This window comes from Dyadobacter sp. HNCC25DJ187 (genome assembly GCF_056895255.1).
Genome location: NZ_JBXHAT010000001.1, coordinates 2,420,960 through 2,536,302, shown reverse-complemented (window position 1 = coordinate 2,536,302; position 115,343 = coordinate 2,420,960). Strand labels below are relative to the sequence as shown.

At 42.9% G+C, this 115,343-nt stretch carries 98 protein-coding genes and 1 CRISPR repeat array (2 of these 99 running past the window's edge); of the genes, 59 read left to right on the top strand and 39 right to left on the bottom strand.

Annotated elements, in window-relative coordinates; genetic code table 11:
* Positions 1 to 865 carry the 3' portion of an FtsK/SpoIIIE family DNA translocase gene (locus tag AC1XUE_RS10620; RefSeq protein WP_483355908.1) on the top strand. 1,691 nt of this gene lie to the left of the window's left edge, so 865 of the gene's 2,556 nt are visible here — the last part of the coding sequence; the start codon falls outside the window, past its left edge; it ends in the stop codon at positions 863 to 865.
* A 126-nt stretch (positions 866 to 991) separates the two neighbouring features.
* Positions 992 to 1,639 (top strand): outer membrane lipoprotein periplasmic chaperone LolA1, encoded by a 648-nt coding sequence (gene lolA1, locus AC1XUE_RS10615; RefSeq protein ID WP_483355907.1) that lies wholly within the window; start codon positions 992 to 994, stop codon positions 1,637 to 1,639.
* Positions 1,640 to 1,982: 343 nt separating this feature from the next.
* Here lolA1 and AC1XUE_RS10610 read toward each other — a convergent pair whose 3' ends face one another.
* The 5 genes from AC1XUE_RS10610 to AC1XUE_RS10590 all read right to left on the bottom strand — a co-directional run bounded on the left by AC1XUE_RS10610 (position 1,983) and on the right by AC1XUE_RS10590 (position 8,552).
* Positions 1,983 to 3,365: a putative oxidoreductase C-terminal domain-containing protein gene (locus AC1XUE_RS10610; RefSeq protein WP_483355906.1), complete on the bottom strand. Its 1,383-nt coding sequence runs from the start codon at positions 3,363 to 3,365 to the stop codon at positions 1,983 to 1,985.
* A 218-nt stretch (positions 3,366 to 3,583) separates the two neighbouring features.
* Complete coding sequence (gene nagA / locus AC1XUE_RS10605) at positions 3,584 to 4,786, bottom strand: N-acetylglucosamine-6-phosphate deacetylase (RefSeq protein ID WP_483355905.1); 1,203 nt, start codon at positions 4,784 to 4,786, stop codon at positions 3,584 to 3,586.
* Between the two features lie 134 nt (positions 4,787 to 4,920).
* On the bottom strand, positions 4,921 to 6,294 hold the full coding sequence (locus AC1XUE_RS10600; RefSeq protein WP_483355904.1) for a Gfo/Idh/MocA family protein: 1,374 nt from the start codon (positions 6,292 to 6,294) through the stop codon (positions 4,921 to 4,923).
* Between the two features lie 22 nt (positions 6,295 to 6,316).
* Positions 6,317 to 7,315, bottom strand: coding sequence for a Gfo/Idh/MocA family protein (locus tag AC1XUE_RS10595; RefSeq protein ID WP_483355903.1), 999 nt, complete (start codon positions 7,313 to 7,315; stop codon positions 6,317 to 6,319).
* A 178-nt stretch (positions 7,316 to 7,493) separates the two neighbouring features.
* Entirely contained in the window at positions 7,494 to 8,552 is a 1,059-nt protein-coding gene (locus tag AC1XUE_RS10590) for a LacI family DNA-binding transcriptional regulator (protein ID WP_483355902.1), read from the bottom strand.
* Between the two features lie 199 nt (positions 8,553 to 8,751).
* Between AC1XUE_RS10590 and AC1XUE_RS10585 the strand changes: the two genes are divergently transcribed.
* From AC1XUE_RS10585 to AC1XUE_RS10560, 6 genes are all read left to right on the top strand, one after another.
* Complete coding sequence (locus tag AC1XUE_RS10585) at positions 8,752 to 9,468, top strand: DUF6250 domain-containing protein (RefSeq protein ID WP_483355901.1); 717 nt, start codon at positions 8,752 to 8,754, stop codon at positions 9,466 to 9,468.
* Positions 9,469 to 9,853: 385 nt separating this feature from the next.
* Positions 9,854 to 12,868: a SusC/RagA family TonB-linked outer membrane protein gene (locus AC1XUE_RS10580; protein ID WP_483355900.1), complete on the top strand. Its 3,015-nt coding sequence runs from the start codon at positions 9,854 to 9,856 to the stop codon at positions 12,866 to 12,868.
* Positions 12,869 to 12,937: 69 nt separating this feature from the next.
* Entirely contained in the window at positions 12,938 to 14,578 is a 1,641-nt protein-coding gene (locus AC1XUE_RS10575) for a RagB/SusD family nutrient uptake outer membrane protein (protein ID WP_483355899.1), read from the top strand.
* A 78-nt stretch (positions 14,579 to 14,656) separates the two neighbouring features.
* On the top strand, positions 14,657 to 16,141 hold the full coding sequence (locus tag AC1XUE_RS10570) for a sulfatase (protein ID WP_483355898.1): 1,485 nt from the start codon (positions 14,657 to 14,659) through the stop codon (positions 16,139 to 16,141).
* Positions 16,142 to 16,172: 31 nt separating this feature from the next.
* A complete protein-coding gene (locus AC1XUE_RS10565) occupies positions 16,173 to 17,615 on the top strand; it encodes an arylsulfatase (RefSeq protein WP_483355897.1) in 1,443 nt (480 codons plus the stop codon).
* A gap of 357 nt (positions 17,616 to 17,972) precedes the next feature.
* Positions 17,973 to 18,473, top strand: a complete 501-nt coding sequence (locus tag AC1XUE_RS10560; protein WP_483355896.1) for a DinB family protein — start codon at positions 17,973 to 17,975, stop codon at positions 18,471 to 18,473.
* Positions 18,474 to 18,533: 60 nt separating this feature from the next.
* Here the strand turns inward: AC1XUE_RS10560 and AC1XUE_RS10555 are convergent, their stop codons facing one another.
* The 4 genes from AC1XUE_RS10555 to AC1XUE_RS10540 all read right to left on the bottom strand — a co-directional run bounded on the left by AC1XUE_RS10555 (position 18,534) and on the right by AC1XUE_RS10540 (position 25,897).
* A complete protein-coding gene (locus AC1XUE_RS10555; protein ID WP_483355895.1) occupies positions 18,534 to 20,471 on the bottom strand; it encodes a RagB/SusD family nutrient uptake outer membrane protein in 1,938 nt (645 codons plus the stop codon).
* Positions 20,472 to 20,546: 75 nt separating this feature from the next.
* Positions 20,547 to 23,906, bottom strand: a complete 3,360-nt coding sequence (locus AC1XUE_RS10550) for a TonB-dependent receptor (RefSeq protein ID WP_483355894.1) — start codon at positions 23,904 to 23,906, stop codon at positions 20,547 to 20,549.
* Between the two features lie 236 nt (positions 23,907 to 24,142).
* Complete coding sequence (locus tag AC1XUE_RS10545; RefSeq protein WP_483355893.1) at positions 24,143 to 25,225, bottom strand: FecR family protein; 1,083 nt, start codon at positions 25,223 to 25,225, stop codon at positions 24,143 to 24,145.
* Positions 25,226 to 25,309: 84 nt separating this feature from the next.
* Entirely contained in the window at positions 25,310 to 25,897 is a 588-nt protein-coding gene (locus tag AC1XUE_RS10540; protein WP_483355892.1) for an RNA polymerase sigma factor, read from the bottom strand.
* Positions 25,898 to 26,420: 523 nt separating this feature from the next.
* Here AC1XUE_RS10540 and AC1XUE_RS10535 point away from each other — a divergent pair.
* The gene (locus AC1XUE_RS10535; RefSeq protein ID WP_483355891.1) at positions 26,421 to 27,713 is read left to right on the top strand and encodes a hypothetical protein; all 1,293 of its coding nucleotides are present in this window, start codon (positions 26,421 to 26,423) and stop codon (positions 27,711 to 27,713) included.
* 15 nt (positions 27,714 to 27,728) lie between these two features.
* Here the strand turns inward: AC1XUE_RS10535 and AC1XUE_RS10530 are convergent, their stop codons facing one another.
* Positions 27,729 to 28,220, bottom strand: a complete 492-nt coding sequence (locus AC1XUE_RS10530) for a DUF1579 domain-containing protein (RefSeq protein ID WP_483355890.1) — start codon at positions 28,218 to 28,220, stop codon at positions 27,729 to 27,731.
* A gap of 269 nt (positions 28,221 to 28,489) precedes the next feature.
* Here AC1XUE_RS10530 and AC1XUE_RS10525 point away from each other — a divergent pair, with 269 nt between their 5' ends.
* On the top strand, positions 28,490 to 29,506 hold the full coding sequence (locus AC1XUE_RS10525) for a GlxA family transcriptional regulator (protein WP_483355889.1): 1,017 nt from the start codon (positions 28,490 to 28,492) through the stop codon (positions 29,504 to 29,506).
* 8 nt (positions 29,507 to 29,514) lie between these two features.
* Here the strand turns inward: AC1XUE_RS10525 and AC1XUE_RS10520 are convergent, their stop codons facing one another.
* Complete coding sequence (locus tag AC1XUE_RS10520) at positions 29,515 to 29,835, bottom strand: four-helix bundle copper-binding protein (RefSeq protein ID WP_483356021.1); 321 nt, start codon at positions 29,833 to 29,835, stop codon at positions 29,515 to 29,517.
* 123 nt (positions 29,836 to 29,958) lie between these two features.
* Between AC1XUE_RS10520 and AC1XUE_RS10515 the strand changes: the two genes are divergently transcribed.
* A complete protein-coding gene (locus AC1XUE_RS10515) occupies positions 29,959 to 30,543 on the top strand; it encodes an ASCH domain-containing protein (protein WP_483355888.1) in 585 nt (194 codons plus the stop codon).
* A 52-nt stretch (positions 30,544 to 30,595) separates the two neighbouring features.
* Here AC1XUE_RS10515 and AC1XUE_RS10510 read toward each other — a convergent pair whose 3' ends face one another.
* Both AC1XUE_RS10510 and AC1XUE_RS10505 read right to left on the bottom strand, forming a co-directional pair.
* The gene (locus AC1XUE_RS10510; RefSeq protein ID WP_483355887.1) at positions 30,596 to 35,071 is read right to left on the bottom strand and encodes a carbohydrate-binding protein; all 4,476 of its coding nucleotides are present in this window, start codon (positions 35,069 to 35,071) and stop codon (positions 30,596 to 30,598) included.
* A 298-nt stretch (positions 35,072 to 35,369) separates the two neighbouring features.
* Positions 35,370 to 35,666, bottom strand: coding sequence for a filamentous hemagglutinin (locus AC1XUE_RS10505; protein ID WP_483355886.1), 297 nt, complete (start codon positions 35,664 to 35,666; stop codon positions 35,370 to 35,372).
* A 132-nt stretch (positions 35,667 to 35,798) separates the two neighbouring features.
* Between AC1XUE_RS10505 and AC1XUE_RS10500 the strand changes: the two genes are divergently transcribed.
* The 6 genes from AC1XUE_RS10500 (at position 35,799) to AC1XUE_RS10475 (ending at position 40,389) form a co-directional block, all read left to right on the top strand.
* Positions 35,799 to 36,476 carry a response regulator transcription factor gene (locus AC1XUE_RS10500; RefSeq protein WP_483355885.1) on the top strand — a complete coding sequence of 226 codons (678 nt, stop codon included), beginning with the start codon at positions 35,799 to 35,801 and terminating at the stop codon, positions 36,474 to 36,476.
* Entirely contained in the window at positions 36,473 to 37,741 is a 1,269-nt protein-coding gene (locus AC1XUE_RS10495; RefSeq protein WP_483355884.1) for a sensor histidine kinase, read from the top strand. Before AC1XUE_RS10500 ends, AC1XUE_RS10495 begins: the two co-directional genes overlap by 4 nt.
* Before the next feature lie 79 nt (positions 37,742 to 37,820).
* The gene (locus tag AC1XUE_RS10490; RefSeq protein WP_483355883.1) at positions 37,821 to 38,642 is read left to right on the top strand and encodes an HAEPLYID family protein; all 822 of its coding nucleotides are present in this window, start codon (positions 37,821 to 37,823) and stop codon (positions 38,640 to 38,642) included.
* A gap of 71 nt (positions 38,643 to 38,713) precedes the next feature.
* Entirely contained in the window at positions 38,714 to 39,151 is a 438-nt protein-coding gene (locus AC1XUE_RS10485) for a PepSY-like domain-containing protein (RefSeq protein ID WP_483355882.1), read from the top strand.
* A gap of 133 nt (positions 39,152 to 39,284) precedes the next feature.
* The gene (locus tag AC1XUE_RS10480; RefSeq protein ID WP_483355881.1) at positions 39,285 to 39,530 is read left to right on the top strand and encodes a hypothetical protein; all 246 of its coding nucleotides are present in this window, start codon (positions 39,285 to 39,287) and stop codon (positions 39,528 to 39,530) included.
* An 88-nt stretch (positions 39,531 to 39,618) separates the two neighbouring features.
* Positions 39,619 to 40,389, top strand: coding sequence for an SHOCT domain-containing protein (locus tag AC1XUE_RS10475; protein WP_483355880.1), 771 nt, complete (start codon positions 39,619 to 39,621; stop codon positions 40,387 to 40,389).
* Between the two features lie 77 nt (positions 40,390 to 40,466).
* Here the strand turns inward: AC1XUE_RS10475 and AC1XUE_RS10470 are convergent, their stop codons facing one another.
* The 8 genes from AC1XUE_RS10470 to AC1XUE_RS10435 form a co-directional block, all read right to left on the bottom strand.
* Positions 40,467 to 41,024, bottom strand: a complete 558-nt coding sequence (locus AC1XUE_RS10470; RefSeq protein WP_483355879.1) for a fasciclin domain-containing protein — start codon at positions 41,022 to 41,024, stop codon at positions 40,467 to 40,469.
* A 134-nt stretch (positions 41,025 to 41,158) separates the two neighbouring features.
* On the bottom strand, positions 41,159 to 42,058 hold the full coding sequence (locus tag AC1XUE_RS10465; protein WP_483355878.1) for an ATP-grasp domain-containing protein: 900 nt from the start codon (positions 42,056 to 42,058) through the stop codon (positions 41,159 to 41,161).
* A gap of 122 nt (positions 42,059 to 42,180) precedes the next feature.
* Positions 42,181 to 43,326: a glycoside hydrolase family 130 protein gene (locus AC1XUE_RS10460; RefSeq protein ID WP_483355877.1), complete on the bottom strand. Its 1,146-nt coding sequence runs from the start codon at positions 43,324 to 43,326 to the stop codon at positions 42,181 to 42,183.
* Positions 43,327 to 43,456: 130 nt separating this feature from the next.
* Positions 43,457 to 44,059 carry a YceI family protein gene (locus tag AC1XUE_RS10455; protein WP_483355876.1) on the bottom strand — a complete coding sequence of 201 codons (603 nt, stop codon included), beginning with the start codon at positions 44,057 to 44,059 and terminating at the stop codon, positions 43,457 to 43,459.
* A 96-nt stretch (positions 44,060 to 44,155) separates the two neighbouring features.
* On the bottom strand, positions 44,156 to 44,719 hold the full coding sequence (locus AC1XUE_RS10450) for an RBBP9/YdeN family alpha/beta hydrolase (protein WP_483355875.1): 564 nt from the start codon (positions 44,717 to 44,719) through the stop codon (positions 44,156 to 44,158).
* A 37-nt stretch (positions 44,720 to 44,756) separates the two neighbouring features.
* Positions 44,757 to 45,854: a formylglycine-generating enzyme family protein gene (locus AC1XUE_RS10445; protein WP_483355874.1), complete on the bottom strand. Its 1,098-nt coding sequence runs from the start codon at positions 45,852 to 45,854 to the stop codon at positions 44,757 to 44,759.
* Positions 45,855 to 45,859: 5 nt separating this feature from the next.
* Complete coding sequence (locus tag AC1XUE_RS10440; RefSeq protein ID WP_483355873.1) at positions 45,860 to 47,407, bottom strand: sulfatase family protein; 1,548 nt, start codon at positions 47,405 to 47,407, stop codon at positions 45,860 to 45,862.
* A gap of 183 nt (positions 47,408 to 47,590) precedes the next feature.
* Positions 47,591 to 48,154, bottom strand: coding sequence for a DUF4142 domain-containing protein (locus tag AC1XUE_RS10435; protein ID WP_483355872.1), 564 nt, complete (start codon positions 48,152 to 48,154; stop codon positions 47,591 to 47,593).
* Between the two features lie 258 nt (positions 48,155 to 48,412).
* Here AC1XUE_RS10435 and AC1XUE_RS10430 point away from each other — a divergent pair, with 258 nt between their 5' ends.
* The 18 genes from AC1XUE_RS10430 to AC1XUE_RS10345 all read left to right on the top strand — a co-directional run bounded on the left by AC1XUE_RS10430 (position 48,413) and on the right by AC1XUE_RS10345 (position 69,031).
* Positions 48,413 to 48,853: a response regulator gene (locus AC1XUE_RS10430; RefSeq protein WP_483355871.1), complete on the top strand. Its 441-nt coding sequence runs from the start codon at positions 48,413 to 48,415 to the stop codon at positions 48,851 to 48,853.
* Between the two features lie 27 nt (positions 48,854 to 48,880).
* Positions 48,881 to 49,480, top strand: a complete 600-nt coding sequence (locus AC1XUE_RS10425) for a biliverdin-producing heme oxygenase (protein WP_483355870.1) — start codon at positions 48,881 to 48,883, stop codon at positions 49,478 to 49,480.
* A 26-nt stretch (positions 49,481 to 49,506) separates the two neighbouring features.
* Entirely contained in the window at positions 49,507 to 51,801 is a 2,295-nt protein-coding gene (locus AC1XUE_RS10420; protein ID WP_483355869.1) for an ATP-binding protein, read from the top strand.
* A 195-nt stretch (positions 51,802 to 51,996) separates the two neighbouring features.
* Positions 51,997 to 53,100, top strand: coding sequence for a DNA topoisomerase IB (locus AC1XUE_RS10415; protein WP_483355868.1), 1,104 nt, complete (start codon positions 51,997 to 51,999; stop codon positions 53,098 to 53,100).
* A gap of 151 nt (positions 53,101 to 53,251) precedes the next feature.
* Positions 53,252 to 53,722 (top strand): ferritin-like domain-containing protein, encoded by a 471-nt coding sequence (locus AC1XUE_RS10410; RefSeq protein ID WP_483355867.1) that lies wholly within the window; start codon positions 53,252 to 53,254, stop codon positions 53,720 to 53,722.
* 134 nt (positions 53,723 to 53,856) lie between these two features.
* Positions 53,857 to 54,774 carry an alpha/beta hydrolase gene (locus AC1XUE_RS10405; RefSeq protein WP_483355866.1) on the top strand — a complete coding sequence of 306 codons (918 nt, stop codon included), beginning with the start codon at positions 53,857 to 53,859 and terminating at the stop codon, positions 54,772 to 54,774.
* Positions 54,775 to 54,979: 205 nt separating this feature from the next.
* Entirely contained in the window at positions 54,980 to 55,735 is a 756-nt protein-coding gene (locus AC1XUE_RS10400) for a 3-keto-disaccharide hydrolase (protein ID WP_483355865.1), read from the top strand.
* A gap of 59 nt (positions 55,736 to 55,794) precedes the next feature.
* The gene (locus AC1XUE_RS10395) at positions 55,795 to 56,649 is read left to right on the top strand and encodes a sugar phosphate isomerase/epimerase family protein (protein ID WP_483355864.1); all 855 of its coding nucleotides are present in this window, start codon (positions 55,795 to 55,797) and stop codon (positions 56,647 to 56,649) included.
* A gap of 124 nt (positions 56,650 to 56,773) precedes the next feature.
* Positions 56,774 to 57,592: a sugar phosphate isomerase/epimerase family protein gene (locus AC1XUE_RS10390; protein ID WP_483355863.1), complete on the top strand. Its 819-nt coding sequence runs from the start codon at positions 56,774 to 56,776 to the stop codon at positions 57,590 to 57,592.
* A 145-nt stretch (positions 57,593 to 57,737) separates the two neighbouring features.
* On the top strand, positions 57,738 to 58,556 hold the full coding sequence (locus tag AC1XUE_RS10385; RefSeq protein ID WP_483355862.1) for an alpha/beta fold hydrolase: 819 nt from the start codon (positions 57,738 to 57,740) through the stop codon (positions 58,554 to 58,556).
* Between the two features lie 177 nt (positions 58,557 to 58,733).
* Positions 58,734 to 59,810, top strand: a complete 1,077-nt coding sequence (locus AC1XUE_RS10380; protein ID WP_483355861.1) for an aldose 1-epimerase family protein — start codon at positions 58,734 to 58,736, stop codon at positions 59,808 to 59,810.
* A gap of 233 nt (positions 59,811 to 60,043) precedes the next feature.
* Positions 60,044 to 61,258 (top strand): hypothetical protein, encoded by a 1,215-nt coding sequence (locus AC1XUE_RS10375; RefSeq protein ID WP_483355860.1) that lies wholly within the window; start codon positions 60,044 to 60,046, stop codon positions 61,256 to 61,258.
* A gap of 99 nt (positions 61,259 to 61,357) precedes the next feature.
* Entirely contained in the window at positions 61,358 to 62,398 is a 1,041-nt protein-coding gene (locus tag AC1XUE_RS10370) for a sugar phosphate isomerase/epimerase family protein (RefSeq protein ID WP_483355859.1), read from the top strand.
* Positions 62,399 to 62,481: 83 nt separating this feature from the next.
* Positions 62,482 to 63,645, top strand: a complete 1,164-nt coding sequence (locus AC1XUE_RS10365; protein ID WP_483355858.1) for a Gfo/Idh/MocA family protein — start codon at positions 62,482 to 62,484, stop codon at positions 63,643 to 63,645.
* A 316-nt stretch (positions 63,646 to 63,961) separates the two neighbouring features.
* Positions 63,962 to 64,589: a CRISPR direct-repeat array (repeat unit 30 nt; unit sequence GCTTCAATCGTACCATATTGGAATTGAAAT).
* Between the two features lie 217 nt (positions 64,590 to 64,806).
* Positions 64,807 to 65,499: a hypothetical protein gene (locus AC1XUE_RS10360; protein WP_483355857.1), complete on the top strand. Its 693-nt coding sequence runs from the start codon at positions 64,807 to 64,809 to the stop codon at positions 65,497 to 65,499.
* 84 nt (positions 65,500 to 65,583) lie between these two features.
* Positions 65,584 to 66,585 (top strand): TolB family protein, encoded by a 1,002-nt coding sequence (locus tag AC1XUE_RS10355; RefSeq protein WP_483355856.1) that lies wholly within the window; start codon positions 65,584 to 65,586, stop codon positions 66,583 to 66,585.
* A 180-nt stretch (positions 66,586 to 66,765) separates the two neighbouring features.
* Positions 66,766 to 68,133, top strand: coding sequence for a Gfo/Idh/MocA family protein (locus AC1XUE_RS10350; protein ID WP_483355855.1), 1,368 nt, complete (start codon positions 66,766 to 66,768; stop codon positions 68,131 to 68,133).
* Positions 68,134 to 68,455: 322 nt separating this feature from the next.
* Entirely contained in the window at positions 68,456 to 69,031 is a 576-nt protein-coding gene (locus AC1XUE_RS10345; RefSeq protein ID WP_483355854.1) for a DUF4136 domain-containing protein, read from the top strand.
* 49 nt (positions 69,032 to 69,080) lie between these two features.
* Here the strand turns inward: AC1XUE_RS10345 and AC1XUE_RS10340 are convergent, their stop codons facing one another.
* Both AC1XUE_RS10340 and AC1XUE_RS10335 read right to left on the bottom strand, forming a co-directional pair.
* Positions 69,081 to 69,878 (bottom strand): DUF2490 domain-containing protein, encoded by a 798-nt coding sequence (locus AC1XUE_RS10340; RefSeq protein WP_483355853.1) that lies wholly within the window; start codon positions 69,876 to 69,878, stop codon positions 69,081 to 69,083.
* A 96-nt stretch (positions 69,879 to 69,974) separates the two neighbouring features.
* Positions 69,975 to 71,432, bottom strand: coding sequence for a TlpA family protein disulfide reductase (locus AC1XUE_RS10335; protein WP_483355852.1), 1,458 nt, complete (start codon positions 71,430 to 71,432; stop codon positions 69,975 to 69,977).
* Positions 71,433 to 71,641: 209 nt separating this feature from the next.
* On the opposite strand from AC1XUE_RS10335, the gene AC1XUE_RS10330 reads away from it, so the two are divergent.
* Positions 71,642 to 74,587, top strand: a complete 2,946-nt coding sequence (locus tag AC1XUE_RS10330) for an FAD-binding and (Fe-S)-binding domain-containing protein (protein ID WP_483355851.1) — start codon at positions 71,642 to 71,644, stop codon at positions 74,585 to 74,587.
* An 11-nt stretch (positions 74,588 to 74,598) separates the two neighbouring features.
* Here the strand turns inward: AC1XUE_RS10330 and AC1XUE_RS10325 are convergent, their stop codons facing one another.
* Complete coding sequence (locus AC1XUE_RS10325; protein ID WP_483355850.1) at positions 74,599 to 74,850, bottom strand: hypothetical protein; 252 nt, start codon at positions 74,848 to 74,850, stop codon at positions 74,599 to 74,601.
* A 213-nt stretch (positions 74,851 to 75,063) separates the two neighbouring features.
* Here AC1XUE_RS10325 and AC1XUE_RS10320 point away from each other — a divergent pair, with 213 nt between their 5' ends.
* From AC1XUE_RS10320 to AC1XUE_RS10300, 5 genes are all read left to right on the top strand, one after another.
* Positions 75,064 to 75,819, top strand: a complete 756-nt coding sequence (locus AC1XUE_RS10320; RefSeq protein WP_483355849.1) for a hypothetical protein — start codon at positions 75,064 to 75,066, stop codon at positions 75,817 to 75,819.
* 268 nt (positions 75,820 to 76,087) lie between these two features.
* Positions 76,088 to 78,544, top strand: coding sequence for a bifunctional aspartate kinase/homoserine dehydrogenase I (thrA, locus tag AC1XUE_RS10315; RefSeq protein ID WP_483355848.1), 2,457 nt, complete (start codon positions 76,088 to 76,090; stop codon positions 78,542 to 78,544).
* Positions 78,545 to 78,570: 26 nt separating this feature from the next.
* Positions 78,571 to 79,509 (top strand): homoserine kinase, encoded by a 939-nt coding sequence (locus AC1XUE_RS10310; protein ID WP_483355847.1) that lies wholly within the window; start codon positions 78,571 to 78,573, stop codon positions 79,507 to 79,509.
* A gap of 84 nt (positions 79,510 to 79,593) precedes the next feature.
* The gene (locus tag AC1XUE_RS10305; RefSeq protein ID WP_483355846.1) at positions 79,594 to 79,920 is read left to right on the top strand and encodes a HesB/IscA family protein; all 327 of its coding nucleotides are present in this window, start codon (positions 79,594 to 79,596) and stop codon (positions 79,918 to 79,920) included.
* 162 nt (positions 79,921 to 80,082) lie between these two features.
* Positions 80,083 to 80,982 carry a nucleotidyltransferase family protein gene (locus AC1XUE_RS10300; protein WP_483355845.1) on the top strand — a complete coding sequence of 300 codons (900 nt, stop codon included), beginning with the start codon at positions 80,083 to 80,085 and terminating at the stop codon, positions 80,980 to 80,982.
* A 474-nt stretch (positions 80,983 to 81,456) separates the two neighbouring features.
* Here AC1XUE_RS10300 and AC1XUE_RS10295 read toward each other — a convergent pair whose 3' ends face one another.
* The 4 genes from AC1XUE_RS10295 to modA form a co-directional block, all read right to left on the bottom strand.
* Positions 81,457 to 82,134, bottom strand: a complete 678-nt coding sequence (locus AC1XUE_RS10295; RefSeq protein WP_483355844.1) for an SGNH/GDSL hydrolase family protein — start codon at positions 82,132 to 82,134, stop codon at positions 81,457 to 81,459.
* A gap of 95 nt (positions 82,135 to 82,229) precedes the next feature.
* Complete coding sequence (locus AC1XUE_RS10290; RefSeq protein ID WP_483355843.1) at positions 82,230 to 83,123, bottom strand: sulfate/molybdate ABC transporter ATP-binding protein; 894 nt, start codon at positions 83,121 to 83,123, stop codon at positions 82,230 to 82,232.
* Complete coding sequence (gene modB, locus AC1XUE_RS10285; RefSeq protein WP_483355842.1) at positions 83,104 to 83,778, bottom strand: molybdate ABC transporter permease subunit; 675 nt, start codon at positions 83,776 to 83,778, stop codon at positions 83,104 to 83,106. Before modB ends, AC1XUE_RS10290 begins: the two co-directional genes overlap by 20 nt.
* A 13-nt stretch (positions 83,779 to 83,791) precedes the next feature.
* A complete protein-coding gene (gene modA, locus AC1XUE_RS10280) occupies positions 83,792 to 84,544 on the bottom strand; it encodes a molybdate ABC transporter substrate-binding protein (protein ID WP_483355841.1) in 753 nt (250 codons plus the stop codon).
* Positions 84,545 to 84,761: 217 nt separating this feature from the next.
* On the opposite strand from modA, the gene AC1XUE_RS10275 reads away from it, so the two are divergent.
* Both AC1XUE_RS10275 and AC1XUE_RS10270 read left to right on the top strand, forming a co-directional pair.
* Entirely contained in the window at positions 84,762 to 85,919 is a 1,158-nt protein-coding gene (locus tag AC1XUE_RS10275; protein WP_483355840.1) for a pyridoxal phosphate-dependent aminotransferase, read from the top strand.
* Between the two features lie 75 nt (positions 85,920 to 85,994).
* On the top strand, positions 85,995 to 86,852 hold the full coding sequence (locus AC1XUE_RS10270) for a prephenate dehydrogenase (protein WP_483355839.1): 858 nt from the start codon (positions 85,995 to 85,997) through the stop codon (positions 86,850 to 86,852).
* 46 nt (positions 86,853 to 86,898) lie between these two features.
* On the opposite strand, the gene AC1XUE_RS10265 is transcribed toward AC1XUE_RS10270, so the two are convergent.
* The 4 genes from AC1XUE_RS10265 to AC1XUE_RS10250 all read right to left on the bottom strand — a co-directional run bounded on the left by AC1XUE_RS10265 (position 86,899) and on the right by AC1XUE_RS10250 (position 93,361).
* Complete coding sequence (locus tag AC1XUE_RS10265) at positions 86,899 to 88,290, bottom strand: Gfo/Idh/MocA family protein (RefSeq protein WP_483355838.1); 1,392 nt, start codon at positions 88,288 to 88,290, stop codon at positions 86,899 to 86,901.
* A gap of 86 nt (positions 88,291 to 88,376) precedes the next feature.
* A complete protein-coding gene (locus AC1XUE_RS10260) occupies positions 88,377 to 89,483 on the bottom strand; it encodes a GHMP family kinase ATP-binding protein (RefSeq protein WP_483355837.1) in 1,107 nt (368 codons plus the stop codon).
* Between the two features lie 228 nt (positions 89,484 to 89,711).
* Positions 89,712 to 90,692 carry a LacI family DNA-binding transcriptional regulator gene (locus AC1XUE_RS10255; RefSeq protein WP_483355836.1) on the bottom strand — a complete coding sequence of 327 codons (981 nt, stop codon included), beginning with the start codon at positions 90,690 to 90,692 and terminating at the stop codon, positions 89,712 to 89,714.
* 182 nt (positions 90,693 to 90,874) lie between these two features.
* Entirely contained in the window at positions 90,875 to 93,361 is a 2,487-nt protein-coding gene (locus tag AC1XUE_RS10250) for a hypothetical protein (RefSeq protein WP_483355835.1), read from the bottom strand.
* Positions 93,362 to 93,679: 318 nt separating this feature from the next.
* On the opposite strand from AC1XUE_RS10250, the gene pfkA reads away from it, so the two are divergent.
* The gene (gene pfkA, locus AC1XUE_RS10245) at positions 93,680 to 94,654 is read left to right on the top strand and encodes a 6-phosphofructokinase (protein ID WP_483355834.1); all 975 of its coding nucleotides are present in this window, start codon (positions 93,680 to 93,682) and stop codon (positions 94,652 to 94,654) included.
* A gap of 115 nt (positions 94,655 to 94,769) precedes the next feature.
* On the opposite strand, the gene AC1XUE_RS10240 is transcribed toward pfkA, so the two are convergent.
* Positions 94,770 to 95,543: a YdcF family protein gene (locus AC1XUE_RS10240; protein WP_483355833.1), complete on the bottom strand. Its 774-nt coding sequence runs from the start codon at positions 95,541 to 95,543 to the stop codon at positions 94,770 to 94,772.
* A gap of 105 nt (positions 95,544 to 95,648) precedes the next feature.
* Here AC1XUE_RS10240 and AC1XUE_RS10235 point away from each other — a divergent pair, with 105 nt between their 5' ends.
* Entirely contained in the window at positions 95,649 to 97,055 is a 1,407-nt protein-coding gene (locus tag AC1XUE_RS10235; RefSeq protein WP_483355832.1) for a redoxin family protein, read from the top strand.
* A 61-nt stretch (positions 97,056 to 97,116) separates the two neighbouring features.
* Here the strand turns inward: AC1XUE_RS10235 and AC1XUE_RS10230 are convergent, their stop codons facing one another.
* Positions 97,117 to 98,217 (bottom strand): lactonase family protein, encoded by a 1,101-nt coding sequence (locus tag AC1XUE_RS10230; protein ID WP_483355831.1) that lies wholly within the window; start codon positions 98,215 to 98,217, stop codon positions 97,117 to 97,119.
* Positions 98,218 to 98,310: 93 nt separating this feature from the next.
* Here AC1XUE_RS10230 and AC1XUE_RS10225 point away from each other — a divergent pair, with 93 nt between their 5' ends.
* The 13 genes from AC1XUE_RS10225 (at position 98,311) to AC1XUE_RS10165 (ending at position 110,117) form a co-directional block, all read left to right on the top strand.
* The gene (locus tag AC1XUE_RS10225; protein WP_483355830.1) at positions 98,311 to 98,649 is read left to right on the top strand and encodes a tRNA-binding protein; all 339 of its coding nucleotides are present in this window, start codon (positions 98,311 to 98,313) and stop codon (positions 98,647 to 98,649) included.
* 86 nt (positions 98,650 to 98,735) lie between these two features.
* Positions 98,736 to 100,967, top strand: coding sequence for a heavy metal translocating P-type ATPase (locus AC1XUE_RS10220; protein WP_483355829.1), 2,232 nt, complete (start codon positions 98,736 to 98,738; stop codon positions 100,965 to 100,967).
* An 84-nt stretch (positions 100,968 to 101,051) separates the two neighbouring features.
* Complete coding sequence (locus AC1XUE_RS10215; protein ID WP_483355828.1) at positions 101,052 to 102,212, top strand: alginate lyase family protein; 1,161 nt, start codon at positions 101,052 to 101,054, stop codon at positions 102,210 to 102,212.
* 104 nt (positions 102,213 to 102,316) lie between these two features.
* Complete coding sequence (locus tag AC1XUE_RS10210; RefSeq protein WP_483355827.1) at positions 102,317 to 102,865, top strand: Uma2 family endonuclease; 549 nt, start codon at positions 102,317 to 102,319, stop codon at positions 102,863 to 102,865.
* Positions 102,866 to 102,970: 105 nt separating this feature from the next.
* Complete coding sequence (locus AC1XUE_RS10205; protein ID WP_483355826.1) at positions 102,971 to 103,180, top strand: heavy-metal-associated domain-containing protein; 210 nt, start codon at positions 102,971 to 102,973, stop codon at positions 103,178 to 103,180.
* A 75-nt stretch (positions 103,181 to 103,255) separates the two neighbouring features.
* Complete coding sequence (locus AC1XUE_RS10200) at positions 103,256 to 103,717, top strand: HYC_CC_PP family protein (protein WP_483355825.1); 462 nt, start codon at positions 103,256 to 103,258, stop codon at positions 103,715 to 103,717.
* A gap of 86 nt (positions 103,718 to 103,803) precedes the next feature.
* On the top strand, positions 103,804 to 106,035 hold the full coding sequence (locus AC1XUE_RS10195) for a TonB-dependent receptor (RefSeq protein ID WP_483355824.1): 2,232 nt from the start codon (positions 103,804 to 103,806) through the stop codon (positions 106,033 to 106,035).
* 87 nt (positions 106,036 to 106,122) lie between these two features.
* Positions 106,123 to 106,704, top strand: a complete 582-nt coding sequence (locus AC1XUE_RS10190; protein WP_483355823.1) for a helix-turn-helix domain-containing protein — start codon at positions 106,123 to 106,125, stop codon at positions 106,702 to 106,704.
* 26 nt (positions 106,705 to 106,730) lie between these two features.
* A complete protein-coding gene (locus AC1XUE_RS10185) occupies positions 106,731 to 106,967 on the top strand; it encodes a heavy metal-binding domain-containing protein (protein ID WP_483355822.1) in 237 nt (78 codons plus the stop codon).
* Positions 106,968 to 106,994: 27 nt separating this feature from the next.
* Positions 106,995 to 107,336 carry a heavy-metal-associated domain-containing protein gene (locus AC1XUE_RS10180; protein WP_483355821.1) on the top strand — a complete coding sequence of 114 codons (342 nt, stop codon included), beginning with the start codon at positions 106,995 to 106,997 and terminating at the stop codon, positions 107,334 to 107,336.
* 18 nt (positions 107,337 to 107,354) lie between these two features.
* Complete coding sequence (locus AC1XUE_RS10175) at positions 107,355 to 108,740, top strand: hypothetical protein (RefSeq protein WP_483355820.1); 1,386 nt, start codon at positions 107,355 to 107,357, stop codon at positions 108,738 to 108,740.
* Between the two features lie 81 nt (positions 108,741 to 108,821).
* Positions 108,822 to 109,247, top strand: a complete 426-nt coding sequence (locus AC1XUE_RS10170) for a hypothetical protein (protein ID WP_483355819.1) — start codon at positions 108,822 to 108,824, stop codon at positions 109,245 to 109,247.
* A gap of 126 nt (positions 109,248 to 109,373) precedes the next feature.
* Positions 109,374 to 110,117, top strand: coding sequence for a class I SAM-dependent methyltransferase (locus AC1XUE_RS10165; protein WP_483355818.1), 744 nt, complete (start codon positions 109,374 to 109,376; stop codon positions 110,115 to 110,117).
* Here AC1XUE_RS10165 and AC1XUE_RS10160 read toward each other — a convergent pair whose 3' ends face one another.
* The 5 genes from AC1XUE_RS10160 to AC1XUE_RS10140 form a co-directional block, all read right to left on the bottom strand.
* A complete protein-coding gene (locus AC1XUE_RS10160; protein ID WP_483355817.1) occupies positions 110,118 to 110,621 on the bottom strand; it encodes a DUF6691 family protein in 504 nt (167 codons plus the stop codon).
* 6 nt (positions 110,622 to 110,627) lie between these two features.
* Positions 110,628 to 111,203 carry a YeeE/YedE family protein gene (locus AC1XUE_RS10155; RefSeq protein ID WP_483355816.1) on the bottom strand — a complete coding sequence of 192 codons (576 nt, stop codon included), beginning with the start codon at positions 111,201 to 111,203 and terminating at the stop codon, positions 110,628 to 110,630.
* Between the two features lie 20 nt (positions 111,204 to 111,223).
* Positions 111,224 to 112,609, bottom strand: coding sequence for an MBL fold metallo-hydrolase (locus AC1XUE_RS10150; RefSeq protein WP_483355815.1), 1,386 nt, complete (start codon positions 112,607 to 112,609; stop codon positions 111,224 to 111,226).
* 54 nt (positions 112,610 to 112,663) lie between these two features.
* Positions 112,664 to 113,449 carry a CPBP family intramembrane glutamic endopeptidase gene (locus tag AC1XUE_RS10145; protein ID WP_483355814.1) on the bottom strand — a complete coding sequence of 262 codons (786 nt, stop codon included), beginning with the start codon at positions 113,447 to 113,449 and terminating at the stop codon, positions 112,664 to 112,666.
* 95 nt (positions 113,450 to 113,544) lie between these two features.
* Positions 113,545 to 114,930: an MATE family efflux transporter gene (locus AC1XUE_RS10140; RefSeq protein WP_483355813.1), complete on the bottom strand. Its 1,386-nt coding sequence runs from the start codon at positions 114,928 to 114,930 to the stop codon at positions 113,545 to 113,547.
* Between the two features lie 321 nt (positions 114,931 to 115,251).
* Here AC1XUE_RS10140 and hflX point away from each other — a divergent pair, with 321 nt between their 5' ends.
* Positions 115,252 to 115,343, top strand: the start of a protein-coding gene (gene hflX, locus AC1XUE_RS10135; RefSeq protein ID WP_483355812.1) for a GTPase HflX. It continues 1,153 nt past the right edge of the window; only the first 92 of its 1,245 coding nucleotides appear in the window; it begins with the start codon at positions 115,252 to 115,254; its stop codon lies beyond the right edge, outside the window.

Sequence of the window (115,343 nt, the reverse complement as noted above, 5' to 3'; positions counted from 1 at the left end):
ACCCAACTCAGGTGAAGCGATTATTACCGATACCAAGAAGGTTATTTTTACGCTGAATTCTCTCTGTATAGAGATGGATACGCGATATGACTTACTGAAAGAAGCTTCGGTTCGTAATCTTAAAGAATACAATGCCAAGTTTGCACAACGGAGACTTAATCCGGAGCGGGGGCATCGTTTCTTGCCTTATATTGTGTTGGTGATTGATGAGCTCGCCGATTTGATGATGACAGCCGGAAAAGAAGTGGAAACACCTATTGCCCGTTTGGCGCAGCTGGCCCGTGCCGTGGGTATTCACCTGGTTGTTGCTACACAACGCCCGTCTGTGAAAGTGATTACTGGTCTGATCAAGGCCAACTTCCCGGCACGTTTGTCATTCCGGGTAACATCCAGCATTGATTCCCGGACTATTCTTGATGCAGGTGGTGCCGAACAACTTGTGGGACAAGGTGATATGCTTCTCTCCATTAATTCAGAAATGATCCGTTTACAATGTCCGTTCATTGATACACGCGAAATTGAAGATGTTTGTGATTTCATTGGTGCGCAACGTGGCTATGACGGCGCATATGCATTACCTGAATACGAAGGGGAAGATGGAGCAGAAGGTAAGAGTGAAGTGAATGTGGATGACTTTGATCATTTACTTCCAGAGGCTGCACGCCTCATTGTGACACACCAGCAGGGAAGTACATCTTTAATCCAGCGTAAAATGAAACTGGGCTATAACCGTGCGGGCCGTATTGTAGATCAGTTGGAGTCCATCGGTGTTGTCGGTCCTTTTACAGGAAGTAAAGCCAGGGATGTGATGTTTATGGATCTGAGCGGACTTGAAGAGCATCTTCGTGTGATGGGTATTAATTGATGTACCTTTTTTCAAACACTTTTCGCAAAACTGTTTAAACTAAACTCTAAAGGTTTAGTCTAAACTTTGTGTAATTTAATTAGTAATAATTTTACAATTAACCCGCTTAGAATCAATTCTGTAATTATGAAAAAAGTACAAGTTCTGCTATCTCTCCTGTTATTTTTTGCATGTGTAGGAAACGCGGTGGAAGTATCAGCTCAGGGAGATAAAAAATCTACGGCTATTCTCGAAGCCATGAGTGCTAAATACCAGAAGATCAAGTCATTTAGCGCTGTATTTACATATACGCCTGATGGAGGAAAACCATTAAAAGGTGATGTAACCGTGAAAGGGACCAAATTTCGTTTGAAGATGGCTGGTCAGGAAATATTCAATGATGGAAAGTTGATGTCGACTTATATCAAAGAAACGAATGAGGTGAATGTTCAGGATTTCGATCCCACAGCGACGGGGGATCTGGATCCGACCAAGATTTACTCAGCTTATAAAAAAGGATTCAAATATACTTTTGTGGACGAAAAGAAGGTCGGGAATCAGATTTTGGAAACCGTAGAACTGACACCAACCGGTAAAAATAGTCAGGTCAACAAAGTACAGATTCAGGTTAACAAGACAGATAAGTCAATCGCGAGCTGGAAAATATTCCAGAAGAACGGAGATAAAGTTACTTATAAAGTAGAGCAGTTTCAACCTGACGTGAATGTAGCTGATGCATTTTTTGTATTTAACAAAAAGCAATATCCGGGCGTGGAGGTTGTTGATTTACGATAGAAGGTAGTTCAATGATAAGTGATAATGGGTGTCCGTGGTAATGCGGGTGCCCATTATTGATTTAGGGGGGTAGGGGATGCTTTCGGGTTTGCCGATGTTCCATCCCTGACAGGATTTAGGTGATTCAGACTGAACTGTCTTTCTACCGAAATTACATCCCCAGCGGGACTTGCTCGTACCGGTTAATGTCTTTATCCGTGCCTATCAAATTATCAAATGTTGAAATCCCGTCAGGGATTTAATTTCGGTAGCAATAAGGTCATGTATGATGAAGCAAAAAATGCCGGAGACATGCAACATCGCATACCTTAGGCATTTCTAACATATTATTTTTTCGAAATTATTACTTCTTCTCTTTCGCCTGTTTCAACGCCTGTGTTGTGGTATAATATTTGGCGATCATATTAGGAACCTCCCACTCAGGTAGTTTTCCTTCTTTCAGATACTCCATGTACTTGTTCGCCACCTGAGCGAAGTGTGCTTCATGCCCGTTATCGTATTTGGCCGGAATGCTGATTTCCCAACCGGCTTTGTTTTTCTTCAACTCAATGCCCGGATATTTATCCTGAACAGCCTTGAAACTTGCAGCAACGGCATCTTCGTAAGCCTTACTTTTATCTTTTGTTTCGATGTAAAGAACGGGCTTGTACTTTTGGTCTTTACCCTGTCGCACGATGAGATTGGCTTTAGAACCTTTCATGATCGAATAATGCGTATCCCCGGTTCCTTCCGGTGCCTGGAAATTCCAGATGACAGACACTTTCGCGTGAACACCTTTCAATGTGTAATTCAGTTCGCCATTTGAGTAAATGTTAAGCGTGCTGTCTGTAACGTCTTTTTTCAGGTAATCAGGATAGGTATCGCTTTTGGTAACCAGCTTAAATTGAGATGGCGTTATTTTGGTTGCAGTGCGTTTTGTAGAAAGTAAATTGATATCCTTTTTGTAGTCCAGAGATACATTCGGGAAACAGCTCCATTGTACAAGATCTACTAAGTGAGTTGTTACATCCACCATACCTTCACCTTGCTGTTCTACATCAAAAAACCAGCTTGGACGTACCAAAGGCTCACCGGAAATGTATTTGAAAAAGTGGTGAACACTTTCTTTTACTACTGAGGGATCAGTTGGCGTACCTTTTTGTAATTCACCGAAAATGTCAGGAAGCAATGCCAGTTCACGTTGCAGCGTATTGGTAATCTCATAACGCTCTGTCATGATATCATACAGGAGCACCTTATTTTTTTCCGCACTTGTGAATGCTTCCTGCAGTTTGTCAAATCCGGCTGCATCAATGGCCATCGGTTTATCTGCAAGTACGTTGAGACCGGCGTCTACCGACTTTTTGATAAAGTCTGTTTTTTTCTGATTGTTACCTGCAAGTACTACTACGTTGCCTTTTTTGTCGGCAATCATTTTATCCATGAAATCCGCTCCGGTATATACTTCCTCTTTCCACTGCGTAGGTTCTTCCGGTCTGGTGTTATACTTTTCTATTTTGTCAAGATAAGCCTTTACATCCGGTCCTTCAGAAGCATAGACGTGAACAACCGAATCAACATCAGCATACATGGATTTCTGTACCAAAGCGGCATGGAAGTGACCAGGTTCAACTACTATAAGGCTCAAAGGTTTTTTTGATTCCTGAGCTTCTTCTTTTTTCTGATTACATCCCTGGTTCAACGCAAGTATGCCCGTTACGGCGATCATTAACAGTTTTCCCTTCATTTGAATATGGTTATAAATACTGACAGCTAAATACTAATAACTAGTTGAGCTTGCAATTTTACTCTTAATTTCAATGATTTGTCATGAAGAGTCTAGCCAGACAGACGCATTTTTTTCACAACGTCCCTGAATCAGTAAGGCAGACTCTTGAAGGTCTCTCTTCTGCATGGATGTTCTAATGATCCGATGATCTGCTTTAAGGTGGAGTCCGTTGTCACTCAGGATGGGTTGTTTTGGGTTATATTGCTATCTTCAAATAGCAGTGAACCTGCAACGACGGTATGGCTTACTTGTATATTATGGTCAAAAATGACAACGTCTGCATCTTTACCAACTGCAAGCGACCCTTTCTGATTATCAACCTTCATGATTCTGGCAGGAGTGAGTGACATCATTTTCACTGCGTCTGCCAAAGATACTTCTGCCTTCCGGATCATAGTTCTTACCAGGCGGTCGGCTGTAGCAACACTTCCTGCAAAAGATGTGCGATCAGGAAGTTTGGCAACCCCGTCCTCCACAATCACTTTCAGACCACTATGTAAAGGTCCCAGTACACTATCTCCTTCGGGCATTCCCGCAGCACGCATGGCATCTGTGATCAACGCGATTTTATCCGGTCCTTTTATTTTAAATATCAGTTTTAGAAGTGGTTCCGGTAAGTGAATTCCATCTGCTATAATCTCAACATCCATATCTAAAAGGAAGGCACTCTCTATAGTGCCTGCAAACCGGAAAGCATTTCGCCTTGTAACACCCGACATGGCGGAATACAGATGCGTTGCAAGCGTGTATCCATTTTCGTAAGCTTCCAGGACTTCTTCATAAATGGCGTCCGTATGGGCTACTGCCGGTAGTATGCCTTTTTTTCGGAGGCTATTTCCAAAATCGATAGCACCCGGAAGTTCAGGCGCGGCGCTCCAGCGTACAATGGAATCCGAATAAGCCAATATCTCCTCATATTCTGCAGGATCAGGATTTCGGATGTAGCGGGGATCCTGTGCGCCCCGCTGACTCAATGCAAAATAGGGTCCTTCCAGATGCATACCCAAAAACTGCGCACCTTTCTTGTTTTTTTTGCAGGCAGTTTTGTAGTAATCCAGGGTTTTCAGCAAGTCGTCCTTTTCGCTGGTAAGTGTGGTAGGCACCATGGCTGTAGTTCCATAGCGTGCATGCGTTTCAGCAATATGCAGGAAGGCTTCCGCTGAGCCATCCATAAAATCGGATCCTCCGCCTCCATGAATATGAATGTCTATAAATCCTGGTGAGATGTATTTACCCTTGGCATCAATGATATCAGCATCAGGAAAATCGGGATTACCCTGATGAATACCGATAATTTTCCCGGCTTCAATAAGTATGGTGCCATGTTGGATATACCGATGCGGTGTGATGATGGTACCGTTTGTAATTTTGAGTTTCATTCTGAAGTGAAGGAGTTCAAATTGATGGTGAATGGTCAGACTCAGAATCCCTTGATTAGAAGTCGATGCCGTGTTACCACATAAAATCTGGTAAAATAATGAAGGAAAATACAGAGATATCTTTCTCAGCGGCCTTAAACCGTAGGTTCCCAACCTTTTTCATATGCTCTTTTCCATAATTTCTGAGCTTTTTTATTTTTTAGAATGTGTCCGTTTGCCGGATTGACTTCTAATGAACCACCGGATCGCAGTGCGATGTTGCCGAGTTGGCAAAGCAAAGTACTCTGGTGTCCGCCTATAATTTCTGCATTGAGCGTTGCTCCGTTTTTAATACCGTCAAAGAAATTCTGTATATGGATGGCATCCAATGCCTGCGAAGGATTCATCTTGTTCCTCGGATCAATCATCAGATCATTTTTGACATCTTTCACAAGTTTGTTATTGAGATCATATATTTTGTATTCATTGCCACCAAAAATCTGTACAGAACCATTTTCGCCGTAGAAAACAACACCTACGCTATCGCCTTCAACGGTACGGCCATTACAACTTCTTCCTTCCCAGGTCATGGCAGTATTGTTGTCAAAATTCCAGCTGATGATCTGTGTGTCTGGCGTTTCCCAGTCGTCTTTATACCTGAATCTTCCACCCGTAGATGTTACATGCGTAGGATACTCCACGCCAAGTCCCCAGCGCATCAGATCTACCATGTGGGTACCGTTATTTAGTGCTTCTCCTGTGCCCCAGTTCCACAGCCAGTGCCAATTGTAGTGAATGAGATTATCTTTATAGGTGGCTCTTGGAGCCGGTCCTTGCCAAAGATCATAATCCAGCCAGGCGGGAACGGCAGTTTGTTTACCTGTACCTATAGATGCTCTGTTATTGGTATACCAGCCTTTTGCAAAATAGGGTCTGCCGATTACACCATTATGAACTTCTTTAATAGCAGCCGCTACGTTCGGCCAGGAACGACGCTGATTACCCATCTGAATCACATTCTTATATTTTTTTGCCGCCTCAACCAGCAATTCACCTTCGTGAGGATTATGGCTGCATGGCTTTTCCAGATATACGTGCTTACCCGCTTTAGAAGCAAGGATAGCCGCAGGTGCATGCCAGTGGTCGGGTGCGGCGACTACCAATGCATCCATATCCTTGCTTTCAAGTGCTTTTCTGAAATCCGGGATATTGGCTGGTTTGCTGTTTTGAATTGAGGCAACTGAACTGATACATTTTTCAGCTGCGCGCGAATCCACATCAGATATACTTAGCACCTCACAATTAGGCTGAAGTGCGTAGTTGCCGGCCAGTGCAAGCCCCCGACTATTTACACCCATTATACCCACTTGTATTTTTTCATTGGAACCCAAAATGCGGGAATAGCTTTTAGCGCTGAATCCGGGAAGCACGCCTCCAAATGTCAGCAGTGCTGAACCCGCGAGCGTTTTTTTGATAAACGCTCGCCGCGATCCATTAGTGGCAGGTTCAGAGATAGTAGTATTTTTCATGGTTAAGAGTTTAGGAATAGTGCTATTTGATCTTCTTCATTACACTTTCAATGGTTACACTTTTTCCTCCCTGCCTTTTACTTTCATCGGCGGCTTCCATGAATGCGAATAGTTCGATGGTTTCTTTGGGTGTAACAGGTACCTGTCCGGTTTGAAAATATTTGACGATATCTTTTAAAAGAGGTTCGTAACCATTGTATGGTCCTAGTATTTTGTTTCCGGCTTCTGTAAAAACAGTTCCTCCATAATCATGTTTACCTGTACGCGTTCCCCTGAATGTACCGGTACGGCCGTCTTCCCATATTCCTACCACAAGGTCGGTGTCAGGCGTACTTACTCTGGTAACGCTATTGCAGCCGGTTCCCATGACAGTATATAAAGTTTCCACACCATGGATGCCATACCAGAACAAGTCAGGATGCGTTTTTTCCAAAACTGCAGGACTGAATGTGTCTGCGCCGAGCACTTTGGTTTTGTCGATCCCCTCAATACCAGTGATGTAACGGAGAGACGAGGCAGAAAAAATGGGGATGTTATATTTCTCTGCAGCCTTGTAGATGGCGATCACATCAGTTAATGTACCTGCAACCGGCTTGTCAATGAATACACGTTTGCCAGCCTTTAATACTTCGGTTGCCTGTTCCAGATGTCGGCGTCCATCATTTGTTTCTAAAAGAACTACGTCACATTTGTCAAGTAATTCCTGAATGGAAGCTGTAATTTCCACATCAAGCTTCTTTACTTCTTGTATATATTCAGGAATTCTTTTGGTACTTGACAAAATATCCTTGCTACCATGCGGATAAGCAGCAACTACTTTGTATCCGTCGTAAGCGGGATCGGCATTGACTGAGTTCAGTACTTTTGTAAAAGCTACACTATGAGATGTGTCCAAACCTACAATTCCAATTCTTTTGCCTGGATTACCTGACGCTTTTAGAGGCAAGCCGCGCATAAGTGCCAGGGAGATACTGCCCGTCAATGCTGCGCCAACGAATTTTCTTCTGGAAACGGTACTCATAGCGAAATATAATGATAGGATTTAGGAATAGTCAGTAATTAATAAACATTCGGGTACGTACCCGCAATTTATTAAATATTTGTGTCAACTTTTAATTGTAGTATATAATTAATATTATACATGGAATCAATGTTATTTAAATGTGGATCTTCCAACAAAATATGATCGAAGCGATACATCAATTTTGATAAAATACTTCATTTTCCTTTGTCACAATATCGATAGGCATAAAGTATGCTTTTTCTACGGACGTTCCCAATACAAGATTTTGGTAAAGTGACATGATTCCCCGGTAGCCCTGATCCTCCGGTTTATGACAGATCAGAAAATCGATGATGCCATTTTGTAGAAAAAGTACATTCTGTTTGATAAAGTCATATCCTACCAAGCCGATATCAGTCAGCCCTTTTTCTTGTAAATATTTTGCTATGGAGAAGACTCGTGAATTTGTTACAAAAATGGCTCCGGTCTCAGGATGCATATGAAATGCTTTTACCAACGCTTTGGACACAGAAAGAAAATCAGTATCGCGTATGTCAATCCTGACGATTTCATTCAACTGATTATGATCTTTAAAATAGGATCGGAATCCCTCTTCGATCCGTATGTAGTTGTAGCTTTCCTTTTCCGGCGATATATTGACAAACAGAATTTTACAATCCTGTCTTAGTCTGTATGTCAGTAATTTGGCGCCCACATATCCGCTTTGTGAAAGATGTGGTCCTATATAAGAAAGCGTTTCACTATCTGGTAAGCTGCTATCAATACAGATGACCGGAATTTTCAGTTTTCTACATTCCTGAGCCAAGGCAGAGGCATCCTCAATAAAAGAAGGTGCAATGAGCACGCCGCTTACACCCGTTTTTAATAATAGATCAGATTGTTCCTTAAATGACTTTTTGTCGTTAAGATCAAACAAAAATGTATGGACTTGAATACCATACTGCCTGATTTCGTTCTCAGCTCTTCGGATTCCACGTAACGGAGCTTCCCAGAAATCTGTTTCGTCGGAAATTCTAGGGATCAATACGCCGATGCTGATGACTTTTTTGGAAGCAAGCCTGCTCGCCAGGATATTGGGTTGGTAGTTCAGTTCCTTGATGATCTGATTAACCTTTTTCTTCGTTTTTTCGGAAACACCGGTCCGGTTATGCAGCACCCTGTCCACAGTGGCAATAGATACCTTTGCCCGTCTTGCTATTTCCTTTACACCAGAGGAGGTATTCTCATTTTCCATTCGTTGCTACTGAAATATTTGAAGCCATACTTTTCAGATAAGTACAAATGTAGATGGTTTTACTAAGTGCTGTCAAAGTTGGAAAGGGAAATGAGGTTGTCTTGCTTTAAAGTATAGGTAAGATCTGCGGTATTTGTACAAAAATGTAGCGTCTGCATCATATTTTAGCGACCTTGCTATACGACTACATTTTATATTCATGATATATCAGCTTTCTTTCCGTTTTCTCAAATCAACTCATCTCATCTGTTTATTTCTGTTCGGTTTACTCTGTCAGGATATATGTTATGCTCAGACAGCCAGCAAAAGGATCGTTTTTGAAGAGACGTTTGACAAACCCCTTGACAAAGATATATGGAAAATAGAAATGGCTGAACCGGGCCTGGTTGAGACAAATAAGGGAAAATTGGTTATTGATTCCCCCGGTGGCGTAACCGTATGGTTGAATAAACGGCTGAGCGGAGATTGGGTGATGGAGTATGATTGGACGGTAATAGTGGCGGGGGGAAAGAACGACAGACTCTCTGATCTGAACCAGTTTTGGATGGCGACTGATCCAGAGAACGACAATTTGTTTACGAGAAGCGGTAAATTCGAGGAGTATGATTCCCTTAGCCTGTATTATGTAGGAATGGGAGGCAATACAAATACCACCACCCGATTCAGGAAATACCATGGAAATGGCAATAAACCACTGTTGCAGGAACATACCGATAAAGCGCATTTGCTAAAGGCAAATCATACTTATCACATCAAAATTGTTGTAAGCGATGGGCATACCAGCTTTTGGGTAGATGGTAAAAAGTACTTCAGTTATACCGATCCCTCTCCGCTTAAAGAGGGGTACTTTGGCTTCAGATCTACCTGGTCCAGACACCAGATAGACAATTTTAAAATATCTTCTAGTGCATTATAACGATCATTTCACGGCATAAAATGAAGGTTGTGAAATAAATACTTTGCTGGTTTAAATTCTATATTGTTACTTTGTCTATATATTCTGTAGATTAAATAATTTTTATTGCCTGCATGAAATCGTATTTTCAAGACAAGCGGTCCCAGCTTTTGGACCCATCTGTCCGTCTTTGCCCTCTGTCTTATCACAGCTATACACCACCACGGACGTGTTGTTGAAACCTACTCGTCTGCGGCTCTCAGCTGCTTCTCGTTCCGGATAGCATTCGGTTTACTATCTGAATTTTTCGAGTATTACTTCTTAAGCCTCTCATTTATAATCCACTAATAATAGGTCGATTGTCCATGAAATATCATCATGCATGTACGATTGCCGATACACGAATATGCAAAAACAAATTTTTACGCATCCTTACTTCTACAGAGGATTCAACTGGGTCTTTCTGCTACTAGCTGTCAGTTTACAAGCATTTGGTCAGCAAATTACTGTAAAAGGGAAAGTCACATATGCACCCGACAAATCCTCCATTCCTGGTGTCAACATCGTTGTGAAGAATACGAATACCGGAACAACCTCAGACGCTGATGGAAATTACCAGATCAGTGCTTCTTCTGATGCAGTGCTGGTTTTTTCAGGAATCGGCTATGCAATCAAAGAGGTATCCGTTAGTGGCAGCTCAACGATTGACGTAGATCTTGAATCAGATACAAAACAACTCGAAGAATTCATCGTAGTTGGTTACGGAACGCAGAAAAAGAGAGATCTCACCGGAGCTATTTCGTCTATTTCGGCCAAAGATATAGCGGAAACGCCCGCTGCTAATTTTCTTGCCAATGCACAGGGCCGGCTGGCCGGTGTGGATATTGTCAGATCCAGCGGTGCGCCCGGTGCAGACCTGACGATCAGGATCAGAGGAAACCGTTCGATCAATGCGAGCAACAATCCATTATATGTGGTGGACGGGATTCCAACGGATGTCAGTATCAATGACTTCAATCCCAATGATATCGAATCCATGGAAGTATTGAAAGACGCCAGTTCAGTAGCCATTTATGGTTCGCGCGGAGCAAACGGCGTCATTATCATCACAACCAAAAAGGGAAAAGAAGGCAAGGCGGTGATCAGTTACGACGGGTATTATGGTGTCAAAAAAGCCAAAAAAGATATCAACCTGATGACCGGGACGGATTTTGCAGGATACGTTCGGGCATCGCGGGGTTTGGCAAAAGACGACGCCAGTCAGGATGCATCTTTTTTAAGCGGTATTGAAATTGAAAATCTGGCTAAAGGCGTTTCGACGGACTGGCTGGACCTGATCCTTCGTGACGGCATACAGCAAAGTCATCAGTTATCGGCCAGTGGAGGCAATAAAAACACGACCTACTACTTATCAGGCTCCTATTTTGACGAAAAAGGAGTCCAGCAAAAAAGTGATTACAAGCGGTATTCATTCCGGACAAACCTGGAAAGCAAATTGACGGAAAGATTAAAAGTCGGATTGAGCGCTACGGTCACCAACGACGTTCAGAACACGATGGCCAATGCGCCTTATTCGAACGCATTGTCATTTTCTCCATTGGTACTGCCTTATGATGCAAACGGTAATTTCGTAGCCTATCCCAATCCGCGCGAAGGAAACGCAACGAATCCGTTGCTGGAATATCAGCCCAACCAATATGTGAATGAAAGAAAAAAGTACCGTGTTTTTGCGAACATCTACGGCGAATACAAAATAGCGGAAGGATTTAGTTACCGCCTGAATTACGGCCCCGACCTGAATACATCCCGCAAAGGAACTTACAACGGAACATTGGCCGGAAGTACCAATACGGCATCAGTGGACAATCAGCAGAACTTCGCTTACACGCTGGAAAATATTCTGAATTTTGATAAGAAATTCGGAAAGCATGCGCTGAACGTAACCGGACTTTTCAGTACACAAAAGAACCGTTTTGAATCTTCCCAAATCAATGTGCGCGATATTCCAATCGAAACTTCTTCCTTTTATGATATCGGAAGCGCGGTTGAAATTCTGGATAAACAAAGCTCTCTTACGCAGTGGGGATTGCTCTCTTACATGGGACGGATCAACTATGGATTTAAAGACCGTTATCTTTTAACACTGACGGGCAGAGCAGATGGTTCTTCGCGTTTATCGGCCGGGAAGAACTGGGCCTTTTTCCCTTCTGTATCCGCAGGTTGGGTGATTTCAGATGAAGCGTTTCTGAATAAAGTAAAAGCCATTTCTTTTCTGAAAATACGTGCTGGTTACGGCCAGGTTGGCAATACTTCAATCGCGCCTTATCAAACCTTGGGTGGATTGACCCGTTCTTCTTATGCATTCGGATCTGACCCGGCATTCGGATATGCTTTAAATGTGATTCCTAATCCTGATTTACGCTGGGAGATTTCTAAAACCATCAATGTCGGTGTAGACTTCGGATTACTGAATGACCGGATTTCAGGTTCATTGGAATTGTATGATACCAAAACCAGCGATTTGCTTCTGAGCAGATTGATACCCATTACTTCCGGATATACGTCAATCCTTCAAAACATTGGTGCAACCAGCAACAAAGGCTGGGAGCTGACCTTAAACGGCAGCATTATCAATTCAGCTTCCGGGTTTAAATGGGATGCAACTGCAAACGTTTTTTCCAATAAGGAAAAAATTGTTGAATTGTTCAATGGCAGTGATGATGACGTAGGTAACAAGTGGTTTATCGGTCAGCCGATCAATGTTTTTTATAGTTTCAAACAAACCGGTATCTGGCAAAGCAGCGAAGCCACACAGGCAACCGAAGCCGGCCAGCGCCCGGGTGATATCAAAATCGGGGATGTGAACGGCCGTGATGAAAATGGTGTGTTGACAAAATCACCTGATGGCAAGATCAATGCGGACGACCGTACTGTTTTGGGCTCAACGGTGCCGAAATGGAGTGGTGGAATCACCAACCGTTTTAGTTTCAAAGGCGTTGATTTCTCTTTTCTGGTATTTGCGCGTCAGGGACAAATGATCCAGAGCGACTTTCACAATCTTGGTGGAAACCAGTGGCAGGGAAGATATAACAGTATTAATTTTGACTACTGGACGCCAACCAACGAAACCAACCAGATTCCAAGACCTTATGCAGCGTCAGCTCCGTTGTATGCCGATGCCGTTCGTTATTTCAACGGTTCGTTCGTGAAAATCCGCAACATCACACTGGGATATAATTTACCGAAAAGCCTGTTTGGCAAAACCGGAATTTCCAGTCTGCGTATTTACGGAACAGCCGACAACGCCTTCATTATTTCCAAATACAAACTGGTTGACCCTGAAACGGCAAACGGAATTGTGGGAGGAAGCACGCCGATGTCCGCAGCGACTTATGTATTTGGTGTAAACCTGAAATTTTAACAAATCATTGAACAGGCAGGATGATCTGCAAACAGCAGAATTTCCATACAATGCTTAAAGCTGATAAATATGAAAAAGATTACATACATACTCATTTCAGCAATATTCCTGGGAAGTTTCTCTTCCTGCAACGATATTCTGGAAGAAAATCCGGTAGGTTTGGCTACGGCCGATAGTTATTACGCCACTCCGAAAGGAATCGAAGACGGATTAAAGGCAGTATATACCACGCTCCGCAATTTTTACGGACAGGAAGAAAGTTTTTTCCTCACCGTCACCGGAACAGATGTTTTTACTAATGGCTTCGGAGGCGTAACCAATTCACCTGATATCAATAATTATTCTGCCAATTTGCTGGGTACGAATGCAATGATAACCGAAGTCTGGAATAATTTCTATATCGGGATTAATCAGGCCAATGCAGTCATCAGCCGGGCGCCGAAAGTAGAAGGATTGAGTGATAGCGAAAAACAGCGGATTATTGCAGAAGCACGTTTTATCCGGGCGCTCTATTATTTTCATCTGGTACAGCAGTTTGGCGACGTTCACTTTTCTCTGGAAGAGACCATTGGTGTACAAACAACGGCCAACAGAACGCCTGTCAAGACAATTTACGATGAGGGAATTATTCCTGATCTGCAATTTGCAATTGCAAACTTGCCGGCCAAAGCAGCAAAATATGGCAGGGTTACAAAACCTGCTTCCGAAGCTTTACTGGCACGCGTGCAGCTAACCTTGGGAAACTGGGCCGAGGCAGAACGACTGGCTTCTTCGGTGATCAAAAGTTATGATTTCCAGTTGGTAAAACCTTTTTCAAGACTTTGGGATATCGCCAATGATGTCAATTCGGAAGTAATCTGGTCAGTGCAGTTCACGGCCGATCCGCTCACCAATGGAGAGGGGAATCAGAGCCATTTGTTCTTCATTTTTGATTATGCCCAAAATCCGACAATCATTCGTGATCTGACCAACGGACGGCCTTATCAGCGTTTTATGCCGACCAATTATCTGATCAAACTTTTTGATCCGGCAAAAGACAGCCGCTGGGACGGTACGTTCAAAACAGTTTGGATAGCCAATAACAGAGGTACGATCAATGGAAAAACAGTTGTTCCTGGTGATACGGCCATCAAAATTGTTCCTTACCCTGTTGCAGATGCGGTACAAAATGCTGCACCTTACTGGCTGATCGACTTCAACGATAACTGGGTGGGCGGAGCCGTAACCAATCTGGAATTCGGTGGCGGACAGCGGAGACGTTTTCCGGCTGTGAAAAAATACCTGGATCCATTGAGAACGAGTATCAATGCGGTGGATGGAAGACGTGATTTTACGGTACTCCGCCTGGCTGAACTGTATCTGATTGCAGGTGAAGCCGCATGGCGTCAAAGTAAAAACGCGGAGGCGGCTGCTTATTTCAATGTAGTGAGATCGCGGGCTGCCATCGCAGGAAAGGAAGCGCAGATGCAGATCACCGCAGCAGACGTTAACCTGAATTTTATCCTGGATGAAAGAGCGCGGGAGCTGGTTGGTGAAGTTGACAGATGGTACGATTTAAAAAGAACAGGTACGTTGCTTGAACGTGTGAAAAAATACAATCTGGATGCAGCACCGAATATCAAGGAAATGCATCTGGTTCGTCCGATTCCGCAAACACAGCTCGACAGGGTAACCAATCCGGGTGAATTTGCTCAGAATCCGGGTTATTGAAATAATGGCTTCTTATTGCCCGTCCAACGTTGAAAAGCGTAGGATGGGCAAAATTATTTAGTAAAAAACAAGCATTATATGCTAAAAAAAATCATTTCGGTAGTTGCACTTTGCCTTGGACTCTATGCTGTTGTTCTGACATTCGGCGCTGCAAAACCAGCTGCGCGAAAACCGAATGTATTGTTTATCTGCATCGATGATCTTCGCCCTGATCTGAAAGTTTATGGAAATCCCATTGTACAGTCGCCCAATCTGAATAAGTTGGCAGGACAGGCGACTGTTTTTACAAATCAATACGTAACCCAGCCAACCTGCGGCGCTTCGCGGTACAGTTTGCTTACAGGAAGACTTCCCCGAAAGGCGATTGAATTAAAAAATGAAGCCATTGAGCAGCAGATAGCCGGTAAACCCAGGACAGACAAACCGGAGACTTTCATTGATAATCTGCGCCGGAATGGTTATTACACGGTTGGAATCGGGAAAGTAAGCCATTCGGCAGACGGTTATGTATATGGTTATAATGAGCCTAAAAGTGATAAACCGGAATTGCCATACAGCTGGGACGAAATGCTTTTTGATCCCGGAAAATGGCAAACCGGCTGGAATGCATTCTTCGCATATGCCGATGGTTCCAACAGACAAAGTAAAAAAGGGGAAGTAAAACCTTACGAAAATGCGGACGTGCCCGACGAAAGTTATCCGGATGGATTGAGTGCGAACCTGGCTGTCAAAAAGCTGAAAGAACTGGCTAAAAATGATAAGCCGTTTTTTCTGAGTGTAGGTTTCTTTAAACCGCATTTACCTTTTACTGCGCCGAAAAAATACTGGGATTTGTATGACGAATCAAAAATCACACTCACGGATTCTCCTGACGTTCCTGAAAATGTAAATGATGCCAGTCTTCACCCGAGTGTTGAATTCAATCAATACCAGTTGGGAGAAGAAAAAGCTTCGCTGCAAAAACCCGTTTCTGATGCCTATGCACGGAAACTCAGGCATGCCTATTATGCGGCAATCAGTTATACGGATGCGCAGGTTGGAAAAGTGCTGGATGAATTGAAAGCGCAGGGATTGGCCGAAAATACGATCATCGTTGTGTGGAGCGATCATGGCTGGCATTTGGGTGACTACCGGGTTTGGGGTAAACATACCATTTTTGACCAGTCGCTGAGGAGTGTGCTGATCGTAAAAACACCGGATAGCAAAAACCCGGCAGTTCGTGACCAGATTGTGAGTTCCGTTGATATTTACCCTACACTCATGGGGTTGTGCGGAGTCAAAACGCTACCTGATCTGGATGGGAAAAGTTTTGCGGATCTTTTAAAAGCAAAGCCCGGTAAAAATTGGGAAAATGTAGCTTACAGCTATTACAATAAAGGAATTACGGTCAGGAATGATCGTTATCGCCTGACAAAATACTTCCGGGAAAAAAAGCCTGTTGTTGAACTGTACGACCATAAAACGGATCCGCATGAAAATCATAACGTTGCCGCTCAGCATCCGGAAGTGGTAGCCGAACTGACTAAAATATGGGAAAAAGGCAATACAGGTGTTTTTAACTAAACCTGTTACCTAAATTTAATAACTTGAAACAATGAAAAAATACCTATTACCCGCTTTGATCATTGCCGGATTTTTTGGCAAAAATTCATCAGCCCAAACGCAGAAAACGCAGCGTCCGAATATCATTTTTATACTTGCTGATGATCTGGGTTACGGAGACGTTGGTTTCAATGGGCAAAAACTGATCAAAACACCAAACATTGACAGACTGGCTAAGGAAGGCGTCAAGTTCAGTCAGTTTTATGCCGGTACCAGTGTATGCGCACCTTCACGTTCTTCACTGATGAGCGGGCAGCATACCGGGCATACGTACATCCGCGGAAACAAAGGCGTGGATCCGGAAGGGCAGGAGCCGATCGCCGATTCGGTCGTAACGATTGCCGAGGTTCTGAAAAAAGCAGGTTATTCCACAGGCGCTTTCGGGAAGTGGGGACTTGGACCCGTAGGATCGGTAGGTGATCCGAACAAGCAGGGTTTCGATCAGTTTTATGGTTACAACTGCCAGACGCTGGCGCACCGTTATTATCCGAATCACCTTTGGGATAATCAGAAAAAGATCGTGCTGGAAGCGAACCAGAACCTGATGTATAACAAACAGTATGCGCCGGATCTGATTCAGAAACAGGCACTTGAATTCGTAGACTCCAAAGACGGAAAACAGCCTTTCTTTTTATTCCTGCCTTATATTCTACCACATGCAGAACTACTTGTTCCGGAAGACAGCATTTTCCAATATTACAAAGGGAAATTTCCCGAGAAAGCGTATAAAGGATTGGATTACGGACCCGATGCAACCAGGGGAGGTTATGCTTCTCAGGAATACCCACATGCTGCTTTTGCTGCCATGGTGTCGCGGCTGGATATGTACGTTGGGCAAATTTTGGCAAAACTGAAAGAAAAAAGTCTTGATAAAAACACATTGGTGATCTTCACCAGCGATAACGGACCGCATGTAGAAGGCGGTGCCGACCCGAAATTTTTCAACAGCGGCGGTGGCTTTAAGGGTGTGAAAAGAGATTTATACGAAGGCGGGATCCGTGAGCCTTTTGCAGCCCGCTGGCCGGGTACGATCAAACCGGGAACAACCAATAATTATATCGGTGCTTTCTGGGATCTGCTTCCGACGTTTGCAGAACTGGGTGGTGCAAAAGTGCCTTCCGGCGTAGACGGAATATCTTTTACAGCTTCACTTACCGGGAAAGGAACACAGAAAAAACACGAGTTCCTCTACTGGGAATTTCATGAACAAGGCGGCAGGCAGGCAGTTCGTCAGGGAAACTGGAAAGCGGTAAGATTAAAAGCGGCAGGTAATCCCGATGCGCCTGTTGAACTTTACGATCTATCAAAAGACCCTGCGGAAAGTAAAAATCTTGCAGCACAGTTTGCGGATAAAGCCAAAGAGCTGGGCAATATCATGAACAGGGAACATGTGCATTCCGTACTGTTTCCATTTGAAAAAGTGGACGGCAAGTGATGTTGATGAAAGACATCGAGAAGAAACGCCTTCTGCACAGACCTGGCTACAATTCCAGAAGCCATTCGATGCGGTATAAACTATACTTTTAGGATTTGTATAGCTGTCATCCTGTGATTTCGGAGCGTTTGACCAAGCATTAACCATTGGTTTTTGCACAAAAGAAACCGATATAAGCAGCATAAACAAAAGGTACACTTGGTTGGCATGGCTGTATAATTTTCGGAACAGCAGAAAAGTAATGTGTTAAAATACTATTGATACTCTATTCACTAAATAGTCAAAATGTGATTCTTTAAGTCGTTGACAATCAGTGTTGGTATGGATTTTTTCATTTTTTATTAAACGAAAATCACTATGCAAAACACTGATCTTGTCAGCATCTATCTCAGAGATCTGGATGCCGAAGCAATTGCTACCGGAAAATGCCTGGAAAGAATTCCTGAATCGCTTTACGCTTATAAGCCCCATCCGAAATCAATGAATCTGGGTTATCTGGCATTACTGGTGGCTGAAATGCCGCTTTGGATTGCAGTGATGATTGATAAAGGGGAAATCGATTTTGCCACATATCAACATTTTGCACTAAGTACCAGAGAGAAGTTATCAGCTCATTTTGAAGAAAATATAAATGAAGCAAAGAAGTTTTTAAAGGAAGCGACAGAGGAAAAGCTTTCCGGTTCCTTTGCGCTGAAAAATGACGGAGCATTACTGTATTCAGCCAATGTGATTGAAGAAATCGGTACAACCATAAGACATTGGGTACATCACCGCGGTCAGCTGACCGTCTATATGCGTCTGAATGATATTGCAGTTCCATCCATCTATGGACCATCTGCCGATGAGCGCACTTTTTAAAACATTAAGCAAGAAAATTGGCGATACCATCCAGATATCGCCGATTTTTTATTGACGCTATTACCAGTTTGGATTTTGCATAGCCATCTTTTCATCCGTTGTTAATGGTCTGCCACTTTTTTGGATGGCGTCAAGGAAGGTTTGTGGAATTGGCCTCAGATAATGTTTTGCTTCAATGGGTTTCGCTTCATCATTGAAAACAACTGCACGTGATACCAAAGTTTTGGTGCGTGCCAGATCTTCCCAGCGCATCAGTTCTCCCATCAGCTCCCGTGAACGCTCATTTAGTATAAAATGGATAAACTTACTCTCGTTGGTGGAAGCTCCGACTCTATTATAGAACTCAGTAGTTGAATTGAAAATGTCGCTTGTAGTTGTTAAATGCAAAGCTTCGACTGAGCTTGCCGTAGTAGTCTCCACGTTATTGGATTCGTAATACGTGTTTTTGTCTGAATAGGATACAAAAGCAGCAGTATTAGCAGCAACGTTGGTTTTATAGGCAACCCCTCCATCTACATAAAAAGAACGGTCTTCTCCCTGCTTATAGGCTGCACGGTCACGAACCTTATTGATATAGGCAAGTGCCTGCGTATATTGCTGAAGACGCCCGTAAGCTTCTGCAGCGATCAGATAGGTTTCACCCAGACGAGCCAGTATACCATCGCGTTGGCCAAACTGTGTCGCTACTGAAATACGCGAGCCGTCAGCAAATTTGGAAAGCGCCACGAAACGGCTTGCTTCGTAGTTGCCATGCCCTCCCAAAAGATTTTCAGCCTGGCCAGAGAAATATCTCACAAACATATGCGGTGCACGACGCTGGATGTTTGCGGAGGTATATCTTGTATCACCTGCGTTATTGACTATGTACAGTATCGACTGTTCTCCACCTGCAAACTTTGGCTTGCCTACAAGATCCGTACTTGGTGCATTAGCTGCAGTCCATACCGGTGCAGCCGCCGGACGGTTGCTCAGATAAACGGTTTTGAAGCTTTTCCAGAAACGGCTGTCATTTACCCTGTCATACACATCAAGCGCGTAGTCGGTGGAACGAAGACGTTGGAATTCACGCCCTCCCGGTATATCGCGTTGCATACCTGGCAAGTTCTGATAAACCGATGGATAGTACAGGTGCATTTGATTTCCATACCGGCCTTGCGTGGCAGTATTGCTGGAAAACTGCGCGGAAAGAATAATTTCCGGCAATCTTTCTGAAGCGCCGTCCGGAGCAGTATAGTTCCAAAGGTCACTGAAATTAGGCGCGAGTGTATGCACACCACTATCAATGACCAGATTTGCATACTTGATTACGTTCTCCAGATCCGACTGACGGCTGCTGCTGTTCCAGTCGCTGTTCAGTTCACTGGCTTTGAAAAGATAGGCCTTTGCCAGGAAATGAGCGGCTGCCCATTTTGTAATTCTGCCGGTTTCTGCGGGTGTTGCCGGAAGCAGTTCATAAGCTTTTTCAAGATCACTGATAATCTGTGTGTATACTTCCTGTGCCGTGTTTCTGGTAAACTCAAGTTCTACAACTGTAGATGGTTCCAGTTTCAGAGGAACGCCGCCAAATTGCTTTACCAGTTTAAAGTAATCGAATCCGCGCATGAAGTAGCCTTCTCCCAGGCGGGTATTGCGGTTAGGACCATCTCCATAATAAACCGGCACATTGGTGATGACGATGTTTGCCGAATTGATGTTCCCGTACATGTTATCCCAAACAGTTCGGACGTCGCCCGTAAGTGAATTCAGGTTTGCATCATAGGAGTTCCACATCTGCATGGTACGGTCGCCACCTACGGTAAATTCGTCGGTTCCGTAGTTGGTAGTTGCATAAGCCCATTCATAATTGAAGTGGAAGCGAAGACTCTGATACATACCCGTAACGAGGCCGTCCAGTCCATTGGTTGTTTCGAAATCCTGGGTACTTCTGTCGGTAATCAGGTCTTCGTCCAGAAAACTCTCTTTGCATGCAGAGGGTACTGTCAGTAATAGTGCTCCCATGCAAACCTTAGTAAATATTGACTTTATATGATTCATATAATTCTTTCGTAATAAATGAGACAAAAACCGGTTTACTTAAAAACCTACATTCAAACCAAACACCAATCCCCTGTTGAAGGTAGAGCCACCAAGATCCGGATCCAGCCATGAAATATTCGAGTAGATCAGCCCCGGGTTTTGAATTTGTGCATACACACGACAGTTCGTCATCCTCAATTTTCCGGCAACGCTTGCAGGCAGGTTATAGCCTAGCGATATGTTGCGAACTTTAACAAATGAGCCATCCTGATAATTCATAGCACTCTTGAAAGGATCACCTGCAGCAGAATTGTAATTCGGAGACGGATAGTCATTGGTCGGATTTTCAGGAGTCCAGTAATCAAGAACCCGTTGTGAAAAACGTCCTTGCAAGGACTCGGCTCCTCTTGCCACCGTAAAGCCCAGGCGCCCAAACATGAATACAGCGAGATCCCAGTTCTTGTAAGTAAATGTATTGTTGAAACCGAATGTGAATTTGGGACTTGAATTCCCTACAATCTTTCTGTCGTTGTTGGCATCGATACGGTAATCGCCATTCAAATCTACCACCCGGATGTCACCCGCTCTGAAATTGTGGCCATTGGCATTGAATTTTGCCATTTCTTCCAGATCCGCCTCTGTATTTTGCCAGATTCCCTGCTTGGTGTAATCATAGTATACAGCGAGGCGCTGACCAATGAACCACAGGTTGGCAAGGTCATCATTTTTACCATTAGACAATTCTTCAATTTTGTCCTTATTGGCCGAAAAATTCAATGTTGAAGACCATTCTAGATTGCGTTTTTTGATGTTGACGGTATTGATCGTTACATCAATTCCCTTGTTGGATGTAGCCCCTACGTTGTCCCAAGTTGATACATAACCCACAATAGACGGAATGCTTCTCTGAAGTAGCAGATCCGTGGTGCGTGAGGTATAGAGATCAACTGTACCACTCACACGGCGTTGCAGCAGATCGAAATCAATACCCAGGTTCCATTGCGTTGTATGTTCCCAACCAAGATTCAGGTTAGCCATTACAACAGGATTGGCCAGCGAAGCATCTGAAGAGACGTAACCGGCTTCCACTTTGTTTCCCCACGTATAATAGAGTGTTTCAAGGGCTCCTTTGGTCTGATAAGGGCTGATGGCAGCATTACCTGTACTTCCAAATCCGATACGGGTTTTAAGCATATTCACCCAGGAAACAGACTTAAGAAACTCTTCCTGATCCATGTTCCAGGCAAATGCAGCAGAGGGAAAGAAATCCCATTTATTTCCAGGTGCCAGCTGTGAGGCGCCGTCCCAACGCGCTGAGGCAGTGATCATGTACTTGTCATTAAAGCCATAATTGAAACGACCCATGTAAGACAGCAACTGAGACTCACTAAGACCCGTTCCAAACCCGTCCAAAGCGCTTACCGAATTTAGCTGGTGCCATCTCTGGCTGTCCCAGGGAAGGTTCGTCGCGGTCATCCCACTCGTTTCTGTCAGGTTTGAAGATGCACTCTGTAGCAAGGTTAAACCAATGGTGTGCTTCCCAAAAGTGCGGTCATAGTAAAGCAGGTTGTCCAGCGTATAGGAGAAACGCGATGTCTGATTTAGCTGAGCATAATTGGTTGACCCCGGTTCACCGCCGCCACGGTTGATAGAGTTTCTGTCCATCCATCTTCCGTTACGCAGGTTGTAAAAATCCGGACCGAAATTCATGCGATACTTCAGCCCTTTCATAATATCCACTTCTGCAAACAATACACCCAGCGTACGTAATACCTTCCTTTCATTGATATTGAATCTGTCTTCCCCGATCGGATTAAGAATGTTGATATCTCCACCAGGAAGATTGATACGATTTCCATTATCATCGAATGGAACTGCAAATGGTAACATACCCTGAGCTGCAAAATACAGATTGCCCGGACCGGAGTTACTGCCCGAAGCAAATCCGTAATTCTGAAGGCTGTAGGTCCCGTTAATGCTTCCGCCAAATTTGAACCATTTTACAGGCGACATCTCCACACTGAACTTAGCATTAAATCGTTCGAAATCCTGGCCGAGTTGTGTACCATCCTGAAACAGGTAGCCAATGGATCCGTAGGCTTTCATTTTGTCCGTGCCTCCACTCAGGCCAAGTGTATGATCCTGTGTTACCCCTGTTTTGAGTACCATGTCTGTCCATTTGGTTGTGGGTACGAGATTACCGTTCCAGCTTCCGCCTTCCCAACCTTTCATTACATTGGCCAGCGCATAGGAATCACCACCGAAAATACGTTCATCATCTGCCTGAGTAGGTGCTGCCGGATAATTCCCTGCGCGACGGAATGCATCTCTTCTGAACTCAACATATTGCGCAGAGTTCATCATATTCATGCGATCTTGCTGGTTCTCAATGGTGGTGGTGCCGATGTAATTAAGTGAAAGCTTTCCGCTTTTACCTTGTTTGGTGGTAACCAGTACTACGCCATTTGCACCTCTCGACCCAAATACTGCGGTCGCAGAAGCATCTTTCAGAATGTCAATAGATTCTATGTCATTGGGGTTAATGGACTCAATGCCACCTGCTGCTAAAGGAATTCCGTCTACTACGTATAACGGTGAATTGCTCGCGCTAAGTGAACGGTTACCTCGTATACGTATACTCCCCATTTCACCCGGACGTTCGTTGGAGGTGATATCTACCCCGGCGGCTCTTCCCTGCATAGCCTGCAGCACGTTGGCTACCGGTCTTTTCTTGATCTCATCGGAACCCACGCTGCTTACGGATCCGGTGAGGTCACTTTTTTTCACCCGATTGTATCCGATTACGACTACTTCTTCCAGTGTCTTATCATCGTTGGTTAAAGTAACGTCCACTACAGATTGATTACCAATCTCAACATCACGTGTTTCGTAACCAACATAAGAAAATATCAATACCCCATTATCAGGGACATCAATAGAATACCTGCCGTCCAGTCCGGTAGTTGTACCTCTGCTTGTTCCCTTCACAATAATACTTACACCAGGAAGTGGTTCGTTGGCTGCATCCTTTACAGTTCCCGCAACAGTACGGTCAATAGCCGGCGCAGTCTGAATATCCAGTGTTTCGCTCTGATCTTTTCCAGTGTTTTTGCGCAGTATAATCTGCTTGTTCATAATCATATATGAAACTCCGTAAGGAGTCAGAATTCTGTCAAGCACTTCTGACAGGCGTTCGTCGTTTGCATATAGTGTTACAGGTTGTCCTTTTGGTATCAGTTTTGAATTAAAAGAAATTCTGACATTGGCAGCTTTGCTGATCTGATCAAGAGCGGTACGCATTTCTGTGTTTTCTCTGGATATTTTCAGCCGCTTTTGAAGTAATTCCTGCGCAGCACCTGCGTAAGAAACACCTGATAGCAGCAACGTCATGAAAATCTGTACGGTAGTAATTTTCATAATCCTAAACCACAGATGGGTATAGTTATAATTTTTTTGCATAGATTTAATAGGTTTTTGTGATTTGAAAAGGCAAAAACATTCCTCATGCTCCCCGGCAAGGGAGCAGCTTGACATTGAAATACAAGTCGGGGATTTTAGCCGGTCATGGTACGAACATGCCCGGCTTTTTTATGACTTGTCAGGGAGAATAAGATGTGTTTATAAACATAGATTCGGGTTTAAATGTGAAAGTCTTACTGATTACATCCTTTTGATATAACCTTTATGTGATCATTTTCAATCATATAGCTGGTGCCAGGGCCAATTGAATTGCAGACAATATTTAATTTTTCAAACAGGGGTTCATCGGTTAAGTTGGTGGTCAATTCACAGCCATCCAGTACTGCACGATCTAATTCTATTTTCAGCCCATATGCTTTCCCGATCTTTTCGAATACTTCCGAAACCGGAGTGTCTGTAAACGCATAAGAGCTGGGCGTTGCAGGCAGGTACTTCAATAAGTCTTCTGATTCCAAATCCTTTGTGTTGAAGCCCGACTTAGCCCTATTGAAAACAGCTTGCTCATTCGGAATCAAATTGACGGTTTCGTTTTTTCCTGATTGTGCTGATGTGCTGGAAACAGCTACCTTTCCTGTTTTCACAACAACGGAATAATCGGTGTCATCCGAATAGGCTGTGACCGTAAAGCTTGTACCCACCACCTTTGTCAACATCTCACCGGAATATACCAGGAACGGAGACAAAGGGTCTTTGGTAACTTCAAAGAAAGCCTTCCCGGTCAAGTGCACCCTCCTGTTGCCACCTGCTTCTTTTTCATATTTTAAGGTACTTCTGGGATGAAGAAGTACAGAGCTGCCATCCGGCAATGCTACAGGAATAACTGTGTTTGTTCTGTTATCTTTAAAAATACGGGTATCTATCTTTTCAACAGTAGCGGTGGTATGGTGTTCCGGCTGAAATTTTCCGGTTGTCTTTTTTGTAAGGAAATACCATCCTGCAAATGAGCAAAGCAATACAACAGCGGCTGCGGCGCGCCAGTACATAGGTTTGATGTAGCCGGACTTCTCTGCTTTTACAGCTTTAATGGTTTCAAGACTTATTGTTTCGAAGTAATCGTCCGAAAAAGGTTCTTCCCTGATTACACTGGCCAGAACAATCTCTCTGGCTTTCATAGCTTCTTTGGCGGAATCAGGGTTTTGTGAAAGCCATAAACTCCATGTCGCTTCTGTATTTCGAAAACCTCCGTTGAGCACCCATTGCCTGAAACTTTCGTCAGCTAAATAGTCAGCAACTTTGTAATGGGAATAGTTTATCATGAAATGTTAATCTTGCTGTTTATAAGCAGTAGTAACAGTTCATAAGCTTTATACTGGTTTTGATTATATTTTTTTTTGAAATTTTTAAAAAAGATAAAATTTGAGATAAAACAGGATGGCTGATATGGAGTTCAATGGAAAGGAGTGACGCAGAGAATTGAGTGCTTCGTGAATAAGGTTGATGGCCGTCTGGTATTTAACGCCCATTACTTCTGCAATCTCATCATTACTCATGTTTTCAAAGAAACGCAGATAAATTGCTTCTTTTTGTCTGCGGGGAAGCTGACTGATAAAGCGGTTGATCATAAGTACCCTTTCTGCTTCCGTTTCATTTTCTATAAGACGGGCTTCAATCGAAAATTCTGTGAGAAATGGCGCTTCTTCATGCTTTTCGCCGGATACAAAGACACTTTCTTTTTTGAGTGTAGTAATAATTTTGCGACGAAGGCACGTAAATAGGTAGGGGCGGATCTCGGTAAGCTGGCGAAGGCCTGAACGGTATTGCCAGAGCTGAATATAGACTTCCTGTATACAATCCTGTATCAGCAGGTCATTTTTTACCAGCTTTCTTCCATAAAGTGCAAGTGGTTTCCCAAACAGCCTGATCAGCTGTTCGAGTGATTTCTCATCCCCGCCCGTAAAGTCTTTCCACAGTTGCTCTTCCTCTGACATTGCTGCAATATTCAATCCTCCGGTTTCTAATGATATGATATTTTGTCATTAAAAAATAATACTATTCCGATCCTAATTTAAGGAAATTATTCAGACAATATATTGCAGAGGTACATTTCCGTATTTGTGTATGATGATCAAATAGGAACGATCCCGCTAAATTTGGTTCAGAGTGAATTACTTAAAGCAGGTACTGAAAAAAACTACTGATGAGAGCAGGTGAAAATAGGTTTTGCGAGCGGTTTTCTGACTGATCCGGTTTGTTGGCCCGGGTTTTATCCCGGATGTGAGGTGCCAATTGTTTACTTCAGATCTACCAATCGATACCCAGGCTTGTTTTGCCAGAGTCTGTCAGGCAATAATAAAGGGTAATGCCCTTTGACGGGTAATTGCTTACAGCACATTGACTTTTTATGACCATTTACTCGGATTTATAACCTTTCAGTAACACAATCCTCTAAATTTTTGTCTGGCAATTTTATTTACGGATATTTGAGTTACATAAATATTGCGCTTGAAAGAAATGACCAAATACATTGCCGCCAGCATCGTAATCATTCTGGCTTTCGGATATATTGTTTTTTTTGCTGTTCCGACTATTCCTTCCTTTGATGATTATTATGCTACACTATATCTGATCAAAAAATTTTATTTTGAAAATACCAATTTTGCTGATCGCATCCAACTGTTGCTTACCCGGCATAATGAGCATAGAATTGTCATTTCGAAAGCCACTGCAACTGCTTATTACGCCATATTCGGGCAGCTTAATTTCCATCATCTCATTATTTTTCAAAATCTTTTTCTGATCGCTTTTACCGCTATTATCGTGAGATTATTTCGGAAATATGCAGTGCTGAATCCTGTTACATTTTTGTTTATTGCGGCTTATCTGTTCAGTACATCTTTCTATCATGTGACGTCTTTTTATTGGGGCGGGATACAGCACTACACTGTATTTGTATTTTCTTTTGCTTGTCTGTTATGGTTGAATGATGCGGAAAGACCACTAAGTCCCTCTTTTGGCTTCGCTGTGTTGTCTGGATTATTGGCTACACTGTCGTTTGGTAATGGGATACTGGCATTGCTCATGGGTTGTTTTCTGTTGTTTGCTCATGGAAGATATCGGCTCCTGGCGCTTTGGGGAGTATTTACAATGGTGATGGTTGTGTACGGTTTCGTGATTGATAAGCCTGAAAAACTTGCCGGTACTGAATTTAATTTTGAATGGATGGCCAGGCTGCTTTTTACTTTTTTAGGAAGTTTCGTGTATATCAATCCATCAGCAGGACAACACGTTAATATCATTTTGTGTATGCTGGTTGGTATAGCCGTAGCTGTTTTCTGGCTTTGGTTGTTTTTTTCAGGATATGCTTTTAGAAAGCCATTACTTTATGTATTACTTTCTTTGCCGGTGGTAACCGGAATAATTATCTCTATTTCAAGATTTGAGACAAAATCTGCTGGTGGTATTACATCGCGCTATATGTTTTTTACCACCACGATTCCTATCATGATTGTTCTGATTTTACTGGACATGAAGATCATTAAGTGGCCACAACTGCGTTATGCACTTCCCGTGGTACTTTCGCTCTGGGCATTATCTTTCTATAACAATTATTTTGCGCTCAGAGCAATGCGAAATGAGTTAAGTGAAACTGTAGTAAAATGGAAAAAAGATAAATCGGTACCATTGGTTTATTATCAGGAAGCCAAGAGCACATCGGAGATACTCAACTGGGGCGTTTGTAATAAGGTACTGAATAACCCTATTTATGAAGATGCTTGTAATCCGCTTTATGATGACCATCAATAAAATTTCTTTCTGACCTTATTTCACTCTTCTGAAAATCGTTTCTGTTGCCTTGCTCTCTTCTCCTTCGGGTGATATATTGTAAGCAGTAATTACCAGCGTATCGTGGTCTTGGAGGATCGTATCTGTGCGCCATCCCCATGGAAGAGGAATGTCAGGTCCACCATAATTGCCAAGAACAGAAATTCCCTGTTCAGGCTTCTGTCCACTTGACAACATCATGCCTGTTCCCATATGAAAGCTGTCGATCCATGCACATTGAAACGTATTATTGGGAATGTCATAACCGTAAACAGCAATTCCTTCCAAGGGTTTACTTTGCATTTCTCCCCGGTATTCAAACATTTGAAAACGTCCTCCAAGCACAGGTCGGAATGTCGCTTCCACTCGTGACTCATCCGCCAGTACATCTGGTTCAAACCATGTTTTAGTAGTGCCTTCCCATGCACCTGTAAGTGCTGAGAGTTCTTTATGAACGCCTGAGGATAATGATTCTTCGAATTTGCCCATGATTTAAAGTTGAATTAATGCAGATATGATTTGAAAGATAAGCCTGTTGAAGTTTTGTTATACCACATCTTACGTTCTTCGGCAACTTAGGCTTTTTAATATGGCATCATGCTGATTTTGAGTAGTCAGTGTGATAGCCATGAACAAAAATACATACAATAGAAGTAAATTTATGTGGTAGAACCAGACAGTTGCGAGGGGTATTCAGGACAAAATACTAACTTGTGGTAATCTTGCAGGAACACTATACAAAAGCAAAATTTCAATATATGATACAGCTAGCTTTATTGATCACCAACAAGCACAGAATGTTGAGCGTTGCAGCTATTCTGGATGTATTCGAATCGGTAAACCAGTTTTATGAAATCGATGGCAAACCTGCATTTTTTGATATCAGATTGTATGCCCCATCGGCTGATGTACCGGCATATGGTAGACATGCTGTTCGACCGATATCGGAAGCAGAAGCACCGGGACTGATATTTATTCCTGCATTTTCTGCAGAGGACATATCAAATGCTATTAAAGAAAATGCCGCTCTGATCCCATGGTTACATCAGCAGTATCACCGTGGAGCTGAAATTGCCAGTTTTTGTACCGGTGCATTTCTGTTGGCTGCTACCGGACTTTTGAATGGAAAAAGGGCCACTACCCACATTAATGCTTCAATTCCTTTTGCTGCGTCATTTCCTCATGTTCTACTCACTGCAGATGCCGTCGTGACGGATGATAGCCGGACCTATACAAGTGGTGGGGCTACGAGTAGTTTCCATCTGATGCTGTATCTGATCGGAAATTATTGTGGAAAAGAAATGGCGACACGCATTGCCAAAATGTTTGCGATCGATATGGATCGGGAACATCAGACTTATTTCGGGACGTTTGAGCCGACTGTAGATCATGGTGACGGAATTGTAAATATGGCGCAGCAACAAATCCAGAAGCAATATCAGGACGGGCGAACGATTGAAGAACTGATACAGGATATTCCTGCGAGTCGGCGTAATGTGGTAAGGCGCTTTAAGCAAGCAACGGGTATCACACCTATTGAATACCTGCAGAAAACGAGAATAGAAGCTGCGAAGAAATTATTGGAACAAACGGATCAGAGCGTATTGGAAGTCATGCTTAATTCCGGATATAATGACCTTAAATCTTTTAGGCAGTTATTCAAAAAAAGTGCGGGGCTAACGCCTAAGGATTACCGTGCTAAATTCAATGTTTCCAGAATGGATCAAAAGCGTCATACAGCCAATTTGACTTCTGTCGTTTTGGATTCTATCTAAATCTGGATTCAGGCAGCAAGTGCTTCACAGGCGGTCTGACACCTTCTGCATGCGTCAGCGCATATTCTGCAATGTTCCATACCCATCATAGCGTGCTTCTCACATTCTTCTGCGCATTCACGACAGATTTTAGCACATACTACACAAAAATCGGTGGTGTATGTACTTTTCAGAAGCATTAACTGAGCTGCAGCATGACATGAAGCTGCACATTGTAAATCAAGATTGATACATTTGGTCTGGTGAGAAACTTGCTCGTCTTCAAGACAGGTACTTGCGCAATAATTACAAGCAGTCGCACACGCGTTACAGGCATCAATGCATTGCATTATCTTTGCGTCGATATTCATAATTATAGCTCAGGTTCGTTTCTTTTTTAGAATCTTTGCCAAAATCCTGCCATGTATTACTTACACGACGGTTTTAAATTTTACACTTATTAGGAAATTGATATGTTATTCAAACAGAAACATCTGGAGGCTATAAAATCGGGGAAGATTACCCTTGCATTTCGCAGATGGAAAAAAGCAGACGTAAAACCTGGAAGTCTGATTAAAACAAGTGTTGGGGTAATCCGCGTCACTAGTGTAGAGGAAATCACCGCATCTCAGATTACGGATGCGGAAGCCACCAGCGCAGGTTTAAGAGATGCTTCATCATTGGTAGCATTGCTTGGAAAACAGGATGAAGGCCAGATTTATAAAATAGGAGTGTCGTTTGATTCAGAAGATCCCCGTATCGAATTAAGAGAAACGGTGGAATTGGATGAAGCTACTTACACAGAAATTCAGACGGCTTTGCTTAACCTTGATAAGTTCAGCAAAACCGGTAAATGGACGGGTAAAGTACTGGAGGCAATTAAAGCGAATCCGCGGCTTAAAGCAGCAGATCTTGCAGTCCTTGTGAAGCGGGAGAAGGAGTGGCTGAAGCTAAATGTCAGAAAATTAAAAGCACTGGGACTTACGATCAGTCATGAACCGGGTTATTCCATTTCTCCCAGAGGCGAAGCGTATCTCGATAGAGTAGGATCAAAATAAAAGGCTCAAAAGTTGATATTACTTTTGAGCCTATAAAAAAATACGATACGGATTAATGCGTTTTCACAATTTTTCTGAAAGCACGATCTTGTCCCTGTATTACTTCTACCACGTAAGAGCCGGTTGGCAAATGAGCAACACTGATTTTTTGTTTGAAATTATTTTCTGATTTAGTCAGTGTTTCTTTCTTATAAAGCCTTCCGGTACCAGTATCGAATATTCTCAGCTCTACACTGCCGATTGATGCATTAGCCAGATCGATGGTAATGTAATCAGCTGTAGGATTAGGATAAACAGATACGAGGCGTTGCAAAGGGATAATCTCTTCGCTGTTCGCTACTTGCAGAAGCGTTGTGTCAATCAAAGCCCTGCGAAGGTTTCGGCTGCCTGCTGCCAGTACAAACATGGGGGTTTCGGTTGCAGTAAGGCTCACCTTTCCGCCTGTAACCGGAAGCTCTTCCAAGGACATATTGTCAGAACCGATTACAGGACGATATACCTGAGCAGTTGCACTTCCAGCCAAATTGAGAGCGTAATTAGCCGTTCTGCCCACCTCGTCCGGAACGGTCAGAATGTATAGCGATTGACCATCCAGCTCATAACGGTCCACTATAGGATCGCTGTAGATAGTTTCCTTGTACCGATAGTTGCCGAATAATTTATTAATCTGTACCATATAATCAGCCGCAGGTCTCCGGGTCTGATCTGTATTCAGAAGCCCGGATGATCCAAACATTCCTGCTTCAGGATTATCGTCGTACATCTGATAAAAATATACTTTATCAATTCCTTTTCTTGCCGAGAATAATGAGGTACGGATGATCCAGTCGGCCTGTGTTTCCAACGCAGATTTATTGCCAATAGGAATCGCTTTGATCGGACTGTTCGGACTAACATCAAAACCGGTTTCTGTAATCCATACCGGCATGTCATAGCAAATTTCATGAGCTACTTTCACAAATTCATCGACGATGATATGGGCGGGTGTCATTTCCGCAGACATACCTCTCGTAGAAGTGCCGCTCTGAGAAGACGAGGTGTTGTCGGTATAAAGGTGAAAGTTAATGACATCCCAGCAAAGATTCACGGTTCCGTCAGGATTGAATCCCCTGAATTCTTTACACCAATCCACCATCCCTTTCACATAATCAGGACCTGTAACGAGGCCTGCGATAACTACCTGCATGGTTGGGTCAGCATTTTTTACACCTACTCCGGCTCCCATAGTATTTTTATGTCCATCATAGAAAGCAGACAGGTTAGCAGCATATTCACGGGCAGTCTGGTAGCCCATACGTCCCTTCCACCACTTATCACGTTCATTATCACACTCGATATACTTAACCAGATCTAAACCAATTTTGATCGTGTTTGGATTGTCGCCCGGCCATCTTGGCGTTGTATATACACTTAGTAAAGATGGATTTACAGCAGTATTTCTTCCATATCTGGCTGTAAACTGAAATGCTACTTTAGCTTGTTCAATGTAGGAAAGCGGATCAGCAAAGTCTTTACCATACCTTACAGGTACAAATTCTGTTTCCCGTTCGCCCTCCGGATAGGTTGCCAGCATCCAGCCGGGTAAAGTCTTGATACATGCAAGGATTTCTATGTTTTCCTGCTTGCAACGTTCATACATCAGATCGTAATGCCAGCCACCTATCAGTGTTGGATTAAAGGAATATACTCCCTCACTTGATTCCAGTTTTTCCCAGTCAAGGTAATGTCTTAAACCTTTGAAATTTTTGGCAGCGTTAACCAAATTTTCGTCGTTTTCCCATGGCTTTGCTCCATGCTGAAAATTCCACTCATAACCATTGATACCAAACATGTCGCCCAAGCGGACAGACTTGGCCGGTAGGGGAGAAGGAGCTACTGTAGCCGCGGTATGACTTCCATAAATTTCCATTTCGGTAGGCATAATCCCACGCACATCCCAAACCAGGTAACGAATATTTTCAACAGGTATATCAAGTACAAATTGCGCATTTCCAGACATGTTTCTTTCCGGATACGGGCCCACCCATCCATTGTATCTGTCTCCGTTAAATCGTGCAATTTCAATACGTTCCCACTGATCCGTAATGACAGAGAGTTTTGCAGGGTTTTGAGTATTCGATCCTTCCAGGTCAAAGAATCTCAAACTTTCAATGGTCATTTTTTCTCCTTCAAGCAATGGGTAATAGGCTTCATAGTTATCGAGTATTTTGCCCCAACCTGTATGTAAAGTCTCTGTGGTAATACCATCGAATAGCTGATCCAGGCCATGCGCTGCATTGGTCAGCTGATACCATCTCTTTGGATCGAGAATAATTTTTTGAGCGTTGGAAACGGGATCTGCCGGGTGTACGGTAATCGTTCTTGTAATATTTTCGGCAACGGTAAAATGGCCTTGTGCAGCCTGTGATGCAGTAATATTAGTGCTCCCTTCGGCCAGAATGGTTGCTGTCCATGTACCTCCATTGTTGGTCAGTGCAATAACGGATGGGTTGGAAGAGGAAAAAATAATAGGGGCAAGATTGTTATTACTTGTCGCAGAGAGATTAAAGCTATTATCACCTACTTTGATAGCAGGCGAAGTTTCAAATGTAATCACAGATTGTGTAGGCTGTGTCACCTGTCCGCCTTCGAGCACCTCAAACCAGTTGAAGTTAAATGTTCCCTTCGGCATAAAAAGTCTGATGACCTGGTCGCCCTGGGTCAGCGCTGCTGTAGTACTAATCGTTGTATACGTTTGCCAGCCTCCTGTTTGTGGCACACTGACATTCCCGAGTATATTACTGTCCTGATCCCGGATTTGAATAATTCCATTTCCATAGGCATTGGCCACACGGAAAGAGAAGGTATGAATTCCGGAACTCAGCACTTTTACATGGTAATCCATCCAATCTTCATCATCGATATAGCCTATATTGATTCCACCATCCTGATCTCCTGAGGCTTCGGGTCGTACATCACTTGCTTTATCGAAATTCTCCGCTTCAATACGTCCGGTAAGTAATTTTGTGGGTACAAATTCAATCCAGTTAAGATTGAAATTACCATTTTCAGCATACACTCTTATCGTCTGATTCCCGGCAGGCAGTTTAACGAATAAGGAAATAGTTTGCCAACTCTGCATACCTCCCGTGCGCGGTATCACCGAGCCTGCAAGTTTTACTCCGTCCGCGTTTCGGATATGTATCTCCGCATTGTCATTGAATCCATTGGCTACTCTCAATTTGAGTGTATATCCTCCGGTTTGGGATGTTTGGATGTTGTAATCCAACCAGCTACCATTGTTAATACTTCCAACATTACTTCCACCACCGGTGTCGGATGTTGTTTCTGTACCCGCATCATGGATTGCGCTGTAATGTTCCGCTTCAATTCTGGAAGGAATTTGTGTGTAAGTATTTGGAGAAACAGGTGTGGCCGGATTAACGATGACGGTTCTCACTACGTTTTCTGCAGCGGCAAAAGATCCTTGTCCTGCTTGTGATGCAGTTATATTGCTGCTTCCTCCGGCCAGAATAGTTGCTGTCCATATAGTTCCGTTATTTGTCAGCGCAATGACAGATGGGTTTGAAGATGAAAAAGTAATAGGAGCAACATGGTTATTACTAGTAGCAGAAAGCGTGAAGTTGTTATCACCCAATTTGACAGCCGATAAAGTCTCGAATGTAATTAGAGATTGTACAGGCTGTTCAATCGATCCACCTTCTGTTACTTCAAACCAATTGAAGTTAAAAGTTCCTTTCGGCATAAATAGCCTGATCACCTGGTCGCCCTGGGCCAGTGTAGCTGTAGTACTAATTGTAGTATACGTTTGCCATCCTCCTGTCTGCGGCACATTGGCCATCCCAAGTATATTGCTATTCAGATCCCGGATCTGAATGATTCCGTTTCCATAGGAATTGGCCACACGAAATGAGAAAGTATGTAACCCTGAATTGGCAACCCTTACATGGTAGTCCATCCAGTCTTCATCATCTATATAGCCTATATTAACCCCACCATCCTGATCTCCTGATGCTTCGGGTCTTACATCGCTTGCTCCATCGAAATCCTCGGCCTCAATACGTCCCGTTAGTAATTTTGTGGGTACAAATTCAATCCAGTTAAGATTGAAATTTCCATTTTCAGCATATACTCTTATCGTTTGATTTCCAGATGGAAGAATTACAAATAATGAGATCGTTTGCCACATCTGCATACCTCCTGTCCGTGGTATAACAGTACCTGTAAGTTTTACTCCATCCGCATTTCTAATATGTACTTCAGCATGGTCATTGAAGCCATTGGCCACTCTCAATTTCAGTGTATAACCTGCAGCTTGGGTTGTTTGGATGTGATAGTCCATCCAACTGCCATTATTGATATGTCCGACGTTATCTCCACCACCCTGATCCAGGCTTGCTTCTGTAGCTGCGTCGTGTATGGAATCATAATTTTCAGCTTCAATTCTGGAGGGAATTTGCGTGTAATTCTGGGCATTTACGTATGCGAAGCCCCAAACTAAAAAAAAGGAAAGCAGAAGTTTTTTCATTTGTTGATCTCAAAAACCAGAGAAGAGAATAATGTAATTTATTTGCAGCAATGTAGAAATTTTAATCAATTATTGTACTTGTTGTGTATTATATTTTTTCGCAAAAATATAGATTATATTCTACACGTATACAATGTATTTTTACATACCCCGATTTTGCATTTGAGAACGATCCTTCTGGCGCAGATACTGAGAAAGGGTCAAATTAATTTTAAATTTGACCTTATTGACTTAAATGTAGAAAGGCAGGAAGGACAGCCTATTCCACAAAATATGGAAGCTTTTGGTACTTTACATGTTAATTGAAAGCCGGGATTTCCGGCTTTTCTCCAGGATAGGGAGTAGGTTCCGTTTCCGGAACTATCGGTTCTACTGGTGGCAATTCCGGTTCTGGTTGAATGGGTGGTGTTTCCGGCTCTTTTTCATAAGGCGGTGTTTCTTCCGGGGCATTAGGAACAGGCACTTCAGGCCGTGGGTCAAATGGCGGTGTTTCATCCGGCCCTGCAGGAGCAGGTGTTGGCTCGATGTTAAAATTGTCTTTGTGAACTGGCTCGGCCTGTTCCCAGAAGGTAGTTGCAATTTGATATATATCCATGGCGTTTAGACGTTTATCTGGTTCAAGAGTTTCGGAGGATGTTAAAATAATTGTGCCTTAATTTGATGATACCTTCTGAGTGCGTATGCTATTCCCTGTTTTTTCCGGTTTTGCTTTGTTATTTTACCCACTATGAAAATATTGATTGTTGAAGACGAAGCAGATCTGCAGGATGTAATTCGTCAATCGCTGGAAATGGAGCATTATCTGGTAGAGTCTGCTACTGATTATGCATCTGCTTTGAATAAGATTATCGATTTTGAGTATGATTGTATTCTTCTTGATATTATGCTTCCCGGGGGAGACGGGCTGGGTTTGCTAGCGGAGTTGAAAGCCTTAGGGAAATCAGAAAATGTGATCATTATATCTGCCAAAGATTCACTGGATGATAAACTCACAGGTTTGAATCTGGGTGCGGACGACTACCTTACTAAGCCTTTTCATATCGCGGAGCTCACCGCACGGGTAAAGTCTGTATTGAGAAGAAAATCTTTTCAGGGAAACAACAGCCTGGTTCTCGGAAATCTAAAACTGAATATAGAGGATCGGACATTGATAGTGAATGAGGAGACACTCGCCCTGAACCGAAAAGAATTTGATATCCTCACCTATATGATTGTAAATAAAAACAGACTTGTAACAAGGACTGCGCTCGCTGAACATGTTTGGGGGGATCATATGGAGGATGCGGATGATTATGAATTCATTTATTCCCAGATTAAAAACTTAAGGAAAAAATTAAAAGATCATCGTGCAGATGTAGAGGTTCAGGCGGTATATGGTATTGGGTATAAACTTGTACAGCTATGAGTTTACTGAACTACACACTTAAGTATCTGGCATTTGCACTGTTTGGCATCATAAGTGTGTGGGCTGTGATCTTTTATGTGAATATGCTGGACGAGGTATATGACAGTCTGGATGATGGTCTGGATAATTTTAAAATGCTTATCATCGAAAAGGCCAGTCAGGACTCGACTATACTTTTCAGGAATGAGTTTGCAGAAGGTAACTATGAGATCCGGGAAATACCGAAAGAGTATGCAAAGAAGATCAAGGATGTACATAAAGACACACTTATGTATATGCCTTTTGAGGACGATTTAGAGCCTGTCCGGATGCTGACGACCGCCTTTAAAAAACATGATCGTTATTATGAGCTCAAGATTATATCTTCCATGGTGGAAGAAGATGATCTGATTGAAGACTTATTTTATGCGCTGATATGGCTGTATTTAGCATTGATTGGTAGTATCCTGATTGTGAATAACCTGCTGCTTCGTAAGGTATGGAAACCATTTTACAGCATGGTGGAACAGTTGACACATTTCAGGCTAGGTGTAAATAAGCCTATCAAATCAATAGAAACTAACGTTCGTGAATTTCGCATCCTGAATGATTCTGTCATATCTCTGACGCAACATACTACAGATGCTTTCAATAGTCAGCGGCAATTTATCGAAAATGCCAGCCATGAGCTGCAGACGCCGGTTGCCATCAGTATTAATCGCCTGGAATTACTTGCGGAGAAAGGAGCGTTGACAGAGCCGGATATGGAAACGGTTGGACGGGTTATTCAGACACTGGAACGCCTTACCCGCTTAAACAAATCTTTATTACTCCTCTCCAAAATTGAAAATCGCCAGTTTGAAAACGGAGAAAAAATCAGTCTTAATCAAATCATCAAAGATCTGGTGGCTGAGCTGGAAGATTTTGCCAGTTTCAAGAAAGTAAAAATTGGCATGGAGGAAAAAGCAGAACTGAATTATATCATGCAGAAAGATATGGCCCTAGTGCTTGTATCTAATCTGCTCAGGAATGCTATAGTTCATAATCATGAAGATGGTTTAGTGAACATTACAATCGATCAGGATCGTTTCATTATTGCTAATACAGGGGTATCCTCTGTACTTAATAATGAACGGATTTTCAGGCGGTTCGAAAAATCTTCGTCAGACAATAATAGTACCGGTCTGGGACTGGCGATTGTAAAAGCGATTACGGATATGTACGGCGCGACGATCAGTTACACCTATGATGGAGTGCATACCATGACGGTTTCTTTTAAAAATTAAAGTTTCTTTATCCCGAACGGATTGTTCCCAATTGCTTCCGGTTTTGACGCGTAACATTGTATCAAAAAACACCGGAAGTATGAAATGCATCCTTTTTATATCCATTTGTTTTGTCGCTGTAAGTATGCATGCGATAGCCCAATCTGACTCGACTGAGAAAAAAGTACCGGTGAAAATCCGACATGCGGAACCATTATATATGGATCTGATCAGAGACCTTGGAGCAAGGAAGGGCGAAAGGGAATGGAATGTAGGATATGGCATTGAAGGGCACAAGGACTATACGGTCAATCACACTTTCGTGGAATACGAGTTTTCTCCTCTGAATCGGCTTGGGCTCGAAGTCGAGGTTCCTTTTTCATTCTATCGGTCTTTTGGCGGAGATGAGAATACAGCTATACCCCGCAACAGAGTTGAAGGACTTAAACTGGCGGCTCAATATACTTTTTTGGTTTCCCCGAAACACAAGTTATCAATGGCCGCCGGATATATGCATGAATTCAGAGCGCATTCTTTTTATTCTATTGATCATGGCAGAGGTATGTTAAAAGGAAATTCGGTCAGTCCGTTTCTGATCGTCGCGAAAAAGATCGGCAGGAGATTTAATACGATGCTTTATACAGGTCCGGAGTGGGAGCTTACTCCTGAGGAAAACCGGCGTGACCTATTTTATCAGGTAAATGGCAGTGTACATTATGTTCTTGTTTCCGGCAATTTTGTGGGTCTGGAAGTGAATAGTGAACATGGTCACGCAAGTCATCAAACAGTACTGCGCCCTCAAATGAAAATTATTCTTGCTGATAATCTTGCATTAGGACTTGTAACCGGCATCCCGACCAGCTTCCAAAATAATGGAATGAGTTTCATGGCGCGCATCATTTATGAGCCACGGAAGAAATAACATTTTTCGCGCATGCAGCAATAGAATGCTCATCTTTTAATCAATTTTTATTCATTTTAAACTCAAAACACATGAAAAGGATATTTTTTTTAGCACCAATGTTGCTATGTACATTTAGCTGTTTTGCCCAGGATATCCCGGCAAAGGAGGTGCCCTCCGTGGTGGTAAATATATTTGAGCAAAAATTCCCAAAGGCAACTCATGTTGAATGGGAGCGTAAGGCAGAGATGTACAAAGTTGAATTCGAAGTGAAAAGGCAAGATCACTCGTTATGGATTAATGAGGCGGGAAGTGTGGTGAAGCACAAGCAGGATATCCATCAGGCCGATCTGCCCGCATCTGTAAAAGCAGCCATCAGCAAAGATTACAAAGGATACAGTATTGATGAAGTTGAAAAGCTGGAAAGCGGGAGTGAAACGGTGTTCAAAGTAGAACTTAAAAAGCGTTCTGAGGACATCGATCTGTTTTTTGACCAGCATGGGAAAAAAGTAGATCCTGTCAAAATGTAACCGAATGACTAAGCTCTGATTATATTGCTCAACCGTTGAATAAGTCCATTTCGCGATTGAAAGACGTATGTCTAAATTTGTGTTTTAATAGTCAATCATATATTTCCCGGTGGTTTTTAAGACAAGTACACAGATGTACCAGATCAATGTGATGGATGAACGGGGGCATGTTGTCTCCATGCAGGAAGAGGAGGATTACGAGTCTTTTATCATCAAATGCTACAATTTCAGAGAGGATCAGAACCTGGATTTGCTTCAGGTATATCACGTGAGTAAAGAGAAAAGATATCTGATTCAAACTGACACGTTGCAGGAAATGATTGAAACCTGGCTTGATCCGGGCTTTCTTTTTACGATCGGCTATCCCTTGCAGTTTTAAAATAGCTTGATGGCATTGTTTTTGATGGTATATGGTTAAATACACACCTTGCAGGTGTCATGTATGACCCCAGCTTAACACAATTACTATGAAAACATTAACAACAGAAGGCCGCCACATTATTGAAGAAACTGCTCAAAAACATGGTTTAGAATTTCAGACTGTAGAAGCATTGCTGGATGCAATTGTAAAAGGGCATGGAACGATGGCTCAGTTTAATATTCCTGAGCTGGGAGGAGCAGGGCAATGGATGAAAGGTGGAATGACAATGGTCGGGGATATGTTCAATCATGAGGTGAAGGTGAAAGTAGAGCAAGTCGCTTCAGAGCTGTCTGATCTGGTTTCCACAAGGGTAATCTTTACTTCGGAAGAAAAGGTTTCATCATACCAGTCTGATTCAGAGGACGTAAAACCTGGTCATGCATGGCCCACTGTTTTTGGCAATCCTACTGCCAGTGGCTCACAAAACAATTTCAAATATGCCTATTTTGCTCCAAAAAATCGCCTGGTTGTGGAAGAGGATGGCAAAAGATCGATATATGATACTAAGCATCATCACATTTTAGGTATTTCTCAACAGCAGGGAAATGAACGTTCATATCGTTTTACCAGTCAGGACGGAGATATTAATCTCAGTGAGCTTACGCTGATATCAGAGCCGGGGGATAAACTCCAGGACACTCCTGACATGCCTTACGACGTGACACATGCATATAGTAATCCGAATGAAGCCACATTGCGCAGTCCCGAAGAAATCATTATCTCGACGATAGAGAAACTCAGCGGGTTGTTGGAAAGGGGACAAATCACAGAAACAGAATTCAATACAAAAAAAGCAGATCTGTTATCGAGATTATAATATTGGATATGAATCCATATAAAAACGGGCTGCCGGATAAATCTCTGGCAGCCCGTTTTTATACATAACAATAAGCATTAAGGCATCAGAACTTTATCAATAACGTGTATCACACCGTTCGACTGATAAACGTCAGCAATAGTAACTTTTGCAACATTGCCTTTAGAATCCTTTACCCACACATCCTTACCTTTTGTTGTAAACGTCAGCTCTTCTCCCTGCACTGTTTTCGCAACTGCCTTTCCGTTCCCGTCCTTGATCATTTTAAGAACCGATTTAGAATCTACTTTGCCTGGTATTACATGATATGTAAGTACCGATGTAAGTGTCTCTTTGTTTTCTGGTTTTAAAAGATTGTCCACTGTGCCGGCAGGTAAAGCGGCAAATGCTGAGTTAACGGGAGCAAATACTGTAAATGGACCGGTACCAGATAGTGTTTCTACCAGGCCAGCTGCTTTTACAGCTGCTACCAAGGTAGTGTGGTCTTTGGAGTTAACTGCATTTTCAATGATGTTTTTAGAAGGATACATGGCAGCTCCTCCTACTGTTACCGTTTTCTCGTTTTGAGCAAAGGCTCCAAAACCAGCGAACAATGCAAAAGCCAATAGTGTGCGTTTCATTTTCAAGAATTTCATAAACTATATGTTTTAAGTGTGATTTCAGTGATATACGCCACAGTTCATTCACTTGGATTGATGCCATTAAAAAATCAGTACTTTAAACATATTTATTCAACTCTTAAAAGTTTTATGGTTTGATAATCAATATTTTATAATCTTGTATTATTGATTTTTAATATGTCCATCTTCTCCTGTAAAGCGCGGTAAAAATTGTCAGGTGCATCGGGTGCATATGCCAGATATAGAAATGGCTCAACCAATTCCAGTTCCATGAGCATGAATTTACCATTTACCATTAACCCGTCTACGCGTGCATATAGGGTATCCTTAGCGAAAGTGTTTAAACAGGCTTCTGCTTGTTTGATCAGCTGTAAATCGGGAGTCATGCGCTCAATAGTGCCTCCAAAAAACTGTTGCACCCTAAAGTCTCCCGTTTTAGGTCTTTTTAAAATGGTATGACTGTAACAGTTATTGAAAAAAGTAAAAGACCACTCTCCTTCTTCAATTTCTTTCATAAAAGGCTGAGCCATATACGAGCCCCCCTGAACTAGTGCTGTTATTTCATGCACACTGTTTTCTGCTGTTTCGGTAGTGAGTTTGAATGTATTTTTTGATCCTCCACTGACGCAGGGTTTAATGATAATCTGGTCAGATTGTAATGTTTTGAATAATGATGACATATTCCCATCCCAATCATTCTCGAGAAAAACAGAAGGGATAATATCAAATCCTGCATCTGCAATTTGCTTCAGATAGTGCTTGTCAATATTCCAGCGGACAGTTTCATAGGAGTTTAGCAACGTGATCCCAATTGATTCGATTTCAGTTAGCCAATGCCTGAAAGCATCAAACTTCTGGTGGTAGTCCCATGGCATACGAAGTAAAGCAATGTCGTAAGTTTGCCAGTTGACCTTAGGATCGTCCCATATTTCTTCATGTATATCAAGTCCTTTGGATTGAAGAAACGGCAGTAAATCCTGAATCTCATCAAATCCATTGGCTGCGGAATATTTCACAGATCCGCTATAAGTTATAAAAGCAATTTTCATCTGGTGACAGTATTGTATCTGATATGTAAGCAAAAATAGAGGATATAATACGTAAAAAAATAGCATATGCAAGGTGACGTTGATTACCATGCATATGCTATAGGAAATTTGACCAGTGCAGATCAGGGGATAGGATCTCCCGGGGTTTTACCTGTCGGATCGTATTCAGCTACACCCACGCGAGAGTCGGCGCAACCGTAATAAAGCAACCATTTATTTTTGAAATATACCATTCCTTCTATGAAAACGGTGCCCGCTATATACTGACCACTTTTTTCAAATGGCTCCATCGGACGGAAAAAGGGAACATCCAATCTGGCCAGTACTTTTGTAGGATCATTTTTATCAAACAAAACCTGTCCTGCACAATAGCTGTTCGGGGTATATCTTTTATCTCCGTTTTCTCCTTTATCATTTTTACCATTATACAGCAACACAATCCCTTTTTCTGTAAGAATGGCTGGCGGTCCACATTCTGTAAGATTACTGTCAAAGTAGCCCTTTCTGGGTGATATCAGATTAATCAGTTCACCTCTCTGGTCTACTACAGGTTCCCAGTTGATCAGATCTGTTGATGTAGCAATGTTTACATGCGCTTCGCCAAAATAAAGCCAGTATTTACCATTCACTTTGGCAATCACTTGTTTGTCATTGGATAGCTTTGTAAGGATTGATCCCGATTTGGTCCAGATGTTGTTAAACTTACCATTGTAGGCTTGCTTGAACGCCGGGCCGTGCTTTTCCCATTTGATCAGATCACGCGATGTGGCCACACCGATACGTGCCTTATCCTGATTCCATTGGGTATACAAAATTACATAAAGACCGTCTTCAGTTACAGCGACCCTCGGATCTTCACAGCCGCCCGGCCATTCATTCCCTTTCTGCCTGTCTTTATCAGGGAATAAAACAGGTGTTTTTCTCCTTTCAAAATGAACTCCGTCAGCACTGGAGGCATAACCTATGCGTGAGGTTCTTTTGCCAATGGCTACACCCGCCTTATCTTCTGCACGGTACAGTACTACAATTTTACCATCCTTGATCGTAGCCGCAGGATTGAAGGTATCATTCGATTCCCAATCGGTCATGCGTTCGTTCATAGGACACATAAATCGGGAAGTACTGTCTGGAGATATAACAGGATTAACACCTGCAGGACGTACAAATCCTCCCATTGCCCAGTCGGGAAGTGTATTGATGGATTGCGCATGAGCCTGTTGTATAAACAGGAATATAGGAAAAAGGAAAAGGAATTGTTTGCATTTCATGGAATGTAGTCCAGGTTTAGTTTGGTCAAAGTTAAATCCATTTAATTGTTCATTGGATTATATACACCCGAAAAAATAAAAAAACCTGTTTTCCGAAGAAAACAGGTCATGTAACTGATGTGATTCGGGCTTATTTATTTGCAACAAGACTTACATCCAGCGTAAAGTCGTTGTCAATAGCTTTGTCACCCAGGTTTTCGAAAAAGTTGGATGAGCGGAATTTGATATCATATTTCGTGCGGTCTACAACAATTTTAGCATCAGCAGTAACCTTTTTTGCATCCGACTTCACAGTAGCAGGGAATTTAATGTCATGCGTAATTCCTTTGATAGTCAGCTTGCCGGCTACATCATAAGCGCCCGCTGACTTCGGAGTTACTGATGTAATGACAAACTTCGCCTGAGGGTGCGCTTCTACATCAAAGAAATCTTTATTCTTAAGATGACCAGTCAGTTTTCCGTTCATTTCTGCATCCTTCACATCTGTAACAGTGAGATTTTTAAGATCCAGTACGAAATCTCCACCTTTGAGTTTGTCACCATCCACAATGAGCGTTCCGCTTGTAAGCGGTACATTACCTGCGTGCGTTCCGGTTACTTTTTTCGCTCCCCACTCAACTTTGGTGCTTTTAGGATCTACGGTCAACTTTTTATCTGCTTTTTCCGGTCCTCCTGCAAATACGGCAGAACCTGACATTACACCTGCAAGAATAAAGACAAAGATTTTTTTCATGATAGTTGTTTGATTTTAAATGGAAAGAGAATTGATTGAAAGATAAATATACGTTTTGAAATACCCTATTACGCTGATGTAAAATTTCCAATACATCTATGACACCGAAATAGCCGAAAAGTTTAAACCTGAAAGTTTTTGAAGTATATCTTTTCCTTCCTGCCAGTCATTAAGCTTGGAAACTGCGTTAATATGCCCTTTTCTGCCTATGTTAATAAATTCGCTTCCCCAGTCTCCGGCCAATTTCTCGGATCTCCCGATAGATGCATATATGTCATTGGTGCTTGCAACGACTATACTTTTGAAAGGCAATTTGGTAACTGGTATAGGTTTGAATCCCACTACAAAGTTGAGTCGTTTCGATAAATCTGCATCGGCCGGAGCAACCAGCAAAGCTCCTTTTATCAATTCAGACTGAAATTCCTGAGCCCAGTGTGCTACAGTAATACAGCCCAGGCTATGAGCGACCAGAATGGTTGGCGTAGTTAATTGGCTGATCGTTTCCTGAAGCTTTGGAACCCATTCGTCCTTGACAGGCCAATCCCAGTTAACCTGTTCTGCTCTCTCGAACAGATCAGGATATTGCTCTTCCCATATGGTTTGCCAATGATTAGGGCCTGAACTTGCAAGACCCGGAACAGTAAGAAAACGCGTATGCATAAATGCTTTTGGTCAATGAAATGAATTTGAAATAAACTTACTTACTATCACTAACGCATCGGAAACCGAGGTTGTTGCTACCACTCGTAATCTCTCCTTTACCGCGGCTACCTGCTTTGTAACGAATACAATATTCATCACTACACAAAAAAGACCCACCTCTTTGAACGCGTTTGACTGCACCAGGTTCATCAGGATCGTAGCTGTCCGACGGGCCTTTTGGGTTATTGGATACCGATTTGATATAAGCGTCAGGTCGGTAAAAATCAGAACACCATTCCCATACATTGCCGTCCATATCGTATAAGCCATAAGGATTTGCAGGAAAGGATTTTACCGGAGCGGCTGTAAGATATCCATCTTCCTTCGTGTTTTTATCGGGAAAATGCCCCTGATATATATTCGCAACCCATTTGTTCCCGGGTTTGAGTTCTTTACCCCAATAATACGGCTGATCACTCTTTCCTGCTCTTGCCGCAAATTCCCATTCTGCTTCCGTAGGTAAGCGCTTCCCTGCCCATTTTGCGTAAGCAGCGGCATCTTCATAAGATACGTGTACGACAGGGTAATTCTCCATTCCTTTTATTGAACTTCCTTTTCCCTCGGGCTGCGCCCAATAAGCACCCGGAACATAATTCCACCATTGCAGTGGATTATCGAGGGATACCCGGGTAGGAGTAGGCGTGAAAACAGCAGATCCCGGAACGAGTTTGTCAGCCGGAACACCCGGATAATCAGCTGAATTTAGCGGGCGTTCAGCAATAGTTTTGTAATTGGTGGCCGTTACGAATGCTGCGAATTGTGCATTGGTTACTTCATGCTGGTCCATGTAAAAGCCATTCACCGAAACTTCATGAACAGGTCGGGAATCGGGAAATTCATCTGAACCCATCAGATATTTCCCGCCACGGATCCACACCATTCCGGTGGTGTCAGCTTTTCCTTCATTTACCTGACTTGCGTTTTTGATGAAACCTGCGCGTGAAGGCATTCCGTCGGCAGCGCAGTGAGCCAGACTATCCGCTACCTGTTCCGCTGTTTTTTTATCGGAGTTGCATGCAAGAAAGCTCAGTACACTCACTGCGAGAAGTAACTTATTAATTTTTGAAACCTTATATTTCCGTTGAACTGACATGTAAGTTATTTTTTTGCTTTGCTCAGTATTCCAAGTGCTTCAGTGTCCTGATACTGATTCATTAACGATTTGAGGCGACCTTTGAGGTCGGCTGTAATTTTTTCTGAACTCTTCGATCCGTACAGATTCAACATTTCGGTAGGGTCTGTTTTCAGATCATACAATTCCCAGGAATCTGCTCCACCGTAGAAATAGGCTAACTTATAGCGATCGGTACGTATTCCGAAATGAGGATATACATGGTGTGGTTCAGGAAATTCGTAATAGTGGTAATAGGCATCTTTTCTCCAGTTCGATTTTGCCTCTGAGTTTTGTTGTTTTAACAGGGGCACAAATGATTTACCTTGCATGTCAGGTTGCACAGCAGCACCAGCGATATCCAACACAGTAGGAGCCCAGTCAATATTCAATACCAAATCTTTTACCTGAGATCCTGGCCTGGTTACACCCGGATAGCGAATGATAAAAGGTGTTTTCAGTGATTCCTCATAGATAAAGCGTTTATCAAACCATCCATGTTCACCCAGGTAGAAGCCCTGGTCAGAAGCATATATGATAACGGTGTTCTGAGCCAATCCGCTTTGATCCACATAGTCAAGCAACTTTCCAATATTGCGGTCAAGACTGTTGGCTGTGGAAAGGTAGTCTTTCATATAGCGCTGGTATTTCCATTCTGTGAGTGCTTTTCCTGTTAGTTTTTTATCCACAGGCTCCTTTGATACTTTATCATAATATGCTTTGAAGACCTTTAGCTGTTCGGTGTTGAAGCGGTTATATGTCCGATCCTTTTCATAGTCAGCATGTACCTTGAGATCCTGCTTCAACCGCATGGTTTTCTCAATGGTCATATCTTGCTCACCAGCGGCGTTTCTTCCTTTATAATCGTCATAAAAATTAGCAGGCAACGGGAATTCAACATGATCATAAGCGCCTAGATCCTGTAAATCAGGGAGCCATTCGCGGTGTGTTGCCTTATGTCCGACAATCAGGAAAAAAGGCTTGCTTTCGTCTCTTTTGCTTAGCCATTCAGTAGAAAACCTGGTGATTACATCTGATACATAGCCATCATAGCGAGTGGTGTCATTAGGCTGCGAAATGAAATCAGGATTATAATAATTTCCTTGTCCGGGTAAAATGTTCCAGTAGTCGAATCCGGCAGGCAAACTGTTGAGGTGCATTTTGCCGATCCAGGCAGTTTGGTACCCATTTTGTCTCAGCAGTTCGGGGAATAAAGTTTGATTCGTATCAAAAAGTGTCAGGTCGTTTCTCTTATATCCATTTTTGTGACTGTACTTGCCTGTCAGTAACGTGGCTCTGCTTGGGCCGCAAATGGAATTGGTGACAATATTGTTAGTCAATAATGCACCTTCCTTAGCTAATCGGTCAATGTGAGGTGTTTTTGCGAGCTTGTTGCCGTAAGCACCGATTGCCTGATAAGCATGGTCATCCGAAAAAATGAAAATGATATTCGGTTTATTTTGCTGGGCAGAGGCCACACTGCTCGTCAAAAGAAATACACAAATGAGGGAACCCAGCGTAAATGAAATTTTCATGAAACGATATGAACTAAAAGGTTTTGCATATTACTCTATTAGATTAGTAGACAAAGTAAATCTTTCCTGAGGTCATCTCCAAATTCAGAATCATAAGACCTGATAAAAATAAGAAACAAGGTCAAAAACAAAAAAAGGAAGCATGTCAGAACATGCTTCCTTTTTATTCTTATTTGGAACTGGTTATTTCACCGCATCCTTCATTTTTTTTGCCATTTCAAGATGGTGCTGCAAAGTAGGTACTTTTTCAGCTGCCCAGGATTTGATTTCAGGATCTTTAGCATCTTTTGCTGCCTCCTGGAAATCTTCTATATCTTCCTGATGATCATCCACCATCAAAGAAGCATAAGCCTTATCGAAATCCTTGCCTTTTTTAGAAGCAAGATCATCTACTTTTTTCTGTTTATCATCGCTAAGTGCCATTGGAAGAGAAATGTTTTTCTGCTTTGCCAATGAAATGAGTTCTTCATTTGCCTTACCATGATCAGTAGCCATTTTTTTACCGAACTCCTTCACTGATGCTGCTGAACCATTTGTTTGCGCCAATTCTCCGAGTTTCACTTCAAACATACCACCATCTGCTGCAGCTACAGCAAACTCTGTATCATCTTCTACCTTGGTATCTTCAAATTTTTGTTCGTTTTGGTCTTCAGCCACTTCTTTGCTATCCTCTGTTTTATTTGAGTTACACGAAGTAAATGCCATCATGGAAGCGATGAGCATAGTGCTTAATAGGATCTTTTTCATAAATATTATGGTATTAAGTGTGAACGTTGTTGGGTAGAGATAAAAAATTATGCCAACTGAATAGATAGTTTAATCATTCCTTTTTTGTTTGAAGCGGTAAAAAATCGATTCTTCCTTCAATCCAGGGGATTATCACTGACGTATATATTAGAGTTTGAAAAAAAAGAAATATTACATTTGTGGATTCAAATACCGGCCGGCGATTCAACGGGAAAAATATGAATTCTAAGTAGAAAAATAAGCAATATCGGTTACTAAATGAAGCAAAATGCCCCTGTCCACATTTTACTTGCGGACGACGACGACGACGATACATCACTTTTTCAGGAAGCATTGGAGCAAGTTCCTACCGTTACAAAACTGGACGTTGCAGAAAACGGAATGGAGCTTATGGATATTTTAGGGAGGCTAATGGCTAAACCCGATCTGATTTTTCTGGATATGAACATGCCTGTTAAGAATGGTATGGAATGTCTTATTGAAATCAGAAACTCTGCTTCGTATAAGGATATTCCGGTTGTGATTTTGTCAACTTCCATAGCTGATTATCTGATACAATCCGCTTACCAGGCCGGAGCAAATTTGTACATTCAAAAACCGAATAGCTTCTCCGGACTGATAAACATCATAGAAAAGTGCCTTTCTGAAAAAGAAAGTTTACAAGATGGGGTGTCTCTGGAACAATTTTTGATCAGGTAATTTAAGGTAAAACTTCTCATTTCATTTATGCATGAAACCCCTGTCGGTCTGGATACCAGCACTTTTTTAAATAACCTCAGAGCTGCAACAGCTGAGAGTCATAAAGGGCTGGAAGACAACGAACGTTCAAAAGGGATACTTTCTCCCGACATTTCCATTAAAATATATCAGGATTATCTTTCCAAAATGTACGGCGTTGTTGCTGGTTGTGAGCGCGATGTGTATCCCGTTCTTAATGATTCATTTAATGATTTGGATGAAAGAACAAAGGCGCACCTGATTTTGAAAGACCTTCAGGTTACCGGAATGGATCAGGCCGCTATAGAACAGCTGAGCATTCATAAATTTGCTCCCGCTGATTTGGCTGAGGCACTTGGGATCATGTATGTACTGGAAGGCTCTACACTGGGAGGCAAAGTTTTGTTTAAACATGTTCAGAAAGTATTAGGTTTGGATGAAACTTCAGGAGCTTCCTTCTTCTGGGGATATGGCACCGAAACAGGGCCGAAATGGAAGCGCTTTGTTTCTTCGTTTGCTGCTTATGCTGTGCTCAATCATGCTGAGCAGAATGTAATTCAAGGTGCTACTCAAACCTTTAAGGATGTGGATAACTGGCTCAAAGCGTAAGCGGCCTTTGGCCACATGATTATAATATGAAGATTAGAGATATCATAAACCGGGACTTGGTCAATCTTGCCAACTGTGAAAGTGAACCTATACACATTCCCGGAAGTATACAACCAAATGGCTTTCTGCTAGGATTAAATACAGAAAGCTATGTCATAGAATATTGCAGCCAAAATACAGGTAACTTCATTGGCTGCACTCCTGATGTCGTATTGGGTAAAAAATTATCAGACTTGTTTGACCAGCATCAGTCTGATCAGTTTGATAAATATACAGACGTTGAAATTGATGTTGCACGGCCGTTTGTGTTCACAAAAAATGACATTCCGTATAATACAACAGTACATCAAAGCGGCGATACGCTCATTCTGGAATTCGAACCATTTCCTGATGGTTCGATAGGGCTTCCGGATTTGTACGCACAAACCAGAAACTTCGTGTCCCTGATGGAAAAACATAGCCATCTGCAGGATTTGTGTAAGGATATGGCTGGTGAGATGCGCAAGATAACCGGCTATGATCGTGTCATGATTTATAAATTTGATGCGGAATACAATGGTGAGGTTATTGCTGAAAGCAAAAGGGATGATCTGAGTTCTTTTGCCGGACAGAAGTACCCTCATACCGACATTCCGGCGCAGGCCAGGCAACTGTATATCAGGAATCAGTTGAGAACCATCGCTGATGTAAACTATACAGCTGTTCCGTTACTGACCATCGACAGGGAGAACCTGAGCAATAGTTCGGTGGATCTGAGTCTGTCGGTGCTGAGAAGTGTATCTCCGATACATCTGGAATATTTGAGGAATATGGGAGTAAATGCTACGCTTACTATCTCATTGCTACAAAATAACAGGCTTTGGGGGCTCATTGCCTGCCACCACTATACACCGAAAATACTTCCTCACTATACAAGACTATCGGCGTTGCTCCAGGGGCATTTCCTTACCTCTCAAATTTCAGTCCGCGAGGTAGCTGAAGAATTTGAAGTAGGGCAGACTGTAGAAAAGGCACTGTCCGATTCTATGTCGTTGCTGCATGAGAATGACAATTTTATCGAAGATTATTTCCGGGATCCTTCTTTACTTAAAGTTGCCAATGCCACCGGTTTTGTCATTTATTATAAAGGTAAAATATACCAGAATGGATATGTACCACAGCCGGAGGATCTGCTTCCTTTGATGAAATATTTGTCCGAAAAATATCCATCACAAGGAATCCACACGGAGCGTATTCTGAATGTATACAAGGATGGAGAAAAACTGGCTAAATATGCCGCCGGTATCATCTATCATTCTATCACCGCAGGTACACCGGATGGTATTCTCTGGCTGAGAAAAGAAAGACGTGAAACCATTAGCTGGGCCGGGAATCCGCATAAGGCAGTTGTTGTCAATGAAATGGGTGAAACACGCCTTTCGCCGAGAAAATCCTTCGAGCTATGGATGGAGGAGGTTAAAAATAAGAGTACGGCCTGGCGCAAAGCTGAGATACATGCTGCGGCAAGCTTTGCATATGCCTTACAAAAGCATATCAATCTGAGATATGTACGTAGTCAGGAGCAAAGTAACAGAATTCTCAACGAAGAGCTGAAGGCTGCTAATAAAGAGCTTGCGAATCTGAACTGGATCAGCACCCACGATCTGAAAGAGCCCTTGCGCAAGATTCAGATATTTGCTTCTAAGATTCTTGACAGAGAAAAAACGGATATATCTGCCCAGGTTAAAGATTCGGTGGAGCGCATGCGGTTTGCAGCAGAAAAAATGCAGTTGCTGATTGAGGACATCCTGACGTATTCCAAAGCAGGAAATATGGACAAGGTGTTTGAGGAAATTGATCTCAATGTTATTCTGGAAAATGTACAGGATGAGCTGAGCGATACGATTGAAGAGAAGAATGCTGTCATTCAGGTTGAAACTTTACCAACACTAAAAGTAATCCCTTTTCAGGTACATCAGCTTTTTGTAAATCTGGTGAGCAATGCACTTAAGTTTTCTGTTCAGGATATCAGTCCGGTTATCAATATTCAAATTAAACAGATAACCTCCTCTCAAATTGCTGATAGCAAAGCGCCGGCTGACAAATTATTCTACGCAATTTCTGTTCAGGATAACGGCATTGGATTTGAAAGTGAATATGCATCACGCATCTTTGATGTTTTCCAGAGATTGCATCCGGGAAACAAATATCCGGGAACAGGTATAGGATTGGCTATTTGTAAGAAGATTATGGAGAACCATTCAGGTTATATCTTTGCTGAATCACAGCCCGAACATGGTGCCAAGTTTATTGCTTATTTTCCTTTAGAACTCGCAGAGTGAAATAGCATATGAGTACATTGTTCCTCAACTGAAATGGCTATGTAGCCACTCAGTTGAGGAATTTTTTTTATGCAAAAGCCGCTCAGTATTGCCGGAATGCTGAAAAATATAGTCTGGGGCTGTCTTTGTTAATTTGACTGTATCTGGTATCGGTTTAGTATCAACAGCACGATCACACATTTCGATACCAGAACCATGTCTTCATCACCACTTGCAGCAATACTACCCGAGAGCCCGGCAATAACGGCGCGAATCATTAAAAAAATCAAGAAAGATCCCGAGCTCACGGCTGGTGCAGCAGGACTGAATTATATAAAAGCAGGAGCTGCAGGTTATGTCAGAAAAGGTAAAACGCCCCGTTTCTTTTATGTAAATCAAAAAGGAGAACGGTGCCGCGATCAGCGAATTCTTAAGAGAATCAAAGCACTCGTGCTGCCGCCTGCCTGGAAAAATGTCTGGATCAGTAAAGACCCTGAAGGGCATCTGCAGGCTACGGGTGTGGATGAAGCAGGAAGAAAGCAATACCGTTACCATCCTTTCTGGAATCAGATCCGTAACGAAACGAAGTATTATCGTTTGTTGTCATTTTCTGAAGTTCTGCCCGATTTGAGAGCCCAGGTAGAAAGCGACCTGAGAAAAAGGGATTATAACCTGGCAAAGGTGTCGGCCCTTGTGATACGTTTGATGGATAAAACCTGTATTCGTGTCGGTAACGAACAGTACAAGATCAGGCATGGCTCTTCGGGGCTGACTACATTAGATGCGCGCTGTACAACAATAAAAGGAAAAAGCATCCGATTCAAATTCACAGGTAAGAAGGGAATTAAACAAGACATCGTAGTGCGTGATCAGCAGCTTGCCCGTTTGGTTCAGCAATGCAAGGAGATGCCTGGCCGCAGACTTTTTCAATATGTCACAGACTCGGGCTCACGTTGTTCGCTTAATGCGACCCAGGTAAATAATTATATTCAGTCGCATACGGGTGGGGATTACTCCGCAAAGGATTTCAGAACATGGATGGGATCTGTAACCGCTTTTGAATATTTATCTATTCAGGAACCAAGCACTTCGCAGCGTCAATATACCCGCACAATTAACGCATGTTTGGATGTAGTTGCCGCTCATTTAGGGAATACAAGAGCGGTTTGTAAAAAATACTACGTCCATCCCGCTGTTTTCCGGGCTTACGAAACAGACAAGCTGAAAAGGTATATGAACAAAGACTTACCTGAGGCGAATCATTTAACTGCTACAGAACAGTCACTTCGAAAGTTGTTGGCCAATCAATCCCGTATGTGAAGAATTTCTGAATCATATACGTCACAAATTGTATGATTACAGCAACATATACGAAGTGTTAAGCTGGATTTTTTAGAACCGGATTAGAATGGCACAGGCTTTTAAGCATTAGGTGTAGAATTAACTACTTACATCAAAACACAACACTGTTATGGAAACCAATGAAAATCTTGTAGAGGTACTAAATGACCTTATTAAAATAAATAATGACCGTATTGACGGTTATGAAAAAGCACTTGAGGAAGTTAAGGATATAGATTTGGACCTTAGAGGGATGTTCCAGAAAATGGCTAATGAAAGCCGGGATAATGTAGCAGAGTTGAGCAGAGAAGTTATAAGCCTTGGAGGTGAGGTAGCTACGGGAACAACTAACTCAGGTAAAATCTACCGTGTATGGATGGACATCAAAGCCACTTTCACAGGTCATGACAGAACATCCGTACTTGAAAGTTGTGAGTATGGTGAAGATGCTGCTCAGGAAGCATATGAAGATGCACTTGCTACAGATGCAAATCTGCCGGTAAACATTCGTCAGATTATTACAGATCAGAAATCATCGTTGAAAAATTCACATGATTTGATTAAAAAATACAGAGACATGCACCAGGCTGTGAATAACTAACAGGCAAGGTTCAGTATTAACCGGATAAATGGGGTTCGATTCAATTCGAATCCCATTTTTTATATGGTAGACTTACACCTGTGTATCCTTTAAGGGATAAGGTCAGACGTTGTTAAAAGTCTGGTTTGTATACTATGATCAGGAATTTGAAACCTATTTTTTTTCTTGTTGCTTTCATCTGCTTTTCCGGCAGTACTATTTTAGCACAGAAACCATTATATCCCGGGACAGTTCCAAATGCAAAAGATGCCGATAATCTGGAAGAAATCCAGACGAAACCGGGAGGAGACTCACTGGCTTTCAAAGTATCGGTGCCCACCATATCCGTGTACCTTCCACCTAAAGCAATTGCCAATGGCACTGCCGTAATCATTTTTCCCGGAGGTGGCTATCGCACACTGGTGATGAAAAGAGAAGGCAGTGATATGGCCAGGAAATTCAATTCCCTGGGTGTAACAGCATTTGTTGTCAAATACAGACTACCTGACGACAGAACGATGCATGACAAATCCATTGGTCCGTTACAAGATGCACAGCAGGCTATCAAAACCGTACGTGCGAACGCAAAAGAATGGAATGTTAATCCTGATAAAATTGGTATCATGGGCTTTTCGGCAGGCGGTCATCTAGCTGCCACTGCCGGCACTCACTTCGACAAAGACTATATTGAAAACAAAGGAAAAACCAGTCTGAGGCCTGATTTTATGTTGCTGGTGTATCCGGTAATCAGTTTCACAGATAGTTTGGGGCATACCGGTTCGCGTCAGAATCTGATCGGCCCGGATCTCTCTCAGCATAAGATCAGACTATTTTCCAACGAATACCATATCTCCAAAAATACGCCACCTACGTTTCTTATACATGCAGGTACTGATCTGGTGGTTCCGGTAATGAACAGCGTTGTCTTTTATGAAAATCTGCTTAAACAGGGTGTATCAGCAGAAATGCATATCTATTCCAAGGGTGAGCACGGTTTTTCTACCTACCCACCGTTTGATGAATGGTTTGGAAGGTGTGTCAGTTGGTTAAAAAGTAAGGATCTGATCCCGTAGAAAATGGTTTTGCAATAATAATTAAACCTTTAATTCAAAAAAAGCAGGTTAGTACAGGATAGTATGATGGATAATATTAAGAATTTTTGGATATTATTTTCATCTTTTTGGAGTGTGCTAAGAGCGTGACTCGTTCATAAGGCTGTCTGAGAATAAGGGTAATCAAACATTCAAAAGTCTAAAAACTATAAAAATGCTTTCAAAAATGAATTGTCTATGTAGTAAAGTCCTGGCAGGTGTAGTTATTGCTGTTGTGCTTTCGGCTTCTTGCATTGCTCAAAAGAAGGAAAAAGGCTTTGTCAATATTTTTGATGGTAAATCCTTGAAAGGCTGGGATGGCGATACAAAATACTGGCGTGTGGAAAATGGCAATCTGGTGGGGGAGATCACTCCTGAAACATTGCTGAAGACGAACTCATTTGTGGTTTGGCAAGGTGGAGAACCTGGTGACTTTGAATTGAAAGGATCTTTCAAAATAACCGAGAAGGGAAATTCAGGTATTAATTACAGAAGTGATAAAGTGGCTGATGTGCCTAATGCTTTAAAAGGTTATCAGGCGGATATTGACGGCGGGATTCGCTATACAGGTCAGAATTATGAAGAGCGTAAAAGAACAACGCTGGGATACCGAGGTGAAATTGTAACGGTAAATAACCCTACAGACAAATCTCCGGAAGCATTCAAGGCCAATCTGAAAAACAATGCATGGCTGGGCAGAACGGTTACGGGCTCATTGGGGACATCGGATGAATTGAAAACAAAAATCAAAAGTGAAGACTGGAATGACTTTCATATTGTAGCCAAAGGCAATCGTCTTCAGCACTATATCAATGGAGTTTTGATGAGCGATGTAACAGACAACGACTCAGTGAATGGAAAAGCAAAAGGCTATATGGGTATACAGGTTCATGTTGGCCCGCCGATGAAGGTTGAATATAAAGACATCCGCATCAAGCAGTAGTTTATTGATAATATAACGTTGGGCTATTGGCTGTCCGCGAATAGCTCACAGATACAAAAATGAATAAAATAGGATTTAACGTTTTAGCATGGACGGCGGCTGTTTCTGATGATCTGTTTCCTGTGATCGACAGGTTGAAAGCCATTGGATATGATGGAGTGGAGTTTTACTTGGGTGCACCAGAACTCTCAGCTTATCAGCGCATGGGAAAGTATACGAGCGATGCCGGACTGGAAACAACCGCAGTAATGACGCTGGGTGCTGAGGAGAATCCGATCAGTGATTCTTCGGAAGTGCGGGCAAAGGCACTGGATAAGATCAAATGGGGAATTGATCGGGCGCATGCGCTAAATGCCAAAATTATCTGTGGCCCATTTCATTCCGCTCATACTGTTTTTGTAAACCGTCCTGCAGAAGATCGGGAATATGCGCTGGCAGGCGAAGTGCTGAATGCAGCAGCTGAGTATGCTGCCACAGCGAATATCACATTTGCTCTTGAAGCTTTGAACCGTTTTGAATGCTACCTGTGCAATACAGCTGAACAATTGACCAAACTGGTGAAAGCAGCGAATCATCCGAATGTACGTGCTATGTTTGATACACATCATGCCAATATCGAAGAGAAGAACTATGGTATTGCATTAGATACCTTGTCGCCGATTCTTGCGCATGTTCATATCAGCGAAAATGACCGGGGCACACCCGGAGATGGTCAGGTACTTTGGGATGATGCGTTTGCAGGTCTGGCCAAAATCAATTATCAGGGCTGGCTTACCATTGAAGCTTTTTCAAGAAATGATCCAGATTTTGCTAATGCAATCGGTGTTTGGCGCGAATTCTCTGATCCCTGGGACATTGCCGAAAATGGCTATACGTTTATCCGTGAAATGAGTTTGAAGCACGGGCTTAATTAAGAATTAAGAATTCGGTCTGGACGCATTTTTATGCGGACTGAACGATAGTTAGGAATAACAATAGTTAGGAATATAGAATTTAGGAACGGATTAGCTAACAGCTAATCGCTAACTGTTAACAGCTATGCTACCATTCAAATTCGGTTCAGAGGTATATACATGGTTCATGAGCGGAAATGGCACTACCCATGAGGGACGCCTGGGGCACATGATCGAAATAATTGCAAAAGCAGGCTTCACCGGCATTCAACCTATATTTACATGGATGGGTGATCTGATTGATCCGGATCTGTTGGAAGCGAAACTGAAAGAACAGGGTATTGAGCTGGCCGCACTGGCTCTTGCACAGGATTGGAATAATCCGGAAGAAACAGAGGAGGAGAAAAAGGTGGCTGATCATGCAATCCGGCTGCTGGAACGGTTTCCTGGTGCGGTGCTGAATACTGTGCAGATTCCTTCCGGACGCCATGATATTGAACAGCGCCAAAAAAACCTGATCAACATTGTAAATGCTGTTTCCAAAAGGGCAGCGGATAAGGGAATACCTTGCAGCTATCACCCCAACTCTCCCCATTCATCTATTATCAGAACGGAGGAAGATTACAAAATCGTGCTTGAATCCCTCGATGCCACTGTAACAGGATGGACACCGGATGTAGGACATATCATTAACGGAGGTATGGATCCTTTGACTAAAATGAAGGAATACCAGTCGCTGATCAACCATGTTCATTTCAAGGATTGGAACGGTGATCCGGAATTCGCTTTGATGGGTAAAGGGAAAGTTGATCTTTTGGGTGTAACGCAATGGCTTAAAGATATCAATTATTCAGGCTGGATCATTTGTGAAGATGAGGGCGAAGAAGCATTGGAAGATCCTGACTTTGTCACATTACATGACGGAAAATGGATTCAGGAGGATTTGATTCCGGGATTGAGATGAATTTCGACTGTCGGCAGTCAGCTATTGGCTGTTGATAATCGAGAAGTCGCAGATTGTGCCTTACAATAGAGTACATGATCCCTAAATAGAATAGCTATCATCTATGCTGACGGCCGATTGCCGAAAGCCGATTGCCCAAATTAATATGCCAACAGTAAAAACCAACGGAATACAGCTGCATTACGAACTGCGTGGATCAGGAAAATCTACTGATGATATACCCCTGCTGCTCATCATGGGTATCACCGCTCCGGGCTCAGTTTGGAATGTACATTTGGCCGATTGGCAGCATCATTTCAAATGCATTATTGGTGACAACCGCGGTGTGGGGATGAGTGACAAACCTGCCGGACCTTATTCTTCTGAACAAATGGCAGACGATTATGCTGGTTTGCTGGATGCCATTCAGGTTGAAAAAGTTAAGGTTGTGGGATGTTCGATGGGCAGTACCATTGCTCAGCAACTGGCGATTCGACATCCTGATAAAGTGCATTCACTGGTTTTAATGTGTCCATGGGCACGTTGCGACAATTATGCGAAAGGGTTGTTTCAACATATTATGAATGCCAAAGCGCGGTTTCGTCCCGAGGAATTTAGCTTATATATTCAACTGCTCATATTCTCCAAATCATCGTGGGATCATACCGAAAAGCACGCCGACCTTGAAAAGGGAAGAAACCAGGATGCTTTTGGTTCTTTTCCTCAGCCTTTACATGGATTGGAAGGTCAGGCAGCTGCATGTATCAACCACAATGCATTGGATGATTTGAACAAAATTCAAAAACCGACATTGGTGATCGGCGGAAGAGAAGATATTTTTACCCCCGTATGGATGGCAGAAGAAGTAGCAAATGGAATTCCCGGAGCGGAGCTTTTTTTATATGAAAAACTGGGGCACGCTTTCCATTTTGAAAATACAGCGGATTTTAATCAAAGAGTTCGGGATTGGTTATTGGAGCATTAGGATAAATAAAATAGCTTGAAGCATTGTATAGTGAAGCAGTTTGCGATAGGTTGTGTATTGATCTGACAAAGGGGAGTCTGATTTAAGGTTTGAAGGTGTTTATTACAAAAAAGTGATTAAATAAGCCGGTTTGCGGCCTTTTTTGATTTGGATAATATTCTTAATTAATACAAAATTATGAAGGGGGCGGATTCAACAAATCAGGATTGGAAAGACAAGGTTTCGAATCATGCGCAATTGGGTGGTATTGAAACTTCGGTGATCGATAATGGAGCGGGAAGGGGAACCAGAATTGCCTGGATTAATACCGGTACCGGACTCCGTTTCAAGGTCGTGATCGATCGCGCGATGGATATTGCCGATGCTTTTTATAATCAACATAGTCTGGCATGGCTGAGTCATGGAGGTATTACGTATCCGCAACCATTTGCTGATAAAGGCATCGATTGGCTCAGAACCTTCGGTGGTGGCTTACTAACAACCTGCGGGCTTTCCCATGTAGGTGGCCCTGAATCCGACGAGTTTGGTGACAGAGGTTTACATGGTCTGATCAGCAATACCCCTGCGGAAGTAATTTCTATTATTCAGCCTGATCCAAGAACAGGACAGCTGGAAATGAGCATTACCAGCATCATCAGAGAAACAAAACCATTTGGTCCAAGTCTGGAACTGAAAAGAACGATTTCGGCGACGCTTGGTAAAGCGACCATCCGTATTCATGATGAGGTGGTTAATAAGGCTAATACAGCGGCACCTCACATGTTGCTGTATCATTTCAATTTTGGATATCCTCTTGTAGATGAAGGAACGGACTTACTTTGGAATGGTAAGTGGTTTCCTCGTCATGGAGAAGAAAATGCAAAGATATTCAGAGAAGGTAATGATTTTAAAAAGTGCCCCGGTCCGATTGATTCTCACCTGGGAACGGGTGAAGAAGTTGTTTTGGTAGATATTGAGGCGGATATTTTTGGGGACAGTGTTGCAGGCCTTTACAATTCTAAACTGGGTCTTGCCTTGTCTATGAAGTTCAAAAAAGAGCAGCTACCCTGGTTTGCCAATTGGCAGCATTGGGGCAAAGGCGAATACGTTACGGGATTGGAGCCAAGCACACATCCGCTCTCAGGACAGGCAAAAGCCCGTGAGGACGGGACCTTGATTTTTATTGAACCGGGAGAAAAACGGGAATATGACGTGGAGCTGGAGGTGATTGTGGATGAAGGAGAGATCAATGATTTTTTAATCAGCTATAATTAGCTGACCGGGGTAGTTTAATTTATTTCGGTGCGCTGCACCTTATGAAATTGAGATGCTCTAAATTTTCTACAAATATTACGGCGCTCTGCGCCATCTTAATCCAGGTGCAGAGCACCGAAGGATTTGTAGAAAAGTAGTTATTGAAGCAAAATACAAGGTGCATCGCACCGCAATAAAACTTGTCAAAAACTAAGATTAAAATTTATAACTAAACCAAATTTCAAAACTAACCGATGGGACTTTCAAGTATAGCCGAAAAGGCATTAGAACAGGGAAAAGGAATATTGCGTTTGGCGCCAACCTGGGTGCCGCGTTCGTTTTGTGTACCTGGTCGCAGAATAAAATTGCATCCTGATGATTATTACGTGTTAGGTGGAGAGCGTGGAGGTATTGATGAACGTTGGCTGTCTTCAACCACCCCGGCTGAGAACGGGCCGCTTACCGGCGAAAATGAAGGTTTGAGCCAGATCGTTTTTGAAGATGAATCAGGTGTTCAAAAAGTGACATTGAGAGATGCAGTAAGTGAGCTGAAAGGCGAAATTATTGGTGATCGTCTTTGGAATGAATATCAAAGCTGGCCGATGTATTCCAAATTTTTTGATAATATGGGTCCATTGCCTCATCATATTCACCACAGAGATGAGCATGCTGCTATGGTGGGGCAGAACGGAAAGCCGGAAGCATATTATTTCCCTCCGCAACTCAATAACCATGGTGGCGATTTTCCATACACATTCATTGGTATAGCTCCCGGTACCTCGAAAGAGCAGATCAAGGAATGTCTGATGAACTTCACCAAGGGTGATAATAAGATTACAAACTACTCGCAGGCGTTTCGTCTGGAGCCTGGTACAGGCTGGGATGTACCTCCTGGCATGTTGCATGCACCTGGCAGTTTGTGTACCTATGAGCCTCAGAAAGCATCTGATATTTTCGCGATGTATCAATCGCTTGTCAACGAAGCGGTTATCCCGGAGGAATTGCTTTGGAAAGGAACGCCGGAAGACAGAATCGGAGACTACGATCTGTTAATGGAAGTGATCGACTGGGATTTGAATGTAAATCCTAATTTGATGGAAAAGCATTTCATGCGTCCGAAACCGGTAAAAGATGTTGCCGAGATGGAGGCAGAAGGATATAGCGAAAACTGGATTTGTTATAAAAACGAAGCTTATAGCGCCAAAGAACTTACAATTCTTCCAGGACAGACAGTTACCATTACGGATGCAGCTGCTTACGGAATGATCGTGATGCAGGGTCATGGAAAATTGGGCGTTTGGGATATTGAAACACCTGCTTTGATCCGCTACGGACAGTTGACAAACGACGAATTCTTCGTAAGCGAAAAAGCGGCGAAAGAAGGCGTTGTCATCAGCAACCCGTCGGCGAATGATCCGATTGTGATTTTAAAACACTTTGGTCCGTTAAATCCGGATCTGGTATTGTAAGCTGTCGGCTTTCGGCCGTCAGCAAGCGGCTTTTTACGACTGCCGAAAGCTGATTGCTGAAAGCCGACTGCAATTTTAAACCTCATAAACTCTTAATCCATGCCAGAAAATAATTATCCAAAGCTGCACAATGCCACATGGCCGGGTATTGTGGGCAAAGGTTCAGATTCCGAACCCATTATTCCTTTTGATACATTACTAGCAAAAACTGCCGCTGCCGAAGTAGACGGTGTAAAATTTGATGGCGTCGATATCGGACTTTTTGACGAGCATATTGGTCCATATCTGAATAGCGAAGATGGTGCATACCGGCTTGCTGATAAGGTACGTGGCTACAATCTTGAAATAGGAAGTCTTGTTGCGAACGTGTGGGCAGGCTCTGCGATGGGTAGTAAAGAATCCCGTGATGAGTTTGTAGAGCAGGTTCATAAAGCATGTGTTTTTGGTCAGCAACTGCGTGAGGCAGGCGTACGTCACGGTGGTGTAATACGTGTTGATTCAGCCGTGTCGCCCGATAGGTGGGCGGCGGATCCATCGGGTAATACCAAGCAAATTGCTGAAACTTTTCGTCGGGCTTGTGATGTGGCTGCCGACTTTGGTGAAAAGATTGCGGCCGAGGGAGAAATATGCTGGGGAGGTATGCAGAGCTGGAGAACTATGATTGAAACGATGAAAGCAGTGGACCGCCCTAATATGGGTTTCCAGGCTGATATGTCTCATACTTTTCTTTATCTACTGGGATACAATAGTCCGGAAGATCGCATTCTGCCTTTGGATTTTCGGTGGGAGGATCGTGCCGCTTTGGAGGAAGGACTAAAAGTAATGACCGCAAAGTTACGTCCGTATACTTTCGATTTTCACGTAGCTCAAAATGATGGTACGGTGCATGGTACCGGCTCTCATGATAAGACGGGCCGCCATTGTCTGGCAACAGATCCTAACGGAAAACTGGATATTACACATGACGCCGGTTACTGGCTGCGTGACGAAAACGGTGAACTGACCAAAGCTTTCCGTCATATCTGTTGGGATGGTTGCATGTTCCCGAATTCGGTGATGGAAGATCAGCAAACATGGAATGATATTCTGGCTGCGATGGTAAAAGTACGTCAGGCGCACGGCTGGTATCAGGAATCGTAGTATTATCAAATTTATTATTGATAAAAAGGCCGAAAGCCGACTGCGGTTCGCCGCCCGGCTGATGGCCGATAGCATAAAAACATATGTCGACTAAAAAAGAAATCAGAATTGGACTGATCGGAACCGGACTGATGGGCCGAACGCATTCCAACGGATATAACAGAATAGCCAATTTTTTTCCTGAACTGGAATATACACCGGTGTTAAAAGTGGCCTGCTCACGTAATGCGGAGAAAGCAAAAGCCTTCGCAGAACAATGGGGCTATGAATCATATGAGACCGATTGGAAAAAAGTCATTGCCAGAGATGATATCGATGCGGTTGATATCTGTACAGCTAACGATACACATGCTGAAATCGCGATTGCAGCAGCGGCAGCAGGGAAAATGATCCTGTGTGAAAAGCCATTGGCCAGGACATTGGCAGAAGCACAAACCATGGTAGACGCTGTGGAAAAAGCAGGGGTTAAAAATACAGTTTGGTATAACTACCGTCGGGTACCGGCAGTTACATTGGCTAAGCAAATTGTCGATTCAGGGAAGCTGGGGCGTATTTTTCATTACCGTGCTAACTTTCTGCAAGATTGGACGATTAGTCCGGATGTGCCACAAGGGGGTGCTGCAACCTGGCGATTGGATGTGGATGCCGCAGGCTCTGGCGTGACGGGTGATTTGCTTGCGCATTGTATTGATACGGCCATGTGGATCAATGGCGGTATTAAGGACGTATCTGCTGTAACTGAAACGTTCATCAAAGAACGTGTTCACTCCGAGAGCGGACAGGTTCAGAAGGTAGGGATTGACGATGCGGCTATCTTCCATTGTCACTTCGATAATGGTTCGTTAGGATTATTTGAATCTACCCGCTATGCGCGTGGCCATAAAGCACTATATACTTTCGAAATTAATGGTGAACATGCCTCCATTCGCTGGGATTTGCATGATCTGAACCGATTGGAATATTTTGACCATAACGACGATTCGGTTGTTCGTGGCTGGAGATCCATATTGGTTACAGATAGCGATCAGCCTTATATGAAAAGATGGTGGATTCCGGGAACAAGTATTGGTTACGAACATTCCTTTATTCACCAGGCTGCTGATTTCTTTGAAAGTCTGCAAACCGGCAAAGATTGTGCTCCGACTTTTAGAGACGCCCTGGAAACCCAGAAAGTATGCGAAGCCGTTATTAATTCGGCTAATTCAAGGAGCTGGAAAGATACCGGTGTGGAGTGGACAGGTTCGTGATGACTGTAATCTGTTTATCCGGAATGAAAACCAGCATGAACAGAGATAGCACAATGCTACTGTAGTAAAAACAAGAAGATTCAGAAAGGTGCAGCGATGCATCTTTTTTTGTTATGTAACCGTTTAATAATTTGAATTTATTTTGTTTAATAATTTGCAAATAAAGTGCTAAAATGCGGATGCAACCACCCACCGCTATCAGATGCGTTTAAGATTAAGCCTAAAACCCGTAAAAGACCGGCAACAATTGTTATGGAATTACCATATTGGAATTGAAATTCTTCGAAAACGGGTTCCACCTTTGTTTTTCTTGGAAGCTTCAATCGTACCATATTGGAATTGAAATACGACGGGTATAATCCGCGCCTGATAACCAGATTGTGCTTCAATCGTACCATATTGGAATTGAAATATACATGGGTATTGAATATACGGTACCCATGTTTTTGCTTCAATCGTACCATATTGGAATTGAAATGTCGCTTCCTAAATTTTGCATACAAAAGCCAGGTGAGGCTTCAATCGTACCATATTGGAATTGAAATGCAATTGCTTTGCCGCGAAACGATACAAATCCATCCGGCTTCAATCGTACCATATTGGAATTGAAATATCTTCGCCTGAACTACACTGATAAGCGTATCCAATGCTTCAATCGTACCATATTGGAATTGAAATATCAAGACTGCGTGATATGTGCTATTGCCCCGATTGCGCTTCAATCGTACCATATTGGAATTGAAATCTAGAATAGGTAACTGTTTTAGATAAGCATCTATTTTAGCTTCAATCGTACCATATTGGAATTGAAATCACCACTCAGCAGGCGAATCCAGCCGCGCCAAATGGCTTCAATCGTACCATATTGGAATTGAAATAGTTAATTAAGTAAAAACAATTTAAACGGTACGATAGCCTCAATCATACCACATTAAAATTGAAACTGATTTGGGAGTTGTGGAGATGCAGGGATTCGAACCACTTTTCTCATACCATACTGAAATTGAATGGTATAAAACTTGAATCGAATTCAATCCAAGTTTTATCTAACCTTTGTAGACTATCAAATTCAAAAGTTCCTTTATAAAAAAGCATGATCGGTTACAACTAATTTGCGTATTGCAGCATCTCTGTATTATTACTTCCTTAAATATTGAATACATGAAAAATACAGTACTTGCTGCCATTGTTTCGCTTACATTTTTAGGAACGGGATGCCTGAATGAAAATTCGTTAGAACCGGAAATTATCGTGGAGCCTGTGTTTCAAATGCTCGTGAGCAGTGACACAATCAAAACCGGAGGACATCTTGGAGTGAAAGTCAACGCTGACGCCGAAAACGTTTATACTGCGCTTCAAGGCATTCAGGAAACAAAGAATTTACAGTATGTGCATGTGGTAGGTAATGTTTTTTCGGATCTCAGCCAGCTGGATGATAGGATACATTTGTACCAATCTATTTTACTGGATGAACAAAAAGGGACAGATTCTGGCATACAGATCAGTTTTCAAGATGGCAAGGTAAAAAGTATATATCTCAATAACGGGAAACAGCTCTCTCAATGGCCATCAAAAGAAAATGCATTAAGTTCTGTTCGTGTGGGTGATCAGTCCAGTGCTTTGTACAGTAAACTGGTAAGAATTAAGGACAAGAGCTCTTATGCTAATAAATTTGAACGGATTTCTCTTTTCACGAAGGAGCTGGCTTCGCAATATGATCCATTGATGACTCAATCTCCCCAGTGGTATTTCCGTTACATCATAGAGCCGAAGCGCTACGAGCATGTAGAAATTATGATGCAGGATGGTAAAGTGAATTATCTGGTTGTGAACCGGTTTAAGGATACCTATTGAGATAATTTCATGTTTGAAGGTATGTAAGTGTCATATAGTTTCAGGTCTACAATCTCAAAACAAGTTTAAACTTCGCCCTACACTATGAAAAAGTTATATTTACTAGGTTCGTTGTTCCTTTTAAATGGCTGTTTCCCCATTGGCCTGGAGAACAAAGCGGGAAAGTTTTTATCAGATGTGATCAATCTGGATGAATTTAACTCTGAATTTGATGACTACAATTCAGATTTGCCTTACAACAAAATGGGGCAAACGCATCTTACTTTTTCGTCTAAAAGAGATAAAAAGGATGTTTTTAACTTGGTGCACTTTAATGCAGAGCTTACGTATGATAAGCGTCTGGGCTTAAAAAAGTATAATGGTGGAATGCATTTAAACTACTTTAGAGATTACAGCTCAGTTCCACTTTTAATATCACGTGCTAACGGGAACTTCAACTTATTTGGTCCTAAGGTGATATCCTTTAAAAACGATTTGGAATATTATCAGGGTGGGGTTGACGACCTACTTCTATTCTATGCAGATGATTCTGAAGGAAACATGGAGATCAAATATGTTCGTAGTAATAAAGACGGTATTCATGGTCCTGAAAAGTTTACTTTGCTCAATTCCCCTAAAGATGATGGATACCCCAGTTTTTCTCACTATGGAGATAAAATATACTTCTGCTCTAACCGTGATGGTAACTTTGATATTTATGAACTGTCTGTTCCCAGAACAGAGGCAGAACGGCTTACGGTAGAAAGTTTGGTTTCTCCTGAAAATTACCAATTGAGAAAAGTGGAAGAGTTGTCAAGTCCCTTTAATGATAAATGCCCCTACTTGTATGATAATACACTTGTTTTCGTTTCAGACAGGCCGGGCGGACAGGGAGGATACGATATTTATTATTCCATGCTGGAATCCGGGAAATGGTCTAAGCCTGTCAATGCCGGGAGCCGGATCAACACCCGGCATAATGAGTATAGACCCATTTTGCCGTCACTAACCCATTTCAATTATCCTTTAATGATTTTTTCGTCTGACCGCCCTGGTGGAAAAGGTGGATATGATCTGTATATGACGGGTCTCAAAGAGAGTAGGTAGGATTGATAAATTTTGATTTTGGATAAAAGGTTGTAAGTGAGGTAGTTTATGTGTAGATCGGTACATCACGATTTGGTGAATCAGTATGGAACATTAGTAAACCGACATCCGAATTTTCTTTTACATGCAGCTGGTATTCCGGCTGCATTTTTTATTCCCAAACCAATCACACGACCTAGCATGAATACATTTAATATCAACCGCCGTCAGTTCATGTATGGCGCTACGGCTTCTCTGGCATTGTCTGCCTTCGGAGCAAGAGGGATGGATCTGATCAATCCGGCAAAACCGTTCAGAGTCGGACTTATAGGAACTGGCTGGTATGGTAAAAGTGATCTTTTCAGACTGATTCAGGTAGTGCCGGTGGAGGTTGTCGCGCTTTGCGATGTTGATAAAAACCAACTGAATGAGGCAGGTAAACTGGTGAGCCAGCGACAAAAGTCGGGGAAGGTTCCCAGGCTGTATGCCGATTACAATAAAATGCTCACAGAAAATGAAATGGACATTGTCCTGGTTGGTTCTCCGGATCACTGGCATGCGCTACAAATGATAGATTCCGTGAAAGCAGGCGCACATGTGTACGTTCAGAAGCCGATAAGTGTGGATGTAATGGAAGGAGAGGCCATGGTGGCTGCAGCAAGAAAGTATAAGAAGGTAGTGCAGGTGGGTACGCAGCGAAAAAGCACGCCGCATTTGATAGATGCAAAAAAGAACATTGTCGATGCCGGATTGCTTGGTAAGATTTCACATGTAGAAATGTGTTGCTACTATCACATGCGTAACAACGGAAATCCTCCTGTAAAACCCGTTCCTGATTTTCTGGATTACGAAAGATGGACCGGGCCTGCACCGCTCAGGCCTTATGACGACATTCCGCACATTCGCTGGTGGCGTACATTTATGGAGTACGGAAATGGTATTACCGGCGATATGTGTGTACACATGTTTGATACAGTGAGATGGATGCTGAAACTCGGCTGGCCTGCGAAGATCAGCTCCCAAGGCGGTATATACGTGCAGAAAGAAGGGAAATCGAACATTTCTGACACCCAATCGGCTGTGTTCGAATATCCTGAGTTGAATTGTGTATGGCAGCACCGGACGTGGGGAACGCCTAACAATCCGGATTATCCATGGTCTTTTACTTTGTATGGAGAAAAGGGGACCCTCTGGGCTAGTACGATGTCCTATGATTTCATCCCCCAAGGCAAGGGAGAAAAAATTCATAAAGATGTGGTATATGAAAAAGAAAAGTATCCTGAGGATGTAAAGGAGGATAGAATTGAGCTCAATGCAGCACCTGCAACGCGGCTTCATATGCTTGATTTTTTGAGTGCTATTGACAATAGTTCACGGCCTGTAGCAGACATTGAAGAGGGACATATATCGACCGCAAGTTGTATTCTGGCTAATTTGTCCATGAAAACCGGTCGAGCACTGGTGTACGACCCTGCAAAAAAAGAGGTGGTAGGAGATAAAGAAGCTACTGCCTTGTTGGCACGTGCTTATCGGAATCCTTACAAACACCCTGACTATAGAAATGTTTAGATAAAACCCGAGTTGCCTGGTTTGATATAAATGCAATGGACGTAAGTGATCGTTCCATTGCATTTTTTGTTATCTAACTACGCTGCACTATTCCTGTACCTTTTTTAATGTCGGATCGCATCCGTTCACAGTCCTCTCTTATGCAACACAAACAGAATGAGTTGCGTAATCATCAGCATTCAGGGAGTAGGTTAAAATAAATTTCCGAACTGGTATACGAACAGCATTTGTTGTAAGTTCTATAAATATCTTTTTCCGTATTTAAACCATTTACCCTCGGAAAGTGTCAGATAATTGTTAAACCAATAATTATAACATCAGCATGAAAAACATAGTGAAGTTGACAAAATCCGCCTTGGTGGTGGTTGTGGCGGGGATACTGTTTATGGCTTGCAGTCAGGCTCTGCAAGTGAGCTACGATCACGATACATCAGTTAACCTGAAACAGTTTAAAACTTTCAAAGTAGAATCTGAACGCACCATGGAAGAAGATCCACTTCTGGGAAGCGAGTTGAACAGAAGGCGGCTTGGTGACGCTGTGGTAGAAGTGATGAAAGCGAAGGGATATACGCTGGACCAAAATAGTCCGGAGATCGTCGTTCGATTTATGACTGACGTAAAAGACCGGCAGCAAGTACGCTCTAATAACATGTATTCACCCTATATGTGGTGGTATGGAGGCGGGAACAATATCTCTACCTACAACTATCAGGAAAGTCGCTTTATTCTGAATATCTATCAGAAAAGTACGGAGAAGATGATCTGGCAGGGCTGGGCATCGGGTAAGGTGAAAGCACCTTCCAAGAAAGATGACAGGGATGCCATGATCAAAAATACCATGGCAGATATCCTGAGAACTTTTCCACAGGCAACACTGGATACGTACAGTCGTAAGTAAGGTTCATAATTACTAAGAGGCGATGGAAACATTGCCTCTTTTTTTATGTCTAGTGATTTCTTGAAAACGGATTTTGAATAAGTAAGTCGAAAGCTACATAGGAGACTGCGTCAAAATCGCTGCCGGTTTTAAATTGTTCCATGACACCCAAATCAAGTATTACATCCTGTTCTTTAAACACATGCCGGAAATATACAGATAACCTGTCCTCGGTAAACTGATAGTTGCTCCATTCATGTTCACGACCTGCAGGCGTATTCAACGTATACTCATCTACAGTTGATAGGAACTCATTGGCACCCAATAAAAAGTTAGATTTTGCCGTATTGAGCGGAATACTTGCCTGGGCTTTCAATCTGAATCTAAGCTCTATTGGTATAGGTGATGGTGCCCAGTCCGGGGAATAGAAAGTACGAAACTCTGGCCTGAAGGAGTAAGTCATACTCCATTTGCCAATTTGCTGCTTCCGGTAAACTCTACCGTAATACCTGATTTCCCAGCGATAAGCCTGAAGTGCCGCTTTGTACGGGAATTCTTCCTCGTACTTATTTTGGAGGCGGATACTGCTGCAAAGTGATGCCTGCCATTTCGGGTTGAATTTATATTGAAATTCGTGATTATATACAGCAATACTCTGCTTTTTCAAAGGGAACCAGCTGTCTGGATTACTGACCCGGGCTCCTCCAAGATAAGCGGTTAGTGTCCATTTGGGATTTAATTGCTGGCTGAAACCTAATGCCGCCCAGGTTGCAATATTGGTATCGTCTAATCCGGGTGGAGAAATTTGAGAAAAACCTGAGATGGAATACAGGCTTAGAATAAGACCCATAAGGGCTGAAAATTTCATGTAATTGATGTCTGGTGTATCGTTTAAAAACACACCAGACATACAAAAGTTGTTCAATAACAGCTATTTTAACTGAATATTAATCTTGTTGGACAATTATAGTGCTTTTTGAATAGTGGCATCAAGTGTTTTATTATTCGGAAATTCCTGTGGGATCCAGCGTTCAACAATTTTTCCGCTGCTATCAATAACAACGAAAGGATATCTGATATCTACAGCATATTTCTCTTTCAAAAGATCAATGTTCTCTTCGGATGCCCATAGATGTTTAGTATCAGCTCTTTCAGCAGCATATGGCTTCCAGGTGTGAAGTGGTACACCGGATGTCATAAGGGTATAAACAAAAGTTACCTTGCCCTTGTACTTCTCTTCAAGTGCTTTCAAACCTGGCTCATGCTGCCCGATACTGAACGCAAATACCATGCAAACAGGCTTTCCTTTAAGTTGGCTTAACGAAACTGCTGCACTGTCACTATTCAGTAAAGTAAATTCTGGAGCGGAAGAGCCTGGTTTAAGCGTTTCTTTGGTAGCAATAAGTTTGGAAATATAGTCCGAGTATTCTGAATTAGGAAGAGTAGCTTTGTAGTCAGTCAGAAGCGTTTTAGCTACGTCAGTATTTGGCAGGGCGGTAGCAGCGTAATTAAGCCAGTAGGTTAACAAATAGGACTGCTGTTTGGGGTGGCCCTGCAACTTACTTTTACTAACCTCGAAAACCTCCTTCATCGCATCTGCACTCATTTCGTAATTACTGGATGCTGCAAGCGGGTACTTCCTTAACGTTGGAATGGAAATCCAATTGCGAAGCTCGTCTCTGTAAGACTGGCTCAAAAGCGCGTCATCCGAAAGAAGTTTAAATTCTGAAAGGGTAAAATCTTCGAGCTCTTTTTGTTGAGCGGGCTCAAGACGAGATACCCGGTTTCTTCTCATAATTTTCTCCTGAATCAGTCTTCTGATCACCGCTGATTCGGATTGTGTCGTGGCATTCACATATGCTTCAAATGCTGGCGACGTATTCGGGTTGGTAGACTTGAATTGTTGGAAAGCCGTAAGGCGTACCTGTTTCAGACTGTCGCTTTGCTGTACTACTGTTTTATTTTCAATTTGAGCCGGACGATATCCGAATACCGGAAGGTATTGATACTGGTTTTCAAGAAAGTGTTTTTGCAGGAATGTCTGATATATCGCAGTATTACCCGTAAAATTCACATCTGAATTACCTGGAAAGGTGGCTGTCAGATCGTCCCCCGGTTGAATAAAAAGCATGCGTGTCTTATTCACTCCACCACCACTGAACTGCAATCGCATCATTTTCGGTTCACTGATCGTAACTGACACTTTTTCACTAAGTGTCTCCATCAGATTGACAGATGCGACTGTTTCCAATTTAGCATCCGAGAGGCCTATGCCCAGATTGGGGTGAAAGTGAACATCTTCAAGTATAAGTGTAACCTGGGCTTCAAATTTTGCAGGTGTAGCAATCGTAACATGAGCTGTATTTTGTGCAAAAGATTGCAGACAGAGGAAACAAAGTAACAGAGCAAATATCTGTTTCATGGATTTACCGGTTTGGTTTGAATTGATTGATACGAAAATTGTAAAAACTGTGCCAATATACGTATCGGTCTGCAAGGCATGGTCGATAGGGCTTATAACACTTATTCAAAATGATTCTACATTTTCAATGTGTATACGATTTCTATCGTTTGAATCTGTTGGTTTAACTTTCGTTCGAGTAATTTTACCTTACAATTGACAAGCACCAGATGAACCGTATATCACAGTTTCAATTCAGTACATTTCAAGGTAAACTACAAGGTGAGTTTTATTTTGACGACTCTCCGCTTCATGCTGCTCAAAAGGCCATTTATGCGACTGATGCATCGGTATATCAGGAGATGCCATTGGCAGTTGCTTTGCCTGAAAGCGTAGAAGATATCAAAATGCTCATCACTTTTGCGAATGAACAGAAACTAACCCTGATACCTCGTGCTGCCGGAACGTCATTGGCCGGTCAGGTGGTAGGAAATGGAATTGTGGTTGATATTTCGAAGCACTTTGGTCGCATTCTGGAAGTGAACCAGCAGGAAAAATGGGTTAGGGTGCAGCCAGGTGTAATAAGGGATGATCTTAATAAAACGCTTGCTCAATATGGCCTGTTGTTTGGTCCTGAAACTTCAACAGCCAGTCGAGCCATGATTGGCGGGATGATTGGAAATAATTCCTGCGGCTTGCATTCGATTACTTGGGGAAGTACGCGTGATCATCTTCTGGAAGTAAAAGCATTGCTTGCCGACGGTTCGGAAGTCATTTTTAAAAATAATACGGTAGCGGAATATACTAAGGGCGTATCAACCCGTGATGTGGCAGGGAAACGGGAGCAGGCTATTCTTGCGGGTATGTGGGGCATGTTATCTAATCCGATAGATCAGGAATTGATAAAAAAGCAGTTTCCGAAGCCTTCCGTAACCCGTCGTAATTCAGGTTATGCGCTGGACGCGCTTGTTAACAACTTTGAGAAAGGTAATATCAATTTATGCAATCTGATTGCCGGGTCTGAAGGTACGCTCTGTTTTATTACAGAGGCCAAAATAGGACTTGTAGATGTAATGCCGCCTGCCGTCGGAGTGGTATGTATCCACGCCAATTCCCTGGCAGAATCGCTGCATGCCAATCGTGTCGCTATGAAATATCAGCCTAAGGCCTCGGAGCTTGTTGATAGGTATATCATGGACTTTACTAAAGATCATACTGTTTATTCTCAGAATCGCTTTTTTATAGAAGGTGATCCGGCAGCGTTATTGATGGTTGAATTCTGGGGAGCAGATGAGGATATAGTCAAAGCACAGGCATCGTCTTTAATTCAGGAGCTACAGACAGAAAATCTTGGATATGCCTATCCACTGCTGTTTGGAGAAGCTGCTGTAAAAGCGTGGGATATCAGGAAGGCCGGGTTAGGATTGATACGCAATCTGCCGGGTGATATACAACCAGTAAATTTGATTGAAGATTGTGCGGTGGCAGTCGAAGACTTGCCGGAATATATAGCCGAGCTGGAGGTTCTTTTAGCCAGACATCGGTTGCAGGCGTCCTATTATGCGCATGCAGGAGCAGGAGAATTGCATGTTGAACCCATGATTAACCTCAAAACTTCTGAAGGGAAACAGCAATTTCGTGACGTACTTGCCGATACTGCCAAGCTCGTGAAGAAATACAACGGGGCTCTGTCTGGTGAACATGGTGACGGAAGATTGAGGGGAGAGTTTATTCCTTACATGATGGGTGAGGAGGTTTATGAAATGTTTCGTCAGGTAAAAAGGATCTGGGATCCGAAAGGTATTTTTAATGCCAACAAGATTGTAGACACGCCTCCGATGAATGAGTTTCTGCGATATAAAGCGGATGAGCCAGCTCCTGTAATTTCCACCCATTTTGATTTTTCCCGACAAGAAGGTATGCTGCGTTTGGCTGAAAAATGCAGTGGATCAGGCGATTGTCGTAAAACAGAGCTGACCGGAGGAACCATGTGCCCCAGCTACATGGCAACCCGTAGCGAACGCGATACAACCCGTGCCCGTGCCAATATGCTCCGCAGATATCTGACAGAGGATACCAGGAAAAGTACTTCTCCTGAAATGGTGAAAGAGGTGCTCGATTTATGTCTGTCCTGTAAAGGATGTAAGTCGGAATGCCCTTCCAGTGTGGATGTGGGAAAAATGAAGGCTGAGTTTACCCAGCAATATCATGAACAGTTTGGAGTCCCGAAACGAAGTAAATTGATTGCTAATTTCTCAAAACAAATGAAATTAGCTTCGCTGGCGCCATGGGCGTTCAACGGAATTTTCGGAAATGCGGTGTTGAGAAAAATGGTCAATAGAGTGGTTGGGTTTCATCCAGACCGATCTATGCCTCATCTGGATAATGTTACACTCAAAAGCTGGTATACCAAACGAACTTCCCCAAGCCCTAAGCCCCATGCGCGTAAGCTCTACCTTTTTTGCGATGAATTTACCAATTATAATGATGCAGAAATAGGTAGAAAAGCTGTTCAGTTACTGGAAAAGCTAGGTTATGAAGTAATTATTCCGGAGCATGTGGAATCTGGTCGTTCGTATCTGTCTAAAGGATTTTTAAAAGAAGCTAAGAACCTGGCAATTCAAAATGTGAATGGGCTTAAAGACCTTATTACTTATGATACGCCGTTGATTGGTATAGAGCCCTCTGCAATTTTGACTTTCAGAGATGAATATATCGATCTGGTACCGGAAGAGTTGAGAGAAAGTGCCATTGATATTTCCCGCAATGCGATGCTTTTCGAAGAATTTATTGCGAGAGAAATGGATGAGAAGCGCATTAGCCGGACTTCTTTCAAAACTGATAAGAGGTTGATTAAACTGCATGGCCATTGTCATCAGAAAGCATTATCTACGCTGACCGCATCAAAAAAGGCATTGGGAATACCTGAAAACTACCATGTTCAACTGATACCGTCGGGATGCTGTGGAATGGCCGGTTCTTTTGGATATGAGGAAGAGCATTATGAGGTATCCATGAAAATCGGGGAATTGGTGTTGTTTCCAACGGTGCGACAGCAGCCTGAAGAAGTGATAATTGCTGCTTCCGGGACAAGCTGCCGTCACCAGATTAAAGATGGAACAGGACGAATTTCACTCCATCCTATTGAAATATTATGGGAGGCACTGCTGCCATGATGGGTGTATTCCTACTTCGTACCCCGTACACTTTGCATGATCGTATCCGCTTTGACGTTACCTACCGTATCTGAGGCTATTGTGTCTGCTGGTGCGGTGGTCTGGCCGGGTGTCTCTGATTCATTAAAGTTTTCATCGTGGTTAAAGAAGCCTCCCCAAAATGCTATGAGCATCAGTATAACACCGACACCTAAAATCCATTTCCAGACATGTTTCGTGTTTTTAGTTGCTTTGGCTTCTTTATCTGTTTCTTGTCTGTTCATGACGTTAATGATTTAGTTCTGGTATCGTCTCTACCATTTTTGTACCAAAGTGGATTCTGATTATTCCTGAAATGTTTTTATAAAATTGTGTTGATAAAATTTCCCTTTACGAAGTATTTAAAGACACGTATACTAAAATGATTTTGATTCGTGTTACGTTAGGGGTCTGTTTCCACAGACTGCCACTTTTGAATACAATTGAAAAACCAGATTATGAAATATTGTTTGACAATACTGTGCTTTGTTTTTACGCTTGCTGCTTCGGATTGCATGGCTCAAAACAACAACAGAAGTTTTTTTTCTATAACAGGGGGATATAGTTTGCCGGTTGGTGAGCTCGCCCGTGAGCGACTCAATGATCCATTTGCAGGTCTTACGGGATCAGGTTATTATGGGCAGGTAAATTATGATTTTCGTATCGCCAGATGGTTCGGAATGAAAATTTCCGGAAGTATGAATCTGAATAAAACCAAACCTGAGCCTATTATTGAGCGGGCAAATGAATCGGTCGAACAAATTAAGCCGCTTATCAATGAAACATCAGGTCATTCCTGGCAGTCGGACGTTTCTAAATGGAAGTTTAATGCCATCATGATCGGACCGGCATTGTATATCAACTTGAATAAAGTTCAGTTGGAAGCACACGTTCAGGCAGGTTATGTGCAGGTTACGTCTCCTTCTGTGAATATGACCGGCACTTTTGAATCTGGCCAGAATAATATGATTGTTTCACTTCGTCCCGCGTCGACAAAAGACCTGGGTGTAGGAGCCGGGGCCAGTCTGAGGCTACCACTGGGGAATACACTCTATTTCCATTTGTCAGGGGATTTTTTAGCAACCGAAGCAGAACTGAAAAACGTGGCGATCAGTGTGAAAGTAGGCAACTATCCTGAACTGGGTGTTCCAATTAATGAAAAACGATTTGTAGGTGTTGCCAATGTAGGCGCCGGTTTTGGAATTATGTTCTAAGGTGAAGATTGATTTTTTTTTCTGAACGGAATGGCGGAAGCTGTTCCGTTTTTTTGTTTTTGAAGGATCAGATAATATGTTTTAGGTGTATTAAAGGGCATTTTTTGTTTTGGAGCAGTTGTTGTGAGCTATCAGAGTTACAGGTACATGCTGCTTTTCAGACTTGTGATGGATGATACGGCGTTTGAATTGTTATATTTGCAGAATTAAAGAAAGTGGCTCACAACCACTTGTTTCTCATTCTGCGAAAATTCGAATATTACGTTAAATGAAGGTTCTCAAATTTGGCGGCACATCTGTCGGTACTGTTGATAGTATAAAAACTGTAATAGACATTCTTGAAAATAACATTGCCAATGGCGAAAAAATAGCTGTTGTATTTTCTGCAATGGGGGGCGTAACCAATCGCCTGATCGAAATCGGTAAAATGGCCGCTGCCGGGAATACGGAGTATATTGAGTTTTTAAAAGTGGTTGAGGAACGACATTTCGCAATAGTACGTGGAATGATCAACGTGAAAAATCAAAGCAGTACGTTTGCTGCAGTACGTGGACTTTTCAACGAACTCGGTGATATACTTCGTGGTGTATCGTGGATACGTGAGCTTTCTGAAAGAACGCTTGATCTTATTATGAGCTTCGGTGAAAGGTTATCAACATTGGTAATTTCCGAAATATTAAAAAGCAGAGGTGTTGATGTTGAATTTTGCGATGCCCGAAACCTGATTCATACCAATGAAACTTATGGAATGGGCGATGTTGACTTCGAAGTTACGAATCGGCAAATCCTTGAATATTTTGCAAAAACTACTTCGTTACAATGTGTGACGGGTTTTATAGCGTCTACAACAGATGGTGTAACGACAACGCTCGGACGTGGCGGGTCTGATTATACTGCATCCATTATCGGTGCGGCTATTGATGCAACTGTAATTGAAATTTGGACTGATGTGGATGGTATGATGACTGCCGATCCGCGAAAAGTAGCCAATGCATTTACAATTCCATCTATTTCTTATGCGGAGGCTATGGAGCTTTCACATTTTGGTGCAAAGGTGATATATCCTCCGAGTCTGCAACCTGCATTCGCTAAAAATATTCCCTTAAAAGTATTAAATACGTTTAATACTGATTTCATCGGGACATTTGTGCAAAAGGGTGCAGAGAAAAAAGATTATGCAATTACAGGCATCTCATCTATAGATGAAATTGCGCTTGTGAATATTCAGGGAAGTGGAATGATCGGTGTGGCAGGTATTTCCGGTCGTTTGTTCACAGCTTTGTCAATGAACGAAATTAGCGTGATATTGATATCGCAGGCTTCTTCTGAGCATTCCATTTGTTTTTCTATTGATCCTAAAAACGCGCAACGCGCAAGAGAAGTACTTGAAAGAGAGTTTTCACACGAAATCGCGCTGGGTTATATAGATGGTATTTCTATCGAGAAAAACCTTTCCATTATTGCCATTGTGGGAGAAGGGATGAAGAAGAGTACAGGCGTTTCGGGTAAGCTGTTCTCTGTACTTGGAAAGAACGGTATCAACGTGGTAGCAACAGCACAGGGATCTTCCGAGCTGAATATTTCTGTTGTGATCGCAAAAAGTGATTTATCAAAAGCGTTGAATTCTATTCACGGCGTTTTCTTCCAGTCGGAGACCCGCTCTCTGAACCTGTTTATCGTGGGAGTAGGTTTAATTGGAAGTACATTGCTGGAGCAAATCAGAAATCAGACAAACTATCTGCGTGAGGAAAAGTTACTGAATCTGAATATTGCAGGCCTTTCTAATACCAGAAAAATGCTTCTGGACCCGGATGGAATCAGCACGGAGCATTGGAAGGATCGGGTAAGTGACGAAGGTGTGAAAACAAGTCTTCCGGCATTTGTACAGCGCATGATCGAGCTCAACCTGCCAAACAGTGTATTTGTAGATTGTACTTCGGACAAGGACATTGTACAATATTATAATATGCTGCTTGAAGCCAGTATATCAGTAGTTACACCTAATAAGGTAGCAAACTCAGGCCCGTATACAGAGTACACCGCGTTGAAGCGAACTGCCTTGAAACGTGGTGTTAAGTTCCTATATGAGACAAACGTAGGTGCTGGCCTTCCCATCATCAATACGATTCAGGGATTGATATCCAGTGGAGACAAGTTTCTGAAAATTGAAGCAATCCTATCCGGAACACTTTCCTATATCTTTAATTCATTTGGGCGGGGTATTCGGTTTGCAGATGTGGTAAAAGAAGCAAAAGTAAAAGGCTTCACTGAGCCGGATCCGAGAGAAGATCTGAGCGGAGCGGATGTGGCGAGAAAGATTCTCATTCTTGCCAGAGAGGTAGGTGTTCCTTTGGAATCCACAGACGTACATGTTGCCCAGCTTTTGCCGGAAAATTGCCTGGCTGCTCCTACGGTTGAAGATTTTTTTCAGGAACTCATTGTATCTGACGGATATTTTGGGAAACTTCAGGCAGATGCCGAAGCGCAGGGAGAAAAACTGAGATATATAGCAACGCTGGAAAATGGCAAAGCTGTGGTTGAACTGAGAACGGTCGATGCATCTCATCCGTTCTACACACTTTCCGGAAGTGATAACATCGTTTCGTTTACAACAGAACGGTATAAGGATCGCCCTTTGGTGATAAAAGGTCCTGGTGCAGGTGCTGAGGTAACGGCATCCGGTGTTTTTGCAGATATTATGAGCATCAGTAGTTATCTGGGATAATTAACTGATTGAAAAAATAAACTACAGTGAATTATATAAAAGCTTTTGCCCCCGCAACGGTAGCCAATGTAGCCTGCGGATTTGATATTTTTGGTTTTGCAATACAGGAGCCTGGAGATACCGTGGAAATCAGACGGAGAGATGAGCCGGGTATAATCATTACCGACATTACCGGAGATGACGGAAGATTGCCACGATCAGCTGAAAAAAATGCAGTAACCGTAGTGATGCTTCATTTGTTGAACCATCTCAATATGTCTGATTTTGGTTGCGAAGTTGTTTTGCATAAAAATATGCCCCTGGGTAGCGGAATGGGTTCCAGTGCTGCGAGCGCGGTTGCCGGCGTAGTGGCATTGAATGAATTGCTCGGAAGTCCGCTTTCAAGAAAAGAATTACTTCGTTTTGCGATGGAGGGTGAACGTATCGCCTCAGGTTCTGCTCATGCTGATAATGTAGGTCCTTCTTTGCTGGGAGGCTTTGTAGTAATCCGAAGCTATACGCCACTCGATATATTTTCTGTACCCGTGCCTGAGGATTTGTATTGCACTTTAGTACATCCTGATATTGAGATTAATACAAAGGATGCACGCTATATACTTCGGGATGAAGTTTCGCTGAAAAATACAATTGCACAGATGGGCAATGTTGCTGGCTTAGTGGCAGGATTAATGAAGTCGGATTATGAGCTGATCAGCCGTTCGATGGTAGATGTTATAATTGAACCTGTTCGTTCGATATTGATTCCAGGATTTAATGAAGTGAAAAAAGCTGCCATTGACAATGGTGCTTTGGGCTGTAGTATATCAGGATCCGGTCCCTCTATGTTTGCACTTTCCAGGGGTATTGAAAATGCGAGAAAAGCCGGCGAAGCTATGGTGAGTACCTTTTTGAAGTCAGGTATTGATGCAACAATGCACTTATCCGGAATCAACGAAGGAGGTGCCATAGTGTTGGAATCCTACTGATAATCGTGTAACTTTTTGAATTTTGATGAACTTTCTTAAATAACAAGGACGTTAATCATTTGCAATCATAAAAATGAATAGGCTATGGTAACTGTAAGCGAAACAGCCAAAAGTAAGATAGTAGAACTTAGAAATGCGGAAGGTCATCAGGATGACTATCAAATACGTGTTGGTGTTTTAGGAGGCGGATGTTCCGGCCTCACTTATAATTTGGAATTCAATTCTGACTCAAAACCTACAGATATGGTTTTCGAGGATAAAGGAGTTAAAATTATAGTGGATAAAAAGAGTTTACTTTACCTTGCAGGTACTGTTCTGGAATTCTCGGACGGACTGAACGGGAAGGGTTTTCAATTCATTAATCCAAATGCTACAAGGACCTGCGGTTGCGGGGAGAGCTTCGCTGTTTAGCAGATTTTAAAAATATTTATTAAACGAAACGCGTCATGAAATCTCATGGCGCGTTTCGTTTATACAGTATAATCAGGTTAATTTGCGTGACTGAATGGTTAGTAAATAACATCTAAAAAAACGTATTTTTCACTATACGCAATATTCAATAACAGGAATTTAATGAAACCAACACTTTTAATTCTGGCCGCAGGAATGGGTAGCCGTTATGGCGGTATCAAACAGCTTGATCAATTTGGGCCTAACGGCGAAACGATCATTGATTATTCGCTATTTGATGCTATTCGTGCAGGTTTTGGCAAGGTAGTTTTTATTGTTCGCGAAGAAATTCGTGAAAGTTCGGAGGCGATTTTCTCTCCTAAACTAGAAGGTAAAATTGATTTTGATTTCGCTATTCAAGGCATACAATCCTATGTTCCGGAAGATCTGGGTAAGGTTGAACGTGTAAAGCCATGGGGAACCGGCCATGCCACACTTTGTGCGTGGGAGCAAACAGATACTCCTTTTGCAGTAATCAACGCTGATGATTTTTATGGAAGAGAGGCATTTCAAACGATGGCTGACTTCCTGACAAACGATAAAAACGAGAATCAGCATGCCATGATAGGCTATGAACTCAAACGCACACTTTCGGAAAATGGAACAGTTTCCAGAGGGGTGTGTATCGAGAGAGAAGATCACAATCTGGAATCGGTTATAGAACGGACGAAGATATTTGAAAAGGATGGAACGATCTATTTTGAAGAGAATGATCAATTGACAGAATTAGCGCAGGAAACGCCGGTTTCCATGAATTTCTGGGGTTTCAAGCCATCGATGTTCCCTATTACCAAGGATTTGTTTGAAGTATATGCAAGAGAAAATCTGAATACACCAAAGGCTGAATTCTATATTCCGACTGTGATGACACATATCATCAAAAATGGTCTGGGCGATTGCCGTGTATTCCGCAGCCAGTCTGACTGGTTTGGTGTAACCTATCCGGAAGATAAGCCAATGGTACAGGCTGCTCTTTCTCCTCTTCATGAGAATGGGGTATATCCTGCCAAGCTTTGGGAGTAGCTACTTTTCGATCAGGGCGTTCCGGTCTACGCGACCCGGTCTGAACAGCGATAGCTGGTCTGCACGGAAGAATTAACCATGCTTGTTTTGGTTAATTCTGCACGGAAGATCAAGCAGTAATGTTTTAGTAGGTTTCACTTTTACCGTTCAGCCTGACTCCGTCATGCAGACCGAGTCAGGCTGAACGGGTCGCCTCCGGTCTGAACAGCGGTAGCTGGTCTGCACGGAAGAATTAGGTAGTGGTGCTTTTGAACGTTGCGTAATTACCGTTCAGCCTGACTTCGTCATGCAGACCGGGTCGCGTTCCGGTCTGAACAGCGATAGCTGGTCTGCACGGAAAAGTTAACCATGCTTGTTTTAGTTAGTTCTGTATGGAAAGATCATGCAGTAAAGCTTTAGTAGGTTGTGCTTTTGCCGTTCAGCCTGACTTCGTCATGCAGACCGAGTCGCGCAGACCGGGTCGCGCAGGCCGGGTCATTTCTGAACCAAAGCCTCCATCATCCTCTCCGCTAAAAACTTATTGCCATCGTCTGTCAGGTGAACGCGGTCTGATGTCAGGATTCCTTTTTCTTTATTCTCAGGATTATTTTTCAGGAGGTAGTCGCCAAAAGCCTTTCTCAGATCGCAAAGCTGTACATTATTTTTTGTCGCAATGTCTCTGATTAGTTTTGAATAGTAGTTCAAATCTCCATCCTGCGCGTTCGAATTGTCATTTCTTTCTCCGATAACTGTCGGCGTACATACAATCACACGGATATTCTGTGCCTTCATTTTACGAATCAGCGCATCGTAAAACTTTACATATTTGTCAGCATCCGTTCCCGTACCGTGAGAAGTCTTATGCCATACGTCGTTGATACCAACGTAAATAAATACCACATCCGGGTTTTTAGAAAGAACATCATCTTCGAGCCTCAGGTAGAGATCGTATACTTTATTTCCCCCGATGCCTGCACCGGCAAGTTCGTATTGAGCTGATTTTCCATTTGCTTTCAGCATTTCTGTCATTTTGGTAATATAACCAGAGGGGCCGACTCCTGCCTGTGTGATAGAATCACCGAAGAAAATGACTTTAAGTGGTTTATCCTGACGCATAGCGAGTAAAGGAAGTGCTATTAGTGCGATCTGAATCAGCTTATAAAAGCGTTGCATAAAAATGTGAGTTTAGTTTTTGAAAAAAGACGTATGCTATGAAAAGTTACCCTGAGTAGTTGTCCCCAAGTGAATATGAATAGATGAAACGTGGCTTAATTGTTTATCGGACGAATTGTAAGATGGTCGGGGTGGTATGAGACAGTGAAATGCCTGCCCGGATGCAGATGCTCTGCCTCCTGTTCCGACAAATCAAAAATGTGCATTTTATAATTGATCAAAGCATGTATCCGAACTACTTCCTGCAAACTGATCCGGGACAGAACCTCGCCGTGTAGTACAAGGTCCTTGTTATTGTGCTGCTCTTTAATGTAAACGTCTGCCGGCGTGCCGAAGCTGTCAAGCTTTCCTTCCTTAAGTATTGCAACATGATCTGCGAGCCGAAAAATTTCGCTCAGATCGTGCGTTACAATAATCATTGTGAAGCCGAACTTTTGATGGAATTTTAAAAGTAACTCCTGCAAATTTTCCCGCATGGAAGCGTCCAAAGCCGAAAGTGGTTCGTCAAGCAATAGCACGTCGGGTTTTCGAACCAAAGCTCTTGCTAAGGCTACCCGCTGTTGTTGTCCTCCGGATAATTGAAATGGCTTCCGATTTGCCAGTTCTTTTAATCCGACAGCGAAGAGTAATTCATGAATAATTCCGGTATCCCCGCCTTTCGGTAAAGCAAACAAGAGATTTTCTTCTACCGTAAGATGAGGGAAAAGCGCATAATCCTGAAAAACAAACCCTATATTTCTATTCTGAACAGGGACATTGATTCTGCTTTCAGTATTCAACCATACGTTTTCCTTGAAGCCGATGTATCCCGCGTCAGGTTGTGTCAAGCCCGCCAGCTGTCGCAGTAGAGTTGTTTTTCCAGCACCTGATGGGCCGGTAATAGCCAAAATATTTCCTGCTGGCAACGAAATCGATATCTCCATAGGCATAATTCCGCTGGCAGTGTGTAAGCTGTGGCTGATGTCAATTTCAAGCAGTTCTTCTGACACCTCGTAATCGGTTATTAATGGAGTAAACAATAAGTAAAATGACAAAAGTGATCAGAAACAAAACGAGTGCATATTGATTGGCGACGTCGTAATGCAGCGCTTCCACCTCATTATAAATAGCCACAGAGGCTACTTTGGTTACACCGGGTATATTGCCTCCGATCATCAGTACAACGCCAAATTCTCCCACAGTATGTGCGAAGGTGAGTACAAAGGCGGTCAGTATGGCTGGTTTCGAATTAGGTAACAGTACTTTTAAAAAGGTTTCGAGCCTTCCTTTGCCCAGTGTATAGGAAGCTTCTCTTAACGACTCCGGTAAGGATTGAAATCCTGCCCGAAGCGGGTAAACCATGAAAGGCAAACTGTAAATGATTGATGCGATTACAAGACCGGGAAAAGAAAAAACCAATCGCAACCCGATTGTATCTTCAATGAAGGAGCCAAACCAATAGGAGGGACTGAAAGCCAGAAGCAAATAAAAACCAATCACGGATGGGGGAAGAACCAGTGGCATTCCAATTAATGCTTCGATAATTCCCCTTGCTCTGAACTTCCCAAACGTAAGCCAATAGGCCAAAGGCAGTGCCACGATCAACAAGATTGCTGAAGTAATGGTTGCGAGCTTGAAAGTGAGCAATAGAGGCTGCCAATCCATTTTAACCTAAGAATTACTTGTATCCGTATTTTTTAAAGATAGCCTTTGCCTTGGCAGAATAGAGAAATTTGTAGAACTGTTCGCTGGTTTCCTTTTTGGGGGAATTATCACTGTGACGAAGTAAAATAGCAGCTTGTTCGATAGGTTGATATAAAGAAGAATCAACTTCAACCCAGTTCCCTATTCCTTTCATTTCAGGAGCCAGTACAATGGATAATGCGTTGAAGCCAATTTCAGCTGTGCCTGAAGAAATATATTGAGCAGTTTGAGAAATACTTTCACCATATACCAGCTTGGTTTTGATCTGCTCAAAATCGGGACGTTTTTTCAGAAATGCCAAAGCCGCTGCGCCGTAAGGGGCAACATCGGGGTTGGGGATCGCGATTTTTTTTACACTCGCATCAGTCAGAATATCGGCTGATAACTTCTCCACGGGTAATTCTTTCGACCACATCACTAACGTACCCAAGGCATAAACGCGCGGCTTTTCCTCGGCCCCGCCTTTATTGAAAATCTCATTAGGGTATTTGGTATCAGCCGAAACAAATACATCAAATGGTGCGCCCTGGCGGATTTGGGTAGTGAGTTTCCCTGATGAGCTGACTAAAATTTCTATCGGTTTGCCTGTTTCTTTCTCAAATTCCTTTTTGATTTCCTGCATCACGTACTGGACATTAGCGGCAGTCGCGACGATGATTTTGTCGGATGGTTTGGAACATCCGGCTGAAAGCAATAGCAGAAAGAGTATATATCGGTAAAAGTTCATAATGCTAAATTAACAGATTAACCTCAATACACGTCTTTTAAAGCAAAAGTTGATCTTCCCTATATTACTCTCGTGGCTTTATACTTTCAGAAGCAATAGATTGCATATCCTGACACTATGTGTGTAAGGGTAAAAATCGTAAATTGCGCCCCGTTTGGCGACATGCGCCATGGTAGCGTTCCATGTTATAGCCAGACAGAATTATTTACTGATCATAATGATTATAGAAACTGCACAGCGCACCCGTCAGACTTCAGAATACTACTTTTCTGTGAAGCTGGCTGAGGTACGGAAACTGATTGCGGAAGGGCACGACGTAATTAATCTCGGGATTGGAAATCCTGATATGATGCCTTCCAGCCAAACTATTGAGGCTTTATCCGAAGCGGCCCACAAATCGTTGGCGCATGGTTATCAGCCTTATACAGGTACTGTTAGTTATCGCACCGCAATCGCAGATTTTTATAAAAGAACTTATCAGGTCGATCTGAATCCTACATCTGAAATTTTGCCTTTGATTGGCTCCAAAGAGGGGATTACACATATTTCTTTGACTTTTCTTGATCCGGGCGACGAAGTGCTTGTGCCGGAACTTGGTTATCCCGCCTACCGTGCTGTGAGTAAAATGGTGGGAGCAGAAGTGATTGAATATCCACTCAGAGAGGATTTTGGTTGGCAGCCCGACTGGGAAGTAATGGCTCAGCTGGTTACACCGAAGACAAAAATCATGTGGATGAACTATCCGCACATGCCTACAGGTGCTCCTGCAACAATTGAATTGTTCGAAAAGGCAGTTGCTTTTGCCAAAGAACATAAGATTCTCTTGTGCCATGACAATCCTTATAGCCTGGTGCTGAATAAAAAAGCTCCTATAAGCTTATTGTTGGTGCAAGGAGCGAAGGAAGTTGCGATCGAGCTCAATTCTATGAGTAAGTCGCACAATATGGCGGGTTGGCGCATGGGCTGGCTTGCTGGTGCGAAACCTTATATCGATGCGGTGTTGACGATCAAGAGTAATGTCGACTCCGGAATGTTCTGGGCTATGCAGGAAGCAGCGGCGGCGGCTCTTGGTAACAGCGATGAATGGCATAGGGAGCGTAACGCTGTATACCAGGGACGATTGGAAGCGTCCGAAGCTTTTTTGCGTACTGTGGGCTGTACCTGGGATCCTGCTCAGGAAGGAATGTTCCTTTGGGGGAAATTACCCGATTCGGTAGAGTCTGCAGAAAAGCTGGTGAATAGTTTGCTGATAGAAAAGCACGTGTTCATAGCTCCTGGTTTCATATTCGGACCTAAGGGACAACGCTATATCAGATTGTCGCTTTGTATGCCTAAGGAGAGGATTTGGGAAGCTGTGGAGAGGATTAGGGAGTAGGGCAGAGGGTTTTGGGAGTTGTTGAAATATAATATTGAATTGGGGCTTTGTGAAGCCTCTCAATCGGGATAGGAAATGGTTATTAGTATAATAGGTGTGGGGTTGCTTGGTGGTTCCTTTGCTTTGGGACTACGTGAAAAATACCCGCATGTAAAGTTTATAGGGGTTGACGCTTCGGTAGTCAATCAAAAAATTGCGCTTGCAAAAGGGATTGTGGATGAGATTGCTACCCTGGATGAGGCGCTGAGTATATCAGAGTTGAATGTGCTGGCTACGCCTGTGGATGTGATCAATACCTTACTTCCTGATATGCTGGACAAACTTCCGGAGGGGGCAACGATTATGGATCTTGGTTCGACCAAAGAACTGATCTGCTCACTGGCCGACAATCATCCGAAACGTAACCAGTTCGTGGCGGTACATCCAATGGCTGGTACTGAGAATTCAGGACCGGGAGCAGCATTTAAGGAGCTTTTGGAAAACAAAAACGTCATCATTTGCGGAAAAGAAAAAAGTCACCCCGATTCGCTTGGTTTGGTAGAGGCATTTCTGCGTGATGTAGGTATGAAAATCCATTACATGACGCCGGTCGAACATGATCTGCATCTGGCTTATGTATCTCATTTGAGTCATATCAGTTCCTTTGCCTTGGGCCTGACCGTTCTGGACAAGGAACGTGACGAAAGAGCTATTTTTGATATGGCAAGCACTGGTTTTTCATCAACTGTAAGGCTTGCTAAAAGTTCTCCCCAAATGTGGGCGCCTATTTTTGATCAGAATAAGCAGAATGTATCCAAAGCACTTGAGGATTATATTGAACTGCTGAAAAAGTTCAAGCATGCGATCGATGACCGGGATACTGATACAAGTTTGTCATTTATGAACAGAGCCAATGATATTGGCCGGATTCTTGCGGGAATTGAGAAAAAATAAAATAGAAAAAACGCTGCCAAATTCGCATTAAGCAGCGTTTTTTCATTTAAAGTGACTTCATAATCCCCAATTCTCTCTTCTCCTTCCATCTGCCTCTGGTAAAATCAGGAAATTTAACTGCGACGCTTCCCTTACTCACCGACGTCTCTGAAAGTGGTATTACCGAGCTCCACGTTGCGGCATCATATACATCCATATCCATCGGACGACCCTGGTTAAGTGCGTCGATTATTCTGTAAATCAGAACAAAGTCCATTCCGCCATGTCCGCCGTTTACTTCAATTTCCTTTTTAAGTTTATCCCAGATCGGATGTTTGTACCTGCTCTTGTATTCGTTGTAGTCGGCCTGTTTCAGGAATTCATGACCTTTGTCGATAATGGATAATCTGCTTGGGTAACCTTCGTGGTAGGCATGTGTCCCGGCCAATGCGTTGATACGGTCGTAAGGGCGCGGCGAAACCACATCGTGTTTCAATGTAATCATCCGTCCTTTATTCGTTTTGATCATCGACGTGTTCATATCACCATGACGGATTGTTCCTTTGAAACCTGAATACGGGTGACCCGAAGGAAGCTTTTTGATACTTTCCGATAAAGAGGCTTCCACACTGCTCATTGAAACAATATGTTCGAATCTGTCACCACGCAGAATTTCAAGATATTGAGCTACAGGTCCCAGTCCGTGCATCGGATATAAGTTGCCATCGTGAGCAATATTTTCTTTCAATCTCCAGAAATCGTAGTAACCTTTCTCACTCAGCATCAGCTCAGTCAGGTTATGGATATAAGCTGCTTCGGCGTAAGTAAGCGTTCCGAATACTTCCTGCTGAACCATGTTCAGTACCCACAGCTCCTCATCACCGTAACAGACATTTTCCATCATCATGCAGTTGCGCTGGGTTTCTTCGGCAGTGTTGACCAATTGCCAGCATTCGTCCAGTGTCAACGCGGCCGGAACCTCAATCACTACATGTTTGCCTTGTTGCATGGCATACACCGCCATTGGAACGTGGTCGCGCCAGGGTGTTGCTATTACCACCAGATCAATATCATCCCGTTTGCACATCTCTTTCCAGGCATCCGGTTTGCCGGCATAAGTAATCGCATCCTGACCTTTGGCTTTAAGCTTGGCAGCTGCTTTTTCAACACGTTCCGGCTGGATGTCGCAGAGAGCGGTTACTTTCGCTTTATCAGGAAACAGGGCGGCAAACTGGCTCACGTGTCCGCTTCCACGTGCCCCGATTCCGATCAGTGCTACTTTCACTTGCTTAATAGGAGCCACCGCCAGATCAATCACAGATTTACCTTTTGCAGCAGGAATAATTAATTCATGTTCCAAAGGCTCAGTAATTTGAGTCTGACTGGTAAGTCCATAAAGGCCCACACTTCCAAGCAGACCTTTTTTTAGAAAACTTCTACGTTCTTGAACAGATTTCATGGTTTTGAAAGGCTAAAGTTTAGGAAATGCCTGCTATTACAGGAGCGCAACAGCAGGATATTTATCAGGATTTAGGAATAGTATTCTTATGCTGATTCCAGGACGTTACTAGTTGTGCCCTCGTCCACATGGATAATATATGCTGCTCCACCGGCTCTTTCTATAGCTTCGGCAACTTGTTCGGGTTTTTCGGGTGCATAGGCAAACATACAGCCGCCACCACCAGAGCCGTTAATTTTCGCACCCAATGCACCTGCGGCAAGAGCGGCGTCGATCATACCATTGATTTTCGGGGTAGATACTTTTTTGGCATCTCTCAAACTTTGCTGATGTATGTTAAGCAACTCTCCGAATCTCTGATGATTGAGCGTGTCGTTGCGTAGCATTTCAAGCGCTTCTATCAACACATCTCTGTCTGAGAGGTTACCTTCTAACAACGTATATTCTACATCTGTAAGCAGGGTTTTATAGTCGGGAGTCAATGCTGCCGGGAATGTATGTAGAGAAAATGCCGGATCTCTTTTTCTTATTTTTTCCAGTGCATCCAGCATGCCATATTTTACATGTTTCAAAATGCCAAGTGTATCCTTTGCCTGGCGGGAATCTCCCAGTACAAAACTGCCCAGCGAGGGTTGGAAATTTTCGAGTTTTACAATTGGCTGAGATTGTAGATAAATCACTCCTCCAACCGAAGTGGAATAGTGATCCATCATGCCACCAGGCTCGCCAAATTCGAGCACTTCAGCCTTGTGAGCCAGCTCACCGATTTCTGTCCGTGTTCGCGGAGAAGGATTGTCGGCCATGCGAGTCAGCCAGTTGATCCATGCAACCAGTAATGCCGATGAGCTGGATGTGCCCGAATTGATCGGGATGTTTCCGTGTACAGTTACCTCAAATCCTTTTGAAAACTGATAGCCTTCGCGGGTTAGGACATTTATTGCACTTTTGAAATAGTCACGGGGACTTGTGTAAGGTATTTCAGATTGTAGTTCAAAAATTTCCTTTTGATTGATATCCGGTAAATGGATCACCACCTGCGCATCGCTTCTGAAACCGCCATTGATGGCAATCCGACGCGATATAGCTGCTGCAATAACAGGTAAGCCCAGATAATCCTGATGTTCTCCAAACAGACAAATCCGACCGGATGCAGAAGTTGTCAGCGGGGAACTAACCGAAGTATCGGAATGCATGCGGCTACTTATCATTGATTTGTCAGAGCTCATAAGTAAATGTATATTTCTGTGGAAAGTAAATGAAGTTGTGTTCTGATAAAATTGAAGAAAAATAGGTGCGCAACCGATTGAAATGGCTGCCCAATCGTTTGCGCAAATTTGCGCAAATTCCGAAAGGTGCTGAGAAGTAGTAGATTTTAATCCAGACTTATACAGACATTAATTATGAATAACTATTGCCTCCATTTATCTGATAATTAGTTTTGGCTCAATCACAATCTCTCTTGGAACATAGGTGTCAGGATGCTCCATCGCTTCCAGCAGTAGTCGGGCAGCCTGGCTACCCAGCTCGCCCGGGAACTGCTCTACAGTGGCAATAGGAGGGTTGTCCAGATACGAACAGAATGATAAATTTGAAAAGGTCACAAAGCTGATATCACGATCCATTTTTAATCCCCGGTGCTTACATACCTGCATAGCGTCAAGCGCTATGTAGTCATGAAAAGCAAAAATGACTTTGGGAGGAATTTCGAGATTCAGGAGTTCATTTATTTTGAGAATCGTATCTTCTTTGGTAAGATTCAGGTTTTTGATGAAATGTTTGTGAGTAGGAAGATCATGGTATTTCAAGGCATCAATATATCCTTTTTCTCTTTCGGAAGTAGCCTGCAAAGAGTTAGGGCCGTTCATGAGTGCAATGTTCGTGTAGCCTTGTAAGATCAGAAATTGCGTCAATTCAAATGCTGCTTTGGTAATATCTCCGTATACCGCCCCATATCTGGGATGCTTCAATATTCTGTCAAAAAATACGATGGGCACCTTGTGTGTAGCCTCATTGAAATGGCTTTTATTATAAGTTTCAGAAGCGAGGGAAACCAGTATCCCATCCACACCGTGCCTGATGAGTGAGTTGATAGCCGTAGCCTCTCTTTCATAGTCATTTCTGGATTGCATCACCACCATGTTATACCCCTTTTCCGAAAGTGTTTCCTCTATGCCTGAAAGTGCAATGGAAAAGTATTGTTCCGTAAGATAAGGAAGCACCACACCCACATTATAAGATTTCTTATTCTTAAAATTGATAGCTCTGCTATTGGGTTGGTAGTGGAGTTGTCGGGCCAGTTTCTGCACTTTTTCGGTCGTCTGGGCACCAATTCTCGGATGATTCTGCAGTGCACGGGAAACCGTTGAAACGGATACGCCAAGTTCTTTGGCAATTTTTTTCATGGTCAAACTAGCGTGCATATCATCATAGGTTGTTCTACATCAGCAATGGTTTCAAATATACAAAATGCGAAAAAAAGAGCGATTATTTCAGTTGAAATGATAAATTATTACACCCCTGAAAACAAGAGAGCAGATACCTGAGTACCTGCTCTCTCTCTCTCTTACCCAAAATATTAATGCCCTCAGGCATTGTTCTTACGTTTTGCCTCTACAAAGAAGGCCCCTGCGATTAGCGCTACAAGAAGAATTGAACTGACAAGATCTATTTTTTTACCCGCCGCGACAGATACCGGCTCAAATTTGAATACGATGGTATGTTTCCCTGCGGGTACCCTCAAAGCCCTCAGTACATAGTTGGCACGTAGCAGATCGGCTGGTTTGCCATCTATAGTGACTTGCCATTCGTTTCTCACATTGTAATAAATCTCAGAAAATACAGCCAGACCTTCACTTTTAGAGTTGCTCTCATAAGTCAGTTCATTCGGCTTATAGGTAATCAGACTTATTTTGTCAGTGGAATCTTTCTGAAGTGTCAGGCCTTTTAACTTATCATCGAATTTCTGATCCAGAACTGCCTCTTCTTTCGTTTTTAAAGAATCCAATGCGGCCATTTCTGCATCTGCATTAGCCACTACTTTGTAGCTGTTTACAAACCAGGCATGTCCGTTAGCATCAGGATTAGGTTGTGCCACTTTATTGCCCTGTTGATCAGCGGTAAGGATATACTTGGTATTCAGCATATTTAAAATACCTGGATTGGCATTCGGTTTCGAAATTTGTCTTTCGAACAACTCCTGATACCTGCGTAATTTGGCTCCGTGATAGCCACCTATTGATTTGTGAAAATAACTTGCATCTGCACTGTTAAACGGGCCTTGCTGAGAAGATACGTCCAAAACCTTATAGTTAGGATCCGGATCTCTCATAATTTGCTCATCTGCAGCACTTGGAGCTGCTTTCGCTTCTGCTGCGTAACTGCTCACAAAGTCATCATTGTTCAGATAACGCTTGTCAATACCAAACATGTCAATGATCATCAGTATGATCAGCGCAGGGTAGAGTAGCAGAGGCTTTACTTTATCTTTCATCCAGAGCCAAACCAATCCTGCCGTTAATAGTATAAATATCAGACTTCTGAAAGCATCACTTCTCATCAAACCTGCACGGTCCTGAACTATGGAGTTGACAATTTGCTGCGCGAAGTTTTTATCCTGCGTCATCTGTGTGAAACTTTCAACTACCTGAGCATCTTTGGAAGACTGGAAGCTAAAAAAAAGTGTAGGCATCAGCGCTAATATGAGCATTAGTCCGCCTGTAATTCCTAATGAAATCAAAAATGGTTTTTGTAGTTCTTTCCAGAAAATGGTTTTTCTGACAACTGCAGAAAGAGCCAGGACAGCCAGAATGATCATCAGCAATTCTGCTAACGACACCACCATTGTTATTGCCCTGAACTTGTTGAACATCGGGAAGTAATCAAAAAACAGGTAGTTAATTCCCGCCATACTTTTTCCCCAGGCCCACACAATATACAGTGCAGTTACACCCAGAATCCAGTATTTAACCGGATGTCTGATGATAAAACATCCGAGCACGAACAGGAAAAATATGATAGATCCCAAATAATACGGACCGCCCATAATAGGCTGTTCACCCCAGTAAAGCGGCAGTTGTTGCACAACGTTCAATGCTGTGGCTCCATCCACGCCACGTCCGACAAGGGTTTTATAAGTCTCTGATGTATTGCTCAACGGTCCATACGAAGTCCCGCCATAGGCATTTGGAACTACTAATGTCAATATTTCGCCAATTCCATAACTGTATGTAAAGGCATATTCTTTATCCAATCCATCTTGCTTGGAAACGTTTTGAGCATCTATAGGGCTCAACTCTGATTTTCCTCTGATGGTCTCTTTGGTGTAATCTGATGCATTCCAAAGTCTGGTTGTATGTGTACCCACCGCTACGATTACAGCAAATCCCAACCCGAAAAGCACCAAGGTCAATTCTTTGATTCGTCCATTTTTAATCAGCGCGATACTCTCTATAACCACTAAAACCGCTACTCCAATGCCCAGATAATAGGTGATCTGAACGTGGTTGGCATACAGCTCAAGGGAAAAGAAAAGGGCTGTTACAGCTGCTCCGACGAGCCAGTTTTTTCTGAAAGCAAGAAAGACGCCCGCCAGTACACCAGGTGCATACATCACTGCAATGATTTGGGAGACGTGACCGGCTTCGAGATTGATAATATTAAAAGAGGAAAATGCAAAGGCAATAGCACCCAACGCAGCTACCCAGCCACTGGCTCCCAGTACCAGAAAGAGTACATAAGCGCTCACCAACCCGGTAAGCAGGTAATTGGCAGGGGCGGGTAAGATTTTATTGATACCTTGTCCCAACTTGGTCGGTAGACTGGTTACGTAATCGGTACCGATCATATACGCCGGCATACCACCGAACATACTGTTGGTCCACTGTGACCATTCCCCTGTTCGCTCGTGATAAGTAACTACTTCTCTCGATGCTGCTCTGGCTTGCTGGTCGTCATGCATATTCAGTCTTTTGCCTTGTAACACCGGTGAGACGTAAGCAAGGGATAGGATGATGAAACCAACTACTGCCACCAAATGAGGCCAGAGGCGCTGCCAGGAAAACAAATTTTTCATTTTAATAATATTAGCTGAATCAGTCTTGATACTTTAAGCGGAATGGAAAGCGAATTATTTTACAAATATGACTTTTCACTCAGAAATAGTTGATACAAGCCCTGTAATTGAAGGTTAAATTTTTATTAACTCGCGCAAAGATAGAAGTAATGATATATGTTTATGATGTTAAAAACGAATCTTATTTTGGTATTTTTTTAATAGAATTCCTGTATAGACGGTATATTTTAAGAAAATACCAGATAAATTTGTGGAAATTGCGCCTTTAGTGATTACAATGCGTTTTGTAGCAATTGCAGAGAAATAACCTATAAATAAATGAAGAGAATTGGAGTTTTTACCTCAGGAGGAGATGCACCCGGGATGAACGCCTGCATCCGCGCCGTCGTGAGAGGAGCTGTATACCATGGGATCGAGGTTTATGGAATCAGAAGGGGTTACAATGGGATGATCAATGGTGAAATGTCTAAAATGGACTCACACTCTGTGAGTAATATTGTTCAAAGAGGTGGTACAATCCTGAAATCTGCACGTAGCAAGGAGTTCATGACACCCGAAGGAAGGAAGAAGGCCTACGACAATCTGATGGAGCTGGGTATAGAAGGACTGGTTGCGATCGGCGGAAACGGTACTTTTACAGGTGCTATGATTTTCGGCAACGAATATGGAATTCCTACCGTTGGAGCGCCAGGAACGATTGATAACGATTTGTACGGAACCGACTACACCATTGGTTTTGATACTGCTGTGAATACGGCTTTGGACGCGATCGATAGAATCCGTGATACGGCAAGTTCTCACGACCGTATATTTTTTATCGAAGTAATGGGCCGTGACTCAGGATACATCGCAGTTCAATCTGGTATTGCCGGAGGTGCTGAACTTGTGATGGTGCCGGAAGTATTGACACCGATTTCCGAGGTAGTTGAAACATTAAAGCAGGGTTGGAGCCGTTCTAAATCTTCGTCGATCATCATCGTAGCAGAAGGAGACGAAGAAGGAAGTGCAGTAGAAGTAGCCGAAAAAATCAAGCAGCAGGTAAGCGAGGATGCCGATATCCGTGTAACGACTCTTGGTCACACACAACGCGGAGGGCCACCTTCTGCTTATGACCGTATACTGGCAAGCCGTTTGGGATTGGGTGCTTTGGAAGGACTGATGGCCGGACAAAAAAATGTGATGGCTGGTATTATCAATAATGATTTGGTCTATACTCCCTTTGAGGATACAATCCGCCTTCCGAAGCCAATCAATGAGGATTTGCTAAGAATGGTTAAGATTCTGAGTGTATAATAAGTTAGAAAAATAAGTAAGGTTCTTTCGAACCGGTTGCGAGAATAGTCAGGGATAGTCATTGATGAATGATTAATCTCATTGATCGGGTGATTATATCCTATGACTATTTCAGCTAGCAATAGCCCATCAGTTTGTACGTAATATAGCCTACCCATTCATGCCAGAGTGCGTTTAATTCGGATAGTGCCTGGGTGTCGGGTATGAAAAAGTTCCCGAAGTTAAATTCATACTCTCGTGCGCTGTAATTGGCCGGATAAGCATCCGTAGTCATGCCTACTTTATCAAAGCATTTTTTTGAACGTCTCAGGTGAGAGGCCGTAGTAATAAGCAGATAATCTGCATTTGGAAACTTCGCTGTGAGAATACGTTTTGCATTCAGGGCATTTTCCCTGGTATTACGGGCTTGTTCCTCAAAGAGAATATCTTCCGGCCTTACTCCCCATTTGGTCAGCATGTATGCGGCTTGTCTTGTTTCTCCCATATTTTGAGCCATTTGATTAGGAAGACTTATTCCTGTAATGAATATCTTTTTAATTTTTCCAGCTTTGTATAATAAAAAAGCTTGTGTAAAGCGGTCACTGTTACTACCCATGGTCGCATGATCTGCCCCCGGTGGCATCGAAGCAATCATTCCTCCGGACAATACAATCCCCACATCGTAAGTTTTCTGGATATCACTGATGTTGGTAAATGGCCATTGCCACCATTGAGATGCCTTATTGACAATCCATGTATTGGATATGAGTAAAAGCCAGAAGAAGGAAATAAGGAGTACAGTTTGCTTCCTTTTTTTATTTTTAATAAAAATTGTGGTAACAAAAAGCATCAGGAAAATGCTAAATGGCATAATCAGGAAGACGATAGCTTTTGATAGAAAATAAAACATTTGGATAAGAACGGAGCGTATGTTGTCGTTTTGAAGTTAATTTTGTCTGAAAGATAAAGCGTGAAACTTTATTATAACAATTGTAACCAAACAGGATTTTTTCTGATGAAGTATTTTTCCCGGATAACGGTATTGTCATTATGCCTTACCATGGCATTTTTTGCCCGGAGCTTCGGCCAGGGATATGAGATTGAAGCACGTATCAAAGGCATCAAGGACTCGTCTCTTATTTTAGGACATTATAGCAGAAGCAGTACACAATTTGTGCCAAGGGATACCGCAAAAGCAGATGCGGAAGGTAAAGTGGTTTTTAGCGGAACGAAAGAACTTCCTGGTGGATTATACGTAATACTTTTTCCGGGCAACAAAAATTGGGTAGAGTTACTTTATTCCGGTAAGGAGACCAAATTTTCAATCAGTACTGATACAACCGACGTGATAGGTAATATGAAAATCACTGGTTCAAAGGAGAATGAATTATTCTATGCTTATCAGCAGGAGTTGAAAAAACGGGCAAAAGAAATGGAGGAAATTCGGAAGGCTGGCGGAGCAAATGCTCAACAGCAACTTACTGCCTCTCAGATGGAATTTAAAGCTTTTCGAGATAAGTTGCTGAAGGATAATAAAGAATCTTTTACAGCCAAATTACTGAAAATGTCTTCAGATCCTGAAATTCCTGCAGCTCCGAAACTTGCTAATGGTAAAGCGGATTCAGTGTGGGTATTCAACTATTACAAAGCACATTACTGGGATGATTATGATTTCGCTGACCCGCGTATACTGAATACCCCATTTCTGGAACCAAGACTCGACAGATATCTGAAAAATCTGGTTGTACAAGTGCCTGATTCATTAATTAAAGATGCTAATAACCTTGTAGCGAAGACATTGCCTGGCAGCGATATCAGATCTTTTGTTGTTTTCCATATTACCAACCAATACGAGAATCCCAAAACAGTTGGTACGGAAGCTTTATGGGTACACATGGCGGAGAAGTATTATTTGTCTGGACAAATGGGCGTTTCTGAGGATACCAAAAAACGTATTGCCGAGAAGGTGGCGACTTTGAAGCCTCTATTGGTGCACAAGACATTCCCTGCATTGACTTTAACAGACGAGACCGGGAAAAAAGTGAGTCCGCAAACCATGCCGGCAGAATACACCGTTTTGTTTTTCTATGCCCCGACCTGTGGTCACTGTAAAGAAGCTTCACCAAAAGTGAAGGAGTTTTACGAAAAAAATAAAGCAAAGGGTATTAAAGTGATGGCCATATCTATCGAGCATGATGTGAAGGAATGGAAGTCATTTATTGAAACCAATCACCTGGATGGCCTAGTAAATGCCTATGATCCCCTTAAACAGATTGATTTCAACAGAAAGTTTGATGTGGTGACTACGCCGACGGTCTATATTCTTGATAAGAATAAAAAGATCATTGCACGGAAAATGCCTGTGGAGCAACTTGAAGATTTTATGAATTACTATCAGAATAAGGTAGGAAAGAAAATCTGACAGCTGACAAAACGATAAGTAACGGCTCCGGTGATGTGCAATCGCCGGAGCCGTTTGTTTTTTACAAGAATGTGATACAGATCGGTGCTTTGATGGAGACGCTTTCCTGCTTGAACGCCATTTTTCCAGTTTGCTCATCTACAGTATATACTGTAAGGTTATTTTTATCCTGATTTCCCACAATCATATATTTTCCTGAAGGATCAAAATTGAAGTCTCTCGGAATTGAAATTCCTTTTGTCGCTTCGTCCACTTTTTCTAATTCACCATTGGACAAAATCCGAAACGCACTGATGGAATTGTGGCCCCTGTTAGAAACATATACGAATTTTCCGTTGGGGTGAATATGCACAGCTGAGCTGGTATTGCCGGTTAGACCTGCCGGTACAGTTTCATAAGCTGTAAGTGCTTTAATTACTCCTTTGCTATCCACGGTACAAGAGGTCACAGTGGCATCAAGTTCATTGAGCAGATAAAGGAATTTCCCTGATGGGGCAATGGCAAAATGGCGTGGCCCTGCTCCCGGTTTTCCCTGGTAAAATGCCTGAGCCGGATTGGGAGATAGCTTTCCGTTAGCCGTATTTACCACATAATTCATAATTTTATCGCTGCCCAGATCTGTCACATATACATACTTTCCGTTCGGACTGGTTGTAACAAAATGTGCATGCGCTTTTTCCTGCCTTTTTTCATTCGGACCTGATCCTGTAAACTGTTGGGTATAGGAAGGTGCCTGAACGGATCCGTCAGCGTTCAACGGATATGCTGAGAAACTTCCTCCGGTATAGTTCGCAAGAAATACCATTTTGCCGGATGGATGTACTGACACATGACATGGATTTGCTCCTTCTGATGACTGGCTGTTGACTTCTTTAAGTTTTTGATCTGTCTGAATTGTATATGCTGTAATTTTATTCGCACCGGATACTGCATATAGTTTTTTCTTATCAGGCGCAATGGCGATGTAACCCGGACCATTCGCATTCACCGTAGAATCCACCACTATGATTTTACCCGTGGCAGGATCAAGGTGGCAAAGCGTGATGACCGAATTGTCATTTTTGTCTCCCGTTCCCACATAAAAGGTGATCTGGCTTTGTGCGAATGTCGCTATCGAAATGATCGAAAGCAGAACTATAAATGTAAATCTGAGCTTTTTCATATAGATATTTGAATTTGACCTTGCTTGTACCCTTTGCCAAAAGCGTAGCGTACATGGATTATAATGTAAAGAAAACTATTTAAAAACAGGACTATGAATACGATCACATGGCAGGACTTTGAAAACGTAGATCTCAGAGCAGGTACTATCGTAAAAGTTGAGGATTTTCCAAAAGCCAGAAAACCTGCTTTTAAACTCTGGATTGATCTCGGTACTGAGATCGGTATAAAACAAAGTTCAGCACAAATTACAGCGCTCTACACAAAGGAGTCTTTGCTCAATAAACAAATATTATGCGTAGTCAATTTTCCGGTGAAGCAAATTGCTGATTTCAGGTCAGAAGTCCTTACCACCGGATATGTGCTTCAGAATGGTGATGTGATCCTAACATCGCCTGATTTCCCTGTCGAAAACGGAACCCGTCTCGCCTGATCCGAAATGATGTATGACCTGGCAATAGTTCTGTAAGTAGCGTGAACTTTTAGCATGGTATTTTTGCAGAAAGCTTTTTTCGATATATGGAAACAACAATGAATGCTCAACAAATTACATTACCCGTAACGGGCATGTCATGCGCTGCATGTGCTGCGAGCGTTGAATCCGTACTGAAACATACAGCGGGTGTAGCAGATGCCGGAGTCAATTATGCTACGCAGTCTGTTTCTGTGAAGTATGATCCCGGCGCTATATCCCTGCAGGATATGGACACTGCTTTGCAGGGAGTAGGTTACGGGTTAATTATCGAAGAAGACGAATCAGATGCTGTTGCTGAGCAGGAAAGACAACAGCAGGAACATTATCAGAAGGTAAAGGAAAGTACAATATGGGCAGGCGTTTTGTCATTGCCCGTGGTGGTGATCGGTATGTTCTTTATGGACCGGTTTGCAGCTGGTAACTATATCATGATGGCCTTGACAGCTCCTATATTGGCATTTTTCGGAAGAGACTTTTATATAAATGCATGGAAGCAGGCAAAGCACGGTAAGGCGAATATGGATACGCTGGTAGCACTTAGTACCGGAATAGCCTTTATTTTCAGTGTATTTAATACTTTCAATCCTGAGTTCTGGCACGCGCGAGGTCTGCATCCACATGTATATTTTGAAGCAGCAGCGGTGATCATCTTTTTTATTCTTCTGGGAAAGTTGCTGGAAGAACGTGCCAAGTCGAATACTTCAGATGCACTGAAAAAGCTGATCGGTTTGCAGCCCAATACAGTCAGAGTATCACGCAATGGGGAAGAAATAGAAATGGCGGTTAGAGATGTGATGGTAGGAGATGAAGTGATTATTCGCTCAGGAGAAAAGATTCCGGTTGATGGGCAAGTGATAAGCGGAGAATCTTTTGTGGATGAAAGTCTGATGACGGGGGAACCGGTTCCAGCCGAAAAGAAAGCCGGTGAAAAGGTTTTTGCAGGCACAATCAACCAGAATGGTAGTTTCTCTTTCCGTGCCGAAAAAGTAGGGAAAAATACTGTTTTGTCTCAAATCATAAAAACCGTTCAGCAAGCCCAGGGAAGCAAAGCTCCGGTTCAGAAGCTTGTCGATAAAATAGCGGCCATATTCGTCCCGGTCGTGATGGGTATAGCCTTACTGACATTCTTAATCTGGATTCTGGTTGGTGGAGAAAATGCACTCACACATGCTTTGCTCGCTTCTGTATCGGTATTGGTTATTGCTTGTCCGTGCGCCCTAGGGCTAGCCACGCCAACGGCCATCATGGTCGGGGTAGGAAAAGGGGCAGAAAATCATATTCTGATCAGAGATGCGGAGAGTCTGGAAAAGGCGCATGCGGTTAATGTGGTGGTTCTGGATAAGACAGGTACGCTTACAGAGGGGCGTCCGCAGGTTACCGACTGGTTGTGGGCGCAGCATGTGGAAGAATTGTCTGCGCACGAAGCTGCAGTCAAAGCGATCGAAAACAGATCGGAACATCCACTTGCACAGGCCGTAGCCGGATACGGCGAAAAACGGAAATTTCCGAAGGTAAAACATTTTGAGTCTGTCACTGCAAATGGTGTCCGGGGTCTTGTGGACGAGCACCAATATCAGATTGGGACATTCAGGTTTCTGGAAAGTACAGGTGTTGTAATAGATGCTGAGCTCGAAAAGATAGCATCTGATTTGCGGAATAAGGCAAAAACAGTGGTTGGAGTAAGTTGCAATGGAAGACATATTGCAGTGATTGGTATTGCCGATCAACTTAAAAAAACATCGGCACAAGCGGTGTCAGCATTACAAAAAAAGGGTATAGAGGTATACATGCTTACCGGTGATAACCAACAAACGGCAGCAGCTGTCGCACTTGAAACCGGTATCGATCATTACCAGGCAGAGGTGAAGCCGGACGATAAAATGCAGTTTGTGAGAAAATTACAGCAGCAGGGCAAAGTGGTGGCCATGGTAGGCGATGGTATCAACGACTCACAGGCACTTGCACAGGCAGATGTAAGTGTAGCGATGGGCAAGGGCTCGGACATTGCGATGGATGTAGCCAAAATGACCCTGATTACCTCAGACCTGGTGTTGCTGCCGAAGGCGCTCAAATTGTCTTCACAAACAGTTCGCACAGTCCGTCAGAACCTTTTCTGGGCTTTTATTTACAACGTGATCGGTATACCTGTTGCGGCAGGAATTCTATATCCGTTCAACGGATTTTTGCTGGACCCCATGATTGCCGGTGCGGCCATGGCGCTGAGTTCCGTGTCTGTGGTAACCAATAGTCTGAGGTTGAAAGGTGCCCGGCTGTGATACATATTTCAGGGAAGACAGCAGGAAATAAAGTCATGGGAGATGTAGTTGGCTCCGTGTCAATCCTTCCTAATCCTAAATCCTATGCTTTACAGAATCTTACTTTTTGTTTTCCTTTTTTTGCCTGTTGTATCTCAATCACAGTCCTTTGTGAAGGATGTTGAACAAACACTCCGCAATAAAATATTGGATGATGCCAACTGGGCCATCAAACAGGAACCTCGGACCGTGACTTCCCAAACCAGTCCGCGCAGTGCGGGCACAAAACATGATTTTTATTCCGAAGGCGACTATTGGTGGCCGGATTCCCTCAATACCGATGGCTCTTATATACAACGTGACGGTCTTACCAATCCTGATAATTTCGTTGTACACCGGATATTGATGATTCGTTTCAGCCGGATTGTTGGTGCGCTTGCTTCTGCCTATCAATTAACCGGCGATACAAAGTATATCAGGTCTGCGTTTGCGCATATCAATGCCTGGTTTGTCAACACGGATACCAGAATGAATCCATCTCTGCTTTACGCACAGGCGATTAAAGGTAAAGCTACCGGTAGAGGAATAGGCATTATCGATACCATCCATTTGATGGAAGTTGCGCAGGCGATCCGTATGATGGAAGGAAATAAAGAGGTGAAACTGAAAGATATCCAAGGGGCAAAATCCTGGTTTGCTTCGTACATTCAGTGGCTTACTACGCATCAGTATGGAAAAGATGAGATGGAAGCTAAGAACAACCACGGTACATGCTGGGTGATGCAGGTGGCTTCTTTTGCGAAACTTACAAAAAACCAAACCGTAATAGATTTTTGCAAAGAGCGGTACAAGAATGTGTTGTTACCTAACCAGATGGCTGAAGATGGCAGTTTTCCACTGGAGCTTAAGAGAACTAAGCCTTATGGATATTCGCTTTTTAATCTGGATGCCATGGTCATGATCTGCCAGATTCTTTCTGATCGTAAAGACAATTTATGGCTTTATACAACGCCTGATGGGAAAAGTATCAAAAAAGGTCTTGACTATCTGTATCCATTTGTGAAAAATAAAAGCAGCTGGACTCTGAAACCCGATGTGATGTATTGGGAAAACTGGCCGGTTGCACAACCATTTCTCGTATTCGGTGCTGTGAAGTTTCAAAATAGAGAATGGCTGGAAACCTGGAAAAGCCTGGACCATTCTCCCAAAGTGGAAGAAGTCATTCGGAATTTGCCGGTACGTAATCCTTTGATCTGGCTCAATTAAATAATAGGTAACTGCCTCTGAACATTGTATATAAATGATTAAAAAGGTAAATTTGAAATAACACTTCATCTTTCATTCGTCATTATCATACAACAACAACACTTGTGAGCCGCGAGGAATATTTTGAGCTTCTGGCAAAATCTGATATAAAACTGGAATACCATAACGGAGAAGTCGTGGCTATGGCCGGTGCGCAGCCTGCTCATAATCTGGTCGCAGCTAATCTCATTATGGAATTAGGGTATTGTCTGAAAAAGATGGGTTGCTATCTTTTTACAAGTGATCAGCTGATCAAGGTGGAAGATTGTGATAAATACACATTCCCTGATCTGGTCATTGTTTGTCAAAAGCCTGTTTACGAAAAATATCCTGGCGGTTTGGCTGCGCTCGAAAATCCGGAGATCATTGTTGAAGTGCTTTCAGATTCTACCGAAAGCTATGATCGGCTCGAAAAGTTTGATTGTTACAAGACCATTCCTTCGTTCAAAGAGTATGTGATGGTCTCATCCAAAAAGAAGAAAGTGGAAGTGGTCAAAAAGCTCAGCGAGTCGGAATGGCTTAGTCATACTTACACAGAAAAGGATGAAAATGTGCTGATCGGAACTTGCACGATCCTGATGTCTGACATTTACAACAAAGTAGAGTTGGTCTGATGTGAAAACCAAAAACTTTGTAATGCCTTTTCTGAATTGTGTAATGATTTTTGAACCTTCCTGACCGACCTTTGCTTATCAATATTCAATGTCAGTGACAATCGTATGGAAACATTACAATTCAAGACCAATATAAAATGCGGAGGCTGTATTGCAGCCGTTACACCGTTTCTGGATGGTGATCAGGAAATCGAGAAATGGCAGGTAGATCTCGAAAGTGCAGATCGTCTACTTACGGTACAAACCAGCCATTCTGCCAATGAAGTGAGTGACTTGCTTAAAAAAGCAGGCTACAATGCCGAAGAAATTGATTGATATACAATAACTTTGTTGTCGTAATCTCTATTGTCAATCAGCTGATAGCTGACTGAAAAAAGCATAAAACAAGTAATGAATAAGAAACTCCGTCAATCACTTACCGTCTTTATGGCCATGCTGGTGCTTTTAAGCAGCACCGGTTTTGGGTTTATAGAGCATGAGTGTATGATGCGGGGAAAATCGCTGCAACTGCTATCTCAACGGAAGGCAGATAATAGTGCCAAAAAAGTTTCATCCTGCTGTGCAAAAAGCAAGGTGCAAAAAGAATCCAAAGGCACATTCTTCAAAAAAACAGATTGTTGCAAGGAAAGCCAAAAATTTGAAAAGCTGGATGTGCCTTCACAATCTTCTCAGATTCAGGCTAAGTTCATTAAAAACCTGCTTGCCGGAATTACCTGGTCGGCAACATCATTCACCTTTCAGCAGGCTGAATGGGTTTTACCAACCAATCGGTATTCCACTGATATTCTTTCCTTTTCTTCCCGGCTTCACGGGCGAGGTATGCGCTCTTTTATACAGTCATTTTTGATTTGATTCATTGATTTTAAGTCGTTAATCAGGTAAATCCAAACAGGTTGTCTGATGGTTAATCGCTTTTAATTTCATGAATTTCAATTCAAATGATTCGATATCTCACAGGTATTTTCCTTTCTATATTCTATTTCTCTGCCAACGCGCAACGGATCACCGGATCTGTAAATGAGCAGGATGCCACTTCCAAAACGCTGCAACCAATAACGGGTGCAAATGTCTATTGGGCAGGTACTTCGCAAGCCACTTCTACCGACACCAGCGGTCATTTCAGTATTCCAAGAGTGTTGCAGACCAATTTGCTGGTTGTCAGCTTCGTTGGATTCAGTAATGATACGATCAAAATCGGGCAGGAAAGTGACCTGGAAATCGTGCTCCGCAACGATCAGGATTTAAAGGAAGTGGTTGTAAGAGGGAATGCCAATGCCATTGACAGGCTGTCACCACATCAGACTGAAATTATTACCACCCGTGCACTTGCCAAAGCGGCTTGCTGCAACCTTTCTGAAAGTTTTGAAACCAATGCGTCCGTTTCTGTTTCCTACAGCGATGCGGTGACGGGTTCCAAACAGATACAGATGTTGGGATTGAGTGGAACCTATATACAAACTAACGTGGAAAATATTCCTGGTATACGAGGACTTGCATCGACGTTCGGTCTGAACTTCATTCCGGGAACGTGGATACAATCCATTGATATCGGCAAAGGAGCGGGTTCTGTGGTAAATGGCTACGAGTCTATGACAGGTCAGATCAATGTAGAATTACAAAAGCCCGACACGCAGGAGAAGCTATATCTGAATACATATGTCAACAATTTTGGCAGGGGTGAACTGAATCTTAACTTGGCACATCAGATCAATGATAAATGGAGCACCGGATTATTAACGCATGGTAGCACGCTGCAAAATCGTATTGACAGAAACAAAGATGGATTTCTGGATCTGCCGCTTTACACGCAATTCAATGCGGTGAACAGATGGAAATACCAGAGTGATAAAGTGATGGCGCAGTTTGGTGTGAAGGCATTATACGAGGACCGTCTGGGCGGGCAGCAGAATTTCCAGCGGGAAATGAAGGGCACAACGCAGGCATACGGTTTTGGTGCAACAGTGACTCGCTATGAAGTATTTTCCAAAATTGCCAGGCTCTTTCCGGATCAACCTTATAAAGGGCTCGGGCTGGTGCTGAATGCTTCTTTGTATGACTCCAAATCGTATTTCGGACTGAATAAATACAATGGTAGACAGGAAACCATTTACGGAAATCTGATTTACCAGTCTATCATCGGCAGCACCAATCATTCTTACAAAACGGGTTTAAGCTACATGTACGACAATTATAACGAGCGCTATCAAACACTTCCTTTACTGAGAAAGGAATCGGTTCCCGGTGCGTTCTTTGAATATACTTTCAATCATCTCGATAAGTTTGTAGCGGTTGCAGGCGGTCGTGTTGATTTTCATAATTTGTATGGAACGCAATGGACGCCGCGTTTGCATTTGAAATACAGTCTGACAGACCAGACAACATTAAGAGCTTCGGCTGGAAAAGGCTTTCGGGTATCGAATCCGTTGGCCGAGTATTACGGCAACCTGGTAAGTTCGCGAGCGGTTGTTTTTAAAGAAGCAATACGCCCGGAAGTGTCCTGGAATTACGGAGCGAGCCTTACACAGGAATACAAACTGGGTGGAATGACGGGTAGTGTGATATTGGATTATTACCGTACCGATTTTCAAAATCAAATGGTAGCTGACCTGGAAGATCCGAGATATATGTATTTCTATAATCTGAACGGAAAGGCTTTTGCAAACAGCTTTCAGGCTGAGGTCAATCTTGTACCTGCCAAGCGCTTTGACCTGAAATTAGCGTATCGTTTATTTGATGTGAAACAGACTTTAGATGGTATCGACGGCCAGACCTTACTTCCACGTATGATGGTGAGTCGCGACAGGGTATTATTTAACGCCGGTTATGCATTGCCTTATGATAAGTGGAAGTTTGATGCTACCGTTCAGTGGAATGGCAAAAAGCGTATACCTTTTATGGGAGAGATGGGAGAACATGCTGAGCATGGTATTTTGCCCGAAATGAATTCGACCATGGCGCCATCGTTTTACAATCTCAATGCACAGATTACACGTACATTTCTGAAATGGGATATTTATCTGGGAGGAGAAAATTTGGGTGATTTCAGACAGAAAAATCCGATTATGCGCGCCGATCAGCCATTTAACCAGGGTTTTGATGCTGGAATGGCCTGGGGACCTGTAACAGGACGAATGATTTACGCGGGTATACGTTATAAGATTGTGAGGTAGTCGGAGCATAGGGCAGGGGCTTTGGGTGTGGGCTGAAGGGCACGGGATAGCCCATTAACAATTAACCATTAACAACTAACCATTATCATGAGGCTTCATATTAAAAATATGGTCTGCGACCGCTGCAAAAAAGTAGTGCAGGAAGAGATGGCAAAGCTTGGAGTTGGACTGACAAGTGTGGAACTGGGGGAGGTGGAGACGGCTATTGAACCTGATCAAACATTGCTCAAAGACATACGGAACATGCTAGAAAAGAACGGTTTTGCGCTTCTTGATGATAAGAAAGATGCGCTTGTGGAGCACATTCGTACCCTCATTATTGAAGAGGTTCAGTATCTGAAAGGAAACAAACCTACTCAGATGAACTTTTCCGATTACCTGGCGATGAAAACGGGCTATGAGTATTCTTACATCAGCAACCTTTTTTCCACAGAAACCGGCCAGCCTATTGAACAATATATCATTGCGCAAAAAGTGGAAAAAGTCAAAGAGTGGCTTTCCTATAACGAATTGTCGCTAAGTGAAATGGCGTGGAGACTCTCATACAGCAGCGCTGCGCATTTAAGTAATCAGTTTAAAAAAGTGACTGGAATTACTCCGGGCGCGTTTAAAAAGAGCAATACGATTGCCCGAAAAACCCTGGATAAGGTAGGAGAGAAAACACTGTAAATGATTCATCCTTAAAACTCACATATATGAACAAATTGATTTATGCCTCTATGATGTTGCTTTTCACTGCTTGTGCGGGGAATTCTGAAAAAGCAGAGAAGACAGAATCCGCAGTTGAAACTGCACACGCAAAAGTATATGGTTGCCCCATGAAATGTGAAGGGGAAAAAACCTACGAACAAGCTGGTACATGTCCGGTTTGTAAAATGGAATTGCAGGAAATTGCGCTGGCTGAAACAGACTCAACCAGTCATGCACATTAATGTATTGTCAAACTTAAATCGATAACCATGAAAAATAAAATCATATCATTCGCAGCCGCCTTACTCATGATTTTTAATGTTGCCATGGCTGATGGCGATAAAGAAATTAAGATCAAAACTACTGCTGTGTGTTCGATGTGCAAGGCACGTATTGAACGTACTTTGGGTCTTTCCAAGGGTGTGAAAGAGTCGAATCTGGATTTGAAAGACAAAACCGTGACGGTAAAGTATAACCCAAATAAAACCAGTCCGGAAGCTATTCGGGATATTATTATCAATACGGGTTACGATGCAGATGGGCAAACGGCCAATATGAAAGCACACGATAAACTGCCAAGTTGCTGCCGTAAAACAGCTGCAGCGCATTAAGTTCTAAACAACTTTTGTATGAAAAAGCAATTGAGCATATTGGTTTTGACTGGTATGGTGGCTACCGCATTGCCTGTATGGGCTCAGCATGAGCATCATACCAAGCCGGATACAACCAGCAGGCAAGACATGCACTCCGGGCACGCCAAACCAGATAGTGCAGCACACGGCAATCGTGAGGATCATCATGGAGGTCACAGCATGACGCATAATTTTTCGCTAAGTTTGCCTATGACCAGAAATGGCTCGGGTACAGGCTGGCAGCCCGACGCCACGCCTATGTATGCCTACATGAAGCATAGCAACAAATGGAACTACATGTTGCATGGTAGCCTCTTCCTGCGCTATACTTCCCAGAATTTCAATAATGGTGATAGAAAAGGAGCCGATGCCAAATTCAGTTTTCCCAACTGGGTGATGGGAATGGCGCAGCGACAGGTTGGAAAAAATGGTTTACTGACCTTCAGAGCGATGGTTTCATTGGATCGCCTTACGGATGGAGGGGCAGGATATCCATTATTGTTTCAGTCCGGTGAAACCTGGCAGGGTAGTCCGCTGATTGATCGGCAGCATCCACATGACTTAATTTCGGAACTGGCTGTAGGGTATACGCAGCGCATTAATGACAAATTAGATTTAACGATTTATGCCGGATATCCTGGTGAACCGGCTTTGGGGCCGACTGCCTTTATGCACAGGATGTCTGCCTTCAATAATCCGGATGCAGTACTGGGTCATCATTGGCAGGATGCAACGCACATCACTTTTGGGGTGGTGACGGCTGGTGTTCGCTATGGGAAATTTAAACTGGAAGCTTCCAGCTTTACAGGAAGAGAGCCTGATGAAAATCGCTTCAATTTTGACAAGCCCCGGTTTGATTCTTACAGCTACCGGTTACTGTTCAATCCTTCTAAAAACTGGGCTCTGCAAGCATCCCGCGGTTTTATCAAAAGTCCGGAAATCAGTCATCCCGAACATAACGTCAATCGTACGACAGCTTCTGTGCAGCATTCGGGCAAATTGACGGGCCATAACAAATGGGTGGCATCTTCGCTGGTATGGGGTTACAATAGTTCCGAAGGACATAATGAACATTCCCTGCTCGCAGAATCTAATTTGCAGCTTAATAAATGGGCGGTATATGGTCGTTATGAATTCGTTCAGAAGAGCTTTAGCGAGTTGGGTATAATGGGGGCGGAACTTCCAGGAAAAGATGTGTTGCCTGTGTCATTGTTTTCTTTGGGTTTGAACCGGCAGGTCGCTTCATTCAGTAATACACTGGTGCAGGCAGGCGCCCAGATCGGTGTCTATGCCACAGATTCATTCCTAAAATCAGTGTATGGAACAGCGCCGCTTTCAGGGCAGGTTTATTTAAGGGTGACGCCGGGGAGGATGGGGATGTGAGGGTATATTATGCATTCTAATTGCTGCTTTGGATGTTGAAGTCATCTTTTAGTATATTACGAAAACTATATACGTAAAAGGATGTTTAGAAATAAAATGCTTATGCTCATACCAGCTTTTTGGGCTTGTTTATTTGATGAGACAATAACTATTGTTAAACAAAAAGCTGAGTATTGGAGTGGGAATCTGAGTGCTGCTAATGAAGGTAATCCCATAGGTGCAGCATTTATGGAATACCATGTTTCGGGCATATTCATAATTTCTATTGCCTGGCCTATTTTAATTGGTCTTATTGGTTTTTACTTACCAACCAGGCATTTGAAAACATTCGTATTATTTATTGTAATGATTCATACTTGGGGAGCTTCAACGTGGATCAGCAATTACTACGGATTTTGGTTTGTCGTTGTTTTTGTAGCGGTAAATACGGTTCTATTTATTAAAATGGAAGAAATGTATTCAGAACGAATGAAGGCTGTATTGCTCATGTCTAAGCATAACACATAGCCTTTGTGTATTTCCTATGTTTCGTTACTAAGATAGTTTATTCTGTTTTAAATTGGGTTTGATCCTCCCTCCCAATCTTCCCATTTCTCAGTACCTTTGCAGCTCCATATTTAATCAGCGACAACATTGGCTTGGTATCATAACTATTTTAAAGGATTACCTCAGCGCGCCTGGAAGTTACATCAGGACGAAGAGTATACGGAATACGAAGTCGATTTTCTTAAAGATGTACTCGAAATGCACGAAGATCAGAAAGTACTCGATCTGCTTTCGGGTTACGGACGGCATGCCATTCCATTGGCCATGGCCGGTATAGATGTCACTTGTATTGATATTTCATCCGAATACTGTGACGAATTAAGCGCAGTGGCAAGGAAAGAAAAGCTTCCTATTGAGGTGATTTGTGATGATGTGCTGGATCATGATTTTGGAACGAGACAGTTCAATTCGGTATACTGTTTCGGTAACAGTTTCAGCTTTTTTCCACGTGGCGATATGCAGCGGCTTATCCAGCAGGTTTCGGATGTACTGTTGCCGGGCGGGTATTTTGCAATCCATACCGAACATATTGCTGAAAGTATTTTGCCCCATTTTCAAACCAGAAACTGGATGCCGGTTCAGGGAGATATCTACTACCTGGCTCAAAATGAGTACAATGCGGAAGGTGGCTATATCGAAGCCGAGCAGACTTTTATATCAGGTACTGAGAAGAAAACCTATGCCGTGCGGCAATACATTTATACACTTTCTGAGCTTTGTGCCATGCTGGCTAAGGCTGGTTTTGAAGTTACAGCTACATTTGCCAACCTGGAAGCAGACCCGTTTCAGTTGGGAGACGAGCAACTGTATGTAGTAGCGAAAAAGTCATAATCAATGCGGGAGCCTGGATCTGAGTAATCCGTAAGTCCAGGTTCCTGCAATAGCACTGAGCAGTGTGATGATAATCGCCAGAAATCCACTTCCGATCTGAGCGAACAAGGGGCCAGGGCATGCGCCGGTGATAGCCCATCCTATACCAAAAAGTAGCCCGCCGTATATCTGCCCTTTGTTAAAAGTCTTCCCGGGAATATCGACCTCTTCCCCATCCATTGTGCTGACCTTGAATCGTTTGATCAATTGCACAGAAATCAATCCTACCAATACTGCAGAACCAATTACACCATACATGTGGAAGGAATCAAACCGAAACATTTCCTGAATGCGAAACCAGGAAACGATTTCGGCTTTCACGAACACAATGCCGAACATAACGCCTACCAGCAGGTATTTGCTATTGGAAAAAATATGTTCCGGTTTCTCTTGTTGATTGGTTCCGTCAAAATCCTCCTGTCCGCTTTTTGACAAACTCCCGGGTTCCGAATAAGTGCTTTTCATGGTGAGCTATTTGACGAGTTGAAATAAAACCGGGAACAGTAAATGCGTGCATGCAAATCCTCCGATCATGAAACTGATGGTCGCCACCAACGATGGCCATTGCAGATTACTTAGCCCCATGATGGCGTGTCCGGAAGTACATCCACCGGCATAACGCGTTCCTAACCCAACCAGAAATCCTCCCAATACCATAAATATCAGCCCTTTTACGGAGAGAATATTTTGGACTGAAAAGAGGTCAAGTGGCATTAAGCCTCTAAAATCGGTAACGCCGAGCTGAGCCAGTGCTTGCTGTGTGGAGGTCGAAATGACGATCTGATCAGGATTGGATAGCCAGAAAGTGGCAACAAATCCTCCGATGGTAATACCTCCCACGAAGAACAAATTCCATATTTCTTTTTTCCAGTCATATTGAAAGAAAGGAATATTGGCAGGGATCACGGCCGCACAAATATGCCGAAGCGAAGAAGAAATTCCGAACGATTTGTTACCCAAAAGGAGCAATACAGGTACAGTGAGTCCTATTAATGGACCCGCCACATACCATGGCCAGGGTTTACGCAAAAGCTCTATCCAATCCATATTGTAGCTGTTTAGTTTGATCAGGAAACTAAGGGAACATCTGTTTTAGCCACTTCGCCATACCCGCCTTCAATGTTAACAACATCTTCAAAACCGCGTGATTTCAGGATGGATGCTGCAATCATGGAGCGATAGCCTCCTGCACAATGGATGTAAAGCATTTCGTTTTTAGGGAATTGATCCATCAAGTCGTTCAGGTTGTCCAAAGGAAGATTTTCGGCATCTTTAATATGACCAGATTCAAATTCATCCGGTTTCCTGACATCGATTACCTGTATATTTCCTGTTTTATAATGATCGGCGAATTCCTCAGCAGAAATGGAAATCACAGTATCCGTTTCTTTTCCGGCTTCTTTCCAAGCATCAAAACCGCCATTCAGGTAACCGATCGCGAAATCGTAACCCACACGGGCAAGTCTGGTAACCACCTCCTCTTCTCTTCCCGGCTCTACCACGATAAGCAGCTGTTGTTTTAAATCCGGTACAAGCGCACCTACCCATGGCGCAAAGCCACCGTCGATACCAATATTAATGGAATTAGGTATAAAACCTTCTGCGAACTCCGAAGCTTTGCGGGTATCAAGTACGAGTGCTCCGGTATTATTGGCTTTCGCTTCAAAAGCTTCGGGAGAAAGAGCCTGGTCGCCACGTTCCATCACATCATCAATACTTTCATAGCCATCCCTGTTCATTCTCACATTCTCAGGGAAATACTGAGGCGGTTCTGTGAGTCCGTCAGTTACTTCACTGATAAATTCTTCTTTGGTCATATCAGCCCTCAGCGCATAATTGAACAGTTTCTGATTCCCGAGTGTGTCCGAAGTCTCCTTACTCATGTTCTTCCCGCAAGCTGATCCCGCTCCATGCGCCGGGTATACGATTACATCGTCGGGTAGCATCATGATCTTGGTACGCAGACTATCATACAGCATTCCTGCCAGATCGTTCATCTTCAGATCACCTTTCTGAGCCAGATCCGGTCGGCCTACATCACCAATAAACAATGTATCCCCACTGAAAAGGGCAACCGGTTTTTCTGCTTCGTCGAGCAGCAGATAGCTGGTTGATTCCAATGTATGGCCAGGTGTATGCAGCGCTTTTATAGTAATATCTCCTATGTGAAATACTTCACCATCTTTCGCAATATGCGCCTGGAAGCCTGTTTGTGCATTAGGGCCATATACAATGGTAGCGCCGGTTTTTTCAGCCAGATCAATATGTCCGGATACAAAATCAGCATGAAAATGGGTTTCAAAAACATACTTGATTTTTGCGCCTACTTTGTCCGCTTTATTGATATAGGGCTGTACTTCCCGCAAAGGATCAATGACTGCGGCTTCACCGTTGGATACGATAAAATAAGCTCCCTGAGCCAGACAACCGGTATATATTTGTTCAATCTTCATAACAGGTAAAAGTTTGTAAATCAGTTCTGACGAGGTGCTGCTTTATGTTCAACCTTACACGTCATCTTCTTTTTTGATGAATATTGTATTGCTGTTTATAGTTAGTTTTTGATGTGTGTGGCGCTTGTATAAAATGGTAAACACAATAGCGAGTGCGATGGTGCAACCTCTGAGCACATTTGCCGGAACATTACCCAAGGCACTGTGATCCATTTCAAAAAGCGACCAGCTCAGGTTCATCAGTGTATGCAAAAAAATGGGAACCCACAAATTATCATTCCATTCGGTATATAACCAGGCAAAGAGACAAGCTCCGCTGAATGTAACCAGAAAGATTCCCGTCAATTCACCTATATCCTGACTCTGATATAAATGTCCGGATGCAAAAATAACTGCTCCGAGTACAATAGAGGGAATAAAACCCAGTCGGCTGTACCGATACAAGAGTCCGTAAAGAAAGCCGCGAAAGTATAGCTCTTCTACAAAGCCAGCCACAAATGTGCTTGCTATGAGCTGCTGAAGTTCCTGTCTGGGGTTGAAATCAAAAAAGAAAAACCCACCAATGAACATCGGTAAGCTGAAAAGAAGGGCAATAGAAAAAGCTTTACCAAGATTTCCCGACAACCCCAACTCTGAAAAAATACCAACTCTGGTTTTCAGCACATAGGTACCTGCAAAAAGAGGTACGCCTGTAAGCGCATAAGTGAAACAGTAGCTGAGCAGCCCCAGCCGGGTGATCGTATCAAGTGCCGACTTGATTTCACCGAAGTATTGAAACAGAATATGGTATGCCAGAAAAGAAATGGCTACAATACAGATGGTTCGTAAAGTTTTATGCATTCCGGCTTTGTCTGGTGTTGATCAACAAAAATAGGAATAAAGGTACCGGTATTTCTAACTGGCCCTATTCCGGATACTCGTCAGAGACTATATCACTATACTTTTACCGATTTCCAGTGCCCGAGCCGGAACCTCCATATTCCGAGTACGGCCAATAGAGCTTCGGCGGCCGGAACGGCGATGAACACACCCAGCGGTCCCATTTTCCACACCACAGCCAGCAGATAAGCCAGAGGAATCTGGAAGAGCCAGAAGCAAAGCAGGTTCAGGACTGTCGGCGTTTTGGTATCGCCCGCTCCGTTGAGCGATTGAATTACTACCATGGTATAGGCATAAAAGCCAAACCCAATGCAAAGTACACGCAAAGCCAGTTTCCCGGTTTCAATCGCGTCAGCATCAGTTGTGAACCAGCCAATGATGTTCCCGGCCCAGATCGCCATCATTATGGATAAACTCACCAGAAATACCAGATTGAAAAGCGCACAGCGCCACACGGATGTTTCGGCTCGCTCGGGCTGGTTGGCTCCCAGGTTTTGCCCTACCAGTGTTGCCGCCGCATTGGCAAGTCCCCATGCGGGCAGCAGGGTGAACATAATCACGCGAATGGCAATCGTGTAACCGGCCACTACATCACTACCAAACTCTGCAAGAATGCGGGTCAGGAAAATCCAGCTGGCGGAAGATATCAGAAACTGAACCGTTCCTCCGGTTGCTACTTCGACGATCGTTTTGATGGTTTCACGGTGCGGACGAAGATCAGCCCAGATCAGCTGGAGTATTTTGTTTGCCTTCACCAAAGAATAAAGCTGATAACTCACACCGATGGTCCGGCCGATGGCAGTGGCAATGGCTGCACCTGTAACACCCAATTCGGGGAAAGGACCGACACCGAAAATCAGCATTGGACCGAGCAGCATATTGAAACCGTTGGCAATCATCAGCGAACGCATAGCTGTAGCTGCCGCGCCTGCTCCACGCAAAGCACCACTGAGTGAGTAAAGCAGCACCACCACCGGACTGCTGATAAATTGTATTCTTGCAAAAGTGGTACCTACTGCTATTACTTTAGGATCCGCACCCATGAGACTCAAAATATCTCCGGCAAATACGGAACCCAGCATGGCTATCACGATCGAGATCGCCAGCGACAGTAAAATGACCTGGCCGATGGCCCGTCTGGCTTGTGCTACATTGTTTTCTCCGATACGCCGTGCAATGGTGGCTGTTGCTGCAGTACTCAATCCAATGGCTACGGAATAAATCAGCGTCACGACCGACTCGGTAAGACCTACAGTAGCAACGGCTTCAATGCTTACCTTCGATACAAAAAAGATATCTACAACAGCAAAGAGCGATTCCATGATCATTTCAAGGATCATCGGAACGGACAGCAGAAATATAGCGCGGTTGATACTACCCTGGGTAAAACTTTCTTCGGAACCACTAAGTGCCTGCCGAAGTAGCTGAAACCACTTTTTCATGGATGAAATTGCTTAGATGTGTAATTGTTAACAGGCAGAGAAGGACTGTCTTTCGTAAAAAGCTCCGGTCTACGGAGAAAAAGAAGGAGGTCAGTTAGATATGACCGGTGCAAAGAATCGACATGATTGCTCAGAATTTTGGCAAAGGTAGTAAAGAGCGATTTAATTATTCAAACAAAATACTGGATTTATAAAAATGGAAAATGTACCTTCACCACCAGGGGTTATGAACTTTTGATACCTTTAAACCGTTGCCAATCTACACTTTGGAACGAGAAATGGCAGATGTGCTGCCGTTAAAAATTATATAAAGACTAGTGCATGATTGAAAAGAAGAAGTTGTATTCGACCGCAGTCGAAAAAGAAACAGCCGTATTGGTAGCTGTAAGTACACAGAAACAGACCGCTGTAAA

Bases quoted from the DNA above. Each gene is read 5' to 3' on its own strand.
- AC1XUE_RS10195 (WP_483355824.1), top strand. From the start codon at position 103,804: ATGATTCGATATCTCACAGGTATTTTCCTTTCTATATTCTATTTCTCT.
- AC1XUE_RS10180 (WP_483355821.1), top strand. From the start codon at position 106,995: ATGAAAAATAAAATCATATCATTCGCAGCCGCCTTACTCATGATTTTT.
- AC1XUE_RS10240 (WP_483355833.1), bottom strand. From the start codon at position 95,543: ATGTTTTATTTTCTATCAAAAGCTATCGTCTTCCTGATTATGCCATTT.
- pfkA (WP_483355834.1), top strand. From the start codon at position 93,680: ATGAAGAGAATTGGAGTTTTTACCTCAGGAGGAGATGCACCCGGGATG.
- AC1XUE_RS10395 (WP_483355864.1), top strand. From the start codon at position 55,795: ATGAATAAAATAGGATTTAACGTTTTAGCATGGACGGCGGCTGTTTCT.
- AC1XUE_RS10560 (WP_483355896.1), top strand. From the start codon at position 17,973: ATGCAAAACACTGATCTTGTCAGCATCTATCTCAGAGATCTGGATGCC.
- AC1XUE_RS10545 (WP_483355893.1), bottom strand. From the start codon at position 25,225: ATGATAAACTATTCCCATTACAAAGTTGCTGACTATTTAGCTGACGAA.
- AC1XUE_RS10270 (WP_483355839.1), top strand. From the start codon at position 85,995: ATGGTTATTAGTATAATAGGTGTGGGGTTGCTTGGTGGTTCCTTTGCT.
- AC1XUE_RS10380 (WP_483355861.1), top strand. From the start codon at position 58,734: ATGAAGGGGGCGGATTCAACAAATCAGGATTGGAAAGACAAGGTTTCG.
- AC1XUE_RS10455 (WP_483355876.1), bottom strand. From the start codon at position 44,059: ATGAAAAAAATCTTTGTCTTTATTCTTGCAGGTGTAATGTCAGGTTCT.
- AC1XUE_RS10370 (WP_483355859.1), top strand. From the start codon at position 61,358: ATGCCAGAAAATAATTATCCAAAGCTGCACAATGCCACATGGCCGGGT.
- AC1XUE_RS10430 (WP_483355871.1), top strand. From the start codon at position 48,413: ATGAAGCAAAATGCCCCTGTCCACATTTTACTTGCGGACGACGACGAC.
- modB (WP_483355842.1), bottom strand. From the start codon at position 83,778: ATGGATTGGCAGCCTCTATTGCTCACTTTCAAGCTCGCAACCATTACT.
- AC1XUE_RS10445 (WP_483355874.1), bottom strand. From the start codon at position 45,854: ATGTCAGTTCAACGGAAATATAAGGTTTCAAAAATTAATAAGTTACTT.
- AC1XUE_RS10350 (WP_483355855.1), top strand. From the start codon at position 66,766: ATGAATACATTTAATATCAACCGCCGTCAGTTCATGTATGGCGCTACG.
- AC1XUE_RS10260 (WP_483355837.1), bottom strand. From the start codon at position 89,483: ATGCATTCCGATACTTCGGTTAGTTCCCCGCTGACAACTTCTGCATCC.
- modA (WP_483355841.1), bottom strand. From the start codon at position 84,544: ATGAACTTTTACCGATATATACTCTTTCTGCTATTGCTTTCAGCCGGA.
- AC1XUE_RS10225 (WP_483355830.1), top strand. From the start codon at position 98,311: ATGAATACGATCACATGGCAGGACTTTGAAAACGTAGATCTCAGAGCA.
- AC1XUE_RS10590 (WP_483355902.1), bottom strand. From the start codon at position 8,552: ATGGAAAATGAGAATACCTCCTCTGGTGTAAAGGAAATAGCAAGACGG.
- AC1XUE_RS10205 (WP_483355826.1), top strand. From the start codon at position 102,971: ATGGAAACATTACAATTCAAGACCAATATAAAATGCGGAGGCTGTATT.
- AC1XUE_RS10585 (WP_483355901.1), top strand. From the start codon at position 8,752: ATGATATATCAGCTTTCTTTCCGTTTTCTCAAATCAACTCATCTCATC.
- AC1XUE_RS10235 (WP_483355832.1), top strand. From the start codon at position 95,649: ATGAAGTATTTTTCCCGGATAACGGTATTGTCATTATGCCTTACCATG.
- thrA (WP_483355848.1), top strand. From the start codon at position 76,088: ATGAAGGTTCTCAAATTTGGCGGCACATCTGTCGGTACTGTTGATAGT.
- AC1XUE_RS10255 (WP_483355836.1), bottom strand. From the start codon at position 90,692: ATGAAAAAAATTGCCAAAGAACTTGGCGTATCCGTTTCAACGGTTTCC.
- AC1XUE_RS10485 (WP_483355882.1), top strand. From the start codon at position 38,714: ATGAAAAGGATATTTTTTTTAGCACCAATGTTGCTATGTACATTTAGC.
- AC1XUE_RS10265 (WP_483355838.1), bottom strand. From the start codon at position 88,290: ATGAAATCTGTTCAAGAACGTAGAAGTTTTCTAAAAAAAGGTCTGCTT.
- AC1XUE_RS10390 (WP_483355863.1), top strand. From the start codon at position 56,774: ATGCTACCATTCAAATTCGGTTCAGAGGTATATACATGGTTCATGAGC.
- AC1XUE_RS10325 (WP_483355850.1), bottom strand. From the start codon at position 74,850: ATGAACAGACAAGAAACAGATAAAGAAGCCAAAGCAACTAAAAACACG.
- AC1XUE_RS10595 (WP_483355903.1), bottom strand. From the start codon at position 7,315: ATGAGTACCGTTTCCAGAAGAAAATTCGTTGGCGCAGCATTGACGGGC.
- AC1XUE_RS10160 (WP_483355817.1), bottom strand. From the start codon at position 110,621: ATGAAAAGCACTTATTCGGAACCCGGGAGTTTGTCAAAAAGCGGACAG.
- AC1XUE_RS10480 (WP_483355881.1), top strand. From the start codon at position 39,285: ATGTACCAGATCAATGTGATGGATGAACGGGGGCATGTTGTCTCCATG.
- AC1XUE_RS10575 (WP_483355899.1), top strand. From the start codon at position 12,938: ATGAAAAAGATTACATACATACTCATTTCAGCAATATTCCTGGGAAGT.
- AC1XUE_RS10435 (WP_483355872.1), bottom strand. From the start codon at position 48,154: ATGAAAAAGATCCTATTAAGCACTATGCTCATCGCTTCCATGATGGCA.
- AC1XUE_RS10580 (WP_483355900.1), top strand. From the start codon at position 9,854: ATGCAAAAACAAATTTTTACGCATCCTTACTTCTACAGAGGATTCAAC.
- AC1XUE_RS10140 (WP_483355813.1), bottom strand. From the start codon at position 114,930: ATGAAAAAGTGGTTTCAGCTACTTCGGCAGGCACTTAGTGGTTCCGAA.
- AC1XUE_RS10460 (WP_483355877.1), bottom strand. From the start codon at position 43,326: ATGAAATGCAAACAATTCCTTTTCCTTTTTCCTATATTCCTGTTTATA.
- AC1XUE_RS10330 (WP_483355851.1), top strand. From the start codon at position 71,642: ATGAACCGTATATCACAGTTTCAATTCAGTACATTTCAAGGTAAACTA.
- AC1XUE_RS10530 (WP_483355890.1), bottom strand. From the start codon at position 28,220: ATGGGCAAATTCGAAGAATCATTATCCTCAGGCGTTCATAAAGAACTC.
- AC1XUE_RS10185 (WP_483355822.1), top strand. From the start codon at position 106,731: ATGAACAAATTGATTTATGCCTCTATGATGTTGCTTTTCACTGCTTGT.
- AC1XUE_RS10495 (WP_483355884.1), top strand. From the start codon at position 36,473: ATGAGTTTACTGAACTACACACTTAAGTATCTGGCATTTGCACTGTTT.
- AC1XUE_RS10500 (WP_483355885.1), top strand. From the start codon at position 35,799: ATGAAAATATTGATTGTTGAAGACGAAGCAGATCTGCAGGATGTAATT.
- AC1XUE_RS10450 (WP_483355875.1), bottom strand. From the start codon at position 44,719: ATGCATACGCGTTTTCTTACTGTTCCGGGTCTTGCAAGTTCAGGCCCT.
- AC1XUE_RS10170 (WP_483355819.1), top strand. From the start codon at position 108,822: ATGTTTAGAAATAAAATGCTTATGCTCATACCAGCTTTTTGGGCTTGT.
- AC1XUE_RS10540 (WP_483355892.1), bottom strand. From the start codon at position 25,897: ATGTCAGAGGAAGAGCAACTGTGGAAAGACTTTACGGGCGGGGATGAG.
- AC1XUE_RS10305 (WP_483355846.1), top strand. From the start codon at position 79,594: ATGGTAACTGTAAGCGAAACAGCCAAAAGTAAGATAGTAGAACTTAGA.
- AC1XUE_RS10400 (WP_483355865.1), top strand. From the start codon at position 54,980: ATGAATTGTCTATGTAGTAAAGTCCTGGCAGGTGTAGTTATTGCTGTT.
- AC1XUE_RS10425 (WP_483355870.1), top strand. From the start codon at position 48,881: ATGCATGAAACCCCTGTCGGTCTGGATACCAGCACTTTTTTAAATAAC.
- AC1XUE_RS10465 (WP_483355878.1), bottom strand. From the start codon at position 42,058: ATGAAAATTGCTTTTATAACTTATAGCGGATCTGTGAAATATTCCGCA.
- AC1XUE_RS10490 (WP_483355883.1), top strand. From the start codon at position 37,821: ATGAAATGCATCCTTTTTATATCCATTTGTTTTGTCGCTGTAAGTATG.
- AC1XUE_RS10250 (WP_483355835.1), bottom strand. From the start codon at position 93,361: ATGAAAAATTTGTTTTCCTGGCAGCGCCTCTGGCCTCATTTGGTGGCA.
- AC1XUE_RS10340 (WP_483355853.1), bottom strand. From the start codon at position 69,878: ATGAAATTTTCAGCCCTTATGGGTCTTATTCTAAGCCTGTATTCCATC.
- AC1XUE_RS10405 (WP_483355866.1), top strand. From the start codon at position 53,857: ATGATCAGGAATTTGAAACCTATTTTTTTTCTTGTTGCTTTCATCTGC.
- AC1XUE_RS10410 (WP_483355867.1), top strand. From the start codon at position 53,252: ATGGAAACCAATGAAAATCTTGTAGAGGTACTAAATGACCTTATTAAA.
- AC1XUE_RS10555 (WP_483355895.1), bottom strand. From the start codon at position 20,471: ATGGGAGCACTATTACTGACAGTACCCTCTGCATGCAAAGAGAGTTTT.
- AC1XUE_RS10320 (WP_483355849.1), top strand. From the start codon at position 75,064: ATGAAATATTGTTTGACAATACTGTGCTTTGTTTTTACGCTTGCTGCT.
- AC1XUE_RS10365 (WP_483355858.1), top strand. From the start codon at position 62,482: ATGTCGACTAAAAAAGAAATCAGAATTGGACTGATCGGAACCGGACTG.
- AC1XUE_RS10220 (WP_483355829.1), top strand. From the start codon at position 98,736: ATGGAAACAACAATGAATGCTCAACAAATTACATTACCCGTAACGGGC.
- AC1XUE_RS10345 (WP_483355854.1), top strand. From the start codon at position 68,456: ATGAAAAACATAGTGAAGTTGACAAAATCCGCCTTGGTGGTGGTTGTG.
- AC1XUE_RS10475 (WP_483355880.1), top strand. From the start codon at position 39,619: ATGAAAACATTAACAACAGAAGGCCGCCACATTATTGAAGAAACTGCT.
- AC1XUE_RS10295 (WP_483355844.1), bottom strand. From the start codon at position 82,134: ATGCAACGCTTTTATAAGCTGATTCAGATCGCACTAATAGCACTTCCT.
- AC1XUE_RS10155 (WP_483355816.1), bottom strand. From the start codon at position 111,203: ATGGATTGGATAGAGCTTTTGCGTAAACCCTGGCCATGGTATGTGGCG.
- AC1XUE_RS10335 (WP_483355852.1), bottom strand. From the start codon at position 71,432: ATGAAACAGATATTTGCTCTGTTACTTTGTTTCCTCTGTCTGCAATCT.
- AC1XUE_RS10550 (WP_483355894.1), bottom strand. From the start codon at position 23,906: ATGAAAATTACTACCGTACAGATTTTCATGACGTTGCTGCTATCAGGT.
- lolA1 (WP_483355907.1), top strand. From the start codon at position 992: ATGAAAAAAGTACAAGTTCTGCTATCTCTCCTGTTATTTTTTGCATGT.
- AC1XUE_RS10610 (WP_483355906.1), bottom strand. From the start codon at position 3,365: ATGAAGGGAAAACTGTTAATGATCGCCGTAACGGGCATACTTGCGTTG.
- AC1XUE_RS10570 (WP_483355898.1), top strand. From the start codon at position 14,657: ATGCTAAAAAAAATCATTTCGGTAGTTGCACTTTGCCTTGGACTCTAT.
- AC1XUE_RS10515 (WP_483355888.1), top strand. From the start codon at position 29,959: ATGTTATTCAAACAGAAACATCTGGAGGCTATAAAATCGGGGAAGATT.
- AC1XUE_RS10375 (WP_483355860.1), top strand. From the start codon at position 60,044: ATGGGACTTTCAAGTATAGCCGAAAAGGCATTAGAACAGGGAAAAGGA.
- AC1XUE_RS10360 (WP_483355857.1), top strand. From the start codon at position 64,807: ATGAAAAATACAGTACTTGCTGCCATTGTTTCGCTTACATTTTTAGGA.
- AC1XUE_RS10175 (WP_483355820.1), top strand. From the start codon at position 107,355: ATGAAAAAGCAATTGAGCATATTGGTTTTGACTGGTATGGTGGCTACC.
- AC1XUE_RS10190 (WP_483355823.1), top strand. From the start codon at position 106,123: ATGAGGCTTCATATTAAAAATATGGTCTGCGACCGCTGCAAAAAAGTA.
- AC1XUE_RS10510 (WP_483355887.1), bottom strand. From the start codon at position 35,071: ATGAAAAAACTTCTGCTTTCCTTTTTTTTAGTTTGGGGCTTCGCATAC.
- nagA (WP_483355905.1), bottom strand. From the start codon at position 4,786: ATGAAACTCAAAATTACAAACGGTACCATCATCACACCGCATCGGTAT.
- AC1XUE_RS10230 (WP_483355831.1), bottom strand. From the start codon at position 98,217: ATGAAAAAGCTCAGATTTACATTTATAGTTCTGCTTTCGATCATTTCG.
- AC1XUE_RS10275 (WP_483355840.1), top strand. From the start codon at position 84,762: ATGATTATAGAAACTGCACAGCGCACCCGTCAGACTTCAGAATACTAC.
- AC1XUE_RS10525 (WP_483355889.1), top strand. From the start codon at position 28,490: ATGATACAGCTAGCTTTATTGATCACCAACAAGCACAGAATGTTGAGC.
- AC1XUE_RS10150 (WP_483355815.1), bottom strand. From the start codon at position 112,609: ATGAAGATTGAACAAATATATACCGGTTGTCTGGCTCAGGGAGCTTAT.
- AC1XUE_RS10200 (WP_483355825.1), top strand. From the start codon at position 103,256: ATGAATAAGAAACTCCGTCAATCACTTACCGTCTTTATGGCCATGCTG.
- AC1XUE_RS10420 (WP_483355869.1), top strand. From the start codon at position 49,507: ATGAAGATTAGAGATATCATAAACCGGGACTTGGTCAATCTTGCCAAC.
- AC1XUE_RS10215 (WP_483355828.1), top strand. From the start codon at position 101,052: ATGCTTTACAGAATCTTACTTTTTGTTTTCCTTTTTTTGCCTGTTGTA.
- AC1XUE_RS10300 (WP_483355845.1), top strand. From the start codon at position 80,083: ATGAAACCAACACTTTTAATTCTGGCCGCAGGAATGGGTAGCCGTTAT.
- AC1XUE_RS10355 (WP_483355856.1), top strand. From the start codon at position 65,584: ATGAAAAAGTTATATTTACTAGGTTCGTTGTTCCTTTTAAATGGCTGT.
- AC1XUE_RS10440 (WP_483355873.1), bottom strand. From the start codon at position 47,407: ATGAAAATTTCATTTACGCTGGGTTCCCTCATTTGTGTATTTCTTTTG.
- AC1XUE_RS10145 (WP_483355814.1), bottom strand. From the start codon at position 113,449: ATGCATAAAACTTTACGAACCATCTGTATTGTAGCCATTTCTTTTCTG.
- AC1XUE_RS10470 (WP_483355879.1), bottom strand. From the start codon at position 41,024: ATGAAATTCTTGAAAATGAAACGCACACTATTGGCTTTTGCATTGTTC.
- AC1XUE_RS10565 (WP_483355897.1), top strand. From the start codon at position 16,173: ATGAAAAAATACCTATTACCCGCTTTGATCATTGCCGGATTTTTTGGC.
- AC1XUE_RS10505 (WP_483355886.1), bottom strand. From the start codon at position 35,666: ATGGATATATATCAAATTGCAACTACCTTCTGGGAACAGGCCGAGCCA.
- AC1XUE_RS10535 (WP_483355891.1), top strand. From the start codon at position 26,421: ATGACCAAATACATTGCCGCCAGCATCGTAATCATTCTGGCTTTCGGA.
- AC1XUE_RS10520 (WP_483356021.1), bottom strand. From the start codon at position 29,835: ATGCAATGCATTGATGCCTGTAACGCGTGTGCGACTGCTTGTAATTAT.
- AC1XUE_RS10385 (WP_483355862.1), top strand. From the start codon at position 57,738: ATGCCAACAGTAAAAACCAACGGAATACAGCTGCATTACGAACTGCGT.
- AC1XUE_RS10600 (WP_483355904.1), bottom strand. From the start codon at position 6,294: ATGAAAAATACTACTATCTCTGAACCTGCCACTAATGGATCGCGGCGA.
- AC1XUE_RS10415 (WP_483355868.1), top strand. From the start codon at position 51,997: ATGTCTTCATCACCACTTGCAGCAATACTACCCGAGAGCCCGGCAATA.